116 protein-coding genes and 1 tRNA gene (2 of these 117 only partly in view) are annotated in these 110311 nt (G+C 68.4%); 58 read left to right on the top strand and 59 right to left on the bottom strand.

Annotated features, from left to right (window positions below):
* The 7 genes in view from GGQ87_RS11490 to GGQ87_RS11520 are tightly spaced (at most 53 nt apart) and all read left to right on the top strand, a layout consistent with a single transcriptional unit that may run on beyond the window.
* Positions 1–2916, top strand: the 3' portion of a protein-coding gene (locus GGQ87_RS11490; protein WP_168047938.1) for an efflux RND transporter permease subunit. 330 nt of this gene lie to the left of the window's left edge; only the last 2916 of its 3246 coding nucleotides appear in the window; the start codon falls outside the window, past its left edge; the stop codon is at positions 2914–2916.
* 53 nt (positions 2917–2969) lie between these two features.
* Positions 2970–3308, top strand: coding sequence for a DUF190 domain-containing protein (locus GGQ87_RS11495; protein ID WP_168047940.1), 339 nt, complete (start codon positions 2970–2972; stop codon positions 3306–3308).
* A 10-nt stretch (positions 3309–3318) separates the two neighbouring features.
* A complete protein-coding gene (locus tag GGQ87_RS11500; RefSeq protein WP_168047942.1) occupies positions 3319–3921 on the top strand; it encodes a cation efflux transmembrane domain-containing protein in 603 nt (200 codons plus the stop codon).
* The gene (locus GGQ87_RS11505; protein WP_209282547.1) at positions 3918–6005 is read left to right on the top strand and encodes a heavy metal translocating P-type ATPase; all 2088 of its coding nucleotides are present in this window, start codon (positions 3918–3920) and stop codon (positions 6003–6005) included. The genes GGQ87_RS11500 and GGQ87_RS11505 overlap by 4 nt, the downstream gene beginning before the upstream one ends.
* Complete coding sequence (gene copM, locus GGQ87_RS11510) at positions 6002–6445, top strand: CopM family metallochaperone (protein ID WP_168047944.1); 444 nt, start codon at positions 6002–6004, stop codon at positions 6443–6445. Before GGQ87_RS11505 ends, copM begins: the two co-directional genes overlap by 4 nt.
* A 4-nt stretch (positions 6446–6449) precedes the next feature.
* Complete coding sequence (locus GGQ87_RS11515) at positions 6450–6872, top strand: hypothetical protein (protein WP_168047946.1); 423 nt, start codon at positions 6450–6452, stop codon at positions 6870–6872.
* Positions 6873–8156, top strand: a complete 1284-nt coding sequence (locus GGQ87_RS11520; protein ID WP_245161581.1) for an acyltransferase family protein — start codon at positions 6873–6875, stop codon at positions 8154–8156.
* A gap of 52 nt (positions 8157–8208) precedes the next feature.
* Here GGQ87_RS11520 and GGQ87_RS11525 read toward each other — a convergent pair whose 3' ends face one another.
* Positions 8209–8664, bottom strand: a complete 456-nt coding sequence (locus GGQ87_RS11525; RefSeq protein ID WP_168047948.1) for a DUF411 domain-containing protein — start codon at positions 8662–8664, stop codon at positions 8209–8211.
* A 176-nt stretch (positions 8665–8840) separates the two neighbouring features.
* Between GGQ87_RS11525 and dinB the strand changes: the two genes are divergently transcribed.
* From dinB to GGQ87_RS11540, 3 genes are all read left to right on the top strand, one after another.
* On the top strand, positions 8841–9917 hold the full coding sequence (dinB, locus tag GGQ87_RS11530) for a DNA polymerase IV (protein WP_168047950.1): 1077 nt from the start codon (positions 8841–8843) through the stop codon (positions 9915–9917).
* Positions 9917–10495, top strand: a complete 579-nt coding sequence (locus GGQ87_RS11535) for an alpha-ketoglutarate-dependent dioxygenase AlkB (RefSeq protein ID WP_168047952.1) — start codon at positions 9917–9919, stop codon at positions 10493–10495. Before dinB ends, GGQ87_RS11535 begins: the two co-directional genes overlap by 1 nt.
* A 113-nt stretch (positions 10496–10608) precedes the next feature.
* Positions 10609–12105, top strand: coding sequence for a hypothetical protein (locus GGQ87_RS11540; RefSeq protein WP_168047954.1), 1497 nt, complete (start codon positions 10609–10611; stop codon positions 12103–12105).
* 43 nt (positions 12106–12148) lie between these two features.
* On the opposite strand, the gene GGQ87_RS11545 is transcribed toward GGQ87_RS11540, so the two are convergent.
* Positions 12149–13300 (bottom strand): hypothetical protein, encoded by a 1152-nt coding sequence (locus GGQ87_RS11545; RefSeq protein ID WP_168047955.1) that lies wholly within the window; start codon positions 13298–13300, stop codon positions 12149–12151.
* Positions 13301–13758: 458 nt separating this feature from the next.
* Here GGQ87_RS11545 and GGQ87_RS11550 point away from each other — a divergent pair, with 458 nt between their 5' ends.
* A complete protein-coding gene (locus GGQ87_RS11550; protein ID WP_168047956.1) occupies positions 13759–15771 on the top strand; it encodes a ParB/RepB/Spo0J family partition protein in 2013 nt (670 codons plus the stop codon).
* A gap of 60 nt (positions 15772–15831) precedes the next feature.
* Here GGQ87_RS11550 and GGQ87_RS11555 read toward each other — a convergent pair whose 3' ends face one another.
* Complete coding sequence (locus tag GGQ87_RS11555; protein ID WP_168047957.1) at positions 15832–16452, bottom strand: hypothetical protein; 621 nt, start codon at positions 16450–16452, stop codon at positions 15832–15834.
* A 94-nt stretch (positions 16453–16546) separates the two neighbouring features.
* Here GGQ87_RS11555 and GGQ87_RS11560 point away from each other — a divergent pair, with 94 nt between their 5' ends.
* From GGQ87_RS11560 to GGQ87_RS11610, 11 genes are all read left to right on the top strand, one after another.
* Positions 16547–17533 carry a hypothetical protein gene (locus GGQ87_RS11560; RefSeq protein WP_168047958.1) on the top strand — a complete coding sequence of 329 codons (987 nt, stop codon included), beginning with the start codon at positions 16547–16549 and terminating at the stop codon, positions 17531–17533.
* Positions 17534–17621: 88 nt separating this feature from the next.
* Positions 17622–17873 (top strand): hypothetical protein, encoded by a 252-nt coding sequence (locus tag GGQ87_RS11565; protein ID WP_168047959.1) that lies wholly within the window; start codon positions 17622–17624, stop codon positions 17871–17873.
* An 8-nt stretch (positions 17874–17881) separates the two neighbouring features.
* Positions 17882–19384: a hypothetical protein gene (locus tag GGQ87_RS11570; RefSeq protein WP_168047960.1), complete on the top strand. Its 1503-nt coding sequence runs from the start codon at positions 17882–17884 to the stop codon at positions 19382–19384.
* 136 nt (positions 19385–19520) lie between these two features.
* Positions 19521–20363, top strand: coding sequence for a hypothetical protein (locus GGQ87_RS11575; RefSeq protein ID WP_168047961.1), 843 nt, complete (start codon positions 19521–19523; stop codon positions 20361–20363).
* 123 nt (positions 20364–20486) lie between these two features.
* On the top strand, positions 20487–21884 hold the full coding sequence (locus tag GGQ87_RS11580; RefSeq protein WP_168047962.1) for a hypothetical protein: 1398 nt from the start codon (positions 20487–20489) through the stop codon (positions 21882–21884).
* 42 nt (positions 21885–21926) lie between these two features.
* Positions 21927–22862, top strand: coding sequence for a HEPN domain-containing protein (locus GGQ87_RS11585; RefSeq protein WP_168047963.1), 936 nt, complete (start codon positions 21927–21929; stop codon positions 22860–22862).
* Between the two features lie 13 nt (positions 22863–22875).
* Complete coding sequence (locus tag GGQ87_RS11590; RefSeq protein WP_168047964.1) at positions 22876–23124, top strand: hypothetical protein; 249 nt, start codon at positions 22876–22878, stop codon at positions 23122–23124.
* A gap of 56 nt (positions 23125–23180) precedes the next feature.
* A complete protein-coding gene (locus GGQ87_RS11595; protein ID WP_168047965.1) occupies positions 23181–23945 on the top strand; it encodes a helix-turn-helix domain-containing protein in 765 nt (254 codons plus the stop codon).
* Positions 23942–25279, top strand: coding sequence for a TIR domain-containing protein (locus GGQ87_RS11600; RefSeq protein WP_168047966.1), 1338 nt, complete (start codon positions 23942–23944; stop codon positions 25277–25279). Before GGQ87_RS11595 ends, GGQ87_RS11600 begins: the two co-directional genes overlap by 4 nt.
* Positions 25280–26344: a hypothetical protein gene (locus GGQ87_RS11605; RefSeq protein ID WP_168047967.1), complete on the top strand. Its 1065-nt coding sequence runs from the start codon at positions 25280–25282 to the stop codon at positions 26342–26344.
* A 1022-nt stretch (positions 26345–27366) separates the two neighbouring features.
* The gene (locus GGQ87_RS11610; RefSeq protein WP_168047968.1) at positions 27367–27663 is read left to right on the top strand and encodes a DUF736 domain-containing protein; all 297 of its coding nucleotides are present in this window, start codon (positions 27367–27369) and stop codon (positions 27661–27663) included.
* A gap of 62 nt (positions 27664–27725) precedes the next feature.
* Here GGQ87_RS11610 and GGQ87_RS11615 read toward each other — a convergent pair whose 3' ends face one another.
* Positions 27726–28409 carry an Abi family protein gene (locus tag GGQ87_RS11615; RefSeq protein WP_168047969.1) on the bottom strand — a complete coding sequence of 228 codons (684 nt, stop codon included), beginning with the start codon at positions 28407–28409 and terminating at the stop codon, positions 27726–27728.
* An 83-nt stretch (positions 28410–28492) separates the two neighbouring features.
* On the bottom strand, positions 28493–28984 hold the full coding sequence (locus tag GGQ87_RS11620) for a helix-turn-helix domain-containing protein (RefSeq protein ID WP_168047970.1): 492 nt from the start codon (positions 28982–28984) through the stop codon (positions 28493–28495).
* 205 nt (positions 28985–29189) lie between these two features.
* On the opposite strand from GGQ87_RS11620, the gene GGQ87_RS11625 reads away from it, so the two are divergent.
* From GGQ87_RS11625 to GGQ87_RS11640, 4 genes are all read left to right on the top strand, one after another.
* A complete protein-coding gene (locus GGQ87_RS11625; protein WP_209282548.1) occupies positions 29190–30419 on the top strand; it encodes a DUF3644 domain-containing protein in 1230 nt (409 codons plus the stop codon).
* 159 nt (positions 30420–30578) lie between these two features.
* Positions 30579–31100 (top strand): MobC family plasmid mobilization relaxosome protein, encoded by a 522-nt coding sequence (locus GGQ87_RS11630; RefSeq protein ID WP_168047971.1) that lies wholly within the window; start codon positions 30579–30581, stop codon positions 31098–31100.
* Positions 31097–32092, top strand: coding sequence for a relaxase/mobilization nuclease domain-containing protein (locus tag GGQ87_RS11635; protein WP_342448354.1), 996 nt, complete (start codon positions 31097–31099; stop codon positions 32090–32092). The genes GGQ87_RS11630 and GGQ87_RS11635 overlap by 4 nt, the downstream gene beginning before the upstream one ends.
* Positions 32093–32171: 79 nt before the next feature.
* The gene (locus tag GGQ87_RS11640; protein ID WP_168047972.1) at positions 32172–32765 is read left to right on the top strand and encodes a DUF6088 family protein; all 594 of its coding nucleotides are present in this window, start codon (positions 32172–32174) and stop codon (positions 32763–32765) included.
* Positions 32766–32840: 75 nt separating this feature from the next.
* Here GGQ87_RS11640 and GGQ87_RS11645 read toward each other — a convergent pair whose 3' ends face one another.
* The 17 genes from GGQ87_RS11645 to GGQ87_RS11725 all read right to left on the bottom strand — a co-directional run bounded on the left by GGQ87_RS11645 (position 32841) and on the right by GGQ87_RS11725 (position 45627).
* Positions 32841–33446, bottom strand: coding sequence for an LPD7 domain-containing protein (locus tag GGQ87_RS11645; RefSeq protein ID WP_168047973.1), 606 nt, complete (start codon positions 33444–33446; stop codon positions 32841–32843).
* Positions 33443–35260 (bottom strand): type IV secretory system conjugative DNA transfer family protein, encoded by a 1818-nt coding sequence (locus GGQ87_RS11650; protein WP_168047974.1) that lies wholly within the window; start codon positions 35258–35260, stop codon positions 33443–33445. The genes GGQ87_RS11645 and GGQ87_RS11650 overlap by 4 nt, the downstream gene beginning before the upstream one ends.
* Positions 35226–36233, bottom strand: coding sequence for a P-type DNA transfer ATPase VirB11 (virB11, locus tag GGQ87_RS11655; protein WP_168047976.1), 1008 nt, complete (start codon positions 36231–36233; stop codon positions 35226–35228). Before virB11 ends, GGQ87_RS11650 begins: the two co-directional genes overlap by 35 nt.
* Complete coding sequence (virB10, locus tag GGQ87_RS15275; protein ID WP_209282549.1) at positions 36233–37357, bottom strand: type IV secretion system protein VirB10; 1125 nt, start codon at positions 37355–37357, stop codon at positions 36233–36235. The genes virB11 and virB10 overlap by 1 nt, the downstream gene beginning before the upstream one ends.
* Positions 37354–38181 carry a TrbG/VirB9 family P-type conjugative transfer protein gene (locus GGQ87_RS11665; RefSeq protein WP_168047978.1) on the bottom strand — a complete coding sequence of 276 codons (828 nt, stop codon included), beginning with the start codon at positions 38179–38181 and terminating at the stop codon, positions 37354–37356. Before GGQ87_RS11665 ends, virB10 begins: the two co-directional genes overlap by 4 nt.
* Complete coding sequence (locus GGQ87_RS11670) at positions 38178–38861, bottom strand: VirB8 family type IV secretion system protein (protein ID WP_168047980.1); 684 nt, start codon at positions 38859–38861, stop codon at positions 38178–38180. Before GGQ87_RS11670 ends, GGQ87_RS11665 begins: the two co-directional genes overlap by 4 nt.
* Positions 38858–39052 (bottom strand): hypothetical protein, encoded by a 195-nt coding sequence (locus GGQ87_RS11675; protein WP_168047982.1) that lies wholly within the window; start codon positions 39050–39052, stop codon positions 38858–38860. Before GGQ87_RS11675 ends, GGQ87_RS11670 begins: the two co-directional genes overlap by 4 nt.
* A 1-nt stretch (position 39053) precedes the next feature.
* Complete coding sequence (locus tag GGQ87_RS11680) at positions 39054–39974, bottom strand: TrbL/VirB6 family protein (RefSeq protein WP_168047984.1); 921 nt, start codon at positions 39972–39974, stop codon at positions 39054–39056.
* Positions 39975–39985: 11 nt separating this feature from the next.
* Positions 39986–40201 (bottom strand): hypothetical protein, encoded by a 216-nt coding sequence (locus GGQ87_RS11685; RefSeq protein WP_168047986.1) that lies wholly within the window; start codon positions 40199–40201, stop codon positions 39986–39988.
* Positions 40198–40926: a TrbJ/VirB5 family protein gene (locus GGQ87_RS11690; RefSeq protein ID WP_342448355.1), complete on the bottom strand. Its 729-nt coding sequence runs from the start codon at positions 40924–40926 to the stop codon at positions 40198–40200. The genes GGQ87_RS11685 and GGQ87_RS11690 overlap by 4 nt, the downstream gene beginning before the upstream one ends.
* Complete coding sequence (locus GGQ87_RS11695) at positions 40923–43298, bottom strand: VirB4 family type IV secretion/conjugal transfer ATPase (RefSeq protein ID WP_342448356.1); 2376 nt, start codon at positions 43296–43298, stop codon at positions 40923–40925. Before GGQ87_RS11695 ends, GGQ87_RS11690 begins: the two co-directional genes overlap by 4 nt.
* A complete protein-coding gene (locus GGQ87_RS11700; RefSeq protein WP_168047990.1) occupies positions 43291–43626 on the bottom strand; it encodes a VirB3 family type IV secretion system protein in 336 nt (111 codons plus the stop codon). The genes GGQ87_RS11695 and GGQ87_RS11700 overlap by 8 nt, the downstream gene beginning before the upstream one ends.
* Positions 43619–43801: a hypothetical protein gene (locus GGQ87_RS11705; RefSeq protein WP_168047992.1), complete on the bottom strand. Its 183-nt coding sequence runs from the start codon at positions 43799–43801 to the stop codon at positions 43619–43621. Before GGQ87_RS11705 ends, GGQ87_RS11700 begins: the two co-directional genes overlap by 8 nt.
* Positions 43801–44100 carry a TrbC/VirB2 family protein gene (locus tag GGQ87_RS11710; protein WP_168047994.1) on the bottom strand — a complete coding sequence of 100 codons (300 nt, stop codon included), beginning with the start codon at positions 44098–44100 and terminating at the stop codon, positions 43801–43803. Before GGQ87_RS11710 ends, GGQ87_RS11705 begins: the two co-directional genes overlap by 1 nt.
* 1 nt (position 44101) lies before the next feature.
* Positions 44102–44716 (bottom strand): lytic transglycosylase domain-containing protein, encoded by a 615-nt coding sequence (locus tag GGQ87_RS11715; protein ID WP_245161583.1) that lies wholly within the window; start codon positions 44714–44716, stop codon positions 44102–44104.
* Between the two features lie 76 nt (positions 44717–44792).
* On the bottom strand, positions 44793–45059 hold the full coding sequence (locus GGQ87_RS11720; RefSeq protein WP_168047998.1) for a helix-turn-helix domain-containing protein: 267 nt from the start codon (positions 45057–45059) through the stop codon (positions 44793–44795).
* A 61-nt stretch (positions 45060–45120) separates the two neighbouring features.
* Complete coding sequence (locus tag GGQ87_RS11725) at positions 45121–45627, bottom strand: XRE family transcriptional regulator (protein ID WP_209282550.1); 507 nt, start codon at positions 45625–45627, stop codon at positions 45121–45123.
* Positions 45628–45893: 266 nt separating this feature from the next.
* Here GGQ87_RS11725 and GGQ87_RS11730 point away from each other — a divergent pair, with 266 nt between their 5' ends.
* The 4 genes from GGQ87_RS11730 (at position 45894) to GGQ87_RS11745 (ending at position 49271) form a co-directional block, all read left to right on the top strand.
* On the top strand, positions 45894–46508 hold the full coding sequence (locus GGQ87_RS11730) for a GntR family transcriptional regulator (RefSeq protein WP_168048000.1): 615 nt from the start codon (positions 45894–45896) through the stop codon (positions 46506–46508).
* 70 nt (positions 46509–46578) lie between these two features.
* Entirely contained in the window at positions 46579–46806 is a 228-nt protein-coding gene (locus GGQ87_RS11735; RefSeq protein WP_168048002.1) for a hypothetical protein, read from the top strand.
* Between the two features lie 51 nt (positions 46807–46857).
* Positions 46858–47493, top strand: a complete 636-nt coding sequence (locus GGQ87_RS11740; protein ID WP_168048004.1) for a lasso peptide biosynthesis B2 protein — start codon at positions 46858–46860, stop codon at positions 47491–47493.
* Positions 47490–49271 (top strand): asparagine synthase-related protein, encoded by a 1782-nt coding sequence (locus tag GGQ87_RS11745; RefSeq protein ID WP_168048006.1) that lies wholly within the window; start codon positions 47490–47492, stop codon positions 49269–49271. The genes GGQ87_RS11740 and GGQ87_RS11745 overlap by 4 nt, the downstream gene beginning before the upstream one ends.
* Here the strand turns inward: GGQ87_RS11745 and GGQ87_RS15650 are convergent.
* From GGQ87_RS15650 to GGQ87_RS11765, 4 genes are all read right to left on the bottom strand, one after another.
* Positions 49152–51518, bottom strand: a complete 2367-nt coding sequence (locus tag GGQ87_RS15650) for an alpha/beta fold hydrolase (protein WP_168048008.1) — start codon at positions 51516–51518, stop codon at positions 49152–49154. The two genes, GGQ87_RS11745 and GGQ87_RS15650, sit on opposite strands and share 120 nt — an antisense overlap.
* 80 nt (positions 51519–51598) lie before the next feature.
* Positions 51599–54532, bottom strand: coding sequence for a TonB-dependent receptor (locus tag GGQ87_RS11755; RefSeq protein ID WP_209282551.1), 2934 nt, complete (start codon positions 54530–54532; stop codon positions 51599–51601).
* A 119-nt stretch (positions 54533–54651) separates the two neighbouring features.
* Positions 54652–55638 carry a FecR family protein gene (locus GGQ87_RS11760; RefSeq protein WP_245161584.1) on the bottom strand — a complete coding sequence of 329 codons (987 nt, stop codon included), beginning with the start codon at positions 55636–55638 and terminating at the stop codon, positions 54652–54654.
* Between the two features lie 7 nt (positions 55639–55645).
* Complete coding sequence (locus GGQ87_RS11765; RefSeq protein WP_168048012.1) at positions 55646–56134, bottom strand: RNA polymerase sigma factor; 489 nt, start codon at positions 56132–56134, stop codon at positions 55646–55648.
* A gap of 483 nt (positions 56135–56617) precedes the next feature.
* On the opposite strand from GGQ87_RS11765, the gene GGQ87_RS11770 reads away from it, so the two are divergent.
* Together GGQ87_RS11770 and GGQ87_RS11775 are read left to right on the top strand one after the other, a co-directional pair.
* Positions 56618–56860, top strand: coding sequence for a response regulator transcription factor (locus GGQ87_RS11770; RefSeq protein ID WP_168048014.1), 243 nt, complete (start codon positions 56618–56620; stop codon positions 56858–56860).
* Positions 56861–57056: 196 nt separating this feature from the next.
* The gene (locus GGQ87_RS11775; protein ID WP_168048015.1) at positions 57057–57356 is read left to right on the top strand and encodes a DUF7662 domain-containing protein; all 300 of its coding nucleotides are present in this window, start codon (positions 57057–57059) and stop codon (positions 57354–57356) included.
* Between the two features lie 57 nt (positions 57357–57413).
* On the opposite strand, the gene GGQ87_RS11780 is transcribed toward GGQ87_RS11775, so the two are convergent.
* From GGQ87_RS11780 to GGQ87_RS11810, 7 genes are all read right to left on the bottom strand, one after another.
* A complete protein-coding gene (locus GGQ87_RS11780; RefSeq protein ID WP_168048016.1) occupies positions 57414–57638 on the bottom strand; it encodes an ammonium transporter family protein in 225 nt (74 codons plus the stop codon).
* Between the two features lie 10 nt (positions 57639–57648).
* A complete protein-coding gene (locus tag GGQ87_RS11785) occupies positions 57649–58035 on the bottom strand; it encodes a copper resistance CopC family protein (RefSeq protein WP_245161585.1) in 387 nt (128 codons plus the stop codon).
* Between the two features lie 17 nt (positions 58036–58052).
* Positions 58053–59246: a copper resistance protein B gene (locus GGQ87_RS11790; RefSeq protein ID WP_168048017.1), complete on the bottom strand. Its 1194-nt coding sequence runs from the start codon at positions 59244–59246 to the stop codon at positions 58053–58055.
* The gene (locus tag GGQ87_RS11795) at positions 59243–61054 is read right to left on the bottom strand and encodes a copper resistance system multicopper oxidase (protein WP_168048018.1); all 1812 of its coding nucleotides are present in this window, start codon (positions 61052–61054) and stop codon (positions 59243–59245) included. Before GGQ87_RS11795 ends, GGQ87_RS11790 begins: the two co-directional genes overlap by 4 nt.
* Positions 61055–61182: 128 nt before the next feature.
* Positions 61183–61752 carry a sigma-70 family RNA polymerase sigma factor gene (locus GGQ87_RS11800; protein ID WP_168048019.1) on the bottom strand — a complete coding sequence of 190 codons (570 nt, stop codon included), beginning with the start codon at positions 61750–61752 and terminating at the stop codon, positions 61183–61185.
* A gap of 9 nt (positions 61753–61761) precedes the next feature.
* Positions 61762–62202 (bottom strand): Spy/CpxP family protein refolding chaperone, encoded by a 441-nt coding sequence (locus GGQ87_RS11805; protein ID WP_166604668.1) that lies wholly within the window; start codon positions 62200–62202, stop codon positions 61762–61764.
* A complete protein-coding gene (locus GGQ87_RS11810) occupies positions 62199–62477 on the bottom strand; it encodes a hypothetical protein (RefSeq protein WP_168048020.1) in 279 nt (92 codons plus the stop codon). The genes GGQ87_RS11805 and GGQ87_RS11810 overlap by 4 nt, the downstream gene beginning before the upstream one ends.
* A 281-nt stretch (positions 62478–62758) precedes the next feature.
* Here GGQ87_RS11810 and GGQ87_RS11815 point away from each other — a divergent pair, with 281 nt between their 5' ends.
* A complete protein-coding gene (locus GGQ87_RS11815) occupies positions 62759–63250 on the top strand; it encodes a YybH family protein (RefSeq protein WP_168048021.1) in 492 nt (163 codons plus the stop codon).
* 53 nt (positions 63251–63303) lie between these two features.
* On the opposite strand, the gene GGQ87_RS11820 is transcribed toward GGQ87_RS11815, so the two are convergent.
* The 6 genes from GGQ87_RS11820 to GGQ87_RS11845 form a co-directional block, all read right to left on the bottom strand.
* A complete protein-coding gene (locus tag GGQ87_RS11820; protein ID WP_168048022.1) occupies positions 63304–63450 on the bottom strand; it encodes a hypothetical protein in 147 nt (48 codons plus the stop codon).
* 48 nt (positions 63451–63498) lie between these two features.
* Positions 63499–63831: a hypothetical protein gene (locus GGQ87_RS11825; RefSeq protein ID WP_168048024.1), complete on the bottom strand. Its 333-nt coding sequence runs from the start codon at positions 63829–63831 to the stop codon at positions 63499–63501.
* Between the two features lie 62 nt (positions 63832–63893).
* Positions 63894–64808 (bottom strand): copper homeostasis membrane protein CopD, encoded by a 915-nt coding sequence (gene copD, locus GGQ87_RS11830; protein WP_168048025.1) that lies wholly within the window; start codon positions 64806–64808, stop codon positions 63894–63896.
* Between the two features lie 4 nt (positions 64809–64812).
* Positions 64813–65175 carry a copper homeostasis periplasmic binding protein CopC gene (gene copC, locus GGQ87_RS11835; protein ID WP_165117293.1) on the bottom strand — a complete coding sequence of 121 codons (363 nt, stop codon included), beginning with the start codon at positions 65173–65175 and terminating at the stop codon, positions 64813–64815.
* Between the two features lie 116 nt (positions 65176–65291).
* Positions 65292–65786, bottom strand: coding sequence for a DUF305 domain-containing protein (locus GGQ87_RS11840; RefSeq protein WP_245161586.1), 495 nt, complete (start codon positions 65784–65786; stop codon positions 65292–65294).
* Between the two features lie 147 nt (positions 65787–65933).
* Positions 65934–68288, bottom strand: coding sequence for a heavy metal translocating P-type ATPase (locus GGQ87_RS11845; protein WP_168048027.1), 2355 nt, complete (start codon positions 68286–68288; stop codon positions 65934–65936).
* A gap of 102 nt (positions 68289–68390) precedes the next feature.
* Here GGQ87_RS11845 and GGQ87_RS11850 point away from each other — a divergent pair, with 102 nt between their 5' ends.
* Positions 68391–68666: a metal-sensitive transcriptional regulator gene (locus GGQ87_RS11850; RefSeq protein WP_040349360.1), complete on the top strand. Its 276-nt coding sequence runs from the start codon at positions 68391–68393 to the stop codon at positions 68664–68666.
* 58 nt (positions 68667–68724) lie between these two features.
* Complete coding sequence (locus GGQ87_RS11855) at positions 68725–69150, top strand: DUF305 domain-containing protein (RefSeq protein WP_168048029.1); 426 nt, start codon at positions 68725–68727, stop codon at positions 69148–69150.
* A 522-nt stretch (positions 69151–69672) separates the two neighbouring features.
* On the opposite strand, the gene GGQ87_RS11860 is transcribed toward GGQ87_RS11855, so the two are convergent.
* Positions 69673–70272, bottom strand: a complete 600-nt coding sequence (locus GGQ87_RS11860) for an SOS response-associated peptidase family protein (protein WP_168048031.1) — start codon at positions 70270–70272, stop codon at positions 69673–69675.
* A gap of 132 nt (positions 70273–70404) precedes the next feature.
* On the opposite strand from GGQ87_RS11860, the gene GGQ87_RS11865 reads away from it, so the two are divergent.
* On the top strand, positions 70405–71805 hold the full coding sequence (locus tag GGQ87_RS11865) for a dicarboxylate/amino acid:cation symporter (protein ID WP_168048032.1): 1401 nt from the start codon (positions 70405–70407) through the stop codon (positions 71803–71805).
* 6 nt (positions 71806–71811) lie between these two features.
* Here the strand turns inward: GGQ87_RS11865 and GGQ87_RS11870 are convergent, their stop codons facing one another.
* Positions 71812–72303, bottom strand: coding sequence for a VOC family protein (locus GGQ87_RS11870; protein ID WP_168048034.1), 492 nt, complete (start codon positions 72301–72303; stop codon positions 71812–71814).
* Between the two features lie 102 nt (positions 72304–72405).
* Here GGQ87_RS11870 and GGQ87_RS11875 point away from each other — a divergent pair, with 102 nt between their 5' ends.
* Positions 72406–72753 carry an ArsC family reductase gene (locus GGQ87_RS11875; RefSeq protein WP_168048036.1) on the top strand — a complete coding sequence of 116 codons (348 nt, stop codon included), beginning with the start codon at positions 72406–72408 and terminating at the stop codon, positions 72751–72753.
* On the opposite strand, the gene GGQ87_RS11880 is transcribed toward GGQ87_RS11875, so the two are convergent.
* Both GGQ87_RS11880 and GGQ87_RS11885 read right to left on the bottom strand, forming a co-directional pair.
* Positions 72754–75036, bottom strand: a complete 2283-nt coding sequence (locus GGQ87_RS11880) for a glycoside hydrolase family 3 N-terminal domain-containing protein (protein ID WP_168048038.1) — start codon at positions 75034–75036, stop codon at positions 72754–72756.
* 85 nt (positions 75037–75121) lie between these two features.
* Positions 75122–75361, bottom strand: coding sequence for a hypothetical protein (locus GGQ87_RS11885; RefSeq protein ID WP_168048039.1), 240 nt, complete (start codon positions 75359–75361; stop codon positions 75122–75124).
* A gap of 205 nt (positions 75362–75566) precedes the next feature.
* Here GGQ87_RS11885 and GGQ87_RS11890 point away from each other — a divergent pair, with 205 nt between their 5' ends.
* The 10 genes from GGQ87_RS11890 (at position 75567) to der (ending at position 83217) form a co-directional block, all read left to right on the top strand.
* Positions 75567–75965 carry a hypothetical protein gene (locus GGQ87_RS11890; protein ID WP_168048040.1) on the top strand — a complete coding sequence of 133 codons (399 nt, stop codon included), beginning with the start codon at positions 75567–75569 and terminating at the stop codon, positions 75963–75965.
* 99 nt (positions 75966–76064) lie between these two features.
* Complete coding sequence (locus tag GGQ87_RS11895) at positions 76065–76532, top strand: RNA polymerase sigma factor (protein ID WP_342448388.1); 468 nt, start codon at positions 76065–76067, stop codon at positions 76530–76532.
* Entirely contained in the window at positions 76522–76821 is a 300-nt protein-coding gene (locus tag GGQ87_RS11900) for a hypothetical protein (RefSeq protein ID WP_168048041.1), read from the top strand. The genes GGQ87_RS11895 and GGQ87_RS11900 overlap by 11 nt, the downstream gene beginning before the upstream one ends.
* Positions 76822–76938: 117 nt before the next feature.
* Entirely contained in the window at positions 76939–77340 is a 402-nt protein-coding gene (locus GGQ87_RS11905) for a DUF6249 domain-containing protein (RefSeq protein ID WP_168048042.1), read from the top strand.
* A gap of 25 nt (positions 77341–77365) precedes the next feature.
* Complete coding sequence (locus GGQ87_RS11910; protein WP_168048043.1) at positions 77366–77926, top strand: RNA polymerase sigma factor; 561 nt, start codon at positions 77366–77368, stop codon at positions 77924–77926.
* Entirely contained in the window at positions 77916–78335 is a 420-nt protein-coding gene (locus GGQ87_RS11915) for a hypothetical protein (protein WP_168048044.1), read from the top strand. The genes GGQ87_RS11910 and GGQ87_RS11915 overlap by 11 nt, the downstream gene beginning before the upstream one ends.
* Before the next feature lie 89 nt (positions 78336–78424).
* Positions 78425–79261 (top strand): 3-methyl-2-oxobutanoate hydroxymethyltransferase, encoded by an 837-nt coding sequence (gene panB, locus GGQ87_RS11920; protein ID WP_168048045.1) that lies wholly within the window; start codon positions 78425–78427, stop codon positions 79259–79261.
* A gap of 79 nt (positions 79262–79340) precedes the next feature.
* Positions 79341–80111, top strand: a complete 771-nt coding sequence (locus GGQ87_RS11925) for a tetratricopeptide repeat protein (protein ID WP_342448357.1) — start codon at positions 79341–79343, stop codon at positions 80109–80111.
* A gap of 23 nt (positions 80112–80134) precedes the next feature.
* On the top strand, positions 80135–81562 hold the full coding sequence (locus GGQ87_RS11930) for a PQQ-like beta-propeller repeat protein (protein ID WP_168048046.1): 1428 nt from the start codon (positions 80135–80137) through the stop codon (positions 81560–81562).
* A 32-nt stretch (positions 81563–81594) separates the two neighbouring features.
* Positions 81595–83217, top strand: coding sequence for a ribosome biogenesis GTPase Der (gene der, locus GGQ87_RS11935; RefSeq protein ID WP_168048047.1), 1623 nt, complete (start codon positions 81595–81597; stop codon positions 83215–83217).
* Between the two features lie 46 nt (positions 83218–83263).
* Here the strand turns inward: der and GGQ87_RS11940 are convergent, their stop codons facing one another.
* The 6 genes from GGQ87_RS11940 to radA are packed head-to-tail and all read right to left on the bottom strand — an operon-like array spanning position 83264 to position 90027.
* Positions 83264–85315: a hybrid sensor histidine kinase/response regulator gene (locus GGQ87_RS11940; RefSeq protein ID WP_342448358.1), complete on the bottom strand. Its 2052-nt coding sequence runs from the start codon at positions 85313–85315 to the stop codon at positions 83264–83266.
* Positions 85316–85356: 41 nt separating this feature from the next.
* Positions 85357–86109 (bottom strand): SDR family NAD(P)-dependent oxidoreductase, encoded by a 753-nt coding sequence (locus GGQ87_RS11945; RefSeq protein ID WP_168048051.1) that lies wholly within the window; start codon positions 86107–86109, stop codon positions 85357–85359.
* Between the two features lie 46 nt (positions 86110–86155).
* The gene (locus GGQ87_RS11950; protein ID WP_168048053.1) at positions 86156–86500 is read right to left on the bottom strand and encodes a VOC family protein; all 345 of its coding nucleotides are present in this window, start codon (positions 86498–86500) and stop codon (positions 86156–86158) included.
* Positions 86501–86506: 6 nt separating this feature from the next.
* Positions 86507–88012 carry an amidophosphoribosyltransferase gene (purF, locus tag GGQ87_RS11955; RefSeq protein ID WP_168048055.1) on the bottom strand — a complete coding sequence of 502 codons (1506 nt, stop codon included), beginning with the start codon at positions 88010–88012 and terminating at the stop codon, positions 86507–86509.
* Between the two features lie 25 nt (positions 88013–88037).
* Positions 88038–88634, bottom strand: a complete 597-nt coding sequence (locus tag GGQ87_RS11960) for a CvpA family protein (protein ID WP_168048057.1) — start codon at positions 88632–88634, stop codon at positions 88038–88040.
* 28 nt (positions 88635–88662) lie between these two features.
* Positions 88663–90027, bottom strand: coding sequence for a DNA repair protein RadA (gene radA / locus GGQ87_RS11965; protein WP_168048060.1), 1365 nt, complete (start codon positions 90025–90027; stop codon positions 88663–88665).
* 79 nt (positions 90028–90106) lie between these two features.
* Between radA and GGQ87_RS11970 the strand changes: the two genes are divergently transcribed.
* On the top strand, positions 90107–90436 hold the full coding sequence (locus GGQ87_RS11970) for a hypothetical protein (RefSeq protein ID WP_168048062.1): 330 nt from the start codon (positions 90107–90109) through the stop codon (positions 90434–90436).
* Here GGQ87_RS11970 and alr read toward each other — a convergent pair.
* From alr to GGQ87_RS12005, 7 genes are all read right to left on the bottom strand, one after another.
* Complete coding sequence (gene alr, locus GGQ87_RS11975; protein ID WP_168048064.1) at positions 90424–91467, bottom strand: alanine racemase; 1044 nt, start codon at positions 91465–91467, stop codon at positions 90424–90426. The two genes, GGQ87_RS11970 and alr, sit on opposite strands and share 13 nt — an antisense overlap.
* A gap of 55 nt (positions 91468–91522) precedes the next feature.
* Complete coding sequence (locus GGQ87_RS11980; protein WP_168048066.1) at positions 91523–92605, bottom strand: ABC transporter ATP-binding protein; 1083 nt, start codon at positions 92603–92605, stop codon at positions 91523–91525.
* Positions 92606–92690: 85 nt separating this feature from the next.
* Positions 92691–93254 (bottom strand): putative periplasmic lipoprotein, encoded by a 564-nt coding sequence (locus GGQ87_RS11985; protein WP_209282552.1) that lies wholly within the window; start codon positions 93252–93254, stop codon positions 92691–92693.
* Positions 93255–93346: 92 nt separating this feature from the next.
* The gene (locus tag GGQ87_RS11990) at positions 93347–95536 is read right to left on the bottom strand and encodes a DEAD/DEAH box helicase (RefSeq protein WP_168048070.1); all 2190 of its coding nucleotides are present in this window, start codon (positions 95534–95536) and stop codon (positions 93347–93349) included.
* An 87-nt stretch (positions 95537–95623) separates the two neighbouring features.
* Positions 95624–95698: transfer RNA gene (locus GGQ87_RS11995), tRNA-Val, on the bottom strand.
* A 50-nt stretch (positions 95699–95748) separates the two neighbouring features.
* The gene (locus GGQ87_RS12000; protein WP_168048072.1) at positions 95749–97038 is read right to left on the bottom strand and encodes a dicarboxylate/amino acid:cation symporter; all 1290 of its coding nucleotides are present in this window, start codon (positions 97036–97038) and stop codon (positions 95749–95751) included.
* A gap of 90 nt (positions 97039–97128) precedes the next feature.
* On the bottom strand, positions 97129–97866 hold the full coding sequence (locus GGQ87_RS12005) for an SDR family oxidoreductase (RefSeq protein ID WP_168048074.1): 738 nt from the start codon (positions 97864–97866) through the stop codon (positions 97129–97131).
* Between the two features lie 105 nt (positions 97867–97971).
* On the opposite strand from GGQ87_RS12005, the gene GGQ87_RS12010 reads away from it, so the two are divergent.
* The gene (locus GGQ87_RS12010; RefSeq protein ID WP_168048076.1) at positions 97972–98376 is read left to right on the top strand and encodes a winged helix-turn-helix transcriptional regulator; all 405 of its coding nucleotides are present in this window, start codon (positions 97972–97974) and stop codon (positions 98374–98376) included.
* Positions 98377–98440: 64 nt separating this feature from the next.
* Entirely contained in the window at positions 98441–99748 is a 1308-nt protein-coding gene (locus tag GGQ87_RS12015; RefSeq protein ID WP_168048078.1) for a sugar MFS transporter, read from the top strand.
* Here GGQ87_RS12015 and GGQ87_RS12020 read toward each other — a convergent pair.
* Positions 99742–100431, bottom strand: a complete 690-nt coding sequence (locus GGQ87_RS12020; protein WP_168048080.1) for an HAD-IA family hydrolase — start codon at positions 100429–100431, stop codon at positions 99742–99744. The genes GGQ87_RS12015 and GGQ87_RS12020 overlap by 7 nt on opposite strands.
* A 65-nt stretch (positions 100432–100496) precedes the next feature.
* On the opposite strand from GGQ87_RS12020, the gene glmU reads away from it, so the two are divergent.
* Both glmU and rpiA read left to right on the top strand, forming a co-directional pair.
* Positions 100497–101849 carry a bifunctional UDP-N-acetylglucosamine diphosphorylase/glucosamine-1-phosphate N-acetyltransferase GlmU gene (gene glmU, locus GGQ87_RS12025; RefSeq protein ID WP_168048082.1) on the top strand — a complete coding sequence of 451 codons (1353 nt, stop codon included), beginning with the start codon at positions 100497–100499 and terminating at the stop codon, positions 101847–101849.
* Complete coding sequence (rpiA, locus tag GGQ87_RS12030; RefSeq protein WP_168048084.1) at positions 101846–102532, top strand: ribose-5-phosphate isomerase RpiA; 687 nt, start codon at positions 101846–101848, stop codon at positions 102530–102532. The genes glmU and rpiA overlap by 4 nt, the downstream gene beginning before the upstream one ends.
* 12 nt (positions 102533–102544) lie before the next feature.
* Here the strand turns inward: rpiA and GGQ87_RS12035 are convergent, their stop codons facing one another.
* Positions 102545–103501, bottom strand: a complete 957-nt coding sequence (locus tag GGQ87_RS12035; RefSeq protein WP_168048086.1) for a hypothetical protein — start codon at positions 103499–103501, stop codon at positions 102545–102547.
* Positions 103502–103627: 126 nt separating this feature from the next.
* Here GGQ87_RS12035 and gor point away from each other — a divergent pair, with 126 nt between their 5' ends.
* The 4 genes from gor (at position 103628) to GGQ87_RS12055 (ending at position 108012) form a co-directional block, all read left to right on the top strand.
* The gene (gor, locus tag GGQ87_RS12040; protein WP_168048088.1) at positions 103628–105010 is read left to right on the top strand and encodes a glutathione-disulfide reductase; all 1383 of its coding nucleotides are present in this window, start codon (positions 103628–103630) and stop codon (positions 105008–105010) included.
* A gap of 60 nt (positions 105011–105070) precedes the next feature.
* The gene (locus GGQ87_RS12045; protein ID WP_168048090.1) at positions 105071–106444 is read left to right on the top strand and encodes a class II 3-deoxy-7-phosphoheptulonate synthase; all 1374 of its coding nucleotides are present in this window, start codon (positions 105071–105073) and stop codon (positions 106442–106444) included.
* Position 106445: 1 nt separating this feature from the next.
* Positions 106446–107027, top strand: coding sequence for a prephenate dehydratase domain-containing protein (locus GGQ87_RS12050; protein WP_168048092.1), 582 nt, complete (start codon positions 106446–106448; stop codon positions 107025–107027).
* Positions 107028–107253: 226 nt separating this feature from the next.
* Complete coding sequence (locus GGQ87_RS12055; RefSeq protein ID WP_168048094.1) at positions 107254–108012, top strand: chorismate mutase; 759 nt, start codon at positions 107254–107256, stop codon at positions 108010–108012.
* A 10-nt stretch (positions 108013–108022) separates the two neighbouring features.
* Here GGQ87_RS12055 and panC read toward each other — a convergent pair whose 3' ends face one another.
* Positions 108023–108883, bottom strand: coding sequence for a pantoate--beta-alanine ligase (panC, locus tag GGQ87_RS12060; protein WP_168048096.1), 861 nt, complete (start codon positions 108881–108883; stop codon positions 108023–108025).
* Positions 108884–108958: 75 nt separating this feature from the next.
* Between panC and GGQ87_RS12065 the strand changes: the two genes are divergently transcribed.
* Positions 108959–109618 (top strand): SPOR domain-containing protein, encoded by a 660-nt coding sequence (locus GGQ87_RS12065; RefSeq protein WP_168048098.1) that lies wholly within the window; start codon positions 108959–108961, stop codon positions 109616–109618.
* A gap of 138 nt (positions 109619–109756) precedes the next feature.
* A protein-coding gene (locus GGQ87_RS12070) for a division plane positioning ATPase MipZ (protein ID WP_168048100.1) crosses the window boundary here: on the top strand, positions 109757–110311 show its 5' portion. It continues 285 nt past the right edge of the window; only the first 555 of its 840 coding nucleotides appear in the window; its start codon is at positions 109757–109759; its stop codon lies off the right edge, out of view.

Raw genomic sequence — 110311 nt, forward strand, 5'->3', positions numbered from 1 at the left:
AGCGAACGACTGGTCCAGGCCCAGGAAAGCCTGCCCGAGGGCGTTCAGCCCCAGATCGGACCCGTCACCACGGGTCTGGGCGAAGTCTTTATGTACGCCATCGACTACACCAACCCAGGCGGGCGCGGCGCGACCGTGCGCAACGGCCAGCCGGGCTGGCAGTCCGACGGGTCCTTCCTCACGCCCGAGGGCGATCGTCTGACCGACGACATCTCCCGGGCGGCCTATCTCCGGACCGTTCAGGACTGGATCATCGCGCCGCAACTGCGGACGGTGAACGGCGTCGCCGGCGTCGACACCATCGGCGGCTTCGAGAAACAGTATGTCGTCGAGCCCGACCCGACCCGGCTGGCCCAGTACGGCGTCTCGTTTAGCGAGTTGGCCGAGGGTCTGGAGGCCGCCAACCTCTCCGTCGGCGCCAATTTCGTCGAGCGCGGCGGTGAAGCCTATCTGGTGCGGGCCGACGCCCGTATCCGCAGCCTGAGCCAGATCGAGGAAGCCATCGTCGCCACGCGCGGCGGCGTTCCCGTCGCCGTGCGCGACGTCGCCGCCGTTCGCCTCGGCGGCGACCTGCGCACCGGGGGCGCGACGATGAACGGCCACGAGGTCGTCATCGGAACCACGCTGATGCTGATCGGCGAGAACAGCCGCACGGTCGCCCGTTCGGTCGGCGAACAGCTGGAGACGACCGTTCGGTCTCTCCCGCCGGGCATCAAGGTCACGCCCGTTCTCGACCGGTCCAAGCTGGTCAACGCCACCATCTCGACCGTCCAGCGCAACCTGATCGAGGGCGCCATCCTGGTCGCCATCGCCCTGTTCCTGCTGTTGGGCAACGTCCGCGCCGCCCTGATCGCGGTCGCGATCATCCCGATCTCCTTCTTCATGACCGCCATCGGCATGAATTTCATGGGGGTGTCGGGCAATCTGATGAGCCTGGGGGCGCTCGACTTCGGCCTCATCGTCGACGGCTCGGTGATCATCATCGAGAACTGTCTGCGGCGGCTGGCGGAGCGACAACACCACGAGGGCCGGTTGCTGAGCCTGCGCGAGCGGCTCGAGGAAACCACCATCGCCACCCAGGAGATGATCAAGCCGACCGTCTACGGCCAGGCCATCATCCTGCTGGTCTTCGCGCCGCTGCTCACCTTCCAGGGCGTCGAGGGCAAGACCTTCTCGCCCATGGCCATCACCCTGATGCTGGCCCTGGTCGCAGCCTTCATCCTGTCCATCACCTTCATCCCGGCGATGGTCGCCCTGGTGATGCGCAACAAGGTCTCCGAAAAGGACGTCTTCGTCATTCGCTGGATCAAGGCGAAGTACGAACCGGTGCTGCGTCAGGCCGTGGCCCGGCCCTGGCCCTTCGTGGGCGGCGGTCTGGCCCTGTTCGCCGTGGCCGGGGTGATCTTCACCATGCTCGGCCAGGAGTTCATCCCGACCCTGGACGAGCGCAACCTCGCCATGGCCTCCCAACGGGTGCCGTCGACGGCGGTGGAGCAGTCGATCCGCATGCAGCGCGGCGTCGAGCGGGCCATCGTCGCCCTGCCCGAGGTGGAGGTGATGTTCTCCAAGACCGGCACCGCCGAGGTGGCCACCGACCCCATGCCGCCCAACATCTCGGACGGCTTCATCATCCTCAAGCCGCAGGACCAGTGGCCGGAAGGGGTGAACACCAAGGAGGACGTGATCGAGCGGGTCGAGGCCGCGGCCAACGCCCAGGTCGGTCAGGGCTATGAGCTCAGCCAGCCGATCGAGCTGCGGTTCAACGAATTGATCGCCGGCGTACGCGGCGACGTCGCCATCAAGCTCTATGGCGACGATCTCGACAAGTTGACCGCCACGGCCAACCAGATCGCGGCCCAGCTCAACGCCACCCCGGGCGCGGCCGACGTCAAGGTCGAACAGACCGACGGAGCGCCGTCGCTGGACGTCACCTTCGACCGGGCCGCCATCGCGCGCTTCGGCCTGACCGTGGAGGAGGTCGCCGATACGGTGGCCGCCGCCATGGGCGGGCGCGAGGCCGGGCAGCTGTTCGAGGGCGACCGCCGCTTCGACGTGGTGGTGCGCGTACCCAACGCCAGCCGCCACGACCTCGATGCGCTCGGCGCCATCCCGGTGATGCTGCCGGAAGCGGAGGGCCGCACCCGTGCCTCCGTGCCCTTGCGGCAGGTGGCCTCGTTCCGCTTCGCCGAGGGGCTGAACCAGATCAGCCGCGAGAACGGCAAGCGGCGCGTCGTCGTCCAGGCCAACGTCCGCGGTCGCGACGTGGGTTCGTTTGTCAGGGAGGCCATGCCCAAGGTGGAGACGGTCGCCTTGCCGGCTGGCTCCTGGATCGAATGGGGCGGCCAGTTCCAGAACCTCAAGGCGGCTTCGGACCGCCTGTCGCTGGTGGTGCCGATCTGCTTCCTGGCCATCTTCGCGGTGCTCTTCCTCGCCGTGGGGACGTTCGGGCGGGCGGTGGCGGTCTTCCTCACCGTGCCGCTCGGTCTGGCGGGCGGGGTCTTCGCCCTGGCCCTGACCGGCATCTCCTTCTCGGTGTCGGCGGCGGTGGGCTTCATCTGCCTGGCCGGGGTCGCGGTGCTGAACGGCCTGGTCGTCATGTCGTCGATCCGGCAGCGGCTCGATGACGGGATGGAGCTCTCCCGTTCCATCATCGAGGGCTGCATGGAGCGGGTGCGCCCGGTCATCATGACGGGTCTCGTCCCGGCCATCGGCTTCGTGCCCATGGCCCTGGCCCACGGCACCGGCGCCGAGGTGCAGAAACCCCTGGCCATGGTCGTCATCGGCGGCCTGGTCACGGCGACCCTGCTGACGCTGCTGGTCCTGCCGGCCATGAGCCGGCTGGTCCTCGGTCTGACCGAGGGGCGGCGCTCCAGACCCACCGACGCGCCGGCCGCAGAGCCGGTTCCGGCGGAATAGTCCCGGTCCCCGCCGTCGCATCGGCGGCGGGGATTCCCCTTCAGGAGGCGATCATGTCCGACCCCATCAAACTGATGCGCATCTACACCGACGAGGCCGCCTATTTCGGCGACCGAAAGGTCTTCGAAATCGTGGCCGAGCGAGCCCGGTCCGCCGGTCTGGCGGGCGCGACCGTGCTGCAGGCCCTCGTCGGCTTCGGCCACACCCCGCACCTGCATCGCCGTCACGTCCTCGACGACGACCAATCGCTCATCGTGGAGCTGCTCGATCATGAGTCCAAGCTGAGGGGTTTCCTTGAAACCCTCGCCGACCTCGAACACCTCGGTCCGGTCACGCTCGAGGCGGTCGAGGTTCTGCGTTGGCCCAACCCCGCTCCGGCGGACGCCGGCTAGGAGAGCGCCTTTGACGGCTCGCGATCAGACCGACCGTCAGCAGCGTCGCACGCTGTTGACGGTCCTCGCGCTCAACGCCGGACTGGCGGGTGTGCTGGGCGTCGGCGGCGTCACCGCCGATTCCAGCGCCTTGCTCGCCAACGCCGTCGACAATGCGTCGGACGCCGCCGTCTATCTGATCAGCTTCCTGGCGATCGGTCGGGCCGGGTCGTGGAAACGGGGCGCGGCCCGTCTCTCCGGGATCATGCTGCTGATCTTCGCCGCCGGCGTCCTGCTCGACGCCGGGCGCCGGTTCCTCGTCGGAACCGAGCCGATCGGCCCGACCATGATGGGGCTGGCCGTGGTCGCCGCCGTCGTCAACCTCATCTGCCTGCACCTGATCCGTCGCCAGAAGAGCGGCGACGTCAACATGAAGGCGGCCGAAACCTTCAGCTTCAACGACTTCGCCTCGAACGGCGGTATTCTCGTCGCGGGAGGACTGGTGATGTGGCTGGACCAGGCCTGGCCCGACCTCGTCGTCGGGGTGCTGGTCGCCGCCATCGCCGCCAAGGGCGGCGTCGAAATCCTGCGCGACGCTGCTCGCGCCAAATCCGACAAGGAGAGCGGCGCATGACGTCGACACATTCGTCCGAAGAGCAGCCCAAGACGGCGGACCACGGTCCCGGTGATGGCCACGATCACGGCCATGGCGGCATCCTCGGTCCCAACACCGAGGTGATCTTCGCGCTCTCGTCGGGCGTTGCCTTGGGTGTGGGGTTCGCGCTGGAGAAGCTCGCGCCGGGCGTCCCGACCTGGATCCCGCTCGCGCTCTACCTTGTCGCCTACGCGTTCGGCGGCTTCTTCACCGTCCGCGAAGCCGTCCAGAACCTCCTGCAGAAGCGGTTCGAAATCGACACCCTGATGCTCGTCGCCGCCGCAGGCGCGGCGGCGCTCGGCGCCTGGGCCGAGGGCGCGCTCTTGCTGTTTCTGTTCAGCATCGGCCATGCCCTTGAGCACTACGCCATGGGGCGGGCCAAACGGGCGATCGAGGCCTTGGCGGATCTGGCGCCCCGGACCGCCCATGTGCGGCGTGACGGGCAGGTCGTCGAACTGCCGGTCGAGGATTTGCTGGTCGGCGACACCGTTGTGGTGCGTCCGAACGAGCGCCTCCCGGCCGACGGCTTCGTCGTGGTGGGAACGACAAGCATCAATCAGGCGCCGGTGACCGGCGAGAGCATGCCGGTGGACAAGCAGCCGGTCCCGGACGCCGCCGCGGCGCGCGAGCGGCCGGCCCAGGTCGGATCGGCGTCCCTCGTCTTCGCGGGCACCATCAACGGCGCCGGTGCGATCGAGATCGAGACCACCCGCAAATCGAGCGACACCACCCTGGCCAAGGTGGTCCGTATGGTGAGCGAGGCCGAGACCCAGAAATCCCCGACCCAGCGCTTCACGGACAGGTTCGAGCGCATCTTCGTGCCTGTCGTCCTGGGCTTGGCCTTCGTGTTGTTGTTCGCCTGGGTCGTGGTCGATGAGCCGTTCCGCGACAGCTTCTATAGGGCCATGGCCGTCCTGGTCGCCGCGAGCCCTTGCGCGCTCGCCATCGCCACCCCGAGCGCGGTCCTATCGGGCGTCGCCCGTGCGGCGCGCGCGGGCGTTCTGATCAAGGGCGGCGCGCCGTTGGAGAATCTCGGCTCGCTCAACGCCATCGCCTTCGACAAGACCGGCACCCTGACCGAGGGTCGGCCCCGGATCACCGACGTCATGCCGGTGCGCGGGACGACGGAAGCCGACCTCCTCGCAATCGCGGTCGCAGTCGAGCGGCTCAGCGACCACCCGCTCGCGGACGCGATCGCCCGGGACGGCGCCGAACGGCTGGGGGATACCGAGCTCGTGGCCGCGACCGACCTCAAGAGCCTGACCGGCAAGGGGGTGACGGCCCAACTCGGCGGCGAGACGATCTGGATCGGCAAGCCCGAGATGTTCGGGGCCGACGGCGTTGCGGGCCTCGACGACGAGACGACGGCCGTCGTCGCGCAACTGCGCGAGCAGGGGCGGACCCTGATGGTGGTGCGGTGCGGGGCGCGAGACCTCGGCGTCATCGGCCTGCTCGACACGCCCCGGGCTGCGGCCGGGGCCGCGCTCACGGCGCTCCGGGCCTTGGGCGTCCAGCGCATGATCATGATCTCGGGCGACCACCAGAAGGCCGCCCAGGCCGTCGCGGAGCAGGTCGGGCTGACCGAAGCGTGGGGTGATCTCATGCCGGAGGACAAGGTCGACGCCATCAAGAAACTCCGCGCGGACGGCAAGATCGCCATGGTGGGCGACGGCGTGAACGACGCCCCCGCCATGGCCACGGCCACGGTCGGCATCGCCATGGGCGCGGCCGGATCCGATGTCGCGCTCGAGACCGCGGATGTCGCCCTGATGTCCGACGATCTCGCGCAACTGCCGTTCACGGTCGGCCTTAGCCGGCAGACCCGCCGGATCATCCTCCAGAACCTGTACGTCAGCCTCGGCGTCGTCGCCTTCCTGGTGCCGGCGACCATCCTCGGCCTTGGCATCGGCCCCGCCGTCGCGCTCCACGAAGGCTCGACCCTGCTGGTGGTGTTCAACGCCCTTCGGCTGCTCGCCTACCGCGATCCGGCGCGGACGGCCGTCTCAACCGCAAGCCCGGCGGGCCCTGCGGCCTCTCCGGCGCTCTCGAGGACATCGACATGAAACGGATCGGATGGGTCTCCGTCATCGCCGTCTTTCTCGCCCTGTCGGCCTTCGCCTTCGGCATGATCTCGCGGCAGGCCCGCGACGTTCCCGATCGGGGCCCGGCCGTGGACGCCCGTCCGATCGACACCGGGGCGAGCCACGCCGGAGGACCGAGTGACAGCCCCTCGACGGCGGCCTATCGTGAGGCGAGCGCCCAGATGCACGCGGCCATGAGCATCGACTACACGGGTGACCCCGACATCGACTTCCTGCGCGGCATGATCGCTCACCATGAAGGCGCCCTCGCCATGGCGAAGATCGCCGTCGAGCACGGGGAGGCCCGGGACGTCCGCAATCTCGCCGAGGAGATCATTGCCGCGCAGGACGCCGAAATCATCCGGATGAAGGTGATGCTCGCCCGCCACGAGGACGCCCCGGTCCCCGCCGGAAGGCCCTGAGTCAGTGGCGGGCAAGCGCTTCACCGTCCGGAGTCGCGACATTCGCTGGCGCGAAGGCCGCTACGGCAAGCGACGGCGATCGCAGTTGTTGAGCCGCCCGCCGAGACCGCGGCCCGTCCTTGATCTGGTGATCGCGCTCGTCGCCGGTCTGATCGCAGGGGGACTCGTGCTCTGCATGGCCTTCCTGCTGTTTGGCTCCTACGGCTTCCCCCTTCATCTGGGATATGGCGTCATCCTCGCCGGCGTGACCCTCTGCAGCCTGCTGATGGGCCCGCGCGACCGGGGAGGGGTGATGATCACGGCCGGTCTAGCGCTCGTCTGGATCCTGGGAACGGCCAGCCTCTACGTCGTTCGGGACGATATTCATCTCCGCCCCCACGAACACCGCAAGCCGGCGGCGGTGGTCTTCGGTCGGGAGCCGTCCTGAATGCGGGAGCCTGCCGCGGTTGCGCCGTCGCCTCGTCCCGCCAGGATCGCGCGGGGCGGATGGCTGGACGCGCTGCGCTTCATCGTCGGGGCGCTGATCATCCTCTACCATTTCCGCGAGGCCTCGCCGGTCCCGCTGCCGCAGCTGCATCCGGTGTTCGAGCGCGGCTATCTGCTCACCGACTTCTTCATCATCGACTCCGGCTATGTGCTGGCCCGCATCTACGGCGACCGGTTCGCCGCCGGCCAGGCCTCGCTGCGCGCCTATTCGCGCCAGCGGTTGCTGCGGGTCGTCCCGGCCCACCTGGTCGTTAGCCTCATCCTCATCGCGCTCGTCGGCGGCGCCGCCCTGGCGGGGATCGCGCCCAGCAATCCGCGCTGGTTCGACTGGTCGCAGTTGCCTGCGCAGGTGCTGCTGGTCCAGGCCTATGGCGTGCCGGGCGGGCAGGGGTGGAACGCCCCGACCTGGACCCTCTCGGCCCTGATCGGCTGCTATCTCCTGTTGCCCTGGATCTGCCGCGCCCTGTGGCGCTGGCCGCCGGTCGTCGTCGTGATCGGTGCGACGGTCCTGGTCCTCGCCGCCGACGTCGCCGCCTCGCTCTGGCTCGGCGATCCGATCTACCGTCTGCCGATGCGCTACGGCATCCTGCGCGCCCTGCCGCTGTTCCTGCTCGGGGTCGCGGCGGCCTTCTACGGCGCGCGAGTCTACGTCGCGCCCCGCCTGGCCGGAGCGATCGGCGTCGCCGCCGCCGTCACGCTCGTCCTGTTCCAGGCCTTCGGCGCCTTCAGCCTGCTGTCGCTGGGCCTGATGACCGTAATTATCTGGGCCGCCGGCGCCGTGCCGGTGCGCAATCCTTCACGGCTGATCGAGCATCTGGCCCTGATGTCGTTCTCGATGTTCCTCACCAATGAGGTGAGCCGCATCGTCTGGTTCGGCCTGCTCGACGCCCTGGGCCAGGAGGCCTGGTCGTCCGGCGTTCGCTGGGTCCTGTGGACCGTCGGCTTCGTCGGGGCCTTCGTGGCGGCGGCGGTCTTCCGGTATTGCTTCGACCGCCCGGTGCAGGTCTGGCTCAATCCGTCCACCGCCGCGTCGAGTCGCGAGCGGGTCGGCATCGAGGCTGGCCCGGTCACGCCTGCGGCCCGGCCGAAGCTTCATATGACGGGCAGGGGTCTCAGCCCGGCCGAGTACCGCGCGCAGCATGGCGGTCACCCGCATCAGGCTGACTTTTCGCGCGGCGCCGATGGCGGCGACGGCAGGACGGCGGAAGGGAACGAGACGGACTGACCCGACTGGCCGTGAACCGGTCGCCTGACGACCACCGGCGGCCTGTCGGGCGTCAGGCGCCGTTGTGACGGCCGAACACGCGGGTTGAGCCGTCGTTGAGGATCAGGACGGTCGTATAGGGCTCGCGCCCGGCGGCCTCCATGCCGGGCGAGCCCGCCGGCATGCCGGGCGCGCTCAAGGCCCGGGCGGCGGGGCGTTCGCTGAGCAGCCGATCGACGTCGCCGGCCGGCACATGGCCCTCGATGGCGTAGGCGCCGACGACCGCCGTATGGCAGGAGGCCAGCCGGTCCGGAATGCCGTGCTGCGCCCGGATCGGGGCCAGGTCCTCGCGCTCGACGACCTCGACGGTCCAGCCGGCCTGGCGCATGTGCGCGATCCAGCCGCCGCAGCAGCCGCACCAGGGCGTCTTGTAGGCGGTCATGCGCTTGGGCGGCGCGGCGAGGGCCGGGCCGGCCAGCGCGGCCAGTGGCAGGCCGAGCATGAGGCGGCGGCGAGAAGGGCGGATCATCGGCGGCGGCCCCGGATGGCGGCGAGGCGGCCACCCTAGACCGACGACCGGCGCGTCGCGAAACGACCTGGTGTCACAGGGGGCTCGGCTCGAGCGGCGGCTGAAGACCGGCCTCGCCCGACGTGTCGCCCGCGTCTGTCTGTTCCCTTTCTGTTCCGATCTTGCTATGCCGAGGCATGAGCGACGGGCCGGTTCGCAAGATCATCCATGTGGACATGGACGCCTTCTTCGCCTCGGTGGAGCAGCGCGACGACCCGGCCTTGCGTGGGCGCCCGGTGGCGGTGGGGTACGCCGCCCAGCGTGGCGTCGTGGCGGCGGCCAGCTATGAGGCGCGGGTCTTCGGCGTGCGCTCGGCCATGCCCTCGACCACGGCCTTGCGCCAGTGCCCGGACCTCGTCTTCGTCCCGCCCCGGTTCGAGGTCTATCGAGCCGTCTCGAAGCAGATCCAGGCGATCTTCGCCGACTACACCCCTCTGGTGGAGCCATTGTCTCTGGACGAGGCCTATCTCGACGTCACCGACAACCTGCGCGGCCTGCCGACGGCGTCGGAGACCGCCGTCGAGATCCGGGCCCGCATCCTGGAGGAGACCGGGCTGACGGCGTCGGCGGGGATTTCCTACAACAAGTTCCTGGCCAAGCTGGCCTCCGACCAGCGCAAGCCCAACGGCCAGTTCGCGGTGCCGCCCGGGCGGGGCGAGGCCTTCGTCGAGTCCCTGCCGGTGAAACGCTTCCACGGGGTCGGGCCGGTGACGGCCGCCAAGATGAGCCGGCTGGGCATCGAGACCGGCGAGGACCTGCGGCGCCAGTCGCTGGCCTTCCTGCAGCAGCATTTCGGCAAGTCCGGTCCCTGGTACTACGCCATCTCGCGCGGCGAGGATCATCGCGCGGTCAACCCGAACCGCGAGCGCAAGTCGTCCGGATCGGAGACGACCTTCGGCAGCGACCTGACCGATCCCTTGGCGATCGAGGCCGGCGTCATCGCCATGGCGTGCGATGTCTGGGGCTGGTGCGAGACATCAGACGCCTATGGGCGCACGGTGACAGTGAAGGTCAAATGGGCCGACTTCCAGCAGTCCACCCGCAGCCGGTCCTTCCCCGAGCCGGTGACGTCCAGGGCGCGGCTCGAAGAGATCAGCCTCCTGCTGGTTCGTTCCCTCTATCCGCCCGCCAAGGGCATCCGCCTGGTCGGCGTCAGCCTGTCCAACTTCAAGGCACCGGCGCCCTCGGCGTCGGACCAGCTCGCCCTCGCCTGATGCGCGTGCAGGCCGACCTCTTCGGCGAGCCGGTCGCCACCGAATTCGCCGCCCCGGACGGGTTCCGCTACTGGCCTGATCTCCTTTCAGAGGACGAGCAGGCAAGGGTGGTGCGCGCGCTTCAGGCCTTGTCCTTCAAGCCCTACGAGCACCTCGGCTATCTCGGGAACCGTCGCATCGCCGCCTTCGGGCGGCGCTATGATCTGGCGCGCCAGGCGCTGGAGGCGGCCGAGCCCTGGCCGGCGTTTCTGCGGGACCTGCTGGGCCGGTTGACCGACCGGGCCGGTCTGCCGGCGGAGGAGTTCGTCCAGGCGCTCGTCAACGAGTACCAACCCGGCGCGGGGATCGGATGGCACAGGGACCGGCCCGTATATGGCCAGATCCTCGGGGTCTCGCTGCTGTCGCCCTGCACCATGCGCCTCAGACAGAAGCGCGGCGCCGGATGGGCGCGGGCCGGCGCGGCGTTGGCGCCGGGCTCCGCCTATCTGCTGTCGGGCGAGGTGCGGCGGGACTGGGAGCATTCGATCACGCCGATGACCGCGCTGCGCTATTCGATCACGTTTAGGACGCTGGCGTGACGGGGTGCATGCGGCTCTTTCGGCTCGCCCGTTTTACGCCGACAAGCATCAACGGGATGGTGGGATCCGTCCCCAGTGTCCCAGTCCTCCGTGGCGGCTGAAGTGGAGAAGGCATGTTCACCGGAACGCTCACGGGTCGGGATCTGATCGACGCGCTCGACGTCGAGATCGCCAGAACCAATCAGGGTCTGGCAGATGGATTGGCGCCGTTCGATTCCGTCCAGACGCCGGTCGCCTGGCATCGCTTGCTCCAAGGCGCCGAAGAACTGTTCAACCTAGCGACCGAGCCCTTCGACGACGAAACCCTTCATGACCGGCTGGTCGGCATGCCGCTCGGGCTCGCCGTCACCGGCGGACGGGACTGGGTACGCCGCGAAATCAGCGCCCTCTACGATGGCGGCGTCGAGAATCGCGTCCTCGAGGTCTTGGACTTGGCTGCGTCCTTGTCCTCGGCCTGTGTCGCGCACGGCTATCCGCTGGCCCTTGGCACGGTCGCCGAGGCGGCCGGCTACTTCCAGACCCGACGACGGCGCATGGTCGCTTTCCTCTACATCATGCCGAAAGCCTGTCGGGGCGAGACCGTGGCCCGCACCCTTCACGACCTCTATCCGCTGGTGACCCTGATGGAGTTCGCCGGCGGACCGATGACCAACCTCGCCCAGATGGCGATGATGAGCCGTGTGTTTGACGACTATTCGGTCACCAGCGACGGCGTCGGCGTTCTCGCCAATCGCGAGGTTGATCTGCTCGACCAGGGTGGATTCGATTCCGAGCGGGTCTCTCTGCTCGACATGATCGAATTCGGCGCGAAGACCGTCGTGTCGAGCGCAAACGTTCCCGCGCCGCGCCGCCTCCTGTCCAAGGCGGAAGTGCGGATGCAGATCGAATATCTGGAGTCGGCCTTCGCGGAGTTCGATCTGGCCGACACAAGCTTCGGGGAGATTCAGCGCCTCATAGCGCCCCTACTGACCGGCCAGGAGACCTACTTGGTCTCTGTACCCGCTGAAGCCTTTCTACGCGCGCTAGAAGCCCCGGGCGAACTGTCCCCGGAGCGGCGGCGCGCACTCCTGATCTTCGAAGGCGAGACTTATTCCGAGGCGATCAACAGCTACCAGCCATTCGTGCAGATTGATGATCAGTTGGTCTCCAACGTTAATCTGCTCACCCGCTTCCTCAATGACTACAAAACCGTCGCGCTGAGCCCGCAGAAGCGTTTTCAGATACGCTCGGGTTTCATCTTCGAAAAGAAGGTCTGCGAGGTCCTGAAAGCGGCCGGGTTCACGGTCACCGGCATCACCCGCATCGATCGAAGTGAGTTCGACGTAGTGACGACCAAGGCCGGGGTGATCCACAATTTCCAGTGCAAGAACACCTTCATCGACACCCGGCTCGTCGAGAGCGATCCCGCTCGTTACGCCCGGATCAACAGGACCATGACCCGCAGCTACCGTCGGGCGATCCGCAAGGAGATCGGCCGGGAGCAGCTTCTCAAGACCCGCCTCGGCCTCAAGGACATCCGGCACTACGTCGTCAGTCGTTTCCCGGTGCTGGACGACGCACCGGACATCATCCCGTTCTCGAAGCTGGCGGAGACGGTGCAGGCACTCTGACCGCCTTCGCTGGCAAGGCGGTCAGGTCCGGCCCGCGACCGCGTCAAGCGGCGCGAGTCTCGTCCTCCTCCAGTGCGGCCGCGGTCGCGGATACGAAGCCTTCGAAGCGTCTGGGGTCGCCGAGGGCGTCACGCATCTGGACGGTCCAGTCCGGGTTGCGTTTCAGCCACCGGGTCCAGGTTCGATCTGAAATACCGTGATGATCGGCCATGTATCGGCTGATCATCGCCGGCGTCTGGGCAGCCACGAAGGTCGCGTTAAGGCGATGGATTGCACTGAAGAGCTGGTAGCCGTGGGCCAAGGCCCGGACCTGGCCGTTTCGAGCGAAATCGCCGAGCAGCGCGAGCATCGCGCCCGATGGGGTGACGTACTCGGGAGCGTGTTGGTCCCGGATGGCCTCGGCTACCCTGACCGTGTCGTCGACACCCAGTGCGATCAGCGCCTCGTGGATGGCGCGCGTCAGGCGCCGATCCGTGTAGTCGTCGGACTCGGAAGCGTTCACCTGGGCGGCGTATTCCACGTCCAGAACCGCCCGACGGGCGATCTCGTCTGGCAGTCCCGCCGGCGCAAGGATCCGGACGAGCGGACCCCGGTTCCGATCATCCACGACGGCGATCACGCCGGCCTCGGTGAGGACGGCCAGCTCCAGAGCAAAGCGAGGGTGTTCCGCCTCGTCCCTGAACACCGACACTAAGTCGCCAGGGTAGTCGAGCGCCAGGGTCTCGGGGTCGAGTGTGGGAATGGACTGCAGCCCGCCGTGGATGTTCAGGAGCACACCGGAGACCATGGCCTGACGCAGTTTCTGACCTGTTCCGGAACCCGGGCGGATCAAGTCCGTGCGGGTCCGGTGCAATACCTCTGCGGCCATGACGTAGGGCCAGGCATCGCGGAAGAAGTTCGGCGGTATGCCTTCGCCTGGCGGCTCCTCAGCGTCCGGGTCAGGATTCCAGGCCTCCACGAGCGGGCCGTGGCAGGCTGGCGGCAGTGCCGCTTTCAGACGCCGGCGGTAGGCGTCTGGGTCTACGGAGCGGTTACCCGCGAGAAGATTGATCTGGAGGTCATGCCAGTCTTGAAACCCGCCGGCGATCGCGACGGCGGCTTGGCATTTGTTCAACGGGACATGGAAGCTGCTGTCGTCAAACAGCCGCTTCAGATCTTTGGCACGAGCCTTCGCGCCTTCAAGGGTGGAGTACACGCAATCCTTCTCTCTCGGCCAAATCGAAACTGCTGCTCGTCTCTCGCGGCCGGCAAAAGGATGCGGTCGTGAAAGGGGTGGGGTCTGTCTCGTTGAACCAAGGGTCCTTCGCCATGGCAGCGGCCACGCCGACGTTGACGGCGTTGATCAGAGGCTACGCCGACGCCGGAGAAAATCAAGCACGGGCGTTCGGCTCGACGCCGCCTTGGTCGTCAGGGCTAAGGGCTCCGCCCTCGCGCAGGCCAGGGTGAAGCGGCTCCGCCGCCGGATCGGCCGGTCTCCCCGACCTTCCGCGCCAGCGAAGGGCGTCATGATTCTCATCAGAGGCAGGCTTGTGCAGGTCGGGCGATCCCCCTCCGGCCGGTCCGCCCTGGCCCTTGCTACCCCGGTCTCGCCGACGGGCAGGGTTTCAGGCGCGCAGTTCGCGTGCCTGCAACCCATGCCCAAAGGAGGCAGACATGACTGCTCAACCTATCGAAACCGCCGCGACCGAGGCGGTCACCCCCGCGCATGGCGCGGAGCTCATCGTGCCGCTCAACCGGCTCAAGGCCTCGCCGAAGAATGCGAGGAAGACCCCGCACAGCCCGGCGACCATCGAGGCCTTCGCGGCCTCCATCAAGGCCAAGGGGGTGTTGCAGCCGCCCGTGGTCGAGATCGAGAGGGACGGGGAGGGCCTTCCGACCGGGAACTACCTCGTCACCATCGGCGAGGGGCGCCGTCAGGGCCTTCGGCTTCTGGCCAAGCGCAAGACGATCAAGCGGACCCATCCGGTGCGGGTCATCGTGGACGCCGAGAATGACGCCCACGAGATCAGCCTCGATGAGAACATGACCCGCGAGGCCATGCATCCCGCCGATCAGTTCGAGGCCTTCCAGCGGCTGGCCGTTGAGAGGGGCTACGGCGCCGAGGAGATCGGCGCCCGGTTCGGGGTCTCGGCCCATGTCGTGCGCCAGCGGTTGCGGCTCGGGTCGGCGGCGCCGGAGCTGATGGCGGCCTATCGGGAGGGGACGCTGGCGCTGGACCAGTTGATGGCCTTCTGCGTCAGCGCGGATCAGGACCGCCAGCGGCAGGTGTTCGAGCAGATCGGACCCCACACCCCGGCCTACGCCATCCGTCGCGCGATGACCGAGGCCAAGGTGCGGGTCGATGACCGACGCGTCCGCTTCGTCGGCGTCGAGGCCTACGCCGAGGCGGGCGGCGGGGTGCTTCGGGATTTGTTCACCGAGGACGGCGGCGGCTGGCTGGAGGACGTGGTCCTGCTGGACCGGCTGGTCGGCGAGAAGCTGGCCGGGCTGGCCGACGAAGCGCGCGAGCGCGAGGGCTGGAAGTGGGCCGAGGCCAGCCTCGACCATCCCGACGTGTCCGCGTTCGGGCGGGTCTATCCGGTGGCGGTCGAACGGTCGGAGACGGACGCCGCCGAGATCGTGGTCCTGTCCGAGGAGTACGACGGCATCGTCTCCGAGGCGGGCGTGGACGGCCTGTCGCCGGAGGCGGATGCGCGGCTGGAGGAGATCGACAAGGCCTTGCAGGCCTTCGGTCCGGACTTCGCCTACGCCGACGATGCCAGGGCGCGGGCCGGGGTGGTGGTGACGCTGGGTCACGACGGCCTCGCCCGGTTCGAGCGCGGACTGGTCCGTGTCGAGGACGTGCCCGCCGATCCGCCGTCGCCGTGGCAAGCGGACGAGGCGGCGGCGGATGAGGGCGCGGACAACCGGCCGCGCTCAGAGGCGGAGGCCTCCGAGGACGAGGCGCCGTCGGCCTTGTCGGATCGTCTGCTGATCGACCTGACGGCTCACAAGACCATGGGGCTGCGCGACGCGGTGCAGGCTGACGTGAATACGGCGCTGGCGACGGTGGTCCACGCGCTCGCCTTGCAGGTCTTCTATCCGGGTTACGGCGTCTGGACGCCGTTGCAGCTTCGGCTGACGACGACCGGACTGGAGCGGCTGGCGCCGGGGGTGGACGACGGCCCCGCCGGGCGCCGGGTCAGCGACCGGTGCGAGGCGTGGGGCGCGCGCCTGCCCGAGCGCCCGGAAGACCTCTGGGGCGTGGTGGCCGCGCTGCCGCCTTCGGAGCAGTTGGACCTGATGGCCTGCTGCGCCGGGGTCGGCCTCTACGCCGTGCGCGATCCGCACGACCGGCGGCCCGGCGCCTTGACGCAGGCCGAGACACTGGCGACGGCGGTCGGGCTCGACATGGCCGGGACGTGGGTTGCGACGGCGGCCAGCTACTTCACTCGCGTGTCCAAGGCGCGGGTGCTGGAGGCGGTGACAGAGGCCGTGAATCCGGAGGAATCGGGCCGGATCGCCGGGTTCAAGAAGGCGGACATGGCCGAGGCAGCCGAGCGGCTGGTGGAAGGGAAGGGGTGGCTGCCCGTTCCGCTGCGAACGGTGTCGGATGCAGCGGAGCCGGAGGATCAGGGCGCGGACGAACCCCGTGACGACGACGCCTATTCGTTCGCCGCAGAATAGCATCCCCGATACGAAAACTCGCCGCGCGCCCTTTGGGGGCGCGCGGCTTTTTTTGAGCGGTCAGCTCACCTCGTCAGCGACGTTGAGCAGCTCGCGCGCGAATTCGAACTCGCTGACGAGATCGCTGGCCTTTTCCTTCGGCCATTCCTGTTCTCGCAATGTCGCATAGAGCAGGTCGGTATCGAGCCGTTTGCCGCTCCGATGCACGGCGACGAGGAAGGCCGCCCAACGCTTGAAATCCGCGGGGTGCGATGACCCTGAAGACTGGTTGGCCGCACCCGAAAACTGCACGAGAAGCCGCGCGATCTCGGGTCCGACTTCCGCCGCGAGCGAGGTGCGGGGCAGGGACGTGACCACCGACAACGAGAGCGCCGCCGCCGCCGGCTGAACAAGCTGTTCGAGGAACTCCTGAAGGGCCGCGTTGTAGACGCCCGTGCTGAGGTTGCCGACATCACGGGGAACGATGTTCACGATCTGGATGCCCTCCGGCTCCAGATGCAGCGCCGCCCCCAGCGCCGGAAGCGAGCCGTCCGCCTCTCTCGAGAAGACGCGGTAGCTGTCGTCGCCGATGTTCGCCTCGCCTTCCGCCGAGCGCGCCCACGGCGCTTTGGCCGCCTGCGTCATGTGATCGACGAGCGCATCGACCTGCGCGCGCGTCCCGCGAACCTCGAGGTCGCGCATAACTTCCATCATCGTCTTCTCTGCCAAGTGTTCGCATATTGTTCTTAGCGCGAAGCAGGCTAGGGTAAAAGCTGTCGCCACGCCGGAACGAGAGATGCCCACAGGTTCGCTGTACGCACGGATGCAGGCCCACGGCACCTTGTCGGAGTCGCCGCGCGACATCGCCAACGCCGTCTATGCGCTGCCGTCGACCCTGCACTGGATGCGCGGACTGGCGATCCTGTGCGAGGCGCAAACCGTCTCGTTCCGAACGGCGCGACCCTTCTACCAAAGGGTCCAGCGCAAGCCGCTTCCTGATCGGCAGCTCAACTCGATCTATGAGCAGCTTCTGCTGTCACTGCATCACATCGCGGCGCTCGACGCCCTCGCGCTCGCACCGAACAAGGCCGACGTGAGCCGCGTCGGCATCGTGGCCTGGTACTACGGCGTCTATGGCGCGGCCTCGGCGATGATCGCTGCGGCCGACGGCTCGTTTCCCGAAACCCACGCCAGCACCGCCAGGCAATGGGACCGACAGTTCGCCGTTTCGGGCCTGGTGATGCCGCCGTTCGCTGACCGCGTCGGGCGCCTGTGCGCGGCAGATGTGGAGGAAGCGCTTCGCGTGCCGCGCAGTCGCGGCAAACACTCGCTGACGTTGCCGCCGGGCTCGGCCGACGAGGCGTGGGGGTGCATCGCCGAATACCTGTCGGGCACGGCGTCGTGGGAACAGTGGAACGTCGAACAGGCGGTCCGGGGATCGTCTGGTTTTCGCGATCTCGGCGTGGAGAATTTTCGCACCAAGGCGGCCCGAGAGCTCCGCGACGAGGCGCTCGGAAAACGCAGCGTCTGCTTCCTTCATCAGGCGTCACGGTATCGCGGCAAGGCCAACTACCGCGACGCGATCTTCCTCGCCTACGGCAAGTCGGTGCCGAAGTCCGTCGACGGGTTCATCGACGACCTGCGCACCGTCCTCAGAGCATTCAGCGGCATGGCGGCGGCCTATTGCGCCACGCGCGTCGGGAAAGACGAATGGGACTGGTTCGTCGCGGACATAACCAGTCGCCGCGCGATTTCGCTGTCGCCCGAGGAGGTGTGGACATGAGCGTCGTCTCGGTCGCCTTTTCGATACGACCGAAAATGACGCAAGCGCACGCGACTGTGCCATCGCGATTCCGACCGGAGATAAGCTGATGCCAGTTGCCCGTCTGTTTGCCCGCGGCGCCGGAGGGCGTCTGGAAGACCTTCAGCATGACATCGATCTGAGCGAATGCGCGGGCGTATGTCCCATGACGGGGGACCACATCGTCGCCTCCAGGGTCGGAGGGTCCGGCACGCTCTGGGAAGTGACGGGGCGCTACTTCAAGGTTCGGGGGCACGACGAGTACGTGGTTCTGATCGTTCAGGAACGCGACGCCCGCCCGGATGAAATCGACCTGTTCTGAGGCAAGGGATGCAGCCTCTCGAACTGCCCGACTTCGACTTCGCCGACGATCCGACGCTCGAGCGTTTCCTGCCCTCCTTCGACGGTCGGTGGAGTCGACAGACGAAGGCGATTTTGAAGGCTCTGGGCGCAAAGCCGCTCGACCTAAACGGAAACTGGGCCGGCACGCCGACCGATTGGTGTTGTCCGGTCTGTCGACGCTACAAGCCCGAGATCGCCCGGCTGACGCCGGCGGGCGTCGTGCTTTGCCAGCTCGACCGACACCACGACCATCTCGGCGACGAGGGCGCGCGCATCCTGTGGCGCGGTCAGCAAAAGCAGCCCGACCGGGCACGCCAGGACGCGCTTCATAGCGCCATCCAAGCCTGTCTGGCGCTGGGCGAGCGGTTCCATCCGACGCTGGTGTGCAGCGACTGCAACGCCGCCGACGGAGCGGCCAAATCGGCCCTGGCGGGGGTGGTGCACCCGGAGTTCAGCTTCGCCCCCTCCGAGATCGCCCGATTCATCCGGATCGCCTCCAACCGGCCCCATGAGGTCGATTCCGACATCGCGCGGGCCGTCTGGCTTGAGGTCGCTGACGACGTACGGGACCGGCTATCCTTTATGGAAATCATGGCCCGACGTGTCGCCGAGGGCCGGCACAGCCGCGAGGGATCTGGTTATACGCCCCACTACAAGGGCACGCTCCTGACCGATGTTCTCAGCGCGGCCGGGCATCCCAGAATGCAGGTCGAGTGGCTCGCCGGCGCGGTCGAGAAACGCTCGATCCAGCGCGATGGCTTTGCGTCGTCGGTGAAAAAGCCGTCGAGGAAAGCCATTACGGTTCCGACGCTGGAGGATCTGGCGCGGTTCACCGCCGGCCAGCATGAACGGGATTTCTGGCATGCGCCGGCCGAGGACTGGCGATGCGCGGCCTGTGACCGATTCCGCTTCGAGATGCTTCGCAAGTCGCCGAAAAGCGGCCTCTGGACTGCCGGCGCCCACCGGCGGCGCGTCTTCCTGGCCGAGGCCGATCCGGACGCCCTTTGGCGCCGGAACGGCTGGTACGAGCACGGCCTGACCTTCGGCGATCATGAGACGGTCTGGATCTGTAAGGACTGCCGTCTGATCATCACGGACGCCAAACAGACCGGCCAGAACCTGACGGACGACTGCCTCAGCGTCGCCGACGTCCGGGACCTGCTGATATCGGTCACGCCGCACGAGCGACCGCAGTACGATCGCCAGGCCGCCGCGCGCCGCGCGAGGGACAATTTCGAAGTCATGGCGGCGATCGAGGACTACGATCATCACCGTCGGCGATGCCTGGACCTGTTCTACGACCGCCGTCGGCTGCTGCGCTCGAACAGCGCGGCGGACATCGATGTCTGGCAGCTGGAGGCCGTGTGGGAAGACCATATTGAGGAAGGCCAGCGCCCTGGTCATCTCGCTTGGCTGATCTCCGAAGGAGGCCGTTTCGCTGAGGCCAACGCGCGGGATCGATGGCCCCGAGACGGCGCGGACGAAGGCTAGGCCAGTTCGTCTGGATTGCTTGGCGCTCGAGCCGTCGTGCCTGCGATCGATCCAGTCCCACCTCGAACGCCGACGCGTGTATTCATGATCGCCCTCGCTGGCAGCAAGTGGTTGCCTAACTTCTGGAGGAGTCGTCATGGCCAAGATTAATTACCGTGACAGGGCGCGAAAGCACGTCGCCGAGGCTCGCGCACGGCTCGCGGAAACCGGGGAGGCCGCCGCCCGTCAGGCCTGTTTGGCGCTGCGCATGGCGATTGAGGCCCTGACCTACCAAAACCTCCAAGCGTACTTGGCGGAAACCCCCAACAGCGTCATGGCGCAGTGGACGCCTAAAAAGGTGATGGACGAGCTCTTGGCCGCAGATCCTCACGCCGATCAGACGGCGACTGTGTTCATTGGGATCGAAACGACGCCTGGCGTGCCGTCCGACGACATGCAGTTTCTGGGGGAGGACAGGCGGTTCACCCAGAAGTGGGGCAACAAGGCGCACAACGCGTTGGGCAGCTTCCTTCACGAACCGACTATCCGCCAAACCGAAACCGGAAAAGCCACCGAGGCAGACGCCCGTCTGAAAGCCGCAGAGATCGCGGACGAACTGGACCGAATTCTCGAGACTTCCCTGTTCGCCGTGAACATGGGCGAGTTCATCTCCTTCGAATGCGTCTGCGGCTTTCACGTCAAGCGCCGCAGCTCGGTGCTGTCACACGACGACCAGGTGATCTGCGGCGGCTGCGGTCGACACTGGATTTATAAGAAACTCGAAGGCGACCCGGCCTACGGATTTGTCCCGGACGGCTATTCCTTTCCTTGTTTGGAATGTGGAGAGACGTGCCAGTTTGAGGCTCACGAACTCGGCGAAGGCAAGGTTGTCACCTGTGCTGGCTGCGGCGCAAAAGCTGAGGTCTTTACTCAGTTCGCGGTTCGGCAAGTCCGGGCCGAGTTGGCTGGGGCGGACGATGCGGGCAAGATCCAGACGTAGTCACCGCTGATGCATTGGTGCTTCAACTAGTGCGTGCCTGACTTTCCTGCTTGATCCCGCCCAGCTTGTCTTTCAGGGAGGAAGCGGTCCGATGCGGTAATCGGGCGCCGGCGGATGGGCGACATGGCGGTTCACGAGATTGAGGAACGGCGGTTCGCCGCCTTGGCGGGCTATACTCGCGATCCCGGACTGGTCAGGGTTGTTCAGGAGTTCGCATGGTTTGAGACTAACGACGGTCGCGTTCTGGGCGTGCTGACCTGGGACCGGTTCGATCGCGATTTCGCCTGGATCGCCTTGGGGCGAGATGAGCGCGCCCAGTTTCGGATGGTAGACGTCGAATCCAGCCTCGCTTCCGCCGACGAGGCTAGGAGAGCTCTTCTTGCCGCCATGGACCGGTGGCAGGCCGGACCCGACGAGGACAAGCATCAGGGGTGGGACGGGGAGGGCGAGGAGCCTTCTGAACCGCCCGCGACAATAGACTTCTTCGCTCCGATCACGCCTGAACAGGATCAACATCCGACGTTCAAGGTACTCGTCAACGACCCCCGCTATTCGCCGGCTCGCGAGTTGATCGCCGCCATGATGCGTCACCACAAGGATGTGGACGGCAATTTCGTCCAGCAGTTCCAGACGGTCGCTTTCGACGCCCGTCTATGGGAGCTCTACCTGTTCGCCGTGTTCACCGAACTGGGCTTCGTCCAGACAGGCGATGGTGTCGCGCCGGATTTCGTCATGGCCAGTCTACGTGGAGCGCTCGGCGTGGAGGCGACAACGGCGAACCCGCCACAGGGCGCGGCCGTCCCGCCCGCTCCCACGGCGGAGACGCTCCAAGACTACCTCGAAAACTATGTGCCGATTAAGCTTGCCCGTACGCTGAAGAAGAAGCTGCGCAAGGCCGAGCCCTACTGGCAGGCGGCCGGGATGGAAGGCGTGCCGTTCGCGATCGCGGTCCAGGATTTCCACGCGCCGGGTGCCATGACGATGATCGTCCCGGCCATGACGGAGTACGCGTTCGGCGTCCGCCACTCGATACGGGACGGCGCCCGGCAGATCGAATGGATCGCCGAGCATCGGCGCGGCGAGATGGTGGAGCAGAGCGGCTTCTTCCGGCTGCCCGAGGGCGAGAACGTTAGCGCCGTAATCGTCAATCCGCAGGGCACTTTGGTGAAGTTCAACAGACTCGGCTTCATCGCCGGCTTCGGGGACCGTCGCGTCAGGATGGTTCGCCAAGGCGTCCGGCGCCATGACGGCGACGCCGACCCTCGGCCGCGTCCGTTCGTCGATCAGGTCCACGCGCCCGGCTACGCCGAAACCTGGGTCGAGGGCATGGTCGTTCTGCATAATCCGCAGGCCAGAATTCCTCTCGATCCCGACCTGCTTCCCGGCGCCACGCACGAGTTTCTTGAGCCGAACGGCCGGATCATGTCTGGCCTGCCCAACGACCCGCCGCCTTACTATTCCCGCACTGCCGTTTTCATCGAAGGCGATGCCGAGGCTGACGCAGATGTGCAGGAAGACTAATCGAGCCTTGCCGGTGCGCTCCTCATCGGGGAGACTCGCTGCGTGAAGAAGAACCTCGATCATCTGCCGCTGCGCAAGCAGTCGGAACTGCGCCACGTCGTCGACGTCATCACGACCGCGTTCGACGAGGCGATCTCGATGCGCCGCGCCGCGCGCCTGAAGAACGGCAAGATCCTCAAGATCGTCCTGTACGGATCGTACGCGCGCGGCGACTGGGTCCACGACCCGGTCGGCCGCTATTTCTCGGACTTCGACCTGCTGGTCGTCGTCGATCATGAAGACCTGACGGACGGCGAGTTCTGGCACGACGCCGAGAACCGGCTGATGCCGCTAGGGCCGGACATCCGCACCCCCGTCAGTCTGATCGTGCACAGCCTTGATGACGTGAACGAGCAGCTGGACCGGGGTCGCTACTTCTTCGCCGACATCGTGCGCGAGGGAATCGTCCTCCACGACACGCCCGGCGCCAAGCTGCACAAGCCCGCAGATTTGAAGGCTGCCGCGGCCTTGGAAGAAGCGGAGCAGCACTTCGAGAAGTGGATGACCAGCGCCACTGGGGCTCAGGCGGGGGCCCGGTTCTACATCGAGAACAATCAGCCCAACTGGGCAGCTTTTCTGCTCCATCAAGCTGCTGAGCACCTCTACCACTGCGTCCTGCTGGTGGTGACGCTGTACAGTGGCAAGGCCCACAACCTCGCCTTCCTCCGCAAGAAGACCGAGGCCATCGATGACCGCCTGGCCGAAGCTTGGCCGCGCGAGACCAAGTTCGAGCGCCGCTGTTTCGAACTGCTACGCGAGGCCTACGTGAAAGCGCGCTATTCGAAGCACTACAAGATCAGCGCCGAGGAATTGGCTTGGCTGACGGAGCGGGTCGAGGTCCTGCGTACTCTGACCACGGCAGTATGCGAGGAGCGGATCGTCCAACTTCGCATTGAGGCCGGGGACGATACGAATGGTTTGACCAATGCCGACGCCTAGCACGGAACAGCGCTTGGCTAAGCTGGAGGAGCGCCAGGACGCGATGGATATGGCGTTCATGGCCATCATGACCAACGACCAAACCGCAGCGGAACAGGAGGGGCGTGATTGCATCGGCTCACTCGCCGAAGCAGCGGTCGGTCCCTTGGACTACGATCTCCGCCAGTCAGAGCGCCAAGGCGACATCAATCCTCGGCTCAGGCGGGTGATTGAACGCGCGAAGTGGCTCTTGGCTGGTAATCCATACGACCCACTCGATTAGCCACGCAATGCGTGGATTTACGCTTTACGACCACGCATTGCGTGGTATCGTCGTGCATGTCTGAACTTCTCGATATGCAGCCGGATGAGCTCCGGACGTTTCGCCAGAACCTGGATCTCACCCAGGCAGAGCTGGCTGAAAAACTAGGCGGGTCGCGCCGGTCCATTGAGGACTGGGAAGCGGGCCGACGCCAGCCTCCCGCCATGCTGCGGCTGGCGCTGGCCGCACTCCGGTTTGACGTGCGGCCCTGGTCGCCGATCACGATTGACCCGCGCTATCCTGATCGGGACAGCGTCGAGAACGCAGTCCGTGACCGCTTGCATGAAGTTGCATCGGATCGAGCGCAGACCAAGTTCGAGAACTGGCTTGGCGACACAGCATCTCTTCCGCTCGCCGAAGCGATCCTGCTGGGTTTCCTCGAGACAGCGACCGATGGTTACAACGACGTCGAATTGAGAGACGGTTGGGATCGATTGCCGAAGTCAGGGTGGCGGACGACGATGGTCGTCAAACCGGCGCTCGGCAACGGTCTGCATCCGAATGTCGCGTTCGAAACCCGACATGACGAGCACGCGCGGCGACTAGCCGTGTTCGTTGACAGCAAAAGGCCGAATGAGAGACTGCCTGGTCGTCTTCGGGTCGAGCAGGCGCTCGTCGATCAGGGCTTCCGCGTCATGACCTTCAGCGGCGAGGAAATCCTCGCCGATCCGGAAGGCTGCATCGATCGGATCACCAGCGTCCTCTACGATCTCGTGGACGAAAACCTGATCGCCGCCGGGATCATCTCGCCGCCACCGCGTAAGCGAGATGAGATCGGATGATGCAGCACGACGTCTTCATCTGCCACGCCAGCGAGGATAAGGACGCGGTCGCGCGACCGCTGGCGGAAGCGCTTCGCGAGTGGCACCTCGACGTCTGGTACGACGAGTTCTCAATGAAGGTCGGCGACAGCCTTCGGGAGACGATCGACCGGGGTTTGGCGAGCTGTCGGTATGGCGTGGTGATCGTCAGTCCCGCCTTCTTCCAGAAGCGATGGACCCAGCGCGAGATGAACGGGCTGGTGGCGAGGGAGATGAGCGAAGGCCGCAAACTCGTCCTGCCGATCTGGCATGATGTCGAGCTGTCGGATGTCGTCGCCTATTCGCCGCCCTTGGCGGACGTCGTCGCCACCCGGTCGTCGGTCGGGATGGACCGCATGTGCGCGGACCTTCTGCGGACGATCCGTCCTGAGGAAAGCCCGCTGATGGTAGCCCGCGACGAACTGATCCGCCTTGGCTGGTCGCCGCCGCCGATTTCGGACGAGTGGTGGCTGGACATGGTCGAGGCCCAGGAACACGCCGTCTCGTCGATGTGGTCTGTGCCATGGCGATTTCCGCTGCCGGAGCGCCTCGGCAGCCAAGGGCGCCGGCGGGGGCTGAACATCGCCTGGACCGCGCTTCAGCTCGACTGGCAGCACCAGGCGGAGCATCGGAAGATTTGCCAGATCACCCATCCCGACGACGTGCTGGCCTACGTTCGCGGCGATCCGGCTTTGACCGAAGCGGCGCACGACTATCCCCAGCACCTAGCAAACTACGCGCCGCAGCTTCTCATCCCTCAGTTCTCGGCCGAGTTCGCCGATGATTTCGACGACCTGCTCCGCGAGTCCCAGGAGCGCTGGTGCACCCAACCGGACCGTCGGTTTCCCGAGGCGATGTGCGATCGGCAACTAGCCCTTCGGCACCCCGAGTTCGGTCGACACTCGGCTGTCGAGGTCGCCGAGAAATGGATGGTGGGCTTGGGCGGCGACCACTCGGCGAGCGCCTACGAAGAGCTGGAGTACATCTTCTGGCTCCTCGCGTCCGACAGTGACTGGCTGCCCGCCGACATCCGGGCGTTCCTCATAAACGGCCTGAAGGACCGTGCGACGTGGGATCGCGATAGGATCATCACGACGAGGGGAGCATTCAGTTCGGCGCTGATGACGGCGCGGCGGACACCGTTGCGCTGGACACGCGCCATCAAGGCGGACCTGGAGGAGATCGTCTCCGGCTCGATCAGGAAGATGGGTCTGACCGCGGCGGCGAGCTCGATCGTCGATCGCTTCATCGAGGAGGACTTCATCGGGGTCTGCGATAGGGTCGAACGAGAGCGCGCTGCGGCGCGCAGGCGTTGAATGGCGGTTGATGAAAAAGATCGACGCCGGTTCTGGAGCCGACCGACGCCCCTGCGTTCGGTCGACGAAGGAGAGCGGGACGCCACGATGCGGCATCTCCGGGATCGAGCTGAGGGGCAATTGGTCGCTCATCAGCTTGCCCTTCAGATGCAGGGGAAGGACCGGTCTCACTACGGCGACGCTGAGGCGGCGCGTCGTTACCTCGATCTGGTCAGGGCGCTTCGCCAGGCCGGGCAGATCACCTTCGCCGAGTATGTGCTGCATGTCGGCAGCCGCATGGAGATGGTCTCCGATCATCGGTGGACCGAGGGCGCTTACAGCGGAGACCTCGGTCCGATCGACGACCTGATGCAGCGGGTCACCCAGGCTCACGGCCTCTCCGATGACCAGTACTGGGCTCGGGAGGACGAGCCCCCGGAGTACCGCGAGCTCTCGGAGGCCTATTCCGCCTGCTTGGATCTCAAGTTGATCGAAGTCATGCGGGAGTTCGGCGAGACTGAACTCGCCGATCTTCGAGAGCAGCACCCGGATCGATACGATGCGTTGCGGGAAGAGGGGCGCCGGTCGGTCTTCGAGAAGGACAATTGCCACACTGCGCTGGCGACTCTCATTGCCCACTACGAGAGCGAGGCCGAAACGGCGGGCGCAGCAGGAGCCTATCTGTCCGGGTGTCTGATGTGGGGCGCGGCGGTGGAAGGGCGCCTGCTCCTCTGGTGTCTCAGGGCGCCGGTTGTCGCCGAAGAGGCGCGACAGTCTCTGCCGGCGAAGGCGCGTCCCCGGAAACCTGACCCCGTCGAGTGGACGCTCGACAATCTTGTCCAGGTCGCTAGAGCGGCCGCATGGATCGGCGTGCTGGAAGACGATGATTTCGTATTCTCCGTCGAGGCCCTGCTTCGAAGCCTCCGCCAGACCCGAAACTTCATCCATCCCGGACGATCCCTTCGGGAGGAGCCGCATCTGCGGCGCGACAAGGCCGCCTTCGACGACGCGCGCGCAGCCTATGCCGCGCTTCTGATGAACGAGGTCGCCCACGCGCCGGCAGCGCCCGATGACCTAACGCGCTGAAGCGCGTCTAGCTTCCACAGCAATTCGAACAAAAGGGGAACAAAAGTCTTGCGACTATGCTGGCATCCCGCGTAACCCAGCGCCGGGTCGGTTGGCTGGATCGGAGCGGACCGTGAGAGAGCAGGGCGCGCGGCGGTTGCCGCGAGAAGACATAGTTTCAGAGGTTGGGCGACGTTTGGTCGTGCGGTGCGATAGTCCGCTCTGTGATCATGCCGTCTTGATGGATCCGCGGCCGGTCTTCGGCGCGCCGCGATACTGGCCGGCCAGCGGGCCATCCTACCGGTTCCGATGCCAGTGCGGGCATCGGATGGCATGCGTGTCCTACACCGACAATGGAGATCAGGCCGAGGAGCCGATTTCGCCGGCCGCGCTCAAGCTCTGGTTTTAGATGCACAGGCCGTTTGGGCCGCCGGCTCCGCCGCGCCTCATTACGATGCAGTCTGCACGCCGGCATGGGCTGCTGTTGCGCATCGCCTGCGAGCCTTGCGGCAGGACCGAGTCGATAGAGGGGACTGCCTTGCCCGTGATCCTGCGGGCTGTCGCCGTGGGCGAGTTGTGGTTCGCTGGGCGCTTCCGGTGTGCGGCGTGCCGGCGGCCGGCGTCCAGGCTTGAACTGATCGAACGGGGGCAGTTGCAGAAGACGTTGGAGCGGTGGGGCCTTGGCGAACCCTTCGTGGCCGAAAAGCTGCGTCGACATTGGCGGCATGATCCCTACGACCGGCGTGACTGGCCCGCGTGGTTCAGGCGTGGGTGACCACCTGTCTCCTGTGCAGCAGGCCAGCCTTGCGCGGCCTCTCAATGGCCTGATCTGACCGAAGTCCGTCCGGCTTCCGCAACCGCTCGCTCGACTTTCTTCCCCGGCCTGACGGCCTTCCTCGCGAGACAAGAAAGTCGCTCTTACGGTCCTTCGCTGTGCTGCGGGGTCTCGCTGCGCTCGCCCTGCGGGCCGCCCGGTCTCCGGTCCACCGATCGCCATCGAGGCCGCGGCAGGCGTGGCCCGAAATCAGCAAGGAGAGACTTCCATGGCCACCATCGGCACCTTCACCCAGCAAGCGGACGGCAGCTACAGCGGTTCGATCAAGACCCTGACCCTCAACGTCAAGACGGCCCAACTGCGGGCCAACGAGAAGACGGACGACAAGGCCCCGGACTTCCGCATCTTCTCCGGCCAGACCGAGTTCGGCGCCGCCTGGAAGAAGACGAGCCAGCAGAACCGCGACTACCTGTCGGTCAAGCTCGACGATCCCAGCTTCCCCGCGCCGATCTACGCCTCGCTGGTCGAGATGGAGGGCGGACACAGTTTGATCTGGTCCCGCTAGGCAGTCGTGGCGGCGCCCCCGGCGCCGCCACACCCGGCTGGTCGTTCAAACGGAGACATCGTTCAAGCTTCCCCCTTGTCGGGGCGGGCCAGGATCAGTCGTTCCGGCGGATGCACCGCGGCGAACCGGTCGAGACCTGAGCGCCAGTCGTCCATCGCTGGTGAGAGCCATAGCGTCATGTCTCGAATGGCCTGGTGATGTTCGGGCAGGTTCCAGTAGAGGATCGGCTCATGGTGAGCGATCCGGTTCCTTAGAAGCCGCACCTTCGTCAGGCGGGTCGTGAAATCCTTGCGAGCCAGAAACCGTCCGTCGCGGGTTCCAATGCGGTGCAAGGTCCGCTTCCAGAGATCATCGTGTTCGCGGCCGAACATCGACGTCCAGAAGCTGAACGTCAGGGCGGCGACGATCCGCCCGTCCTCGATAGGCTTTCGTTCCGCGATGAGCTCGGCGACGGCCGCAGCCACCTGCTGGTTCTGCCGATCGGTAAGCAGACCAGCCTCCGGATGGAACCAGCCAGGCCCATGGGCGTCGGACAGGACGGTGTGAATGCGGTTGCGCAGGGCGACTTCCAACGCCTGTAGCGAGACATAGAGAGCCTCGGAGACCTGGGTGTTCAGGGTATAGAGGTCGACCGCTTTCTGGCGATCGCCGTCGGCCCAGGCGACATAGCGTGCGAAGCGTTCGAGTGAGAGCGCCGCCTCCACCGCGTCGGCGTCGGCGAGCGCTCTTGCAACAGGGTGGGTCATGGATTATCTCTACCGGCGTACACCCCGGGATCGCCTCTGCTGAAAAGCATGCCCCCGGGGTAAATCAATTTCAGCCCCTAATTCTACGACCGTCGCCGACCCACAGGGGTCGAGATGCGACGCTTGGCGGCTTCCCGTTCCTTCCGGGCTTCCGTGAACTCCGGCTCCAGCTTGCGCACCCGTTCGATCAGCCCGTCCAGGTGATAGACGTTGGAGTTCCAGTCGCCGGACGCGGTCTTACGCAATTCACGCCGCACGAGGCCAGCGATCTCGAGTTGACGCATGTTCGTTTGAATCGTCTTGGGCTTGACGCCGATGCGGGTCGCCAGATCGACCTTCGACGGAAACGGCGCACGGCCCGGATCGCGATAGTAGTCCAGCAACTGAACGAGGATGTTGAACTGCATAGCGGTGACCCCCAGCCGACTCTGCGCCTGGATGAGGATGGAGGGGATGCCGGCATACCCGTGGGCAAGCACGGGCTTGCCCCAGATCCGCTCGTGCGACGAGGCGGTCTTGGTCGGCGTCTTGGTCGCAGGAAAGGCGACCACCTTTGGATCAGCGGTTTCGGTCATAGGGAAACTCCTTCGACCTGAAAGCTAGGGCTCGGAACTGCGTGGAACAAGGCGTCCAGCCTGCGGGGGTGGGTCATGGAAACGACCGACCTGACTATACGTGATTACGCTCGTTCGCCTTTGCGCTGATTCCCGTTACGCTGCTTATGTGGCGGTCTCGGGGGCCAGGTGGGGTTCGGCCCTGCCAGACCGGTGGGGTTTTAAAATGACCCACCTGACCGCGTGCTATGGAGGCGACATGGCCAGAGCGCCGCGCGGACAGTCCCTGGAACGCTGGGAGATCGCTCTTATCAAGGCGATGCTAGCGCGCGGAGGCTACAATGACCAAGAGGTCCTGGCCCATTTTACGCGACCGACGCGATCAGTGAACCATCGCGCCATCGCGGAAATCAGGACGGCGACGAAACACCGAACTGTAAGGTCCGCCTCGGCTGACGAACTCGATGAGTTTCTTTCCGCCTGGCCCGAGATCGATCCGGAAACCGGTCTGAGCCTGCGGGGCGACGAACTTCTGATCAAGGCGCGCGAGGCGATGATCGCCGCCGTCCACCTGTTCAACGGGGCTGGCCTGACCTTTCGGACGGAGTTGTTCATCGTCACCACGGTGATCGCGTGGACCTACCTGCTGCACGCCTGGTTTCGGCGAGAGGGGATCGACTATCGCTATCGCGAGGCTGACGGCTCCATTCGCAAAACCAGACAGGGCGAGGATTGTTATTGGGAGTTGGGCTATTGTCTGCGGCATGCTCGTCGTCCCGTGCCGCAGGGCGCGGTCCTCAATCTGGAATTTCTGCTGGAACTCCGCCACGAGATCGAGCATCGCTCCACCAGCAGGATCGACGATCAGGTCAGCGCCAAACTTCAGGCCTGCTGCCTGAACTTCAATGATGCCATCAAGGACTGGTTCGGCCCGCAATACGGGCTGGAACGCCGCCTTCCGATCGCGCTCCAATTCGTCACCTTCAGCTCCGAGCAGCGCACGGCCTTGAAGCGGGCATCGGCTCTTCCGCCGCACATCGCCACGATGATGGATGCCTTCCACTTAGGCCTGGACGATGCTCAGCAAGCCGACCCCGCCTTCGCGTACCGGGTCGCTTTCGTGCCCAAGGTCGGCGGGCGAGCGTCGAACGCGGATCTGGCCGTCGAGTTCGTGAAGGCCGACTCCGCCGAAGGAGAGGCGATCAACCGAGTTCTGCTCAAAGAGGTCAACAGGCGGCGCTACACGCCATCCGAGGTTTGGGAGCTCATGCAAGCCGAGGGCTATCCTCGTTTCAATCGGGCGCGGCACACTGAGCTCTGGCAACAGCTCGACGCGAAGAACGTGGCCAGAGGGTTTGGCCAGCCTGGCGACTATCGGAACACCTGGGTCTGGTTCGACTCGTGGGTGGAGCGGGTCCGGGTCCACTGCCAGGAACAGGCTGATCGCTTCCGGTGACGACCGCCGGCTGGGGCGCCCTTCAGGGCGGTGGGCGAGCGGCCGGCTTCGGTCGCCGAGGGGAGGGCGGGCAGCACCGGAGGCCTACGGGGCGAGGGTGGTGACGGTCTAGGGCAGGATAGGCTTTGCGCCGGCAATGTCTGACAGACCCGCTCTCCGATGGACCGCATCACCCTTCGCCTCCCGCCCGACCTGACCCGCCGGTTCGACGCCGCCGCCGCCGGTCAAGGCGGACGCTCGCGGCTCCTTCGACGGCTCATGGAAAGCGCCGCCCAAGCGTCCCTGCCGACGCGGGAGGAAGGGCCGCCCACGGTCAGGTCGGGCAAGCTGACCCTGCGTCTGGGCGAGACCGACCTGCGTCTCCTGGAGGTCGAGGCGACCGCGGTGGGCCTGTCGCGAACCCAGTGGAGCGTCGCCCTCATCCGTCGCCGTCTGCATGATCGGCCGCAGTTCAGCCGGCCCGAAGCTCTGGCGCTGATCGAGGTGCGCCGCGAGCTCGGGCGCATCGGCGTGAACATCAACCAGATCGCCCGCGCCCTGAACACCGCCGTGATGGACGGCGTCGTGCTGGATCTGGAACTGGCTCAACTCGGCGCTTTCCAGGCAGAGATTTCGGCATGGGTCGACGCGCTCGGCGAGGCCTTCGAGGGCAATCTCGCCTACTGGGCACCGGCGTCGTGACGGACTTCCGGTCATCGCGCGGGTTCGAGGAGGTGCTGCGTCCGCCCGTCGATATCCGTCGCGCCCGGATCACGCCCGCGGTGCTGCGGCCGGCTCGTGGGGGCGGCGGCGATCCGTCCGCCCGGTTCGCGCGAGTGGCGCGGCGAGCGCCCGAGGTGATGGTGAAGATCACCGGCCGGACCCGGGACGGCGCCCATCTGAAAGCGCACCTGAACTACGTCAGCCGCAACGGCGCCCTGGCGCTGGAAGGTCCTGACGGGGAGCGGCTGGAAGGCCGTGGACAGGTACGGGATCTGGCGCGCGACTGGGCCGAGGAGTTCGCGCTCGAGCCGGGGCGCAGACGGGACGCCTCGATCAGCCTGTCAATCGTGCTGAGCATGCCGGCCGGGACCGACGCCGTCCGCCTGCAGGACGCGGCGCGGGCGTTCGCGGCGGAGACGTTCGGCGAACGCTTTCGCTATGTCTTCGCCCTGCATGACGAAGGGCGGCACCCGCATGTTCATCTGACGGTGCGAAGGCTCGGGCAGGACGGCGAGCGGCTGAATCCGCGCAAGGCGGACCTGCAGGCCTGGCGGGAAGGGTTCGCGCGCGCTCTTCGCGACCGGGCCATCGAGGCCGAGGCGACGCCGCGCCGGACGCGGTGCGTCGCCCGCAAGGCCGAACGCCTCCCGGTGCGCAAGATGCGGGAGCGGTTCGCCGCGGGGCAGGGGCCTTTGCCTGCGGTGCTCGCCGTCGCCTATCGGGCGGCGCTAACCACGGACGGAGGCGAAGCGCCGTGGCTGGAGGCGATCCGGACGCGTGAAGTGGGCATCCGGCGCGTCCTGGTGGCCGAGGCCCTGCGTCTGTCGCGATCGGAGCGGCCCGGGGATCGCGCCCTTGCCGCTCTGGTGGAGCGGTTCGTGCGGGAACGGCCGGCGGCGATCACGCGGGATCAGGCGCTGCGACAGAGGGGTGAGACACAGCGCGACCCCGGTCGGACCCGTGAGCGTTAGGTCGGCCTTCATCGGAGCCGTCGACGTCGCGTTTGCGAAGTGTCAGAAATTGTCCTCTATTTCTGACACGGAGGTTGTCATGCAAGTACTCGCCGATCAGATCATGGAGCGTGCCTCGACGCTGCCGGAAGGCGCGCCAATCGCCGCCAAGTCGCTGCTGCACCTGGGCACGCGCGCGGCGGTAGACCAAGCCCTGTCGCGGCTGGTTCGCCGGGGCCGGCTGATGCGCGCCGGTCGCGGCGTCTACGTGCGCCCGCTGGAAGGCCGTTTCGGTCTTCGACCCCCATCCGTCGAGAAGGTGGTGCGCGCCGTGAGCGAGCAGCGCGGCGAGGTCGTCGCTTCCAACGGCGCTGCGGCGGCCAACGCCCTGGGTCTGACCACCCAGGTGCCGATCCGCATGGTCTATCTGACCAATGGGAGAAGCCGCACCTTCAGCGTCGGCAAGCAGACGGTGGAATTCCAGCACGCGCCCGCATGGCAGCTGCTCCTCGCTGATCGTCCGGCCGGCGAGGCGGTTCGCGCCCTGGCCTGGCTCGGGCCGGACAAGGCCGGAATGGCGCTCGAAACCTTGAAGCGAAAGCTGGGACCCTCGGCGTTCGGCGAACTCGTGTCCGTCGGGCCGCGTCTGCCGACCTGGCTGGCGCGCTCGGTCAGTCAGGCGGCGCATCTCTGACGTCTTCCTGCAGCTCTCCACCGGGGACCGGATCGAGGCGGAAAGTCGCTTCTGAAGAACCACCCCAGCCTAACGCTAGCGCTGCCGGTCGCGTCCGTGCACTGGCTCGCGCTCCGTCGGGCGGGGGCGGCCCGCGCGCGCCCAGGCGGCCTCGAGCAGGCGCGTCTGGATCGTGGGGTCGGGGACGAGGCGCGCCACCACGATGGCCGCCCGCGCCAAACGCTCGGCGAGCGCATCCTGCCCCTTCGAGGGTTCGGCGTCTCGCCGGGGCGATGGACGATCGAGGCCGGCGGCCTGCCGGTCGCGCTCGCGCGGTCGATGGCCCTGCACCTCCATCCCCAAGGCCTGGGCCTGAATCCAGACCTCGCGACGGAAGGCCGGATCGCCCGACACCCGAACCTGGTCCCAGCCGCGATGGCGGGCGATCTTGAGCATGTCGATGACGGCGTCGGGGTAAGCCTGGTTGGAGACGAGCGAGCGGCCGCGATCACGGAACATCGGCTCGGCCGCGCGATGATCGCGGAAGAAGCGTTCCGGCCGGCCCCGCAGGTCGCGCTCGACCAGATAGCGGTCCAGCACCGCCTCGGGCACGTCGCCCTTGGCGGTGGAGGGGCGCGACCCGGTCGGGCCTGGCGCGGGACCGAGGCGGTTGGACGGCGGGGCGGTGTCCGGCGTCTTCACGGCTCACGCTCCAGCACGGCCGTATCGACGACCCGGTCCAGCCAGGCGCCGACGGCGTCTTCATCCGCCCCTACCTTAGGCGGCGGCAGACCTTCGGCGGCGAAGGCGCGAGCGATGACGTCGAAATCCATGGGATCCTCCTCCACAACGGGGGGCGAAGTCGGCGCGGCGACCGGAGCCAAGTCAGGCGCGGGCCGCAGTCGGCGCTGGAAGGCGCGCTCCCGGAAATAGGCGATCTTCCGGCCCCGGACCGGGGGCAGGCCGGCCTTGAGAACGATCAGGGCTGGCTGCGGGAGCTGCATCAGCTCCTGGGGCAGCATCAGCGCGCGGCGCTGATCGGACACCGTCGTGCTGCGCCGACCCGGGCTGAGCCCCGTCGGCCGGCTGCGGCTGCGGCCGTCCGTCGTATAGGCGCCGAGCCGATCGCTGAGCTCCTGGGCGATCTTGAGCTCCTTGGGCGCAAAGACGATCTCGACCCCGCAGTTGGTCATGACCTCCTCGGCGACGTCCGGACCATAGATCGCCCTCAGCTGCGCGGGGCTTTGAAGCACCGCCAGCAATCGCAGGCCGTAGCCGGCGACCCAGGCGAAGGCGTGGGCCAGGACCGGCGCCGGCCCGAGACGGGCGAACTCGTCGAGGACGATCAGGGCGGGACGGTCGGCGGGACCGGGCAGGGCGCGGCTGTTCAGATCGACCAACTGCTGGAAGAGCAGGGCGTAGAGTGGCTGGATCCGCAGCATGTTGTCCGGCGTGGCGCCCAGATAGAGGGAGAGGCGGCCGCCGCGCAGGTCGCGCAGGTCGAAATCGGACGCGGCGGTGGCGGCATCGACCCGTGGGTTGAGCCACAGCCCCATCCGGGTGGTGATCGACTGGCGCACCGAGGCGAAGGTGTTTTCGCTGGAGCTGGTGAAGTCTGTGAGCGCGGCCACGACCGGTCCGGGCAGGGGGCGACCCTCCTGTTCCCGGGCCGCGACGATCCGCGGCAGCCGCGCGCGGGCGTCGCCGGCGGTGAGCTGGCGGAAGATCTCGCCGAGGGTGAAGGGGCGTTCGGCGGTGGCCGCGACATAGCCGCCGACGCCGATAAAGCCGGTTCGCGACGCCTCGGCCCAAAAGGGATCGGCGCGTTCGTGGACCGGGAACAGCATCACTGCCATGCGCTGCAGCTCGTCCAGCACCGCGATCGGATCCGCGCGATCGACATGGCCCAGCGGGTTGAAGCGCGCCGTGCGGCCGTCCCGCGCCAGGGGGTCGAACAGATGAACCGTCTGGCCGGCCTCGGCGCGATAGCCCGCCGTGGCGAGGAAATTCTCGCGCTTGATGTCCAGCACGACCACGGAGTCCGGCCAGGCCAGCAGATTGGGGATGACCACGCCGACGCCCTTGCCGGTGCGGGTGGGGGCGTAGAGCATGACGTGTTCGGGACCGTCGGCGATGAGGAAGCCGCCGTCGGCACGCCCCAGGACGATGCCGCGGTGCGCCCGCAGCCCCGCGCGCCGTTGTTCCGACCCCGAGGCCCAGCGCGCGGCGCCGTGCAGGGGCCGGCGCCGCGTGAGCAGGACGGCCGCGACGAGAACCACGCCGACCAGGGCCGAAACCGAGACGCCGACGGTCAGCCAGCGGCGCACCTCGGGATCGTGGCGATAGTACCAGAGCCAGGCCGGGACCCGGGCCGGGTCGATGGCGTCGGAGAACTGGCCCAGACCGACCAGGGCGATGAGGAGGGCGAGGACGGCCAGAAGGCTTAGGGCGGCCAGGCCGCCCAGGGCGACCGCCGCCGCCCTAGCCCCCGGGCTGGCGCTTGCGAACCGGGTCATGCCAGACCTCCGTCACGCGGAAGCGCCCGTCGACCTTCTTCATCTGGACGACGACGTCGACGAGCAGATGCAGCAGGGCGCGGATGTCCTCGCGGGGCAGGTCGCGCCCGCCTTCGGACTCCCGCACCAGCAGGGTAAGTTGCTCGAAGGCGAGGGCGGCGGAATCCGCATGCACCGTGGTGATCGAGCCCGGATGGCCCGAGTTGACGTTGCGCAGATAGAAGAAGGCCGTGCCGTCCCGGAGCTCCTGCAGCAGGATGCGGTCCGGTCGCATGCGCAGGGCGCTTTCCAGAAGCTCTTTCGGCCCGATCCTGGCCAGCCCCTGTCCGTCCTTGGAATAGACCAGATGGACGACGTTGCGGTGCGGCACCACGAACTCGCGGGTGTCCTCGATGGTCAGCAGGCGCTCATGGTCCGGTATGAGTTCGATCAGTCCCTTGGCCAGGGTCGTCTTGCCCGAGCCGGTCGCACCGGAGATCAGGATGTTGCGCCGGGCGGTGACCGCCAGCGTGAGGAAGGCCGGCCAGTCGCCGGCCTGCCGCAGACGGATCAGTTCCGCGTCGACGAGGTCCGTGGCGACCGCCTGGGCGTCGGCGACCTCGTCGAACAGCCCGGCCGCCGCGAACTCCGTCAGGCCGAGCCGGCGCCGCGACGGCTTTCTCAGGGTCAGGGAGAGGCCGCCGTCCGCCGCCACTGGCGGCAGGACGATCTGGCAGCGCACGTCGCCGGGCAGGGTGGTCGAACAGATCGGCTGTTCGGGGCCCACGTCCTGACGGGTGTAGGCCGCGGCCGCCACCGCCAGGGTGCGCAGCCAAGCCTCGGTCAGTTCGGGTGCCTCGGTCCAGCGCCAGGCTCCGTCCGCCTCGACCCCGACCTCGCCGGGCCGGTTGATGACGACCTCGGTCACCGCCGCCGGCTCCAGAAAGGGGCGGAGCGGCGCGAGGTAGTGATCCAGGACCGAAGTGTCATCCATCACCGGGGCCGCAACTGATAGACCCCGGCGAAATCGAGGTCCTGGGCCACGAAGATCGACACCTCGGCGCCCTGGACTTGGCGCAGCGTCGGCGGGATCTCGACCGAACCCTGGAGGGCGACGCTCGCCGCATCGGATGGGACGCGGGCCATTGAGGACGCGCCGTCGTTCCGGCCGGCGGCGGCATAGACGCCGTCGTCGACGATGGAGAGCAGCAGGGCGCCGCCGAACCGGTCCCAGAAATGGGTGTCGACCACGCCGTCGAACCCCGATCGGCCCAGGGCGTCGGCGGCCGGGGAGGCCAGGGCGACGGCGACCCCGGTTGGCGTCACCGCCCGTGTCCAGAGGACGAACAGCCGGCGCCGGCCCTGCTGAAGCCCGCCGCGATACTCGCCCAGAACCCGGGTGCCGCGTTCCATCAGGACCACGGCTCCGTTGTCGGACCAGACGTCGCGCGGCAGGACGCAGGTCACATAGCCCGGCGTGGTGCTGTCCAGGGCCGTCTGCAGGACGCAGGGCACGCTGGTCCCCGCCGTGACCAGAAGGTTGCGGTCGGGCAGGTGGCCGGCGCGCGTCTGGCCCACGGGCGTGAGCTGACGCAGCTGGTCGAGCGACGTCGGTTCGCCTGGAGGCGTCGGCGTCGTCAGGGCCGGCGGTGCGCCCGGCTGGCCGCCGCCCGCCCGGCTATAGGCGAGGACAGGCGCGCGCCGGGCGCTTTCGGCCAGGGCGCGCCGCTGTTCCGCCGGACTGGGGCCGGATCGGGGTGTCGCGCCATCCCGGGGCGCGGTTTCCAGAGGGGGAATGGCCTCTTCGCCGGTCAGGGTCGGCGCGTCGGGATCGACCGCGGCGTCGCTCAGCAAGGGCGGCGCCTCGCGCCGGGCGGGCTCGAACGGTGCCGTCTGCCGGGCGGGCTCATCGCGACCGGCCGGTTCGGCGCCGCCGGCGTCGCCGCGATCCCAACTGGCGATCAGGAAGACGCCGCATCCGACGGCCAGGGCGGCCAGGGTGATGACCTTGCCCTGACGACCGCCGAGCCGTCCGGCGATCGGCGAGACGCCGCGATCGGCCGGAGCGGAGGGCGGGCGAGGCGCGTCGGCCGGCGGCGTGGGATCGGGCGCGCTCATGACCGGCTTCCGAGAGGCGCGCGATCGACGACCGGCGAAGCCGTCCCGGTGCCTAGGCCGACTCCGCGGGCGTCATAGGCCTCGTTGAACAGACACAGGACCGACGGACCCCGCCTCAGCCGCAGACCCCGCGTCACGCCATGGATCACCACGAACTCGCCGCGGACATCGTAGGGGATCAGGCGCTCCGACCCATCCTCGCCGACCTCGAACACGGCCGGCAGGGCCTGGACGCCAGGGAAACGCAGCACGGTGAAGCGGCCGTTGTCGCTGACCTCGCTCGGCTGCAAGGCGGCGTCGCCCTGGGCGGACCAGGCCAGATTGCGGGTCCCCTCGACGACGCCGCGCTCCAGCTCCAATCCGATGAGGCGCTGCTCGATGGCCTCGGCCTGGACGGCCAATGCGCGGGCCGCCTGGGCCTGTTCGTCGGCCGGGTAGCGGAACCGGACCTGATAGGCGATCGCCGTCCGGTCGCCGGCCTCGCGGGCGAGCAGCTCGAAGGCGTAGTGCCGGACCGCGCCGTCGCGCTCTGTGACGACCAGGAGGTTGGTCGCCTGATGACGTTCCCGAGGCTTGAGGAAGAGCACCGAACCCTCGGCGGCCACCTCCCAGGCGACGCTGTCTCCGACGGCGGCATGGCGGATGGTCTCCTCCGGCGAGAAGACGATCTGGGTCGCCGTCCGGAAGGCCCCGGCGATCCGGTAGACGGCCGCCGGATCATAGGTGAGCTCGCGAATCCGCGGATCGAGCGGGGCCTGCGCCGCGACCGGGGTCACGAGGGCGAGGGCGGCGACCAGGGGCAGGAGGGAAAGCGGGCGTCTCATCGGATGACCTCCGGATCGGCGCGGTAGGACGTCACCTGGAAGCCGAGGGGGTTCCTCAGCCGGTCCGGCTCGGACATCGGCGCGCGGGTGTAGGTGAAGGCGATGGTGGCGATCCAGTCGCTCTCCACCGTCTGCTGGGCCTGGCGGACCGTGCGGTGGAAGCGGACGTTGGCGACGCCGTCGTTGATGAAGCCGATGGCGCGGATCGAGATGATGGCCTCGCCGTCGCGGCCGTAGAGGTTCTGCGGGCTTGCGGGATTGGAGCCGCGGAACAGATCGGCCCAACGCCGCTGCTCGGCCGGGGCCGACAGGATGGAGACCAGCCGGAAGGCGTCCTCGGCGGCCGGATCGAGGTAGCCCTCCCGCTGGCGCACATACTGGCCGAGGAAATATTTGCTGACGGCCTCGTCGTAACGGACGGGCCCATCCTCGGCCGAGAGGCCGCGCATGACGTCGACCGCGCCGGTCGCCTGGTCCACCCGGATGACGAAAGGTTCGGTGGACTTCAGCGGGGTCAGCATCGCCACCGCGCCGGTCGCGATCACCGCCAGGCCCGTGGCCAGGGCGGCGGCCGACCAGGCCAGGCGTCGGGACCGGAGCGCTGAGGCCAGACGGTCCTGGTCCCAGCGTCGCGCCTCGGTGAAGTAGCGCTTCAGGTCAGGGGAGGGGACGCCGCTCATGCGCAGCCTCCCGTATCCGAGCTTACGGCCTCGGGGACCGATGGGGGTTCGGTCTGCGGCGCGAGCACCGAACCGTGGGGATTGGCGGGCCGCCGGGCCGAGCCGTCGCAGGTCGGCAACGCCGGATCGCCCCGGTGGGCGCAGGCGCCCAGCAGCATAAGGCCGGCGAACAGGAAGGAGCGATAGGTCATGTCAGGCGCCTCTCGGTCGGATGGTGCCGCCGCCCCTGGGCGGTTGGCGACTGGCTTCTTGCGGACCTTGAGACCGGCCGGAGCCGCTCCCGCCCAGGGCCGCGGCGTTGGCGAAGTCGGCGAGGCCGGCGCTGGCGCCGCCCGCGATTCCGGCGGCGATGGCCGGGGTCTGCAGAAAGAAGATCGCCCCGAGCAGGCACAGGGCGATGAAGATCAGCCCGCCGATCATCGGGTCGGCTCCCTGGATCGCGCCCCACTGGTCGCGCACGAGCGACAGGACCAGCTGGAAGATGACGATGATCAGGGCGAACAGGACGAGATAGTTCACCGCCTGGCTGAGCCAGCCGAAGAAGAAGCGGCGGGTGGCGTCGAACAGGGCGCAGGCGATGAAGATGGGGCCGAGGGTGACGAGCAGCGCCAGAGCCAGTTTGGCCACCAGCACGACGCCGAACCCGAGGGCGGCGGCCAGGGCGCCGACGATGAAGACGGCGGCCGACACCACCCAGGGCCCGGGATTGAAGGCCGAGCCCTCGCGCGAGATGTCCTCGCCCAGCCAGGCCGCATAGGCGAAGAACTGGTCGAAGGCCGCGCCGACGCTCGGCGTGTCCGCGCCGCTGACGGCCCGGGTCAGGGCGTTGGGCAGGCCGGTGAACAGCGGCTCGGTGACGAAGGTCGAATAGGCGGCCGTGGTCGCCAGCAGATACAGAAAGGCCAGCTTCAGCGACCGGACCGCGAAATCCATCACCGGTTCGCTGATCGCGCCCCTCAGGATGGCGACGCCGTAGAGCACGACATAGAGGACCAGGGCGATACGCAGCGGTCCCTCGACCTCGGCGATCACCGACGACAGACGGTCGCCGAGGAAGACGTTGAGCCGTCCGTCGATGAAGTCGTAGCTGGGCTCGAAGACGCGAAAGCTCATCGTCGGGCTCCTCAGAAGGCCCGCTCATAGGCGCGCATCCGCGCCTCGCGCTGCGCGTCGGTCAGACCGCGCCGCGCCGCCTCGCATTCGCCGTCGGCCCGGACGGCGTCGCAGGCCCCCACGACCGCCTCGGCCGCTTCGGGATCGGCGGCGAAGTCTTCAGCGGTCCGGTCGGTCGCCCCGCAGCCGACGAGGCCGAGCGCGACGAGGAGCGCGGACCGTTTCACTGGAACGCTCTTTCGTAGACATCCATGCGGGCTGCCCGGGCGGCCTCGGCCCGTTCCCGGGCGCGCTGCTCCTCGAGGCGAGCCTCGGCCGCCTGGGTCAGGGCGAGACCCTGCAGCCGGACCTGTTCGTTCTGGATCAGCGCCTGTTCGGCCGCGAGGCGGGCTCCAAGGTCCATGACGGCGCGGGCGTTGGGCGCGGTGTCGAGGGCGGAGCGCAGCGTCTCCAGACCCTGCAGGCGGCGATCCGCCGCGCCGCCGACGGCCTCGCCGATGGCGAGATCCCGTGCGGTCCGCGCGCCGGTGCGTTCGAGGCTGTCGCGGTAGTAGGCCTCCGCCGAACCCGGATCGCCCGCCGGCGGCGTGTAGAGCCGGGTGTCGCGGCGGATGGCGTCGGCCCGGTCGGCCAGGTCGCCGAGCGCGGACAGATCGCCGTCGGCCGCCGCCCGCAGCGCGCGCGTATCCGGAAGCGGATTGCGCACCTGCGGTAGGCCGAGTTCGCCGGCCAGGGCGTTGACGTCGGACAGGTCGTTCAGGCTGTCGAAGAGCTGCTGGCCCTGCTCGATCTGGGTCTGCAGCGCCCTCAGCTGGTCCAGGGTGGTGCGGGCCTCCTCGACCATCTGGGCCAGGGCCCGGGGGTCGTGGACGATCTGCTGCGCCTGGACAGCCGGCGCGCCGGCGAGGACGAGGGCGGCGGCCGCCGCGGCGAAGGGGATGCGGGCTCTCACAGGAACCTCCTCTGGTCATGGAAGGGATCGCGCCACAGCGCGTAGTCGTCGCCGACCTCGGCGCGGAGGCGGTCGAGCAGGGCGGTGGTTTCGGTGCGGCCGGACAGGACCGACAGGGCGTCGTCCATGCCGCTCAGATCCAGTTCCACGACCACGCTGGCGTGGCCTTGCTTGACCAGGAAACGGTGCGACTCCGGGGTCAGGACCTCGCGCACCAGTCGGAACTCCTCCTGGGTGAGGCCGAAGCCGTCGATGTAGTCGCGCGCCTGGCCGTGGGCGTTGGGCAGGAAGATCTTGGTCGCGCACTGTTCGAGGATGGCGTGGGCGATCGGGGAGCGCAGGGCGTCGGCCGGAGACTGGGTGCCGAACACCATCAGGGCGTTCTGCTTGCGCCAGGTCTTGAGCCCGTCCCGGGCCAGTTCCGTAAAGGCCGGGTCGCCCAGCACCTTCCAGAATTCGTCGATGTCGAGGACGAGACGACGACCGTCGACCCGTTCGGCGATGCGGTGGAACAGATACAACATCGCTGGCGTGCGGACCTCGTCGTGGTCGAGCACCTGGGTGATGTCGAAGCCGGCGAAGCGGGCCTCCAGGCTGAGGGCGTCCTCGTCATTGTCGAGGACCCAGCCGAGGGGACCGCCCCTTTGCCACCGCTCCAGCCGCGCGCCCACGCCGCCGGCGTCGCCCTGGCCGAGCAGGCTGCGCAGGGCGGCGATGGACCGGCGCTCTACCGGCAGGGCTTCCAGCGCGGCCACGCCCTGATCGATGGCGCGGGCCTGGGGCACGGTCAGGGTTTCGTCCGGGCGGGCGACCAGGGTCCGGACCAAGCGCACGAGGAAGGCGCGGTTGGCGGGACTGGGGGCGAGGGCCTTGAACGGGGCGAAGCCGGTCGGTTCGCCGTTGCGAAGGGCGAGATAGGTCCCGCCGCAGGCGCGGACGAAGATCTCGGCGCCCCGGTCCTTGTCGATGAAGAGCTGCTGGGCGTTGAACCGCTCCAGCTGCGCCAGCATGAAGTTCTGGACCACGGTCTTGCCCGACCCCGAAGGCCCGCAGATGAAGGTGTGGCCGAGATCGCCGACATGGAAGTTGAAGTAGAACGGCGAACCCGCCGTCGTGCGCAGCACCGCGACGGCATCGCCCCAGTGGTTGCCGCGCGCCTTGCCCACCGGATGTGCGTGAAACGGCGCCAGGGCCGCGAAATTGCGCGAGGTGATCGCGGCCGGTCGGGTGCGACGGGCGAAGGCCCCGGGGAATTGGGACCAGAAGGCCGCTTCCAGGCCGAGATCCTCGCGCGCCACGACGAGGCCGGAGTCCGCGAGGATGGCGCGGGCCTTGGACAGGTGGTCCGCTAGCGCGGTTGGCGTGTCGCCGTGGACGAGGATCGAGGCCTGGTGCTCGCCCATGACGAAGCGGTTGCTGACAAGGTCGTCGAGCGCGTCCGACAGGCCGGTGATTTGCGAGGCCGCGCGGTCCCGCGCCGAGACCATCTGATTCTGCTTGCGCTCCATCACCGCGCGGGCCGAGGCCTTGGACAGGAAGGCGAAGGACTGGCTGATCACGAAGCCGAAGCGGACGCTCAGCAGTTCGTCCCACAGTCCGGGGCGGGTCGTGGCCGGATATTCCTTTATGGCCAGGACGCCGGCGTAGCGCGCCTCGGCGGCGTCCCGCAGTTCGAGGGTCTCGCGTCCGAAGATGGCGCGCAGGGTGTAGACCGCCGAACCAAGGTGGCCGAACACGATCGGGACCGAAGAGCGGCGCCCGGTGAGGACCAGCCGCATGACCTCCATCGGTTCGGAGAACCACAGGCCCGCACGCTCGTAGAGACCGAGCCGGTGCGGCGCATAGCGGCCGAGATACTGGACCAGGTCGCGCCCGGCCTCCTCGATGCGCTGGATATGGGCGAACTCGACCTCGGCGTCGTTGCGGCGCGCCGCCCTCAGGCGTCTGGCGAGCGCCGCGGCCCGGTCGCCGGCGTCCCGACCCGGATGCAGGACGAGGGTGACGAACAGCTCGTTGATCCAGAGCCGCCGTCCCGCGACACGGTCGTCGTAAAGGGCGCCGAGTTCCCCGGCGAAGACCGAGCGGAAGCCAGCGGCTCGCTCCAGCTCGACCGGGCGTCGCACCACATGGTGCCAGACCGCCAGTCGATCGTCGGCGAGATTGCGCCAGGCCTGGTTGAGCTTGACGTGCCAGTCGTTGAGGTCCCGGGCGTCGGCGGTCTCGAAGCTGGCGCCGTCGACCTGGAACACCATCATCAGGGCGCCGCTGTCGAGCGCCACCACATGATCCGAGACGTGACGGGCGTAGGGCAGGTGCGGCCGGGCGTCGGCCTCGCGCCGCAGTCGCGCCGGAGGAACGCCGCCCTCAGCCACGGGACAGCTCCGCCAGACGATAGCGGCGGACGAGGGGAAGGGGCGTCGCCGAGCTCCCGCCCCAGAGGGCCGCGTTGCGCGACCGGCCCTTGGTGTCGACATAGACGAACAGCAGCCGGAAGGCGTTGTGGTCGGCCCGGCAGATCGCCCGGAACACCAGGTGCAGGGCCGGGGCAACGAGGAGGTAGAGCAGGCTGCCGCCGACGAGGAAGACGACGCCCGACCCGATGACGTTGACACCCATCGCTTCCATGGGCACGCCGAGGATCATCGCCGGCCGCGTGCAGGCCAGGAACAGCGGATCCTCGGTCAGACGTTCGTCAGCCATGGGGTCCTCCCGCCGACAGGCGCGACAGGGCCAGGCCGATGGCCAGGCCCGAACCGAGCCCGGCGAGGATCTGGGCGAACCGCTTGGGCGAGATCAGCTTGAGGCTGAGCATCAGACACAGGGCGAGAAAGGCCGACGCCGACCCGATCCACAGCCAGGGCGCAGCGCCGGTCATCAGGCTCCGCCCGTGATCAGATTGACGATCTCGGCCGCGCCGAAGACCACGACGATGCCGAGCACCACGATCGCCGCCCGGCGCAGGTCGAACAGGCCGAACATCCACAGGATGCCGACGACCACGACCGCCAGTACGGCCAGCAGACGGGCCGTATTGCCGGTGAGCATGTCGACGACGTTCTGGAGCAGGCCTTCGACATTGGCCGACGCGAACGCCGGCTGAACCAGGAGAAGGCTTGCGGTGCAGGCGATGGCGCCGGCGGCGCCGAGCCTGCGAACGGTCGCGGGTGCGGTCATCTCAGAACTCCCTGTCTGGATCGGAGGTGAAGGTGAGGACGACGCTCAGCCGGGCGCGCGCGAAGACGTCCCAGGCCGGCGGCGGGGTTTGAGGTTCGGCGATCGAGGCAGGCGGTCCGTCCGCGCCCGGCTGGATCGGCTTGAGCGGCAGGACGCCCAGGGTCGCGGCGGCGGCTTCGACCCGGGCGACATAGCCGTTGCGGAAGCCGCGTTCGGGATGGCCGGTGTTGTACCGGGACAGCGCCACCCTCAGCGTCGTCTGCCGGTCGACGCCTTCGGCCGGACGATAGCCGGCGCGCAGGACGACGCCGGCGGCCGCGAGGTTGCGGCACGGGTCGAAGGCCGCCTCGACCGACAGGCCGAGCCAACCGAGGTTGTCGCTGTTGATCTGGGCCACCCCCAGGTCGAGGTTCGCGCCGCGCGCCAGCAGGCCGCGGGCCACGCGCGCCGCTTCGGCGGCGTCTCGGGGGCGCCGGGTCGGGCGCGGACCCCGGTTCACCCCGATGGCGATCGGGTTGAACCGGCTTTCCGCATAGGCGATGGCGGCCAGGGTTTCCGGGGCCACCTGCGGCGCGCAGGCCTGGGACAGGCTGAGGATCAGGTTGAGGTCGAGCAAGGCGGGCTCCATCGAGAGGCCCAAGCAAACCCGATCGGCCCGCGGGGCGACGACCCGCGAGCCTCCCGCCGGAGATCTACGGTAGGAAGGTCCGCGGTTCGGCGTGGCGCCGCGGTTGGGCCGCGAGGCGCGCCACGGCCTGGATGCGCGTGCGAACGCCAAGCACGCGGCAGGCGAGCATCAGATGCTCATCGACGGTCCGCCCCGAGATGCCGATCCGCTCGGCGATCCGGGCCGAGCTCAGGCCCTGGGCGGCCAGGGCGAGACATTGGCGCTGCCGGTCCGAGAGCCGGTCGGTCAGTTCGGACGCGGGGAACGGGTTACTGGACGAAAACGCGGACATGGACTCAAGCACAGACGCAACGGCGGGTTTGCGGCAAGCCCGCAGGTTTGCGACCGGGTGTCTACGGCGCCGGAGTCCCGGAAGAGCCCTCGTCTTCCCCGTCGCCGGGCGAAACCAGTCTCCCCAACCGTTGCTGCAACCACGCGTTGGCTGCGGTGTCTCGCCGCACGGACTGCAGGGCCAGGTCCTTCAGCGCCCGGGTGAAGGTGTTGATGATGGTGCGGGCGTCCAGTTCGGCCAGCACGTCACCGACCTCTTCGTCGAACTCCTGCAGCGCCACCATCAGGATGGTCATCAGCTTGTTGTCGACGGTGCGCAGGGCGAACTCGGGCGACCCCAACGCGAGGGCGGCCAGGATGGCGTAGGGGTCGGAGTCCGTGACCTCCGCAAAGCGGTGGATGCGGTCGAGATTCACCCGGCCGCCGCCGGCCTCGAAATGCTCATACGACCGCAAAGCCATGTTCATGCCGTGGGCCACATCGGCCGACTTCATCCGGCGATGGGACCGGATCAGACGCAGCGCGGCGGACAGGGTTTCGCTCTGGGACTGGCGGTCGGCACGGTCCATCACCTCGACTTCGCTCCTGATCACCCGGGCGCTGCGACTCTCGCCCCGCACCCCTACTGGTTGAAAAATGGGGCAACCGAGCATCAAATGAAAGATGGGAAAGAAACGGTGGCGAAAACCTTGCGGTATGACGCAAAGAACCTGCGGCTGGGATGCGAAAACTTGCCGAGATAACTTATATACCGGCGCAATCAGTTTTCGCCCGAGGAGCCCCTTGGGGTCTGGCGAATTGATGGACGAATGTTCGCGTCTCGAATGCCGCCGCCATGAAGGAGCGTGATCCCTATCACATCGCCCTTCGGGCGCTGACGGGCTTCGCCGGGGCCGGCCGGTTTCGCTGGGGTGAACCGCTGGTCGCCACCGCCCTGGCGGCGGAGCTCCGCCTCAGTCCCACGCCCGTGCGCGAGGCCCTGGCGCGTCTCGCCGGCGAGGGCGTCCTCGAGCATCGGCCCGGCCGCGGCTATTTCGCGCCCAGCCCGTCGACGTCGGACATCGCCGAACTGTACGAGCTCCATTGGCGGCTGGCCCATTGGGCCCTGGACGCCTTCGCCGCGCCCGTCGCCTGGGCGGTCGAGGGGCCGTCGACGACCCAACTGAGGCTGGAAAGCCTGTACGGGGCCCTGGTTGCGGCGGCCGGCAACGCGGTCCTGGCGCGCACCCAGCGGCGAACCGCGATCCAGCTTCGACCCATAAGGACGGTAGAGGCGGCGATCGCACCGATCGACATCGACCAGCTCGAACGGCAGGAGGCCCTTCTGTCGACGGGCCGTCTCGCCGACCTGCGCGCCGAGGTGGATGTTTACCATCGCGGGCGTGTCGCAGCGTCGCAGGCAGTGTTCGCAGTCATGCGTCGGTCAGGAGAAAGTATAGATGAAATATAGTTTGAAAATATGACGTCGTACGCGCTGGCTGTTCCTGCGGGCGCTGTGTCCCGCATTAGGAGGCTACGCCATGAAGACCCCGCATACGCCGAGCTTGATCGCGCTCGGTTCCGCCCGGCGCGCGACCCGCGCCGACTCCCCGACCGGCGACATGGAACTGATCCCGGTCCGCCTGTACGAGCCCACCGGCATCCGCGTCGACCTCGTCCGGCTGGGATCGGCAGAGCAGGCCACCCGCGCCGACCACATCACCGGCGATTTCGAGCAGATTCCGGTGCGGCTCTGGGATCAGGGCTGAAGGCTTGGGCGCCGGCTCCGGCCGGCGCCTATTGCCCGCATCCCGACGCCGATGACCCTTTATCTCCGACCGGACGTCCACGCCGTGGCCATCGGCGGCGATCTGGCGCTGCTGGACATCGCCGGCGACGCCTATCTGTGCCTGCCCGGCGCCGCCTCGATCCTGACCGGCGGACGTCGGACGGCGATCGCGCCCGGACCCTTGGCCGACCCCCTGATTGAAGCCGGCCTGCTGGCGACCGAACCGCCGCCGGAGATCGAGGCGCCGCCGCCCGCGCCGACGCGTTCGATCATCCATGGCCCCGCCGCCGGCGGCCCCGGCCCGCGCGCCTTGATCGCCGCCGCCGGCGTCGTCGCCGACATCCGCCGGGCGAGGGCGGGGCAGGGGCTGGCGCCCTATCTGCGCGTCGCCGAGGCGCGGACCGCCCTGTCGCGCGATCCTGAGGCGACGCTGGCGGCGGCGCGTCTGTTCTGGAGCATGGGCCCCTGGCTTCCGCTGGAGGGCGAGTGCCTGCTTCGGTCGGCGATGCTGGTCAGCTTCCTGCGACGGTCGGGGCTGGCGGCCGATTGGGTGTTTGGCGTCAGGCTCTGGCCGTTCAACGCCCATTGCTGGGTCCAGGCGGGCGAGGTCTGTCTCAACGACGATGTCGAACGGCTCTGGGCCTATACCCCGATCTTCCGCCGATGAAGATCCCGGGCCCCGATCAGACGGGCTATCTGGTCATCGACCGGGGGCGCCTCGGCGACGGCGGACGTCCTGCCGTGGACCGGGTGGCGGCCGCCCTCGAACGCGAGGGGTGGCGCCCCTTCGGCCCGATCGACGACATCACCATCCTGCTTGGACCGCGCGCGCGGCTCGCCGTTCGCCAGGTCGGCCGGCGGCATTTCCTGATAGGCGATTGGCGCGGCGGGACCGATCCGTTGTCGACCGTGATCGCGCGCAGCGCCGGCTCCGCCGACCTGGCGCGGGCCGCGGTCAGGGCGGGCTGGGGGCGCTATATCCTGGTCTGGCGCGACGAGGCCGGACGTCTGGCGCTGTTGCGCGATCCCACCGGCGCCCTGGACTGCGTCTGGTGGCGATACGGCGGCGCGGTGCTGGCCGCGCACGAGCCGCCGCGGCTGGCCGACGCCCTGTTGCCGGTCGATCTGGAGATCGACTGGCCGGTCTTGGGCGAGATCGCCGCAGCGCCCGAACTGCTCGGCGATCGGCTGGCCCTGCGCGGCCTGACCGCCGTCAATCCGGGCGCCCTGTGCGTGATCGGCGAGACGGCGGAGGCGACGCCCGCCTGGGCGCCGACGGCGTTCTGCCGGGCGGGGCGGGACTGGGACGACAGCCATGGCGCACTGATCGGCGTGGTGGACGCGACGGTGGCCGCCCTGGCCGCGCCGCACCGCCGGCTGATCGGCGAACTCTCGGGTGGCCTGGATTCGGCCATTGCCGCCAGCAGCCTGAAGGCGACCGGATACGCCGGACGCGCCGGCTTCCTCAACTTTCACGGCGATTGGCGCGAGGGCGACGAACGTCCCTACGCCACGGCTGCGGCCGGTCATCTGGAGCTGGCCCTGACCGCCGTGCGCAAGCCGGTCGAGGCCATCACCTTGGCGCAACTGACCCCGCTCGGCGACAGCGTGCGCCCGGCGCTCCAGGGCGTCGACGTCACCTACGACGCCGAGGTCGCGGGGCGGATGCGCCGAGGCCGGGCCACGGGTCTGCTTACCGGCCAGGGCGGAGACGCCGTCTTCTTCCAGGCGCCCGACCCCGCCGTGGTCATCGACCGCCGCCGCCGAGAAGGGCTCGTCGGCCTGTCGCCGACCTTCATCGCGGCGGTGGCGCGCTGGACCCGACATTCGGCCTGGACGGTGCTCGGCCATGCCCTGAGCCCGAGAGCTCGGGAAACCGGGACGCCCAGCCGGCGCCATCCCTGGCTTGAGGACGCCGACGACCTGCCGCCGGCCAAGGCCCGACAACTGCGGCAGTTCGTGAACGCCCAACTGTTCTGGGGCGACTGCCTGCGCGCCCGGGCGGGGGATCTGCTGCATCCGTTCCTCAGCCAGCCCGTGGCGGAACACTGCCTGGCCATCCCGGCCGACCGGCTGATCACGGGGGTGCGCGATCGCGGCCTGGCCCGGCAGGCCTTCGCCGGGCGCCTGCCGCCCCTGCTCACCGAGCGTCGGAGCAAGGGCGATCTCAGCCATTTCTACGGACAGGTGACGCGCGCCAGCCTGCCCGTGCTGACGCCGCTCCTGCTCGACGGCCTTCAGGCCGCCCACGGCCTGATCGACCGCAAATCGCTCGAGGTCGAACTGACCGAGGCGCGGCTGATCTGGAGCCCGGGCTACAACCGGCTACTGGTCGGGGCTGTTCTGGAGGTCTGGGCTCGAAGCTGGCAGGCCCGCATCGACGACATCCGTCGGGCGCACATAGCGGTCGAGCCAGTCGAGGATGCGCGCGTGCAGGTCCCGTAGGTTGGCGGGACTGACGAACACATGCCCCTCGCCGGCGTAGGTCAGGAAGGCGGCTTCCCGATCGAGGCGATAGAGGGCGCCGAACAGGACGTCGGCCCCGACCGGGTCGAGATCGCCCTCGATCAGGAGGGCGGGCGTCCGGATGCGTTCGGCCAGATAGAGGGGGCTGTTGTCGACATAGGTCTGCGGCCGTCCGACCAGCGAGGCTCCGATCCCGCCCTGACCCGTCTCGGCCCAGCCCGCGAGGGCGTTGATCGGCACCCCGTCGTCCGGCGAGACCAGGAAATGCGGCGGCAGGGCGTAGGTTCGCGAAAGATCGGCGTAGCCCGCGGCGGCGATTACGGCACGAAACCGGTCGCTCTGCGATGTCGCCAGCAGGGCCGCATAGCCGCCGTAGCTATGGCCGATCAGGCCGACCCGGCCGGCATCGACGCGTTCCCCGGCGGCGTCGACGATGGCCTGGATCCGGTCGGCGATGTTCTCCAGGCCCGGCCCCGGCCCCGTTCGCCGAGGCAGGCTCGGGACGAGCACGGCGTAGCCGGCGGCGGCCAGTACCTGCGGATTGATGTGGAGCCGCTCGCCGCCGGGACGCATCCAGGCGGGCGCGGCCGGGTAATCGGTCCCGGGATAGAGGACGACGGCCACGGGCGGTCGCGCGCCGGATGGGGTTCCCGGCGGCATTAGCAACCAGCTGGTCAGCGTCTGGCCGTCCGGCCCGGGGTGGCGGACGGGGACGATCTCGCCCCAGGCGACATTGTCGAAGGCGGTGTTGACCGTCGCCAGCCGCCGCACGGCGTCGGCGGCGTGAAGGCGCAGGCTGACCGACCCGCCGGCGCTGCGCGTCTGGGCGATCAGATAGGTTCGCGTCGGGCTGACCGCGACGAGACTTTCGTCGGCGGCGAGCGGCGAGAGGCAGGTTCGGACCTGCGGGGCGGCGGGCGCGCTCAGACAGCCGCCCGGATCCATCAGGACGCGTTGCCCGCGCTGGACGCCGTCGGGGTTCCAGCCTTGCCGGCTGCCCCCGTCGGCCGCCCGTTCCCGGTCCCACAGACGGCCCGCGACCACCCGGGGCTCGGCCTGCGACGGCAGGGGATGCAGGCCGTCGGGGCGTTCGATCCAGGTGCGCCCGTCGATCTCGATCAGGGTCTCGCGGGGCGTCCGCACCGGCGAGACGGTCGGCGTCGGGCCGCTTCGCAGCCAGACCCTCTCGCCATTGACCGTTCGGACCTGCACGACGGGCCGGGCCGCGCTCCAGCCGCCCCGGGCGATCTGAATCTTGCCGATCTCCTCATCCAACCAGGGACGGTCCGTTCCGAGCGCCACGGCTTCAGCACGGCCGCGCCGGTCCAGGGTCCAGAAGTGGCCGTCGGCCCAGTCGCCGCCGGCGTCGCGCGCGAAGGCGAGCAGCCGACGGGAATCCGGCGACCAGGACAGCAGATGGGAGAGGAAATCCTGGTCGGGCAGGGGCTCTTCCGCGCCGCCGCGATCCAGATCGACCAGCAGCAGCCGGCGGCGGCGGCTGGGCGTGCCGACCGTGACCGGCGTCTCCCCATCCGCCTGCAGGTCTTCGGCGTTGAGCAGCGCCGCGACCGCGCCGCCGTCTGGCGACACCTCCAGGTCGAACAGGTCGCCGCGCGCCAGGACGCGCTCCTCGCCGTCTTGGAGATCGAAGAGGATCAGCCGCGCGGGGCCGGATCGCGTCCGGCTGTCGCGGGCCGCGCCGCTGGGGATGAGCACCGCGGACGGCGCGTGGCCGGCGGCGAAGGTTCGCCACAGCGCGGTCTTGCGCGCTTCGGTCTGTCCGCCGAGCCTGAACACCAGGGGCAGGTCGTCATCCGGACGGGCGATCGCCACCAACTGCGTCTCCGATCGCCAGGCGACCGTCCGCCCGAGGCCGGTGAACTCGGGCGTAAGGGGCAGCCAGCGGACCTGTCCGGTCGCCAGGGTCATGACCCCCAGCCGCCAGGACGTCTCCTGCAGGCGGAAGACCAGCATCCTGTCTCCGCCGGGCGAGAAGGGCCCCGAGAGGTAGCCGCTTGCGTGGCCGGGATCCTCGAGCCGACGCACCGGGGCGCCGGCGGGCGTATGAATCTCCAGCCCGCTGAGCAGATGCGGCGTCATCAGCCCGAAGCGGTAGGTCGCGGCCGAGGACCAGGCCGCCCGTCGCTCGACGACGATCCAGCGCCCGTCCCGGCTGATCCGCACCTGGCCGAGGCTCTCCTGATCCAGCAGGGTCTCGATTGTCACGGACGCCCGCGTTTGACCCAAAGCCGGGCTGGCCGCCGTGAGGAGAACGGCGACCAGCCCGCAGCCGACCGCGAGCCGCATCACCAGGCTCGGGTCAGTTGCAGCGAGACGAAGCGGCCGATGACATTGGTGTTGGCCGCATCGTAACCGATGCCCTCGGGCGCGTTGTAGAAGGGCGGATCGCGGTCGAAGGCGTTCTGGACCGTCAGGGCAACGGTCGATCCCGCCAGCGGACCGGCCTGAGGCGCATAGCGCACCTGCACGTCGGCGGTGACCCACGACCCGATCCGGGCGCCCGCCAGATCGCGATAGCCGTCGACATAGTTGATTGACGAGGACACGCCCCAGTCGCCGCGCGTCCAGCCCATCGAGCTCCGGCCGCGCAGGCCAACCGGATAGTTCGGGCGGTCGCGCAGGGAGACGACCGTCGAGTTCGGCGTGGCCTGGCTGTCGAAGCGGCTAAGGTAGGAGAAGGCCAGGTTCAGGTCGAAGGCATTTGGCCCGAGGTCGAAGGCGTAACCGGCGCTGACGTCGACGCCCTCGACTTGGACGCGGGCGGTGTTGACGTAGCGCGCATCCACGATCGCCCCGTAGGACGTCGCCGGATAGGCGCTGGCGAGGTTGGTGGTCGGCAGGTCGAGTATGGCCTGTACCGCGGCCCGGTCGTCGGCGTTGGTCAGGGGCGCGACGACGCGGATGAACGGCGACAGCGCCGGATCGGTCAGCGCCGTCAGGATATTCTCGAACGTCGGCTGGCCGATGCGGTTGTCGAAGTCGGTCCGGAACCAGTTGACGCCGAGGCGTAGTCCCGCGATCGACGAGGGCCGGTATTCCCCGCCCAGGGTCCAGGTGTCGGCCTGTTCCGACTCCAGGTCCGGATTGCCGCCGTACTGGATGATCGACAGGATCTGCTGGACCCCGCGCGGCAGGAAGGTGGGGCTGGCGCGCGGCGCGTCGTTCAGTTCCCGAAGGGCCGGGGCGCGGTAGGAGGCGCCGTAGTTGGCCCGCAGGGTCAGGTCCGGAACCGGGTCCCATAGCACGCCGATCTTGGGACTGGTGGTCTGGCCGATGTCCTCATAGTCCTCGAACCGGGCGGCCACCGACAGCTCCAGCCGCTCGAAGCCCGGTCGCCGATTGTCGGCGCCGAACAGCGGGATGCGCAACTCGCCGAAGACGGCCGAAACCTTGCGGCTCGACTCCGTGGGCACGCCCGTGGTTGGCGTCACGCTTGAGGTGAAGTTGTCGATGCGGCGCCAGAAGGTCTCCTCGCGAAAAGACAGGCCCGCGGCGAGTTTGATCGGTCCGCCGGGCAGCGAGAGCAGGGTCCCGTCGACCTGAAGGTTGGCCGAGGTCACCGTCATTTCGCTCAGGGTGGCGTTCCGACCTGAACTGATGAAGGCCAGGACGGCGGCCGGGCTGCCGCCGCCGCCGCCGAACGGATTGAAGTGTCCGTCCCGGGCGGCGCTGAAGGGGGTCGCCGGATTGTCAGCGACGGCGCCCAGCGCTTCGCGCAGGAAGGTCGAGTTCACCGTGCCGGTGGTGCGGTTCTCGCCTGTCTCCGAGGCGTAGGCGACATAGGCGTCGAGCCGCCAGTCGGCGAAGAGATCGACCTTGGCTCCGATGGATGCGCCGAAGCTCTCCGCCTCGCCACTGATCACAGGGTTGGGGAGGTCGTTTTCGAAGGAGTAGGCGATGGTGTGGGACGCCGCGCCGGTCGGGGAGACGAAATAGGGGTTGCCCCGGTTCACTGTCAGCAGGCTCGCGAACGGCGCCGATGTCGTCTCGTAGTCGCGACGGCCGTAGCGGGCGTCGGCGCTCAACACCATTCTGTCGCCCAGATCCTGCCGGAGCGCGGCGAAGAGGCTGTGGCGAGTCTGCTGCGGCAGGACGTTCAGGCCCAGGCGCTGGTTGCTCAGATTGGTTCGGCCGGCGAGAAAGTCGCCAGGGTCGAGGTCTGTCCCGTCCTGGCCGGCGGGAATGGCGTAGGCCGAGACATAGCCGCCGCTGACCGGATCAAAGACGACGATATTGCCCGGGCTGCTGTAGTTGAGCCGCCGATCGGACCCGCCGCGCCATCTCAGGTCCGCGTCTCCGGCGAGGCGGCGCTCGGACACCGGCAGGGCGCCGCGATCGTAGTATTCATAGGTGCCCATCAGGCTGCCCGACGACCACCGGCGCCCGAAGGTTTGGCCGAGCTGATACTCCTTGCTGGCGCCGTCGGCCGTCTGGCCGACCCGCACCCGGGTCTCGGCGCCCTCGTAGTCGTCGCGCAGGATGATGTTGACGACGCCGCCGACCGCGTCGGCCCCGTACAGGGCCGATGCGCCATCGAGCAGGACGTCAATCCGTTCGATCGCACTGGTGGGGATGGTGGAGACGTCGGCGAAATCGCCCATCGCGCCCGTGCCGCCCATCCGGCGGCCGTTGACCAGGACCAAGGTGGCGTCGCTGCCCAGACCGCGCAGATTGACGCCTGATGCGAAGCTCCCGTTGGTTGCGCTGCGATCCGCGCCGTTCTGAAGCGCGCCTTCGTTCGCGGTACCTCCGAAATTCTGCGGAAGAGCGGCCAGGGCCTGGGCCACCGTCGCATGGCCGTCGCGATCGATCTGGTCGCGGCTGACGGTGACCACCGGGGAAGGCCCGTCGGCGACGCCCCGGATCAGACTCCCGGTCACGACCACCTCATCAAGGGTGACCGTTTCCGGGTCCAAGTCGGCTTCAGCCCGTGTGCTCGGGTCGTAGAGCACGAACACATTGGGGCGCGTCCGACGATACGAAAGGCCCGAGCCCCTCAGCGCTGCGGCCAGGGCCGCCTCGGCGGTGTAGACGCCGCTCACTCCCGGCGACGCCCGACCAGCAGCGAGCGCGTCTGGGTACAGAATCTGCTGGCCGCTCTGTTGGGCGAAGGCGGTCAGGGCTCGGTCGAGCGGTCCCGCCGCCACGTCGTAGCGCCTTACCGCATCTGCGGTTTGCGCAATCACCGGCGTCGCTGACGCCAGCAGCAGCGCGGACAACGCTGTTGAACCGAAACCCATTCGCATAGTCTTCCCCCTTCTGATTACCCGCACGTTGGCGGGGCGGGGAAGAGACGACGGGAAGGGGAGACCACCCTAAGTCCGCCTACGAATTATTTTCAGGCCGGCGGGCCCGACAGGATCACGGCCCCGTCCGGCCGCCGTTCGGCGGTCACGCCATAGAGGTCCTGCAGGGCGGCGATGAAGCCGTCGGTGTCGCCGGTGTCGAAGACGCCGCTGACCGGGATCTCCGCGATATGGGACGCCCGCAGATCGATTTTGGCGTCGCTGTAGCGGTTGACCTCCGTCACGGCGACACGGATCGGTGTCCCATCGAAGATCAACCGGCCCGTGGTCCAACTCGTCTCGCGCACGACATCGACGGAGGCGACCGCCGGCCGGGGTCCGGTCGTGACCAGTTGCTGTCCCGGATCGAGCGACCAGCCCGGCCCCGCGCCTGTGCTCTCCCGGACCGCGACCCGGCCTTCGACCAGCGTCACCCGAGCGCCGTCGCCGTCCCGGCGCACGTCGAAGCGGGTTCCGATCGCCGTGACGTGGGTGTCGCCCGCCGTAACCACGAAGGGCCGGGCGGAGTCGCCGGTCACGTCGAAGAAGGCCTGGCCCGACAGGAGCGCCACCGATCTTCGATCGTCGCGCAACCGGACCTGAATGCGCGACCCCGTATCCAGAATGACGCGCGACCCGTCGTCGAGACGCACCGTGCGCTGCTCGCCGACGGCCGTCGCATAGTCGAGCGGCCGGCTGACGGCCCAGAGCGATCCGGCCGCGATGACCGCGACGGCGGCCAAGGCGGCCCCGCCGAGCGGCTTCCAGAGCCGCGACACCATAGCGCGCGCCCGGACCGGCGGCGGCGCCTTGCCCAGGGCTTCGGCGGTCAGGGCGCTGATGTCGGGGTCGCCCGCCAAGGTGTTGGTGGCGCTCCAGACGGCCTCGACCCGTTCATAGGCGCGCGCATTGTCCGGATCCCGCCGCCAGGCGCTGAACGCCTTGACGTCGTCCGTGGAGACGCGCTGCTGGCTCAGGCGTGCAAACCAGGAAGCGGCCTCCTGCCGCCGGATGTCGAGGTCGCCATCGACCGTCATCATGCCCTGCCTAATCGTCCAGCCGAGCGACGCAGTGCTCGAGCGCCTTCGACATCCGCCACTCGACGGTTTTGACGCTGAGGCCGCGCGCCGCCGCGATCTCGGGGTACGTCATACCGCCGAAGCGGCTCAAAACGAAGATGTCCCGATAAAGCGGAGGCATGGTGAGGACGATCTGCTTCAGCATCATCTGTTCCGCCTGGGATGCGGACTCGCTCTGATCCTGCCCGAAACCGCCGGAGGACTCGCGCTGGCGCTTGAGGCGGCGGCTCTCGTCGCGGACCAGATTGAGCGCGATCCGCAGCAGAAAGGCCTTGGGGTGCCGGATGTCCGCGCTCGGGTAAGGCGCCGCGCGCAGATAGGTCTCCTGGACGACGTCGGCCGCCTGGTCGGCGCCAACGTGGGCCCTCAGCCGGCCATCGAGCCAGCCGGCATAGCGGCGATAAAGGCCGTTCAGGCCCTCCGCTGCTTCCGGCTTCAACTCCTTGGCGTCGGTCAACGCGATTCTCCGGCCTCCGGGGAAGGACGGGGAATCCGCAGACGAGATCGCACAGGCTCCGGAGCCCGTGCGAGCGCACGGGTTCGGGCCGCTGACAAGCGACAGGCGCGTAAGACGCGCGTCGTTGAGTTTGACTTCGCACAGGGGATTCCAGGCCCCTATCGGCGCGGACGCCGACGCCGAAGCATGAATCAAACGGAATCGAGACGCAAGGCGGAGGGGTCGGGCGTTGGAATCCTCTGCGAACGAGGCCCGCTACTTCAGCGCCCAGCGCCGCCTCCGCCACAGGCGAACCCCGGCTCCGGCTGCGCACCTATCTCACGGCGCCCGACGCCATGGCTGTAGTCGCCGGCGGAGCCCGCTTCAACGGGTGGCGGTCGGTCGCGAACCCGCAAAAAAGCGGCGGACGAGCCGCAAAACATTGACGTTGCCCGGGGGCAAAATCCCCGTGTACGGATGAAGGCGGACAACCAGTGGTGTACGATGGAAGCCGTTGCCGATGATCCGGATCGACAGCCGATCGCTGTCTCCCTGAGCCCGCGCGAACAGGAGTGCCTTCAGTGGGTGTGTCGCGGAAAAAGCTCCGCTGATATCGGCACGATCCTGTCCTTGTCGCCCCGGACGGTGGATTCCTATCTGGAGAAGGTCTGCGCCAAATTGCGGGTCCGCACCCGGATAGAGGCGGTCGCGACCGCCGTCCGCGACGGGTTGATCGAACCGGCGTGAGGAGAAGGGGGCGGGCCAGGAACTTCTGTGAGGAAGCCCGGCGTTTCGCCGCCGATCGCCGCCGACGTTTGCACGTCCCCTGGCTCCTGATCGGCGCCTATCGTTCCCGGAACCCGCCGCTGACGATCCTACACCGCTTATCGCCGGTCTCGCGAGTCGGGCTTGACCAACCGTGGTGACGGAGGAAAACACGCCGATGGCCAAATACGCGCCCCTCGCATCCTTTCTTCGCCGGCAGAAGCGGGCTGAAGTGGATCTGACCTTTCGGGACATCGAACGGATTGTAGGCGGCATCCTGCCCAAGGCCGCGGCCGTGGACGGATGGTGGCGATCGGATCCATCCGGGCCGGTGATGCCCCAACACATTGCGTTCGCCGACGCCGGGTTCGTGGCCGAGCCGCAGACGCGAGCCGAAACCGTGCACTTCGTCCGGCTGGACCCGGCCCGGTCAATATCCGACGCGGAGAAGGCCGAGGATCGGAGCGGGACAAGCTGATGGCCGATCGCTCCGCGTCTCCCGAAGGGGGCCGCCGAAGCGATCGGACCGGGTCGATCAGTTGTGGTCGGCGTGCCCCTGGGGCGCCGGCGTGTCCGACGGCGCCGGCGCGGGCGGCGCGGGTTCGGCCGGGGCGGGCTCGGTCTTCATCTCGTCGCAGCACGTCATGGGGGCGTCCGCGGCCATGTCCTTGCAACATTCGCAGCCTTCAGCCGCCAGGGCCGCGCCCGCGCTCAGGGTCAGGATTGCGCCGGCGGCGGCCAGCAGGTTGGAAACTTTCATCGTCGTTCTCCTAGTGAACCATGAAGCTGACGGAGCCGGACATCTTGTGACCGTCCGGGCCTTCGGCGGTCCAGGCGGCAGTGTAGGTGCCCGGCGCGAGGCGGGGAAGAGCCACGCCGACGGTGGCGGCGGCCGGCGCGGCGGGGACAGTGACGTCGACCGGAGTCTGACCCTCGGCGGAGAGGGTGACGGTCTTGAGGACCATGGCGTGGGGGAAGGTGACGCTGAACCGCTCGGGCGACCCCTGGGTCATCGCGCCATTCGCAGGAACGGTCGTGATGCCGGATTGGGGCGCAGCGGCCTGGGCCGGCATAGCGTGACCCGCATGCGGGTCCTGGGCGGCGGCGGCGCCGGCGAACGCGAGGGCGGCGGTGACAACGAGAGTGCGGATCATCATGGGGTGCTCTCCTTCGGTTAGAACCAGGCCTTGAGGCCGACGACGACGCGGGTGTCGTCGGTCTCGCCGCCTCGGGCCTCGATGTAGTCGGCGGTGTCTCCGAACGCGCGGCTCCACTCGATGCCGACATAGGGGGCGAACTCCTTGCGGAATTCGTAGCGCAGTCGCAGGCCCGCCTCGATCGAGGACAGGCCCGAACCGATCTCCAGTTCCGGAATGTCGCTGGCCGAAGCGTCGATTTCGAGGCGCGGCTGAAGGATCAGGCGCTGGGTGATGCGCTGGTCGTATTCGGCCTCGACGCGGGCGGTCAGGTCGCCGTCGGTCGACAGGAAGGCGGCGGCATCGATTTCCCACCAGTGGGGCGCCAGGCCCTGCAGGCCGAGGACCAGATGCGTGGTGTCCTCGCCGTCGGGCCGGAAGTCCTGACGCACGCCGGCCTGAACGTCCCAGAAGGGCGTGACCGCGCGGCTGTAGAGCGCCTGAACTTCAGCCTCCTCGAGCTCGCCGCCGAAGTCGCCTTCGCCCTCGGATTTCCACCAGAAGCGGTTGATGTCGCCGCCCGTCCAGCCCTGGACGTCCCAGAGGTAGGTCTCGCCGTCGTCGCCGAAGCCGGCTTCGAGGCGATCGAGAATGACGGCCGTGGTGCGGACGTCGCCGTTTTCGTGAATCAGGGTTCGGCGAGAGGCGGCCATGGCCTCGGCGCCGAAGACGAGATCGGCGGCGTGGGCAGGGCCGGCCAGGGCGGCGGCCGGGAGCGGGTCCTCCGGAGGACGGCCGGGATTGTCGGCGCTGGTCGCCACATCGGGCGGCCCCATGCTCATGGTCGACATGTCATGCCCGGCGTGAGGGTCGGTCTGCGCGGACGACATGGCCGACATGTCGTGGCCCGCGTGCGGATCAGCCTGGCCGGGCGTCGCCGCCGGCATCTGGTGTCCCGCGTGCGGGTCTACGGGCGCGGGCTGCGCCGGCATCTGGTGGCCTGCATGCGGATCCGCGGCGGGCGGCGTCTGCGCGGGCGGCATGACGTGACCGGCGTGCGGATCCTGCGCCGGTCGGGCCGGCGCCTGTGGCGTGGGCCGCGGTGCTGGCGCGGGGCGCGTCGGCGCCGCGGTCGCCGGCATCGTGTGGCCCGCGTGAGGGTCCTGGGCCTGGGCGCTTAAGGCGCTGACGGCGAGCACCAGCGGGGCGAGGGCGACGGCGAGGCGGTTCATGACGCGGCTCCGTCCATGGGCCGCACCGTCACAACATTGAACATGCCGGCATGCATGTGCATCAGCATGTGGCAGTGGAAGGCCCAGTCGCCGGGCGCGTCGGCGGTCAGATCGAAGGACACCTTGCCGCCGGGCGCGACGTTGACCGTATGCTTGAGGGGCTGGTGACCGGCGGGTCCGCCGGTCACCAGTTCAAAGAAATGACCATGCAGATGGATCGGGTGGGCCATCATGGTGTCGTTGACCAGAGTCACCCGCACCCGCTCGTTGCGCTCGAAGCGGATCGGTTCGACCAGTTCGCTGAACTTTCGGCCGTCGAAGCCCCACATGAACCGCTCCATGTTGCCGGTCAGGTGGATCTCCATCGTCCGAGACGGGGGGCGTGGGTCCTTGTTCGGCTGGAGCGACACCAGGTCGGTGTAGACGAGGACGCGATGATCGACGGTCGCGAGACCGATCGGACGCTCACCCAGACGGTTGGCGGGGTCCATGGCGATCGCATCGACGCCGACGCCCACCGCCATATCGGGCGGAGCGTTCTCGGGATCGCGCATGTTCATGCCCGACATGGAAATCCCGGCCATCTCGCCGGCCGCGGGCGCGTTCTGGGCCGGAGCCGTGTGGTCCATGCCGGCCATCGCGCCATGATCCATACCGGACATGTCGCCCATCGCGCCGTGATCCATTCCGCCCATGCCCATGTCGCGCATGGTGAGGTTCGGGACCTCGCGCAGGGGAGGGACCTCGGCGGTCATGCCCAGGCGCGGCGCCAGGGTCGCCCGGCCCATGCCGGACCGGTCGATGGCTTCGGAGACGATGGTGTAGGCGCGGTCCTCGGTCGGCTGGACGATGACGTCGTAGGTCTCGGCGACCGAAATCTGGAACTCGTCCGTCTCGACCGGGCGCACGTTCTCGCCGTCGGCCTGCACCACGGTCATCGGCAGGCCCGGGATGCGGACGTTGAAGATGGACATGGCCGACGCGTTGATGACGCGCAGCCGCACCCGCTCGCCGGGCTGGAACAGGCCGGTCCAGTTCTCCTGCGGTCCATGGCCGTTGATCAGATAGGTGTAGGTCGACCCGCTGACGTCGAGGATGTCGCGCGGGTCCATCCGCATCTGGCCCCACATGCGCCGCTCCTCCAGGCTCATGCGGTCGCTGCCGTCCATGAGCCCCGCCAGCGTGGTGCGCTGCTGGTTGAAGTAGCCCGGGCTCTTCTTCAGCTTGGCCAGGATTTCGTGCGGATGCATGAAACTCCAGTCCGACAGGACCAGCACATGCTCGCGGTCGTAGGCGACCGGATCGGCGTTCGCCGGGTCGATGACGATCGGACCGTAGTGGCCCATCGCCTCCTGAAGGTTGGAGTGGCTGTGATACCAGAAGGTGCCCGACTGCTTGATCGGAAACTCGTAGACGAAGGTTTCACGCGCCCGGATGCCGGGGAAGCTGATGCCGGGCACGCCGTCCATCTGGAACGGGACGAGCAGGCCGTGCCAGTGGATCGAGGTGTCCTCGTCCAGCGTATTGGTCACCGCCAGCCGGACGTTCTGGCCTTCTCTAAGGCGTAGCAGCGGCGCCGGCAGAATGCCGTTGATGGTCACCGCATGGCCGGTGCGGCCGCCCACGGTGAAGGGCGTGTGTCCGACGGTCAGGTCGATGTTCGGTCCCGTCAGCGTCGGAAGAGCCGCCCGCAGTCCCGCCGATCCTGTTTGCGCCCAGGCGGGGAGCAAACCCTGCAGGCCCAGCAGCCCGCCGCCGGCGGCTGCGCCACGGAGAAGCGTTCGGCGATCGAGGCAGAGCGTGGACATAGGCGAGAAATTCCTTGGTCGGGCTATTCGGCCGTTCGTTCAGATACGCAGCCGGGCGGCGTACCCCTTGCGTCAGGACGCCACAGACGTCGGGTTCGCAGCTTGCGCACCTTCCCATCATGGCGAGGTCAAGCGTCTCCGCCGGAAGCCTGGCCCAGAGCCGCCGTCAAGGTCTTGCGGCCGCGGGCGACGCGGGTCTCGACCGCCTTGGGCGTAATGCCGAGGATCGAGGCGATCTCGGCGTGAGAGCGTCCCTCGAGCGTGGCGAGCAGAAGCGGCCCCTTCAGGGCGTCGGGAAGGTCCCGCAAGGCGCGTTGCAGAGCTTCGGCCCTGCGCTGATCGTCCAGCCGGGTCTCGGGTGAGGGCGCATCGTCGCCCACCGCCGCCGCCTCGGGCGCTTCCAGGCCCATGACGCCGCGCACGACCCGGCGCACCGCGCGCCGCCGACCCCAATCGCGACATTTGTTGAGAGCGATGGAGCGCAGCCAGACGTCGAACGGCCGCGCCGGATCATACCGCCGCAGGGCGAGCCAGGCGGACGCATAGCTTTCCTGAAGCAGGTCATGCGCTTCGGACTCATCGCCGACATAGCGGCGCACGAACCGGTAGAGATCGGCCTTTGTGGCGGCCATCAAGGCGGTGAAGGCGGCCCGGTCTCCGGTCGCCGCACGGGCCTCGATGCTCTGCTCGGCACCCACGCGCGCCGCTTAGCCGGCGTCGTCGTGCAGGGCCTCGACGACGGCGGCGTCGAACACCTCGGCCTGCGCCGGGCTCAGGACGGATCGCATCTCAAACACGTGGGTGATCGTCGCCTTCTGCAGATCGCCCATGGCCGCGTGGAAATGATCGACCGCGGCCTGGACCTGGGGCGTGTCGCCGTCACTGGCGGCGATAGCGGCCGCCAGTTCGCGATTGGCCGCGCGGACTTCCGCTTCGAGCGCCGGCCGCTGAGCGGCGAACCGGGCTTCGACCACGTCGAGCCGTCGATCCTGCTCAGGGCTCAGGTCGAGTTTCTCATGGACGACGCTGTGCAGGCTTGGCGGCTGCCGCTCCCGCATGACCCAGGTCGCGCTCGCCCAGGTCGCCGCGCCGCTGGCCAGCGCGGCCAGGATGGCCGTGATAACGATCGACTTCCAGGCGGCCCTCATCCCCGAACGTCCAGGCCGGAGAGAGGCGACAAGCCCGCCGAGACCGTGAAAATCCGCATCTCGGACGGCTCCGGCCGCGGAGCCATGAGCATCAGCCCTCCGTTCGCAACGCCGATCACCAGCGCGAGTGCAACGGCCGCGACCCGGACCTGACCCATGCGGGCGCGCTCCCTGCGTTCGCCGATCCGCAGCCAGACCGCGTCTTCCATGCCGACCAGCTGGGCGGCGTCGCCCGGAGCGACCGCTGAGATCAGTTCATCCATGTCGTCAGTCATTGCGCACCTGCGTCACGCCCCATCTGCCATACGCGCCAGCCTTCCGATGCCCTCACGAGGGGACGAGCCGTCGCCCGCGTAGATACCAGAGAACGACCAGGACGCGCCCTGTCGTCCGGGGGAAAGATGTGAGCGATAGAGGAGGGCCGACGCCGGTTCCATTCCCCGAGGTCCTCGATCCGCTCACCGGCGTGAGGTTCCCGCGTGTTCGCCCGCCACAATCCACCGGCCTGACGCAGATCGCGTCAGCCCGTTCAGATCACCTGCAACCGGAGTTCGCCATGTCCCGCCCCTCTCTCGCCCTCATTCTCTCGCTCGCCGTCCTTTCGGCGCCGCCTGCCCTGGCGCAAGACCACGCCCATGGGCACGCCCGGGCCGCAGGCTCGGTCGCAACGGAAGCTGCGGACGCGGCGGCGGCCGTCGACGCCTTTCACGTCGCGCTCAAGGCCGGTGACACGGCCGACGCCCTGGCCCTGATGGCGCCGGATGTGATGATCTTCGAGGAGGGCGGTGCAGAGCGGTCGCGCGACGAATATGCGTCCCATCACCTGGGCTCGGACGCCGCCTTCGCCGCCGCCTCTGAAGCGACGGTGACGCGCAGATCGGGTTCGGCGGACGGCGACGTCGCCTGGATCACCAGCGAAGGCCGCACCACGGGCCAATTCAACGGCCGCGCCGTGGACCGCCTGACGACCGAGACCATGGTCCTCAAACGCCACGCCGACGGCTGGCGCATTCACCACATTCACTGGTCGTCGCGCGCGCCTGGCTGACGTTCGGGCCTGAAGACGCCCGCCCTCGCGGGCGGGCGTCCCCGATCAAGCGATCAGCAGCAAGTGCAGGCTTCTGCGCAGGCTGCGATGGCGTCGCAGCAAGCGCATACGGCCTGCGCCACGGCGTCCGGCGCGGCCGCAAAGGCGGCGGAACCGGAAGCCAGCAGCACCAGGGCTGCGATGGTGAGAGTGCGTTTCATGGTTTTGATCTCTGTTTGATTGAATGAGGTCGGTCTTCTTCAACAGGATCAGCGTCGCGGGGGCGGGTCGTCCGCCTCCGCGGTGAAATCGGCATGCCGCGCATCAAGGGATGGATAGAGGACAGATGCATAGACCCGTGCGGGGGTGGGTTCGCCGCCCTGGGGGATAAGGGCCTGGCAGATGGCCAGGCACGCCTTATGGCACGAGATCCGAACGGTCTTCGGCTCGCACGGGACGCCGTCGCCGCTCATCGACATGGACGCCATATCCTGGTCGACCGGAGCTTCGCAGGCGATCGAAGCGGTGGACACGAACAGCACGGCAAACGCCGCGAGCAGCGCGGTCGTCAGTCGGACGAGGTCATGACGCAGGAACGGCATTGTCTGATCATACTTCAACGGTCGGCGGAGCGACGATCTCATTTTGATCATCGCAATCGAGCCTACAGAGACGCCGGGGGCGGCAAGGTTCCCATGACCGCCACGACGCCGATCAGGGCGAGTCCCAGACCCGTTTCGACCAACAGGCTGCGCCGGAGCGCGCTCATGGCGGCGACGGAGGGTTGGCCCGTCTCCAGCGCAGAGCCCAGTGTCGGCGTCAGCCGGAACCGGTTGCTCGCCGCCAGCGCAAGCATCAAACAGAAGAGGACGAGCTTGGCGACCAGAAGCTGGCCGTAGAGGTTGCCTGCGATCGACGCCACGCGCTCGGGACCGATCAGGAACCAGCTGTTCACGAGACCGGTCAGCACCAGGAACAGGACCGCGAGCGTTCCAAGGCCGGCGAAGCCATGCAGGGCGCGATGGATTGCAAGGTCGTCCGGACCGGCTCGGCGCAGAAGCAGAGCCGTCAACGCCGCCAGGGCGCCCAGCCACAAGGCCGCTGCCACCGCGTGAATGATGTTGGTGACAAGATGGATGGGCCCGCCAGGGCCCTCGGTGGCCGCGCCGTGACCCGTCCATGCGAAGCTGGCGGCCACGATCAGACCCAAGGCGGCCGTCACGCTCCAGAGCGCGCGACCGGGTTTCAGGGCGACCAAGGCGACAAGCCCAAGCAAGGCGGCGGCGGCCCGCACGACCATCGCCATGCCCAGGGCCGTGCCGGTGACCATGAAGGACAGGGACGCGGGTTTGACGGCTTCGCTCAGCGACCCCGCCATGACGGCCGTCTGGGCCACCAGGGCGGCGAGCGAGCCGAGCGCGACGATGATCGCGGCGAGGCGCAACGTCGGTCGCGACCATTCGAGGTTCGGCGCGTCGGCGGCCTTGAAGCTGTAGAGAAGGAACAGCGGCGCGCCGAGAAGGACGACGCCGCCGCCGTATTGAAGCCAACGAAGCGCGATGACCGCGACTTCCAGCACGGCGTCAGCGCACCGTGAAGGTGTAGGATCCCGTCATGCGGTGGCCGTCGCTCGACGCGATACGCCAGTCGACACGGTAGGCGCCGGCGGCCAGCGGGCGAGCCAGCGCGCCCGTGAGGGTCCTGCCGTCCTCGGCGACCGAGGTGCGGATCGCGATCTTCTCCCCCGCCGCATTGACGACGTCGAAGCCGGAAAAGGCGGGAACGCTGCGTTCGCTGAAGGTCAGGGTCAGCGTCCGGGTCGCGGCCACGGTGGAGTCGGGCGCCGGGGTGGCGCTGACCAGGCGAGCGTGGGCCGCCGCCGGTCCGGCGGCGAAGGCCACGACCGCCGCGACGGCGATGAAGGGCGCGGGGTTGAAGTAACGCATACTCAGTCTCCAGACGTTTGGCCGGTCCCGGCCTTCTGCTTCTCTACGCGCCACACGACCGCGTCCCTCATGAAGAGGAAGCGGGCGGCGGCTGAGGCCTTCCCCGCACGCCGGGGTCAGCGGCGACGCTTCTCGAGGAGCGCCTGCATCTGGGCAATCTCCTCCTGTTGACCACGCACGATGCCGTCGCACAGGGCGATGATCTCCGGATCGGTCAGGGAGGCTTGCTCGCACATCAACACAGCCCCGGAGTGGTGCGGGATCATCGATCGCAGGAATTCGTCGTCGCCAACGAACGCCTGGGTGCGCATGCCGACGAAGCTGCCGGCGAAGATCACGACGGCGACCGCTCCAATGACCAGGTTCGTTTTGCGCGACGGATACATGGACCGCATGAAGACGAGCATGAGGACCGCCATCGGCGCGACCATCATCAGGGTCATGTAGACGTTGTTCAGGTTGAGATAGAAGTGACCGAGCGTGGCGATCATCGTGTACATGACCAGGTACATGATGACGAAGTCGAGCGCCAACTCCAAGTACAGGCTTCGGTAAGGGCCAAGTCCACGAGCGTTGCCTTGACCGCCGTGGTCCATCTGTTGATGAGACATCGTACGTATCCTCTTCAGAAATCTTAGTTCGTCATCGCCTGCCGCTGCGAATGCCTGGAGACTGCGGTCACCGTCTGAATCAATCCAGCCCGTCACAGCCGGTTCCTCCCTTGGGTGGGTGGGCGGACTGTTGATTGGCTACCCTGGCTAAAGCTTCACCGCCCGCAGTCTCAGCGCATTGCCGATGACGCTGACCGAGGAGAGCGCCATTGCGAGCGCCGCAAGGGCAGGCGAGAGAAGCCAGCCGAAGACGGGATAAAGCAGGCCGGCCGCCACGGGGATGCCAAGGGCGTTGTAGCCGAAGGCGAAAACGAGGTTCTGGCGGATGTTGCCCATCACCGCACGGGACAGATGCCGTGCGCGCACGATGCCTTGCAGATCACCGCCCAGCAGCGTGACGCCGGCGCTCTCGATGGCGACGTCCGAACCCGCCCCCATGGCGACGCCGACATCGGCGGCGGCGAGGGCAGGGGCATCGTTGACGCCATCTCCCGCCATGGCGACGATCCGACCCTGCGAACGAAGCTGTTGAACCACAGACGCCTTGTCCTGCGGCAGAACCTCCGCCTGGACTTCGTCGATGCCGAGGCGACGCGCGACCGCTTCGGCCGTCGTCCGGTTGTCCCCGGTCATCATCACCAGCCGCAGACCGGCCGCTTTCAGCGCGAGGATCGCAGCCGGCGTGGTGGCCTTGATGGGATCGGCGATGCCGATGATCCCGGCCGCCTTTCCGTCGATAGCCACGAATATGGCGGTGGCGCCGTCGTGGCGAAGGGCCTCCGCCTTCGGCTCCAGCGCGGAGACGTCGATCGAAAGCTCGCCGAGAAAACGGGTGTTGCCCAGGGCGACTTGGCGGCCCTCAATCGTCCCGCGGACGCCGCGACCGACCGGGCTGTCGAAGTCCACGGCCTCGCTAAGGGGGATGTCCCGATCCTTGGCTGCCCGGACAATCGCGTCGGCCAACGGATGTTCGCTGCCCCGCTCGAGGCTGGCCGAAAGACGCAGGATGTCGGCTTCGACGAAGCCCAGGGCGGGCAGGATCGCCGTTACCGACGGACGGCCCTCCGTCAGGGTGCCAGTCTTGTCCAGAACGAGGGTGTCGACCTTCTCGAAGCGTTCGAGCGCCTCGGCGTTCTTGATCAGGACGCCGGCGTGGGCGCCACGTCCCACCCCGACCATGATCGAGATCGGCGTCGCCAGCCCCAACGCACAGGGACAGGCGATGATGAGCACCGAAACGGCGGCGACCAGGGCGTAGGACAAACGGGGCTCGGGACCGACCAGGCCCCAGACGACGGCGGCGAGCAGGGCGATCGCGATCACCGTGGGAACGAACCATCCGGAGACCGTATCGGCCAGCCGCTGGATCGGGGCGCGACTGCGCTGGGCCTGGGCCACCATCTGGACGATCTGCGCCAGCAGGGTGTCGGCGCCTACCTTGTCGGCGCGCATGATGAAGGATCCGGTCTTGTTTAGCGCGCCGGCCACGACGCGGTCGCCGACGTCCTTGGTCACCGGCATGGACTCGCCGGTCACCATGGATTCATCGACAGCGACCCGACCCTCCAGGAGCTCGCCATCGACCGGGATCTTCTCTCCGGGCCGTACCCGCAGGCGGTCGCCGACGGTGATCTGGTCAAGCGAGACATCTTCATCGACGCCGTCCTCCCGGATTCGGCGCGCGGTCTTGGGCGTGAGGTCCAGCAGGGCGCGGATCGCGCCCGACGTCTGTTCGCGGGCGCGCAGTTCCAGAATCTGCCCGACGAGGACCAGCACGGTGATGACCGCCGCCGCCTCGAAATACACCGGCGCGCTGCCGTCGGCCTTCAGGAAGGCGGGCGGGAACAGGGTTGGCGCGACGACGGCCACGACGCTGTAAAGCCATGCCACGCCGACCCCCATGGCGATCAGGGTGAACATATTCAGCCGACGGGTGCGCAGCGTTGTCCAGCCGCGCTCGAAGAAGGGCCAGCCGCACCAGAGAACCACGGGGGTGGCCAAAGCGAACTGGATCCAGTTCGACATCTGGCCCGGGATGAACATGTGGAGATTGGCCAGATGTCCGCCCATTTCCAGGGCGAAGACCGGCAGGGTCAGGACCAGACCGACCCAAAAGCGTCTGGTGAAGTCGATCAGCTCGTGGTTGGGCGGGGCTTCCGCCGTGACCGTCTCCGGCTCAAGCGCCATGCCGCAGATCGGGCAGGAGCCTGGGCCTTCCTGCCGGATCTCGGGGTGCATCGGGCAGGTGTAGATGGCGCCGGGAACGGCCGGCTCGGCCTCCACGCGAGGGTTCAGGTAACGCATCGGATCGCCGATGAATTTGGTCCGGCACCCCGCCGAGCAGAAGAAATAGTCCTGACCGTCATGACTGGCTCGGTGAGCGGTGGCCGTCGGATCGACCGACATGCCGCAGACGGGATCCTTGACCGTAGCCGCGCCGTCCGAGGCCTTCGCCGCGCAGCAGGCGTGACCCGAGGCATGATTATGAGGATGCGTGGCCATGTCGCTCTCTCCGGCTGACCGAGGGGCTCACATATACCCATGGGGGGTATATCGCAAGATACCCGTCTGGGGTATAAGCGGGTTCTCAGGAGGACAGGCCGCATGCAAACCGACACGAAACCCAAAGTCCTCAACAGGCTCAGCCGGATCGAAGGTCAGGTGCGGGGCATCTCTCGCATGGTTGAAGATGACCGGTATTGCGTCGACTTGCTGACCCAACTTCAGGCCGTTCGAGCCGCGCTCCATCGCGTGGAGACCGAAGTGCTACGGGATCACCTCGACCACTGCGTCATGGGCGCCATGACCGGCGACGATCCCGAGGATCGCAAGGCCAAGGCCGGCGAGCTGATTGAGCTCTTGGCGCGGGCCGGACGGTAGAGTTGGCGGAACGAATGGGCCCTCCTGGTCGCTAACGTCGGGATCCCAAGGAGCCGTCATGAAACGCATCAGCCTCGTCCTTGCCGCCTGCGCCTTGGCTACGGCCTGTTCCCCGCAAGCCGAAGAGCCCGCCGTAGCCGCGCCTGAGGCCGCCGCAGCGGCGGACGCCCATGGCGGAATGGAGGGCGGCATGGCTGCGCCTGCGCCCGGCGACTCCGTCGCCACCCAAGGCTACAAGGCCTCGATGAACACGATGATGGAGGCGATGCCCGCCTTCACCGGGGACGCGGACATCGACTTCATGAAGCAGATGCGAGGTCACCACGTCGCAGCCGTCTCGATGGCCCGTGTGGAGCTCGCGCAAGGCAAGGACGCCCAAGCGCGGAACCTGGCCCAGGAGGTGATCACGGCGCAGGAGCGCGAAATCACCCTGATTGACGCCTGGCTCGCCCAAAAGGGAGCGTCGGCGGCTCCCGCCGCCTGATCGCGAGATCAGCGCACCGCGTCCGAGGAGCGATGGATTCGCGTAATCCGCCATCTGTCGTCCTCGTGGCGAAAGACCGATCGGCCAGTCCCGCCGTCGTCGAAAATCAGGACGCCGTCGGCCGCAAAGCCAGTGCGGCGTTTGCATTCCGGTCGTCGAGCGCGGCATGACAGGCATCGACGACGCTTGTCGCTATCGCCATACGATCGAGCCGGTATGCTCGACGACGAACGTGCGCATGAGATACAGTGTACGTCCAAGTGATGGTGCAAGGTGGCAAGGCGAATCGAACTCGTTGCATTGCATCTCAGTGCTCAAAAAGCCCGATAGACCGCAAAAGATGACGAATTCACGCAAATGTTATTGCTTAGAATTTTCTGAATGTTTTCAGAATACTTCCCGTCTGTCGGTTGTTCAATCGGTCCGGCGGCCGATAAGCGAGAAAAAACCCCAAGCCGATCAGCGGCTTGGGGTAATTTGTGTAATCGAGTGGGAGTAGGAGGCAGGCCCTCCAGTCCCTGATCAGCCGAACAGGTTTGGCGCGTCGTCCGCAGGCGGAAAGACCCGCTCGACCGACAGGCTTCCGGCTGGGAGGGCCGTCAGAATTTCCGACTCCGGTCGGGTCAGGTCCAGCCACTCCAGCGCGCGGCCCTGTTCCAGCAGCACGATTTGCCGGTCGTGGTAGGGCGCAATGTCGGGCCCGGGCTCGGTCGTCAGCATGGCGAAGGCACCGTCCTTGATGAGGCCGGCGATCCAGAACGACGGCCTCGGAGGCATCGTGAACAGCCATTTCGTCTTGCGCTTCTGGCCGGGCAGGGCGTCGGTGAACTCGTAGAAACCGTCAGCCGGGATCACGCAGCGCAGGCTGTTCGCGAAGGACCGTCCGTCGGATCGGAAGTTGAACACCGGCCGACCCTGCGGCGAACTCCACGCCCATTTCGTCATGGTCAGGGCCACATCGCCTCCCGCTCGGGTGATCACCGGCGCGCTGTCTCCGATGCGGATGTCGTCGCGTGGCTCGATGTTTGGCTTGCCCGCCGGAAACACCAGTTCGATCCCGACGTGCCGGAATTCCTCGAACGGCTGCTCGCTCAGAGGCCGGAAGCGGAAGTCGTTGCACATGGGACGCTCGGGGCTGCGGTCTAGCCGTTCTAGCCGCGCCCGGTCCTCAGCGGAAAGCGCCTCTGTAATTGCCGCTGCAATATTCTAGGTTCAGGGGAATCGCGCCTGCCCGCGCGACGAGGGGATGACACCATGGCCCGCAAGCCCACCGCTCCGGCGACCACGCCGCGCACCCGCGCCCCGCGCACGGTCAAGGCCGCGCCCGGCGTCGCGGTTGAGGCGGCCGCCGCCGTGCCGGCAAGGAAGCCGTTCTGGACCCACCTTTATTTTCAGGTGCTGCTGGCCATCGCCCTCGGCGCCCTAATCGGCCACTTCTGGCCCGCATTCGGCGAGAGCCTGAAGCCGCTCGGCGACGCATTCATCCGGCTGGTGAAGATGATCATCGCTCCGGTGATCTTCCTGACCGTGGCGACCGGCATCGCCCACCTGCGGGACCTCGGCCGCCTCGGCAAGGTGGTCGGCAAAGCGTTCGCCTATTTCCTGACCTTCTCGACCCTGGCCCTGATCATCGGCCTGATCGTCGCTAATGTCGTGCGGCCCGGCGCCGGCATGAATGTCGACCCGGCCACCCTCGATCCCGCGGCTGTCGGCCAATACGTCCAGAAGGCGCACGAGACGGACATCGTCGCCTTCCTGATGAACATCATCCCGGAGACCGTCGTCGGCGCCTTCGTGGGCGGCGAGATCCTGCAGGTGCTGTTCTTCGCCATCCTGTTCGGCATCTCTCTGGCCATCATCGGGGATCGCGCCCAGCCTGTCATGACTGTGCTGGAGAGCGTCTCGGAGGCCTTCTTCAAACTGGTCGCCATCCTGATGAAGGCCGCCCCCATCGGAGCGTTCGGCGCCTTCGCCTTCACCATCGGTCGCTACGGCATAGACTCGGTCATCAATCTCGCGGCCCTTGTGGCGACCTTCTACCTGACCTCCGCCCTGTTCGTGGTCGTGGTGCTGGGCCTCGTCGCCCGGGCCAACGGCTTCTCGATCTTCAAGCTAATCCGCTATCTGAAGGAGGAGCTGCTGCTGGTCCTCGGCACCTCCTCCTCCGAGGCGGCCCTGCCCAGCCTGATCGAGAAGATGGGCCGCGCCGGCTGCGACAAGTCCGTGGTCGGCCTGGTCGTGCCCACCGGCTATTCGTTCAACCTCGACGGCACCAACATCTACATGACGCTGGCGGCGCTGTTCATCGCCCAGGCCTGCGGCGTCGACCTGAGCATCGGCCAGCAGCTTCTGCTGCTCGCCGTCGCCATGCTGAGCTCAAAGGGGGCAGCGGGCGTGACTGGCGCCGGCTTCATCACCTTGGCGGCGACGCTGGCGGTGGTGCCGTCCGTGCCCGTCGCCGGCATGGCCCTGATCCTCGGCGTCGACCGGTTCATGAGCGAGTGCCGGGCCTTGACCAACTTCATCGGCAACGCCGTCGCCACCATCGTCGTGGCGCGCTGGGAGAAGGGGCTGGACCGCGAGGCTCTGGACCGGGCGCTCTCGGGAACGACCGGCCCGGTGACGGTCGGCGCGGTCCAGTCAGACGACGACTAGCCCAGATTAGCCCCGAGCAGCGCGCTCCAGCTCGGCAACGTTCAGCCGCTTCATCTCCATCATGGCGCCGAACACCCGCTTGCGGACGCCCTCGTCGGGATCCGACAGCAGGCGGTTCATCGCATAGGGCACGATCTGCCACGACAAGCCGTAGCGGTCCTTGACCCAGCCGCATTGCTCGGCCTCCGGCACGGCCGACAGGGCGTCGCTCAACCGGTCCACCTCGGCCTGATCCTCGCAGTCGACCTGCAGCGAGATCGCCTCGTTGAAGGTGAAGTGGGGGCCGCCGTTCAGGGCGGAATACCGGCTGCCGGCGAGGGTGAACTCGACCAGCAGGACGTCGCCCTGCTTGCCCGAGGGATAGTCGCCGGGCGAGCGGATCACCGCGTCGACGCGCGAGTCCGGCAGCAGCGAGACATAGAAGTTCACGGCCTCTTCGGCCTGTTTGTCGAACCACAGGCAGGGAATGACCTTCTGACGCGGTGGCAGGGCGGACATGGGCGTTCTCCTTCGTTGATGGAACGACCATATTAAACCGAGCGGTTAAATGCAAGGGTGCACGGATTTGCGAATCCGTCCCGAGCGCGGCAGAGAGCGCCGATGACCCTGATCCTCTACGGCATTCCCAACTGCGACACGGTCAAGAAGGCCCGCGTCTGGCTCAGCGAGCACGGCGTCGCCTTCGACTTCCACGACTACAAGAAGTCCGGCATCGACCGGGCGCGGCTCGAGCAGTGGGTGGCGGAGCACGGCTGGGAGACGGTGCTGAACCGCGCCGGCACGACCTTCCGCGGCCTGCCGGACGCCGACAAGGCGGACCTGAACGCAGCGAAGGCCATCGGGCTGATGCTGGCCCAGCCGTCGATCATCAAGCGGCCGGTGCTCGACCTCGGTGATCGGACGCTGGTTGGCTTCAAGCCGGACCTCTACGCCGCCGCCTTCGCCTGATCAGCGGGTCAGGACGAACCGCGCCGGCTCGCCGGCCTGCGCGTTCGGGCACAGCCAGACGTCGAACTCGCCGGCCTCCACGGTCTGCTTGAGGTCCGCGCCGAGGAACTGCAAATCCGCGAACGTCAGCGGCAGGCTGACCTCCACCGAGCCGCCCGCCGGGACCGTCACGCGCCGGAAGCCCTTCAGCAGGCGCACCGGCTGGGTGATCGAGGCGGCGCGGTCCCGGATATAGAGCTGCACCACCTCCGACGCCTCGCGCGTCCCCGCATTGCTCAGGGTCACACTCCCCGTGATCCCGCCGTTCCACGCCATAGTCGTCGACGACAGCCGGACCTCCGAATACTGCACCGGCGCATAGGTCAGGCCGTGCCCGAACGGGTAGAGCGCCGCGTGCGGCACGCCCCGGAATTTGGCGGTGAACTCCGTGTCGGTCGGCCGCGACGGGCGGCCCGTCGACTTGTGGGCGTAGTAGAAGGGCGACTGGCCCGAACGGTAGGGGAAGCTGACCGGCAGCCGGCCCGTCGGCGCATGGTCGCCGAACAGCACATCGGCCACGGCGTTGCCTGTCTCCGAACCGAGGAACCAGGTCGCCAGGATCGCCGGCGCATCCGCCACCGCGCCTGACAGCTCCATCCCCCGCCCGTTGCGCAGCAACACCACTACCGGCTTGCCCACTGCCGCGACCGCCTCCGCCAGCGCCAGCTGCGCTTCAGGCACGGTGATCTCGGTCCGTGACTTGGACTCCGCCGACATCTCGCCCGACTCGCCGACCGCCAGAAGCACCACGTCCGCCTGCGCCGCCGCCATCACCGCCGCCTCGACGCCGCCCGGGATCGCGGCTTCGACGTCAGACCCCCTCACCACGGTCAGGGAAGAGCCTTCGCCCAGCGACGCCCGAATGCCGTCCTCCAGCGACACCGCCAGCTTTTCGTCCTTGAAGATCGACCACGGTCCGAACAGGTCGGTCCGGTCCGCGCCGAAAGGGCCGATCAGGGCGATGCGCTTGCCGGTCTTCGCCAGCGGCAGGACGCCGCCGTCATTCTTCAGCATCACGATCGACTTGCGCCCGGCCTCGCGCGCCAGCGCCAGATGCTCGCGGCTGCCGGTGACCCGCCGCTCGGTGCGCACATCCGAGCCCCGGTAGGGGTTGTCGAACAGCCCCAGCGCCGCCTTGGTCATCAGCACCCGCCGCACCGCCTCGTCGACGCGTGCTATCGGCACATCGCCCGACTGCACCAGCTCCGGGATATGCTTGATGTAGAGGCCGCTCTTCATCGACATGTCGACGCCGGCCATCAGCGCCAGCCGCGCCGCGTCCCGGCCGTCGGCGGCGTATCCGTGAGCGATCAGCTCCTGCTCCGAGGTGTAGTCCGACACCACGAAGCCGGCGAAGCCCCACTCTCCATGCAGGATGTCCGTCAGCAGCCATCTGTTGCCGCTGGTGGGTACCCCGTTCAGGTCGTTGAAGGCGCTCATGATCGACAGGGCGCCGGCGTCCACCGCGGCCTTGAACGGCGGCAGATAGACCGCGCGCAGTTCCAGCTCGCTCATGTCGGTCGAGTTGTAGTCCATGCCCGCTTCGGCGGCCCCGTAGGCGGCGAAATGCTTGGCCGTGGCCACCAGCGAAGACCAGTGCTTCAGGTCGTCGCCCTGGAAGCCCTTCGTCCGCGCGGCGGCGAACAGATTGCCGAGCAGCACGTCCTCGCCGGCGCCTTCCACGACGCGCCCCCAGCGCTGGTCGCGGCCGATGTCGACCATGGGCGCATAGGTCTGGTGCACGCCCGCGGCGCCGCCCTCGACCGCCGCCGCCCGCGCGGTGCGTTCGGCAAGGTCCAGATCCCAGCTCGCTGCCTCGCCCAGAGGTACGGGGAAGGTCGTCTTCAGGCCGTGGACGATGTCGGCGGCAAACAGCAGGGGGATGCCCAGCCGGCTCTCCTTCACCGCCATCTCCTGCACCAGCCGGGTGGTGGCGGCGCCGACGCCGTTGAACAGGGCCCCTATGTGGCCGGCCTTGATGCCCGTCGCGATGCGCGTCTGGTCGGCGTCCAGCGCGTCGCCGGGGTTCACCCCCTGCGGCCGCCAGCGGAACGGGTCGTTCTCGAGGTTCAGCTGACCCGCCTTCTCCTCGAGGGTCATGCGGGCGATCAGGGCGTTGACCCGCTCAAGGTTGGCCTGCGCCTGCGCCGCCGCGATTCTCGGCGCCATCATCAGCCCGGCCGCCATCGCGCCTCCTGCCAGCAGGGCGCGGCGGGACGGGGAGGGGAGGCAGGCGTGCGTCATGTAACCGGTTCCATGTGGCGGGCGAGGCAGGACTAACGGCGCCGTCCGGCCAAGCCTACCCTCCGCCGATCACAAGGCGTTGCTGTCAGCCCTCGACGTCCACCTCGGGCCGGTCGTGGCCGTCAGCCCGCTCGGTCACCCAGCGGCCGGTCGTATCGGCGTATTCGATCAGGGCGTCCTGGTCGGGCACCTTCTGCTCGCGCGCGGCGGCCACGGCGGCGGCCCGGGCGGAGTCATGATCGGGATAGGTCTCGGACCAGGTGTCGCCCAGCCGGTAGGCCCAGCCTCCGTCGTGTTCGGCGATGCGATAGGTGATCTGGACCATGGGGCAGTCTCCGGAAGGCGGCGAAAGGGCGAACGCGGCGCAGACGTAGCAGTTGCAGACCGCGCGGCGCGGACGGTACGCAGACGAACATAGGTCGCCTTTGGCCGCGTGCAGAAAAAAGATTCACGGGCCCGCATCCGGGCGCGGGCTCGGCGCCGACTACCTTTCGAAGCGCGGCGACGGGCCGGCGCAGGGGAATACGAAGATGGAAGACCTGTTTCGCGACTACTGGTGGCTGATCTTTCCGCTCTGGGGCCTCGGCATGGGCGCTTGGCACAGCATGGCGAACTACCGCCGCAAGACGCGGATGCTGGATATCGTCCGCACCTACGCCGAGAAGGGCGAACAGCCGCCCGAGGCCCTGCTGACGGCCCTGAACCGCGAGGACGACGAATATCGTGACGGGTGCCGGCGCTCGCCCGCCCACTACTGGTCGCTCGTCGCCCTGTTCGGCGTGCTCGGTGTCGGCTTCGGCGTCGGGGCCTGGAGCTATGATTTCCAGGGCGTCGGCTGGCCCTTCTCCATCGTCGCCCTCGTCATGGGGGCCATGACGCTCTGGGCCCTGATCAACGCCCTGTTCATCGCCCGCGCTCCGGGGCGATGACGGGGAAACGGCGGGGGAGGGGAGACGCTGAACGATCCGAACACCGACGCGGCTCTGGTCGTCCGGGCCCGCGCGGGCTCGGACGCCGCCTTCGCGCGCCTGGTCGAGCGGCATCAGGCGGTGGTGCGGGCCTTCGTCCGTCGCGTGCTGGGCGGTGGCTCGGGCGAGGCGGACGATGTGGCGCAGGACGCCTTCCTCGCCGCATGGTCTTCGCTCCGTTCGCTCCGGGATCCGGCGGGCTTCCGCGCTTGGGTGTGCGGCATCGCCTGGCGCAAGGCGCAGGACCGGCTCCGCTCCTCGCAGCGCTCCGCCGCCCGCGACACCCAGTGGCTGCAGACGATCGTCACGCCTGCCGGCATCGATCCTCGCGAAAAGGCGGCGCTCGCGGCGGCCATGGCCGAACTGCCCCCGGACGTGCGCGCCTGCGTGGCCCTCTGTCTGGCCGAGGGGTGGTCGAACGCCGAGGCTGCCGCCGCGCTGGGCTTGCCCCTTGGCACGGTGAAGTCCCATATCGCCCGTGGAAGGGCGCGCCTGCTCAGCGCCCTCGGAGGCCCCGATGACGCCTGACCGCAAGCTTGAAGCCTTCTTCGCGGCCGACCGCCCGTCTTCGCGGGACTATGCCTTCCAGATCGAGGTCGCGCGCAGGATCGCGAAGCGCCGCGCCTGGATGACCGGCCTGGCCCTGATCCCGTGGGCGCTCATCGGCGCGGTGCTGCTGTGGGCGCTGGACACGGCGGCCGGACCCTATGTCGGCGGCCTCGCCGATACGGCCCTGCCCGTGGCGATGGCCCTGACCCTCGCCGTCGCCGGCGCCGGCGCCGCCCTGTGGCTGACCCGCCGCTTCAGCGCAGGCTGACGGCCGCCTTACGAAAGTTTCACCTGCCGGATCGCATCCGTACGGCGCAGCCACCGCCTCTTGTCGTCAGAAGGCCGAAGCATCAGGCTCCGGTCTCGAGAAAGAGGGGATACCCAAATGGATATGACGCCCATCCTGATCGTCCTGATCATCTTCAGCGCCATCACCGCCATCATCTTCGGCCCGAGCTATCTGAAATCCCGCGAGAAGCGCGAAATCCAGGAAACGGTCCGCCACGCCATCGACAAGGGCCAGGCCCTGCCGCCCGAACTGATCGACGCCATGACCCGGGACGTCGCCAGCAAACTGCCCTCCCGCACCCGCGATCTGCGCCGCGGCGTGATCTGGCTGGCCTCGGGTCTCGGCATCGCCGCCTTCAGCGTGCTCAGCGACATGGGCTGGGACAACGGCAATGACTGGCATGAGATCGGCAGCGGCCTGCTGGGGCTCGCGGCCATCCCGGCCACGATCGGCCTCGCCTTCATCGTCCTCAGCTTCTTCAACCCGAACAAGGAATAGGACCGCGGGGACAGGGGGAACCAGCATGACCCAGCCTCTGGTCGATCGACACGACGTCGAGCTCGCCGCCCTCGCGGCGGCGGGCGGACGGCGGGAGTTCGGTGAACTCGTGCGCCGCCACGGCTCGGCGGTCCGCGCCCTCCTTCGGCGGATGGGGGCCCAGCCCTCACTCGCCGACGACGTCGCCCAGGACGCCTTCATCCAGGCGTTCCAGCGGTGCGGGGAGTTCCGGGGCGAAGGCACCTTCGCGGCCTGGGTCAAGCGGATCGCGGCCCGCCTCTACATCAAGCGGGTCGCCAAGGAAGCCCGCTATGTCGCTGAAATCGAGAACGAAGACACCGCGCCCGCGACCGATCATGCGGGTCTGGTCGACCTCGATGAAGCCCTCAAGGCGCTGAGCGAACCCGAACGCCTCTGCGTCTCCCTTTGTCACGGAGCGGGCATGGCGCATCCCGAGATCGCCTCCGCCCTGAATTTGCCACTCGGCACGGTGAAGTCTCATGTCAAACGTGGTCTGGATAAACTCCGCGCGCGGCTCCAGCCGGAACCCGCTCAAACCATGGGGAGGATCCAGCATGTCGGCTGACGAGTTCGATCCCTTCGTGGAGCGCCTGTTCGCGCGCTCGCCCACGATGCCCGACGCCCCGCTGTTCACCGCCCGTGTGGAGCAGCAACTGCAGAAGGGTTCCCGCGTCCGCTTCCTCGCCCTGTCTCTGGCCGGCCTCGTCGGCGGCGTGGTGGCCGTGCGCGAGACGATGCAGGTCGACCTCGATCTCGCCCCCCGTCAGGGCGTGGTCGCCGGGGACGCCCTGGGGCAGGGTATCCAGTCCGCCTCGGTCAGCGTCCAGAGCGGCGTCCAGTCGGTGCTGGACCAGGCCGGCCTCGGCAATCTGGAACTCGGCTCCATGGGCGGCATGCAGCTGTTCTGGATCGCCGCCGGCGCCCTGATCGTCGTCGCCGCGGCCGGAGTTATGAAGCTCTCGCAGGAGATCTGAGGCGGCTTAGTCATCCCCCCGCATTGCGCGCGGGGATGACGGGCCCCTCACGGCCGCCTATCTAGGGCTCCGAACAAGGAGGCCCTCCGATGTCCAGCCAGAAGCAGGAAGTCGTCCGCCGCATCGCCGCCCCGGACATCCGCGCCCGCAAGGGCGCAGAGCCCATCGTCTGCCTGACAGCCTACGACGCGCCGACCGCCGCCCTCCTCGACGACCACTGCGATCTGCTGCTGGTCGGCGACAGCGTCGGCATGGTGGTGCACGGCATGCCCAATACGGTCGGTGTCACCCTCGAGATGATGATCCTGCACGGACAGGCCGTCATGCGCGGCTCGAAGCGGGCCATGGTCGTCATCGACATGCCCTTCGGCTCCTACGAGGGCGGCAAGGAGCAGGCCTACGAGAACTGCGCCCGCGTCATGAAGGAAACGGGCGCCCAGGGGGTGAAGCTGGAAAGCGGTCCTACCGTCGCCGAAACCATCGCCTACCTCGTCCAGCGCGGCATTCCGGTCATGGGGCATGTCGGCCTGCGTCCCCAGGCCGTGCTGACCGACGGAGCCTTCAAGGCCAAGGGCCGCACCGATGAGGAGCGGCTGCGGGTGATGTCCGAGGCCGAGGCCACGGCCGACGCCGGCGCCTTCGCCATCGTCATCGAGGGCGTCGCCGAGGGACTGGCGCGCGACATCACCGAGGCGGTCGACAAACCCACCATCGGCATCGGCGCTTCCGCCGCCTGCGACGGGCAGATCCTCGTCACGCCGGACATGCTCGGCCTGTTCGACTGGACCCCGAAATTCGTCCGCCGCTACGCCGATCTGCGCACCGAGATCGGCCGCGCGGTAGGGGCCTATGCCGACGACGTGAAAGCCCGCCGTTTTCCTGCCGAAGTCGAGACCTACTTCTCGAAAAAGCCGGTTTCGCCGTAACGGCCGCGTTGCGGTGCGTTAAGTGAGCCTCTAGGGTCCGGCCGGTTGGATTTTCTGCGACTTTTGGGGCGACGCTACCGTGGTTGATGTCTTCGATCAGGTCGAGGAGGAGCTTCGCTCCGATCGATACAAGCGGCTCGCCCGCACCTGGCTGCCCGTTGTCGGCGGCGTGCTTCTGGTCGCCCTGATCGCCGCCCTGGCGTGGTGGGGCTGGCAGAAGATGGAAACCTCGAAGGCTGACAAGGCCTCGATCGCCTACCAGCGCGGTCTGGAATCGCTCGAGGCGAACAACCCCGTCGGCGCCGACGCCGCCTTCCGTCAGGCGGCGGAAGAGGGCAATGCCGCCTACAAGGCGCTGGCGCTGCAGCATCGCGCCGGCATCGCCGTTCAGGCCAACCGCATCACCGACGCCGTCGCCCTGTTCGATGAGGCGGCCAAGACCAGCCGCGATCCGCTGATCGCCGATGCCGCCAGCTGGAAGGCCGCCATGCTGCTGGTCGACACGGCCAGCCTCGAGGACATTCAGGCCCGGCTGGAGCCGCTGATCGAGGAAGACCGTCCGTTCCGCGCCTTCGCCCGTTACACCCTCGCCATGGCCCAGCTACAGCACGGCAAGGTCGCCGAGGCCCGTTCGGGTCTGGTGGTCCTCAAGAACAGCCTCGATACGCCGCGGGAACTGACCCAGGGCGCCGACCTGACCATCGCCGCCATCGACTCCGGCGTGGCTCCCAATCTCAAGCAGATCGTCGACGCCATGGCCGCGGCCGAGGCCGCCGCCGCCGCCCGGCCCGCGCAGGTCGGCCAGGGTGCTCCCGCAGCCGCCCCCGCCGCCGCCCCGGTCCGCCCGTGATCCCCGCTTTCAGGACGTCCGCCATGAACCGCGTGCTTAAAGTCGCCCTGCTGTGCGGCCTCGCCGTCACCGTCGCCTCGTGCGGCACGGTGCGGAAGGTTCTGCCTTTCGGTCTCGGAGGCCGCGACGCGCCCCAGGCCACGGCCACCGAAGGCCAGCGCGTCTCGGTGCTGGAGTTCGAACAGCAGCTGGCGCCGTCCGCCGCGCTCTCCGGCCGCGACTTCTTCCTGCCCGGACCCCAGCCGGCCACCTCCTGGAACCAGCCCGGCGGCAACGCCGAGAACGCCGTCGAACACGTCGTGGCGGCCCCTGACTTCGCCATCGCCTGGCGGCGCGACATCGGCGCCGGCTCGGCCAACACCCGTCAGGTCATGGCTCCGGTCGTGGCCGACAACGGCCGGGTGTTCGTGCTCGACGGCGAGGCCACCGTTACGGCCGTCGACGCCGGCAGCGGCGATGTGGCCTGGAAGGTCAGCGTCAAGCCGGACGAGAAAGAGTTCCGCCGCAGCATGTTCAGCCTGCCGGGCCTGGGCGGCGGCAGCTCGACCGGTGGCGGCTTCGGCGGCGGCGTGGCCGTCGGCGGCGGCAAGGTCTTCATCTCCTCGGGCTATCGCACCGTCACCGCGGTCGATCAGGCCACGGGCGCGGTGGTCTGGACGACCCCCGTCGACGTGCCGATCCACGGCGCGCCCACGGTTTCCGGCTCGCGCGTGTATGTCGTCGACGTCGAGAACCAGATGTTCGCCTTCGACGTGAACACCGGCCAGCAGGTCTGGGCCTACCGCGGCATTCCCGAGCCGGCCCGCATCATGCGCGCCTCCAGCCCGGCTGTGACCGGCGAGACCGTCATCGCCCCGTTCTCCTCGGGCGAACTGGTCGCCCTGCGCGCCTCCACCGGCCAGCCCGTCTGGCAGCAGGTCCTGTCGCGCACCAGCCGCACCAGCGCCCTGTCGGAAATCCGCGACATCGCCGGCCGTCCGGTGGTCAGCCGCGGCATCGTCTACGCCATCGGCCACTCCGGCTTGATGTCCGCCATCGACGTGCGCACCGGCCAGCCCAAGTGGCAGCTGCCCATCGCGGGCGTCAACGCCCCGCTGCCGACCGGCGACGTGGTCTATATCGTCTCCAAGGCGGGCGAGCTCACGGTGGTCAACCGCGAGACCGGCCAGGTCTACTGGACGCGCGACCTCAACGAGGGCCGCGTGCGTCAGGAGGGCGGCTTCTTCGGCTTCTTCGACCGCACCGTGCGTCCGGTCTGGTCGGGTCCGCTGCTGGCCTCGAACCGTCTGGTGCTGACCAATTCCGACGGAGAACTGGTCGCCTTCGATCCGAAGACAGGCCTGCAGACCGCCTCGGTGCGTCTGGGCGGACCGGCCTTCATCGCCCCGGCCGCCTACAACGGCGCCCTCTATGTGCTCACCGATCGGGGCCAGTTGATCAGCATCCGCTGACCGAACACCCCATTCTGCGTTAGAAGGCCGACATGGCTCTCAAAGTCGCCATCGTCGGCCGCCCGAACGTGGGCAAGTCGACATTGTTCAATCGCCTCGTCGGCAAGCGCCTCGCGCTGGTCGATGATCGCCCGGGCGTGACCCGCGACCGTCGCTACGCCGACGGCAACATCGGCGACATGGACCTGACGCTGATCGACACCGCCGGCTACGAGGACGTCACCGACGAAAGCCTCGAATCGCGGATGCGCGAACAGACCGAGGCGGCGCTTGAAGACGCGGACCTGATCATGTTCATGATGGACGCCCGCGAGGGTGTCACCGCCCTGGACCGCATCTTCGCCGACAGGCTGCGTCACCAGCACAAGCCCGTCGTACTGCTGGCCAACAAGTCCGAGAGTCGCGAGAGCGGCGGCGGCATCGGCGAGGCCTATGCCCTCGGCTTCGGCGAGCCTGTCGCCATCTCGGCCGAGCACGGCGAGGGCATGGCCGATCTCTACGCCGCCATCGTCGCGGCCAGCGCCGACATCTTCATCGAAGAGGTCGACGAACCCGACAAGCCGATCCGCATCGCCATCATCGGCCGCCCCAATGCGGGCAAGTCGACCCTGATCAACCGCCTGATCGGCGAGGACCGCATGCTGACCGGCCCCGAGGCCGGCATCACCCGCGACTCCATCTCCGTCGACTGGGAGTACGAAGGCCACAACATCCGGCTGGTCGACACCGCCGGCATGCGCCGCAAGGCCCGGGTGCAGGAGAAGCTGGAGAAGCTGTCGGTCGCCGACACCATCCGCGCCATCACCTTCGCCGAGGTGGTTGTGCTGGTCATGGACAAGGACGACGCCTTCGACACCCAGGACCTGCAACTCGCCGATCTCGTCGAGCGCGAGGGCAGGGCGCTGGTCTATGTCGCGGCCAAATGGGACCTTGAGACCGAACCCCAGTCGAAACTGGCCAAGCTCAGCCAGATGGCCGAGGACAAGCTGCCCCAGCTCAAGGGCTCGCCCTTCGTGGCCCTGTCGTCGCACAGCGGCCGCGGCGTGGAGCGGCTGATGCCGGCCGTGCTGCAAGCCCACGCCACCTGGTCGGTCAAGGTCAAGACCAAGGACCTGAACACCTGGCTGGCCCTCGCCACCCAGAGGCATCCGCCGCCCGCCGTCGACGGCAAGCGGATCAAGCCCAAATACATGGCCCAGACCAAGGCCCGGCCCCCGACCTTCGTGCTGATGGCCAGCCGCGCCGAGTCCATGCCCGAGCAGTACAAGCGCTATCTGGTCAACAATCTGCGCGAGTCCTTCGACCTGCCGGGCACGCCGATCCGCCTGATCGTCAAGTCGGGCAGCGAGAATCCCTACGCCCCCGGCGGCTCGAAATCGGGCCCCGAGCGCTACAAGGGCGACGCCAAGACCGCGCCGCGCCGCGTCATCAAGAAGGCCGAGCGCGAGGACCGCCTGTCCAACCTGCCCGGCAAGGCGCTGGAGCAGAAGAAGGCCGGCAAGGGCAAGACCAAGCCGCTGGCGGGCCTCAAGGCCAGCGCCAACAAGAAGGCCGGCTCGTCCGTCGCCGTCCAGAAGGGCGCGCGGGGAGGGGCCAGACAGGTGTCCCGGTCCGGCCGGGTCCGGACAGGCCAGAAGCACGCGCCGAAGAAGTAGGCGGGCGGGACCTCCGGGGGCGGGGCTCCCCGCCTGTGGCCCAAGGTCAGGCGGTCGGCGGCGGCGACCCCACGCCGGCGCTGAGTGCATCCTCCACCGCCGCCAGCAGTCGCCCGGCGGTGATCGGCTTGGCGATATGGCCGTCCGCCCCGGCGTCGCCCGCCGCCGCGACGTGCTCCGGCAAGGTGTTGGCGGTCAGCATCATCATCAGCGTCGGAACCCGGCCTGCCGCCGCTTCCCATTCGCGAATGGCGCGCACCGCGGACAGGCCGTCCAGCACTGGCATTTGCATGTCCATCAGCACCAGGTCGAAGTCGCCGGTCCGGAACGCCTTTACTGCCTCTGCGCCGTCCTCCACGCAGGTCGTGATGGCCCCGGCGCCGGTAAGGATCAGGTCGACAACCTTGCGATTCGTAGCGTGGTCATCCGCCACCAGAACCCTCAGGGCGCCTTCGAACACTTCGGGCAGGTCGGCTTCCACCGGAGCGCTTGCCGGCGTCTCGACACGGACCAGCGGCAGTTCCACCCGGAAGGTCGAGCCCTGACCGGGTTCGCTCGTGCAGTCGATATGCCCACCCATCAACTCGGTCAGTTGCTGACAGATGGCCAGACCGAGACCGGACCCGCCATACCGCCGGGTGATCGAGCCGTCCGCCTGTTCAAAGCGGCGGAAGACACGGGCCCTGTCGGTCGCGTCGAAGCCGACGCCGCTGTCCCTCACGGACAGGCTGAACAGGCTCTCCCGGACGACCTCCGCGCGAACCTCGACGCCCCCCGCATCGGTGAATTTGACCGCGTTGGAGAGAAGATTGGTCAGGATCTGCCGTGTGCGCGTCGGGTCTCCGGCAACCGGCCCGTCCAGGCCGGGGTCGATCGTCAGGTCCAGTCGCAGGCCCTTCTCTTCGGCCTTGAGGCGGGACAGGGCGACCGTGCTCCGGATCGCATCGCCCAGATGGAAGGTGGTATGCTCCAGCGCGATGGCGCCCGACTCGACCCGGGCGAGATCGATGATGTCGGACAGCAGGCGCTCCAGCGTCTGGCCCGACGAGCGGATGATCTCGGCAATCTCGCGCGCCTTGTCGGGCAGGGGCCCGCGGCACAGCAGATCGGCCATGCCCACCACGCCGTTCAGGGGCGTGCGGATCTCGTGACTCATATTGGCGAGGAATTCGCTCTTCGCGTGGTTGGCGGTTTCGGCGGCCGCCTTGGCCGTCAGCAACTCCGCTGCGCCTCGTTCAAGGGCGGCCTCGCGCCGCCTCAGGTCGGTGATGTCGACGGCAATGGAAACGATGCCGCCGTCGGACAGGCGGCGGTCCTCGAAACGGTAGCTGCGGCCGTTGGAAAGTTCCTGCTCATGCGATCCGGTTGCTTCCCGGCGCGCGGCGAGCCGGTCCGCCAGCCATTCCTCCTCCCGGCCAGCGGCTTCGGGATGACGACCGTCCGCCAGATCGGCGCGGAGAAGATCGGCGAAGCTGAGCTCGACCTTCAGGCTGCTCTTGCCGTCATCGTCCGCGCCGCCCGCCGCCACATACTGCCGGTTCCAGATGACCAGGCGGTCGTCGGCGTCATAAAACGCGAGGCCCGCGGGCAGCACCTCCAGCGCTTCCTTGAGATAGCGCAGGTAGGATTCCTTGGCGGCATTGGCTTCCTGCGCCCGCCGGACCGCGAGTTTCAGTCGGGCCTCGCGGCGGTGTTCGGCCGTGACGTCACGCGATGTGGCCAGCAATCGGGCGACCCCGCCGTGCCCATCCCGGACGGGGGATACAACGGTCTGCCACCAGCGCGGTCGGCCTTTTGCCGTCGGGCAATACGCTGTGAACTCGGACGCCTGGCCGCCCCGCGCGTGCTCAAGCGCCGCGGCGATGCGGGGCCTGGCGGCGACCGGCCACAGGTCCTCCCAGCGGCGTCCCTGATTGACGTCGAACCGCTCGATCTCCAGCAGTTCCAAGCCGCGGTCGTTCATGTATTCGACGACGCCGTCCAGATCCAGGATGCGCATGACATCTTGGCTCGCCCGGGCGACGGCGGCGAAATACCCTTCACTGAAATTCAGAAGCAAGAAACTGTCACTCCACCTACCGGAGGACAATCGCGTCAAAATCGCAAAGGCTTGCTAAACGCAGCGATTGGCTGTGCCGTCTAGACCAGCCCCGCCACGCCCGGTCCCAGGCTCCACTCCCTGAAGCTGACCTCCAGCGGCGGCTGCATGTCGCCCCGCGCCAGTTCCACCAGCAGCGGGCCGATGGCCGACGGGTGGATGACGTCCTGCGGATCCTCGCCCGGATAGGCCTGCGCTCGCAGCTGGGTCCGCATCCGGCCCGGATCGACGATGGACACCCGGATCGGCATCGACTCGATCTCGTCGGCCCAGCATTTCATCAGCGCCTCGGCCCCGGCCTTGGTCGCGGCGTAGGCGCCCCAGAACGCCTTGGGCGCGCTGGCCACGCTGGTCGTCACATGGATCACCCGCCCGGCGTCCGACGCCTTCAGCAGCGGCTCCAGCGAGCGGATCAGGCGATAGACCGCGGTGAAATTGGTCTTCTCGACCTTGGCGAAGCCGCGCGGGTCGGCGTGGCTGACCGGCGTCAGCCCCTCGGCGCCCATGGTCGCCGCCGCCTGCACCCAGACGTCCAGCCGCCCGAAACGCTCGAAGATCGCCCCGCCCAGCCGGTCGATAGCCCCGCCGTCCACCAGATCGAACGGGATCAGGGTGGCGTGCCGCCCGGTCGCGGCGAAGATGGCGTCGTCCAGCTCTTCCAGCCCGCCCTGCGTCCGCGCCGTGGCGATGACGTGGGCACCGGCCTTGGCAAGCGCCAACGCGCTCTCGTAGCCGATGCCGCGTGAAGCGCCGACGACGAGGGCGATGCGGTCTTTCAGGGGAAGGTCTGACATGGCGGCCTGATAGCGCGCCGTTTCATCCGCCGAAAGCGAAACCGCCTCAGTAGCCGGGCGCCGGGGTCCACAGGCTGAAGCTGACGCCCTGATCGTCGGAGACCACGACGGACCGGCCCGAGGCGCTGTCCGACGGCACGGCCGCCTTGCCGCCCAGTTCCATCACCCGCTTGCACAGGGCGTCCACGTCGTCGACGCGGAAATACAGGTGGGTGAAGTCCTTGGCCCGCTCGACTTTGGTGAAGCCGAAGGCCGGGTCCGAGCCCTCGACATGGGCATAGGTCGGCTTGGACGCCGCCTCGTCGAAGGTCCAGCCGAACAGGGCGCCATAGAAGGCGCGCGCCTTGTCGACGTCCAAAGTGTCTATCGTGAAGTAGCCAAGCTGGATCATGCGATCCTAAGCGCTCACCAGCAGCGAAAGTTGCCGCGCCGCCACCTCGCGCCCGCCTTCCTCGATCTCCCGATCCAGCAGACGGGTCGGGTATTCGCCGGTGAAATAGTGGTCTGTGAACTGCGGATTGCGCGGATCGCGCGGCCCCGCCTCCATGGCGTCGTACAGGCCGTCGACCGACAGGAAGCCCAGCGAATCGACCTCGAGCTGCGCGCGCATCTCTTCCAGCGTCTTGTTGGCGGCGATCAGCTGGTCACGCTCCGGCATGTCGATGCCGTAGAAGTCCGGCCACAGGATCGGCGGCGAGGCCGAGCGCAGGTGCACTTCCGTGGCCCCAGCGGCGCGGACGGCCCGCACCAGCTTCACCGAGGTCGTGCCGCGCACGATCGAATCGTCGATCAGCACTACCCGCTTGCCCTCGATCACCGACCGGTTCGGGCTGTGCTTCATGCGCACGCCCTTCTGCCGGGCGCCCTGGCTCGGCTGGATGAAGGTCCGGCCCAGATAGTGGCTGCGGATGATCCCCATTTCGTAGGGAATGCCGCTCTCCTGCGCATAGCCCAGAGCCGCCGGCACACCCGAGTCAGGCACCGGCACGACCACATCCGCCTCGACGCCGTGCTCACGGGCGAGACCCCGGCCCATCCGCTTGCGCACGTCATAGACGGACTTGCCGTTCACGACGCTGTCGGGGCGGGAGAAGTAGACGTATTCGAACAGGCAGGGGCGGGCGCCGCGCGTCGGGAACGGCTTCAGCGACTGCAGACCGTCCGCATCGATGACGACCACCTCGCCGTGTTCCACATCGCGCTCGAAGGTCGCGCCGATGGTGTCCAGCGCGCAGGTTTCGGACGCCAGCACCCAGGCGTCGCCGAGCCGGCCCAGCACCAGCGGGCGGATGCCCAGCGGGTCACGGGCGCCGATCATCTTGGACCGGGTCTGGCAGACCAGGGCGTAGCCGCCCTCGATCCGGCCGATGGCGTCGATGAAGCGGTCGACGATCTTGGCCTTCCGGCTGCGGGCGATCAGATGAAGGATGACTTCGGAGTCGGACGTCGACTGGAAGATCGCGCCTTCGCCGACCAGCTGGTTCCGCAGATAGAGGAAGTTGGTCAGGTTGCCGTTGTGGGCGATGGCGATGCCGCCGCTGTCCAGATCGGCGAACATCGGCTGGATGTTGCGCAGGAATGACCCGCCCGAGGTCGAATAGCGGGTGTGGCCGATAGCGGCCGAGCCGGGCATCCGCTCCGACAGGTCCGCCCCGCCGAAGGCCTCGCCGACCAGGCCCTGATGGCGCTCGGTGTAGAAGCGGGCGTCATGGACGCTGGCGATGCCGCAGGCTTCCTGCCCGCGATGCTGCAGGGCGTGCAGGCCCAAGGCGACGATGGCCGAACCAGCGTTGGGCTCCGCGCCCCAGACGCCGCAGACGCCGCATTCGAGGCGCAGCTGGTCGTCATCGGCGTCACGCCAATGTTCGCGGTGAACGACGGGTTCGGCGATGGAATGGCGCATCGTCGGGGCTCCGATGACCGGACTACTACTGGGGGGCGGCGCGCGGGGAGGTAGGCCTGGATTTTGTCGGGGGCAAGGCTTCCTCGTCCGAAAACCCTTTGCTCACGGATGAACTGACCACCGGTGACAGCGCATCCGCGCCCCGTCCGATGCCCGGCAGGATGATCTGGATGGCCCGCGCGGCGCCGGCGGTCAGGGGCCGCAAGGCCGCGTCCGTCAGCCAACGCGGCGTCTTCTCGCCCGGCATCGCCGCCACGACGACCAGATGGATGGCGCCCAGCAGCACCAGCGCGCGTCCGGCCCCGACGAACACGCCGATGAACCGGTCGATGCCGCCCAACTGCGGGTGGGCCTGCGCCCGCTTCGACAGGATCGAGCCGAAGATGCGGACGCCGAAATAGATCAGCAGGAACGAGACCAGCGCCGCAACGATCGTCCCTGCCCAGTCCGGATTGATCAGCCCCCGCCCGATCGGCGCCGTGATGGGCAGGGCCACCAGCGCGATGAACGCCGCCAGCACGAAGCTCAGCAGGGTGATGATCTCGCGCGTGCCGCCCCGCACCCAGCCGGCCGCGGCCGAGGCGAGGATGACCAGAATGGCGATGACGTCGAAACCGGTCATGGGGGCTCGGGAGGAGGACGTTCCGTCCTCAGTAGCGGTTTTGCGAGATTCGTTCGACCGCTTCGGTCAGCCGGTTCACCGAGGTCACCTTCACCCCCTTGTCCTTGACAGTCAGCGGCGGCGACAGGGCTTGGTCGAAGCCCAGCTTCTGCGCCTCCCTTAGCCGCGCCTCGGCCCGACCGACGGCGCGGATCTCGCCCGACAGGCTGATTTCGCCGAATACCACGCAGCCCTGCGGCAGGGGCATGTCGGTCGCCGAACTGACCAGCGCCGCCGCCGCCGCCAGATCGGCCGCCGGCTCGTTGATGCGCAGGCCGCCGGCCACGTTAAGATAGACGTCCTGATCGCCGAAGCCGAAGCCGCATCGCGCCTCCAGCACCGCCAGCACCATGGCCAGCCGCCCGGTGTCCCAACCCACGACCGCCCGGCGCGGCGTCCCGTACGCCGATTTCGACACCAGCGCCTGCACCTCGACCAGCACCGGCCGAGATCCCTCTATGCCTGCGAACACCGCGGCGCCCGGCGCCCGGTCCTTGCCCTCGCCGAGGAACAAGGCGGACGGATTGGCCACTTCGCGCAGCCCCGCGTCGCCCATCTCGAACACGCCGATCTCGTCGGTCGCCCCGAAGCGATTCTTGCCCGCCCGCAGGATGCGGAACGGATAGCCGCGCTCGCCTTCGAAGCTCAGCACCGCGTCGACCATATGCTCGACGACGCGTGGCCCGGCCACCTGTCCGTCCTTGGTCACATGCCCGACCAGCACCACGGCGACGCCTTGCGACTTGGCCAGCCGCACCATCTCGCCGGCGCAGGCCCGCACCTGGGTGACCGAGCCCGGGCCCGCCTCGTGTGCGTCGGACCAGAGGGTCTGGATCGAATCGACGATGACGATGTCGAACTTCTCGCGCTTCAGCGTGCCGAGGATTTCCCGCAGCGCCGTCGCCGAGGCGAGCTCGACCGGCGCCTTCTCCAGCCCCATCCGCTTCGCCCGCGCCCGAATCTGCTCGACCGCCTCCTCACCCGAGATATAGGCCACGCGCCGCCCGGACATCGCCGCCCGTCCCGCCACGTCCAGCAGCAGGGTCGACTTGCCCACGCCCGGATCGCCGCTCAGCAATATGGCCGATCCCGGCACCACGCCGCCGCCGCATACCCGGTCGAACTCCGTCACCCCGGTGACGATGCGCGGCGGCTCGGGCGTGTCGGACTGCAGTGTCTCGAACTGAACCCCGCGCGTGCGGCTGCTCGCCGCCGGTTTCAGCGCGCCGGGCGGGGCCGACCGGCTCTCCTCGACGATCGAATTCCACTGGCCGCACGCGCTGCACTGGCCAGACCACTTGCCGTGGACCGCCCCGCAGGACTGACAAACATAGATTGCACCGTCGCGAGCCATGCTGTTGGCTTACAGGAGTCGGTGCGGGCGGGGCAGGGGGCTCCGGAAACCCTACGACCAATTCTGACGTAGGGCCCGAATGTCCGAGAACACCTTCATGATCCTGTTCGGCGTCACCTGGGTGGCGGCCATGGCGTACGGCCTCAGCGCCTGGCGTCTGCTGGTCCGGGTGCGCAAGCTGAAGGAGACCGGCAAGGCCGCCGACGCCCCGGATCCCTTCACTAATCCGCTGGACGTCTTCGGCTATCTCGGCTGGCTGCTGTCCGGGCGGTACGCCGAGCTGAATGACGAGGTCGCCAGCCGCTGGGCGGCGATCGCGCGGCCGCTGTTCATCGTCGCCGCGCCCCTGATCCTCGCGATGTTCGCCGTCGCCCTGACGCAGTCAGGCGCCCGGTCTCAGCCGACGTAGCGCCGGGGCACGCGCGCGCCCACCGAGGTCAGCAGCTCCCACGCCACGGTCCCGGCCGCGCTCGCCGCCTCGTCCAGCATCCGGTTGGGGCCGAACAGCTCGACCGGATCGCCGACCGCGACGTCCAGCCCCGTCACGTCCACCGCGCAGACGTCCATCGAAATCCGCCCCGTGATCGGCCGCAGCACCCCGCGGACCCCGACCTGCCCGCGCGGGCTGTAGCTGCGCAGCACCCCGTCCGCATATCCCGCCGCCACTGTCGCGATCCGACGCGGCGCATCGGCGACGAAGCCGCGCGAATAGCCCACGCTCTCGCCTGCCGGCACGTCGCGCACCTGCAGCACCTCGGCGGCGAAGGTCGCGACCGGCCGGATGCGCGGATCCGGCCGTCCTTCCGGCCCGCCGCCGTACAGGCAGATGCCGGGCCGGGAAGCGTCGAAGCCGTAGTCCCTGCCCAAGAAGACGCCACCCGAGTTGGCGAACGACCGCACCGTCCCGGGATAGCGCGCCGCCGTCAGGGCAAAGGCCTCCCGCTGCCGCCCGTTCATCGGCTCTGACGGGGCGTCGGCGCAGGCGAGGTGGCTCAGCACGAGATCGAGACCATCGAACGGCTCTGGCGCGTCCTGCGCCCGGAATCCCAGCCGGTTCATGCCGGTGTCGATCTGCAGCCCGCAGCGTCCGCCGCCTGCCGCCTGCCATTCCGCCAGCTGCGCCGGGGTGTTCACCACCGGCCGCAGGTCCGCCTCCCGCATCCGCGCTGCGCGGCCCGTCAGACACCCGTCCAGCACGTAGATCGCAGGCCCCGGCCCCAGCCCCGCGCGCAGGCTCTCGCCCTCCCGGGTCCGGGCCACGAAGAAGGTCCGCGCTCCCTCCCGCATCAGCCGTCCGGCGCAGGCGACCGCGCCCAGTCCATAGGCGTCGGCCTTGACCACCGGATGCACCGGCACGCCGCCCACGGCTTCCAGCGTGCGGTAGTTGGCGGCGAGCGCCTCGAGGTCAATGGTCAATGAGGCCGGGGACGGAGCGGGCATGGCGCATCTAGAGCCAGCCCGTTGTGCGATGCAACACGCTGCGGGGACGAACGCCTCAGAGCCGCGCGAAGGCCTCGCCGTTCGCATCGAACAAGTGAGCCTGCGCCGCCGGGACGCGCAGCTTCAGCGCCTCGCCGGCCGCGGGCCGCGCATCGCCTGGCAGCAGCACCGTCACCGCCGCCTCGCCCGCCTGCAGATAGGCATAGGTCGCGTGCCCCAGCGTCTCGACGAAGGTCACGGTCGCGGCGACCGCGTCGTCCTTGCCGGTTAAGGTCAGATGCTCCGGCCGCACGCCCAGGGTCACCCGATCGCCCGCATTTGCCCGCGACGCGTCGACCGCGACCTTCACACTCTCGCCAGCTGTAGTGCGCACCGTCGCGCCCTTCGCCGAGGCCGTGACGATCTCCGCCGCTAGCAGGTTCATCTTCGGGCTGCCGATGAACTCGGCGACGAACAGGTTGCGCGGCCGTTCGTACAGTTCCATCGGCCGGCCGACCTGCTCGATCACGCCGCCGTTCAGCACCACGATCCGGTCCGCCAGCGTCATCGCCTCGACCTGGTCATGGGTGACATAGACCATCGTGGTCTTCAGCCGCTCGTGCAGGCTGGCGAACTCATATCGCATCCGCACGCGCAAGGCGGCGTCGAGGTTCGAAAGCGGCTCGTCGAACAGGAAGACCTTCGGCTCGCGCACGATGGCGCGCCCGATGGCGACCCGCTGCCGCTGTCCGCCGGACAGCGCCTTCGGCCTGCGCTCCAGATAGTCGGTGATGTTCAGCGTCTCGGCCGCGGCCCGCACGCGCCGGTCGATCTCGGCCTTGTCCAGCTTTGCAAGTTTCAGTCCGAACGCCATGTTTTCATAGACGTTCATGTGCGGGTAGAGCGCATAGGACTGGAACACCATGGCGATGCCCCGGTCGGACGGCGACAGGTCGTTGACCGCACGTCCGCCGATGGCGATCTCGCCGCCGTCCGCCTCTTCCAGCCCGGCGATGGTCCGCAGCAGGGTCGACTTGCCGCAGCCCGACGGCCCGACGAAGACCACGAACTCCCCGTCCGCGATCTCCAGGTCGATGCCCTTCAGCACCTCGGTCGCGCCGAAGCGTTTGGTCACGCCCGTCAGCCGCACGTCCGCCATGTATTCCCGCCTCAAGCTCGTGATCAAGGCAGTGTAAGCGGTTACGGCGTCTGCGCAATGTTGGTGGCAGCCGTCGCGTCCCTTGTCAGGAAGCGGCAACCGCCGCCGAAATCCGCGATAGCCCGTAACTGATCCCGCAATCTAGGTCGTAGGGGTAAATCTCCGCGAGCACTTGGTTGCGACCCAAGGCGTCAAAATCGCCGTTCATGCCCCGGTCGAGTAAGACGCGGCGCTCTGCGTCCCTCCCCCGTTTGACGGCGTCATAGATAATCGCGAAGTCGCGGCCGCCGAAAACGTTGGCGTTCAGCGTCTTGCTCGTATTGTTGACGAATAGGGAACTGGCGGCAAAGGCATTCGCTGCCGCAGCCTCGCTTGCAAGACCACCGACGGTCCCCAAGGCGTCCGCAACCACGCTCAGGGTGCTGGAGCCGCTGTTGCGCTGAACAGTGACGCCGACGAGGTAGTCCTCGCACCGTTGGTCTGAGACCGCGATCAAGGCTGCGGCGAGTTCAGCGTGCTGCAGACTGCTGTCGACCATAGCCAAGGCCAAGGGCGGCGGATTGATATTCCGCCCCAGCGCAGACGGTCCCAAGGTTTGGCACCCGGCTAGCGAGAGACAGGTTGCGGCCAGTAGAAACGGTGACTTCATGACAGCGGCTCCACAACAAATGGTAGAACCTAACCGTATCAAATAGTCCGTCAATCACTGTTATTTGGCGGCGGATGGGCCCGAGCGGCCGACTAGCCGTTCGGCTTCCTGGTGCCTCTGACCTTGCCGCGCGCATCCTTGGGCGCCCACGGACGGTCGCCGCCCTTGGGCTTGCCCTTCCACGGCCGGTCGCCCGCGGCGGCCGGAGCGGCGTCGGCGTCGGAGCGCGGCGCCCAGGGCGTCTTGCCCTCGGCGGACGGCTTCTTGACCCACGGCTTCTTGCCCGGAGGCGTCGGCGTATCGGGGGTGCGCTTGACCCAGGGTTTCTTGCCCTCGGCCGCCGGAGCGGCGGAGTCCTCACGCTTCACCCAAGGCTTCTTCTCGCCCTGCGGACGGTCCTCGCGCGCCTTCCAGGCCGGCTTGTCGCCATCCTCGCGCTTGACCCAGGGCTTCCTCCCCTCGGCCGGAGCAGCAGAGTCCTCGCGCTTCACCCAAGGCTTCTTCTCGCCTTGCGGACGGTCCTCGCGGGCCTTCCAGGCCGGCTTGTCGCCGTCCTCGCGCTTGGCCCACGGCTTCTTCTCGGGGCGATCGCCGCCCGCGCCGGGCTTCTTGTCCCAGCGGCTGACCGGCTTCTCCGACGGACCCGGCTTCACGGCCGGATCGATCTTCACTCCGTCCTCAAGTCCCTGGGCGATGGCGGCCTCGAACTTGGCCTTCATCTCCTGGGTGATCTCGAACTTGGTCTCGCGCTCGAAGATCTTGATCGAACCGATGTCGCGCTTGGTCACATGCCCCAGACGGCAGATGGTCGGCATCAGCCATTTCGGATCGGCGTTCTTGTCGCGGCCGATGTTGATGCGGAACCACGCCATGTCGCCCCCGCGGGCGAAGTCCGTATAGGGCACGTCCGCCTGGCCCTTGTCGTTCTTGCCGGTGGCCTGCTGGCGCTTCATCCGCTCGTCGTCATAGACCTCTTCCGGCGCCGGCAGCTTCTGTTGGTACAGGCGGATCAGGGCGGCCGCGATCTGCTCGGGCGTGCTCTTCCCCAGCAGCTGCCGGCCCATCGCCAGCATGTCCTCGTCCTCGACCGGAGCAGTCAGAACCGGATCGGCCAGCATCCGCTTGCGGTCGTTCTCGACGATCATCTCGGCGCTCGGCGGCCCCGACCACTCGGCCGTGATCCCGGCCGAACCCAGCATCAGCTCGACCTTGCGGCGGCGCGTATAGCTGACCAGCAGGACCGAGACGCCCTTCTTGCCGGCTCGGCCCGTACGGCCCGACCGGTGCAGCAGGCCGGCCTTGTTCACCGGTATCTCGGCGTGAATGACCAGACCCAGATCGGGCAGGTCCAGACCGCGCGCGGCCACGTCGGTGGCGACGCAGACCCGCGCATGGCCGTCCCGCAGCGCCTGAAGCGCTTCCGACCGCTGGCTCTGCGTCAGTTCGCCGGACAGGCCGACGACCGAGAAGCCGCGCTCGCGCAGGCTCGACGTCAGATGCTTCACCCGCTCGCGCGTGTTGGCGAAGACCAGCGCGCCCGGGGCCTCGAAGTATCGGAGCACATTGACGACAGCCAGTTCGACCTCGTTCGGCGCGACCCGGATGGCCTTGTATTCGATGTCGGCGTGCGATCCCGCGCCCGCGACCGTGTCGATCCGCAGCGCGTCCTTCTGATAGGTCTTGGCCAGTTGCACGATGTCGCGCGCCAGCGTCGCCGAGAACAGCAGGGTTCGGCGCTCGGCCGGGGCCGCGTCGAGGATGAAGGTCAGGTCTTCCTGGAAGCCCATGTCCAGCATCTCGTCGGCTTCATCCAGCACGACGGCCTGCAGCGTCGACAGGTCCAGCGCGCCGCGCTCGACGTGGTCGCGCAAACGGCCGGGCGTGCCGACGACGATGTGGCAGCCGCGGTTCAGCGCCTGCCGCTCGACCTTGGGGTCCATGCCGCCGACGCAGGAGACGATCCGCGCCCCGGTCTGGGCGTACAGCCACTGCAGCTCGTTCGACACCTGCAGCGCCAGCTCACGGGTCGGGGCGATCACCAGCGCCACCGGCGCACCGAACTCCGCGAACTTCTCCGCCTCGCCCAGAAGGGTCGGGGCCAGCGCCAGGCCGAAGGCGACGGTCTTGCCCGAACCGGTCTGCGCCGAGACCAGCAGATCACGTCCAGAGCCATCTTCGTTCAGAGAGGCCTCAAGAACCGCGGACTGAACCGGCGTCGGCTCGGCATAGCCACGGGCGGAAAGCGCGCGGTCGAGCGCGGGATGACTGGCGGGGAAGGGCATGGGGCGGTCCAATAGCACGATTCAGCGCGCGAACGGTCGGCGCGGAGAGCGGCGGACGGCGGCCTGTAGGGGGAGATAACGGCGAAATGGTGGATGCGACAGGGATTGAACCTGTGACCCCCTCGGTGTGAACGAGGTGCTCTCCCGCTGAGCTACGCATCCATCAATCGGGGAGGCGGGGACATAGCTTGCTCGTCCCGTGCTGGCAAGCGTCAGATGCCCGCCGCCTTCACGGCGTCCGGCGTCTCCGCGTCCGGGTCGCCGGGCAGCCAGGCGACGCGTCCGTCGTAGATGTCCTCGTCGAGAATCCGCTCCTCCCGCGCCACCAGCACCGGGACCAGCATCTGGCCCGTCACATTGGTCGCGGTTCGCATCATGTCGATGATCCGGTCGATGGCGACGATGTAGCCGATGCCCTCCAGCGGCAGGCCCGCCGTCGACAGCGTCAGGGTCAGCATGACGATGGAGGTGCCGGGCACACCCGCCGTGCCCAGCGACCCCAGCACCGCCGTCAGCCCGATCAGCACATACTGGGTCAGGCTCAGGTCGATCTGGAAATGCTGGGCGATGAAGATGGCCGCGATGGCCGGATAGATGGCTCCGCAGCCGTCCATCTTGACGTTGGCGCCCAGCGGCACGGCGAAGGCGGCATAGGCCTGCGGCACGCCCAGCCGCTCGACCGTCTGGCGCAGGGTGATCGGCAGGGTGCCGAGCGAGGACGACGTCGCGAACGCCGTCTGCTGCGCCGCGAAGGCCCCGCGGAAGAAGCTGCGCACCTTGAGCCCATGCAGCTTCAGCAGGCCGGAATAGACCACCAGAATGTGGAACAGGCAGGCGGCGTAGATGGCGAAGATGAACTTGCCCAGCGGCAGCAGCGCCTCCCAGCCGTAGCCGCCCACCACCGAGCCGATCAGGCCGAACACCCCGAACGGCGTCAGCTGGATCACCCAGCGTGTAATGCGGAAGATAATGCTCGCCCCCTCATCGACCAGCCGCCGCACGCCTTGCGCCCGGTCGCCCAGCGCCACCAGCGCCGCGCCGACCAGAGCCGAGAAGAATATGATCTGCAGCACCTTGCCCTCGCTGAGGGCGGCGAAGGGATTCGTCGGCACGATGCCGATCAGCACGTCCAGCGGCGTCGGGATTTCCCGCGCCTTCACCTCGCCCAGCGGCAGGTTCTCCAGCCCCAGCCCCGGGTTGATCAGATGGCCGAAGGCGAAGCCGACCAGCACGGCCAGCAGGGAGGTGATGGCGAACCACACCAGCGTCCGCACCCCCAGCCGCACCGCGCCGACGCCTTCGCCCAGTTTGGCGATCGACGATGCGATGGTGAACAGCACCAGCGGCGCCACCACCATCCGGATCAGGTTCAGATAGACGTCGCCGATCGGCTGCAGCCAAACCTCGGCGCGCTCACGCAGGATCAGGCCCGCGACGATGCCGAGGGCGAAACCGGCGGCGGTGCGCTGCCAGAGGGGAATGGCGAAGAAGCGACGGAACATTGGACGGCCGGGGAGGGGAAGGGGCCGCTCAGATGTTGGTTCCCCGCCCGAACCGCAACCGCTTCGGCTGCAATTCCGGCGGGGATGGCCTCACCGGGGCCCGTTCAGCGCCGCGAACACCGCCGCATACTCGCCCCGGTCCGCCGCGCCGCTCAGGAATTTCACCCGCTCGACGAGGATTTCGTCGTGCCCGCCCGCCTCGAACAGGGCGAGGCTCTCCGCCGTGAATTCGGCCAGCGGCATGGAGTTTGGGTTCTCCGCATGGCCCGGCATCAGGTCCGTCGCCACCGCCGGCGGGCCCCATTCGATGACCTCGACACGGGTGTCCTGCAGCTGATGTCGCAGCGACTGGCTCCACGAATGGATCGCCGCCTTGGTCGCCGAATAGGTCGGCGTCGCCGCCAGCGGCACGAAGGCCAGTCCCGACGAGACGGTGACCACGCTGGCCCGCGCCTTCGACTTCAGATGCGGCAGCAGCGCCGCCGTCAGCCGGATCGGCCCCAGCAGATTGATGGCCACCGTCTGTTCGGCGATGTCGAGGTCGATCCCGTCCTCGGCCACCATGATCCCCGCGTTGTTGATGACCACGTTGAGGTCCGGGTGGGCGGCGATGACCCGCGCGGCGAAGGCCTTCACATCGGCGGCGTCCGCCACGTCGAGGGTCTCGAAGGCCATACCGGAGTTGGCGGCCGTGACCGCCTCCAGCGCCTCGCGCCGGCGTCCGGCGATGATGACCTTGGCGCCGCGGGCGTGCAGCGCCTCGGCCATGGCCTTGCCGATGCCCGAGCCGCCGCCGGTGATCAGAATGGTGTCGTTGCGGGTGTCCATGGGTGTTCTCCGTCGATTGGATTTCCGACAGCCGCTGATCTAAACCCTACACTTACGATCAGAAAGTAGGCACCGAAACGTGCTGTAGTTACCCAAGAGAGAGTCATGGCTGACGCTGCCCCTCAGGCTCACCACTCCCCCGCCCATCCGCCGCTCGGCCCCCGGATCGAGGCGCTGGTCAACGAGGTCATCGGCCGCGTCGCCGACAAATGGACCATGATCTTGCTCGAGGTGCTCGAGGAACACGGCGAGCTGCGCTTCACCCGCATCGGCGAACTGGCCGGCGGAATCAGCCAGAAGATGCTGACCCAGACCCTGCGCCAGATGGAGCGCGACGGCCTCGTCATCCGGACCGTCCACCCCGTCATCCCGCCCAAGGTGGAATACCGCCTCACCGACATGGGCCACAGCCTGTCGGAAGCCTTCTGCGGCGTGTGGAGCTGGGCCGAGACTCACCTCGATCGCATCGAGACCGCGCGCTCCGCCTTCGACGCCGCGAAGCAGGCCTGACACCCGCATCGCGGGGTGGGGGCGCTTCCTTTGCAGAATCCGTGGCGCGGGCTAGCGTCGCCGCATGATCGACACGCCCGCACCTCGCTCCGCCTCCTCCGACGCCGCCGCTCCTGCCGATGTCGGGACGCTGCAGTGGTTCGTGTTCGGGCTGTTCTTCATCTTCGGCGGCATCACCAGCCTCAATGATGTCCTGATCCCCAAGCTCAAGGAGCTGTTCGAGCTCAACTATTTCGAGGCCATGCTGATCCAGTCGGCCTTCTTCGCCGCCTATTTCATCGTCTCCCTGCCGGCGGCCCTGCTGATCCGCCGCACCGGCTATCTCAGGGGCGCGGCGCTCGGCCTGCTGGTCATGATGGGCGGCTGCCTGCTGTTCCTGCCCGCCGCCAACACCGGCCAGTTTCCGGCCTTCCTTGCCGCCCTGTTCGTGCTCGCCTCGGGCGTGACCATCGTTCAGGTCGTGGCCAATCCGCTGATCTCGATGCTGGGCGAGGCGAAGTCCGCCTCCAGCCGCCTCACCTTCGCCCAGGCCTTCAACTCGCTGGGCACCACCGTCTTCCCCTACGTCGGCGCCATCGTCATCCTCGGCACGCTGGCGACCGTCGATCCGTCGACCCTGACCGGCCCGGCCCTGACCGCCTACCGGGCACAGGAGACGCAGGTCATCACCTGGGCCTATCTGGCCATCGCCGCCGCCATTTTCGTCGTCGCCGCCGTGGTCTGGATGAACCGCCGCCGCCTGACCGAGGACCACGGCCCCGCCGTCAACGTGGCCCAGGCCTTCGCCCTGCTGAAGCGACCCCGCTTCGCCTTCGGCTCGCTCGGAATCTTCGTCTATGTCGGCGCCGAAGTCGCGGTCGCCAGCATCATGGTCAACTATCTGATGCAGGCCGACACCCTCGGCCTCGCCGCGCGTCAGGCGGGTGAACTGCTCGTCTTCTACTGGGGCGGAGCCATGGTCGGCCGTTTCATCGGCGCCGCCGTCCTGCGCGTGGTCCAGCCGTGGATCGTGCTGGCGACCGTCGCCTCCGGCTCTATCCTGCTGCTGTCGCTGTCGGCCCTGACCGGCGGGACCGTCTCCGGCGTCGCCATCCTCGCGGTCGGCCTGATGAATGCGATCATGTTCCCGACCATCTTCACCCTGGCCTCGGTGGGGCTCGGCAAGCGGGCCGCCGAGGGCTCGGGCATCATCTGCATGGCCATCGTCGGCGGCGCCCTGATCCCGCCCCTGACCGGCGCCGTGGCCGACGCCTCGACGCTCCGGGTGGCCCTGATCGTGCCGATCGTCTGCTACGCCGTCATCGTCGCCTTCGCGACTTACTGCCGCCGCTCGTCCGCCGCCGCGGTCGAGACCCCGGTCGAGCCCTACTGAGCCGCGATCAGCCGCCCGACCGCCGCCTCCAGCTCCGCGAACCGGTCGATCAGCACGTCGCCGCCCAGCTCCGCCGCCGGGATGGGCGTATAGCCGAAGGTCACCACCACGCACGGCACCCCTGCGTTCTTCGCCGCCTGCACGTCCGGGGCCCCGTCGCCCACCATGATGCTCCGGGTCGGATCGCCGCCGGCCATCTGCACGGCCTCGCGCACGTGCGCTCCGTCCGGCTTGCGCGCCGAGACCCGGTCCGGCCCGCAGACCACCGCGAAATGCCGGCCCAGCCCCAGCGCCTCGATCAGCGCCACCGACAGGTCCGTCCGCTTGTTCGTCGCCACGCACAGAATCGCCCCCCGCGCCGCCAGCCGGTCCAGCGTCTCCACCACCCCCTCATAGGGCTGGCTGTGCACGGCGATGTTGGCCAGATAGTCGTCGAGGAATTCCTGCAGCAGGGCAGGGGCCTGCGCGTCCTCCCAGACCGCGCCGGCCTCCTGGAACCCGTGTCGCAGCAGCGCCAGCGCCCCATGCCCGACCAGATGCTGCGCCGCCTCGACGGGCATCTGCGCAATGCCCCGCGCCGCCAGCATCCGGTTCAGCGTCCCGATCAGGTCCGCCGCCGTCTCCACCAGCGTCCCGTCCAGATCGAAGGCGATGGTCCAGCCGTCCAGATCCCGCTCAGCCATCGTCCTCTCCCGCCGGTCGCCCCAATGGGCTAGACCGACCGAACGCCTAACCGCCGGACCGATTCATGACCAGCACCCCGCATCCACGCGCAGCCATCATCCTCGCCGCTGGCCAGGGCACGCGGATGAAGTCGCCCCTGCCCAAGGTGCTGCACCCCGTCGGCGGCCGCGCCATGCTGGACCACGCCATCGACGCCGCCGAGGCCCTCGGCTGCGAGCGGATCGTGGTCGTCGTCGGCGCCCACTCGCCGGAGGTCCGCGACCACGTCGTTAAACGGCTGGGCGAGGACGCCATCGCCGTTCAGGACCCGCCGCTCGGCACCGGCCACGCCGTCCGCGCCGCCGAGGCGGTGCTGGGCGAATTCGTCGGTCAGGTGGTCATCACCTACGGCGACGTGCCCCTGCTGACCGCTGCCGACATCGAGCCGGTCTTCGCCGCCCACGACGGCGTCACCGTCATCGGCTTCGAGGCCGCCGACCCCGGCGCCTACGGCCGCCTCGTCATGGACGGCGACCAGCTCGCCGCCATCACCGAGGCCAAGGAGGCGTCGCCCGAGGTTCTGGCCCTGACCGCCTGCAACTCCGGCGTCATGGCCGCCCCCGTCGGCCTGTTGTTCGACCTGCTGCGCGAGGTCCGCAACGACAACGCCAAGGGCGAATACTACCTGACCGACGTGGTCGAGCTGGCCCGCAAACGCGGCGCCCCGACCCGCGCCGTCTTCGCCCCCGAAGACGCCGTCATGGGCGTCAACGCCCAGTCCGAACTTGCCGTCGCCGAGACCCTGTTCCAGCGGGCGAAGCGGGAGGCCCTGATGGCCGCCGGCGTCACCATGCCCGCCCCCGACACCGTTCATTTCGCCTTCGACACCGAGGTCGGCGGCGGCACGACGATTGAGCCCTATGTCGTCTTCGGCCCCGGCGCGAAGATCGCCTCCGGCGCCCGCATCCGCGCCTTCAGCCATGTGGAGGGCGCCACCGTCGCCGCCGGCGCCGAGGTCGGCCCCTACGCCCGCCTGCGCCCCGGCGCGGATCTCGGCGAGAAGGTCAAGGTCGGCAATTTCGTTGAGGTGAAGAACGTCCGCATGGCCGCGGGCGCCAAGGCCAACCACCTCGCCTACCTCGGCGACGGCGACGTCGGCGCCAGGGCCAACATCGGGGCCGGGACCATCTTCTGTAACTACGACGGCTTCTTCAAACACCGCACCACGGTGGGCGAGGGGGCCTTCGTCGGCTCCAACAGTTCTCTCGTCGCCCCCGTGACCATCGGCGCCGGCGCCATGGTCGGCTCCGGCTCGGTAATCACGAAGGACGTCGACCCCGGGGACCTCGCCCTCGGCCGCGGCGAACAGAGCGCCAAACCCGGCTGGGCCGCCCGGTTTATGGACGCCATGCGGGCGAAGAAGGCGGCGAAGAAATGAGCGCGGACACCCAGAAACGTCTCGCCGGCGAAGCCGCCGCCCTCCGCGTCGAGGCGGGCATGACCGTCGGCCTCGGCACCGGCTCCACCGCGGCCTGGTTCGTGAGGGCCCTGGCCGCCCGCAACCTGACCGGCCTCCGCTGCGTCCCGACCTCCGAGGCCACCGCCGAACTGGCGCGCGAACTCGGCCTGCCGCTCTCCACCCTGGAGGACTCTCCCCGCATCGACCTGACCGTCGACGGCGCCGACGAGGTCGGGCCCGGCCTCGCCCTGATCAAGGGCGGCGGCGCGGCCCTGCTGCGCGAGAAACTGGTCTGGGAAGCCTCGGCCCGCTGCCTCGTCATCGCCGACGCCGCCAAGGTGGTTCAAACCCTCGGCGCCTTCGCCCTGCCCATCGAGGTCGTCGCCTTCGGGCACAAGACCACCGCCAACCGCATCGCCGACGTCCTGATTGACCACGAGATCGCCATGCCGGCCCGGGTCAGGACCGCCGACCGCGGCCTCGTCCGCACCGACGGCGGCAACCTGATCTATGACGCGAAATGCGGCGCGGTCCACGATCCGGCCCGGCTCGCCGACGACCTGAAGCTGATCACCGGCGTGGTCGAGCACGGCCTGTTCCTCGACCTCGCCGACGAGGCGATCATCGGCACCGACGGCGGCGTCGAGCTGCTGACGCCCTGACCGGCCGGCGAACTACTCCGCTTCTTCGTCCTGCAGCGTGTTGTGCGCCCGGTGGATTGAGTCCGCGATCTCCGTCCGTCCGGCCCGCAGGTTCTTGCGGGTCCGCTCGGCGTCGTAGAGGCCGTTCAGATAGGCCTGGTCCCAGGCGGTCAGCCCGTCCGCAGCGTCCGGCGTGTCGAACACGTTCAGGATCGAGGCGTAGCGGCTGGTGTCCGCGTCCGGATCGATCTGCGCCAGGGTGACCATGGCCACATAGTCCGCCAACTGCTGGCCGGACACCCGACCCACCTGATCGATGTCGAGGATCACGACGGTGCGGAAGATGTAGTCGACGATCTGGGTCTGCAGGCGCGAGGCCGCGAACACCTGGACGATGGGGGCCATGTCCAGCGGGTTGTCGCACGAGTTGCGGCACTCGCCGGGAATCCGGGTCGCCCGGCCGCCGGTCTCGGCGTCCGTGGGCATGCTGACCTGCCACCACCGCACCGGGGCGTCGGAGCTGACGAATTCGCCCAGCGCGTCGCCGCCGCGATCCATACCCGAGCCGCCCATGCGGAAGGCCTGCCGCCGCTCTTCCACCAGCTGGCGGGCGAGTGCGTCCGGATCTGCCGAGGCGACGATGATCACGTTCGGCGTGCATCCGGGCTCTCCCGGAATGACCCCGAGGTCCTCGGCGACGGTCGAGACGCGGTCGATGATATATTGCGCGGGTTCGGCCCTCAGATTGGCCACCCCGATGCAGATGCGGTCGTCCCAGCGGGCCAGTCCGCGCCGGTTGTTCGGCTCCGCCACCTCGTTGACGAAGCTGCGGATCATGGTGTCGAGCGGCCGTCCGGTGACCTCGATCTCGCCCAGATCGGCCGGCTCCTCGCCCGGAGGAGTCTGGGGTGCGGTCTGGGGCGCCGGCGGAACCTGCGGGGTCTGCATCGGCGCGGCGGCCAGCAGGGCGGCGAAAGCGATCACAACCATAGGCCACATCCTTGTCAGCCGTTCGCCCGGCAGTATGCGCCCCTCCACAGGGCGGTCAAGCTGGTCGCCCTTGCTCCCCCTGACGCCGGACCCTAAGTCGGTCGCGCGCAACGGAGCCGACGCCTCATGGCCGATTACGACTACGACCTCTTCGTCATCGGCGCCGGCTCGGGCGGCGTCCGCGCCGCCCGCCTGACCGCCCTCGGCGGCAAGCGCGTTGGCATCGCCGAGGAGTTCCGCGTCGGCGGCACCTGCGTCATCCGCGGCTGTGTGCCCAAGAAATTCATGGTCATGGCCTCCGAGGTCAGCCACGCCCTGGAGATCGCCGAGGGCTACGGCTGGTCCTTCGAGGGGACAAAGTTCGCCTGGCCGACCTTCCTCCAGGCCAAGGACGTCGAGATCGCCCGCCTGTCCGGCATCTACGCCGCCAACCTCGGCAAGGCCGGCGTCGACCTGATCCACGGCCGCGCCGTCCTCAAGGACGCCCATACCGTCGAGATCGTCGGCAAGGACCAGACCATCACGGCCGAGAAGATCCTCGTCGCCACCGGCGGCCGGCCCTGGAAGCCCGAAGACGTCCCCGGCATCGAAAACGCCATCACCTCCGAAGAGGCCTTCCACCTGCCGGAGCTGCCGAAACGCATCATGATCGCGGGCGGCGGCTATATCGCCGTGGAGTTCGCCGGCATCTTCGCCGGCCTCGGCGTCGAGACCACCCTGATCTATCGCGGCCCCAACATCCTGCGCGGCTTCGACGACGACGTCCGCGCCCATCTCGCCGGCGAGATCGAGAAGCGCGGCATCAAGGTCATCCTTGGCTGCCAGCACACCTCGCTGGAGAAGACCGACACCGGCATCGTCAACCACCTCGGCAACGGGATGGCCATTGAGACCGACGTGGTCATGTTCGCCACCGGCCGGGTCCCGCACGTCAAAAATCTCGGCCTCGAGGCGGCGGGCGTGGAGCTGAACGAGCAGGGGGCCATCAAGGTCGACCCCTATTCGAAGACCACCGCCGACAACATCTGGGCCATCGGCGACGTCACCGACCGGATGAACCTGACGCCCGTGGCGATCCGCGAGGCCGTCGCTTTCCACGAGACGGTCTACCGCAACAACCCGGTCCATTTCGACTATGAGGCCGTGGCCACCGCCGTGTTCAGCCAGCCGCCCGTCGGCGTCGTCGGCCTCAGCGAGAGCGAGGCCCGCCACACCTGCCCCGGCGCGGTCGATGTCTACGCCACCCGCTTCCGGCCGATGAAATACGCCTTCACCGGATCCGACGAACGCGTGCTGATGAAACTGGTCGTCGACGCCACGAGCCAGCGCGTCGTCGGCGTCCACATCGTCGGCCCCGAGGCGCCCGAGATGATCCAGCTCGCCGCCATCGCCGTGAAGGCCGGCCTGACCAAGGCCCAATGGGACGCCACCTGCGCCGTCCACCCCACGATGGCCGAGGAACTGGTGACCCTCAAAGAGAAGCAGTCCCAGAACACCAACGCAGGGTAGGAGGGCCGTGCGGCACAACGGTTCATTGTCCCCACACGCCGCTCCGCCTATCTTGGCCGCATGAGTACCCGCTGGACCCCTGATAGCTGGAGACAAAAGCCCGTCGTGCAGATGCCGACGGACTATCCGGACATGGCCGCCCTGCATCGTGTCGAGGACGAGCTGCGCGCCATGCCGCCGCTGGTCTTCGCCGGCGAGGCGCGCCACCTGACCGCCAAACTGGCCCAGGTCGAGGCCGGCGAGGCCTTCCTGCTGCAGGGCGGGGATTGCGCCGAGAGCTTCAAGGAATTCTCGACCGACAACATCCGCGACACCTTCCGCCTGATCCTGCAGATGGCCGTGGTCCTGACCTTCGCGGGCCGCAAGCCGGTGGTGAAGGTCGGCCGCATCGCGGGCCAGTTCGCCAAGCCGCGCTCGTCCTCGCTCGAGACCATCGGCGGCGAAACCCTGCCCAGCTACCGCGGCGACATCATCAACGGCATGGCCTTCACGCCGGAAGAGCGCGTGCCGGATCCGCAGCGATTGATGCGCGCCTACAACCAGTCGGCCTCGACCCTGAACCTGCTGCGCGCCTTCGCGGGCGGCGGCTACGCCGACCTCTACAACATCCACCGCTGGACCATGGGCTTCGCGGCCGACAGCGCCTACGGGGCCAAATACCGCGACCTCGCCGACAAGATCACCGAGGCCCTGGCCTTCATGGAGGCGGTCGGCGTCACGCCCGAGAGCCATCCGGACCTCAGCCGCGTTGAAGTCTTCACCTCCCACGAGGCTCTGCTGCTGAACCTCGAGAGCGCCCTGACCCGTCTCGACGGCGCCACCGGTGAATGGTTCGACACCTCGGCCCACATGGTGTGGATCGGCGAACGCACCCGCCAGCTGGACGGCGCCCACGTCGAGTTCGCCCGCGGCATCCGCAATCCAATCGGGTTGAAGTGCGGTCCGACCATGGAGCCGGACGACCTGCTGCCGCTGATCGACGCCCTGAACCCGGACAACACCCCCGGCCGCCTGACCCTGATCGGCCGCTTCGGCGCGGACAAGGTGGGCGACCGCCTGCCGCGCCTGATGAAGGCGGTGAAAGCCGAAGGCCGCCGCGTCGTCTGGTCGATCGACCCGATGCACGGCAACACCCTCAAGGCCGGCAACGGCTACAAGACCCGGCCGTTCGAACGCATCCTGTCCGAGGTGCGCGGCTTCATCGACGTGGCCGAGGCCGAGGGCGTTCACCCCGGCGGCGTCCATCTCGAAATGACCGGCCAGAACGTCACCGAATGTCTCGGCGGCGCCCAGGCCCTGACCGAGGACGACCTGTCGAGCCGCTACCACACCCACTGCGACCCGCGCCTCAACGCCGATCAGGCGCTGGAGCTGGCCTTCCTCGTCGCCGAACGGCTCAAGGCCGGACGGCGCGCCCAGTCCGAGGCAGCCTGAGATGGAGCCCGTCGGCCGCCCCGCCAATGACGAGGCCGGCGGCCGCTGCGCCTATCAGGGTGCACCCGGCGCCTTCAGCCACGAAGCCGTCATCGACCTGCGCCCGTGGGACGAGCCGGTGGCCTACGACAGCTTCGACGCCGCCATCGCCGCCCTGAAGTCGGGCGATGTCGGATGCGCCCTGATCCCGGTCGAGAACACCACCATCGGCCGCGTCGAACCTGCCGCCTCCCTGATCGAGGCCGCGGGCCTGACCGTCGTGTCCGAGGTCTGGCGCCCCATCCGCCTCGCGCTGATGGCCCCGGCCGGCGCCCGGATCGGCGACATCAAGACGGCGGAAAGCCATCCCGCCGCCCTCGGCCAGTGTACCGGCACGCTCGGCGAGCTCGGCATCGAACCGGTCGAGGCTTTCGACACCGCCGGCGCCGCTCGCGCCGTCGCCGACGCCGGCGACCTGACCCGCGCCGCCGTCGCGCCTGCCCGGGCCGCCGAAGTCTATGAGTTGTCGATTTTGCGCAACGACATCCAGGATTCCGAAGACAACCGCACGCGTTTTGTCCTTCTGAGCGTCTCCGGCGCTTGACCTTGCACGATCCGTGCGCCCAATGAGCCTCATGGTCCGTTCGCAAGCCATCGCTGCGACTGCATTTGCCGGCTTCACCGCCGTTGCGGACCTGTATTTCTACGGCTTTCGATACGCCGGCTGAGGCGTCGGGCATCGCGTCCTGACCGCCTCGCCGGCGACCGCTCCGTGACGGAGCGGCGGCTCGCAAAACGCCCAGCCCTCATCGAAACCGAAAGTCCCTCCCGTGCCGCATTCCACGCTCCAGCAAGTCTGGCCCGCCCCCCTCGACGTCTCCCCTGAACAGATGGCGCTCGCCGCCCTGCGGCATGAGATCGACGTTCTCGACGATCAACTCCTCGCCCTGTTCGAACGCCGCCTCGCCATCGCCGCCCGGGTCGGCAAGGCCAAGGACGCGCCCTCCGGCCCACACGTCAAACTGCGTCCCGATCGCGAACAGGCCGTCCTCGACCGCGTCTTGGCCCAGTCCGAACCGGACAACCGCGAGGCCGTCGAATCCCTCTGGCGCCAGATCGTCGGCTGGGGCCTCGCCCGCCAGGGGCGGATGCAGGTGCAGGTCTGGTCGCCCGTCGAGCCGACCCGCGCCTTCGACGGCGCCCGCCTTCGTTTCGGCGCGGCCGCCGACATGCGCGCCGTCCGCGATCCGCAGGCTGCGTTGAAATGGGCGTCCGAGGGGCACGGCGTCGCCGTCCTCGCGGTCAACGCCGGCGATCCCTGGTGGACCGGCCTGCGCCGCGAATGGGCCGGCCTCAGCGTCTTCGACGGCTTCGGCGGTGAGACCCCGACGGCCTTGGCGGTCGGCCGGATCGATCCCGCGGCCCTGCCGAGCGGCCGCCGCGTCCTCGTCACCGCCGGCGGCGACGCGGGCGACGGCTCGGGCATCCGCCGCCGCGGCCTCGACACCCACCACGGCTGGACGCTGTCGCTGACCGACGCCGCGCTTCCCGTGGGCGGCGCGGAAGGCTGCGTCGGCGCGATCGGCTAGGGCGGCGCGGTCAGATCGCCATATTGTCGATCAACCGGGTCTTCCCCAGCCAGGCGGCGGCGATGACCCGGGCCGGCCCGTCGACCACGCCGGACCCGAACTCGCCCAGATCGTCGGCCTTCCGGATCGCTACATAATCAACGTGGGCGTATCCGGCGGTCAGCAGGGCCTCCCGGGCCGCGGCCTCGACCTCATCGATCCGCTCCCCCGCCGAGGCCTTGGCGCCAGCCTCGGCCAGCACCCCGTTCAGCCGCCGCGCCACCTCCAGCTGCTCTGCCGACAGGTAGGCGTTGCGCGACGACAGGGCCAGACCATGCCCGTCCCGCACGGTCGGCGAGCCCACGATCTCAACCGGAATATCCAGATCGCGCACCAGCCGCCGGACCACGATGAGCTGCTGGAAATCCTTCTCGCCGAACACCGCCACATGCGGCTGAACCTGGTTCAGCAGCTTGGCCACGACCAAGGCCACCCCGCCAAACATCTGCGGCCGGAACACGCCCTCCAGCCCCTCCGCCGGCGCGCCGACCGAGATCGTCGTCGTCGCATTCGCCGGATACATCTCGCCGACGGCGGGGGCGTACATCAGCGCGCACCCGGCGCCGGCCAGCAGCTCCGCGTCCTGCGCCTCCTGCCGCGGATAGGAGCCGAGGTCCTCGTGCGCGGCGAACTGGGTCGGATTGACGAAGACGCTGGCCACCACCCGGTCGGCCCGCTGGCCCGCCTCGCGCACAAGGGTCAAGTGACCTTCATGCAACGCTCCCATGGTCGGAACGAAGCCGACGGTGAACCCCTGCCGTTTCCAGCCGCTTACGATCTCGCGCAGCTCCGCGATGGTGCGGGCGACGGGCAGGGCCGAAGTGTCGGGCATGGTGAACGGATTAACCCTTCGCCTTAAGCGTGCTTGTGAACCGTGCTTCAAAGCCCGGCGTGCCAAGGTGCGCTTATGACGCCGAGCCTCATCATCCGTCCAGTGCTGGCCTGTCTGGCCGCCGCCACCCTGTCCGCCTGCGGCATGGTCGAGGCGAACCCGCATCGTTTCGAGAGCATGGCTGACGCCGTCGCGGCCATTCCGCTCGACGGGCAGGGCGAGACCCGCCAGTCCGCCCCCGTCGTCCGCACTGCGTCCGACAGCGGCCTGCGCCCCGCGCTGCGGGTGCAGGTGATGGATCCGCACGCCCTCTGGGACGCCCGCGACGGCATCCTGACAGACGCGGTCGAGCAGCAGGGCCAGCGTCTCGCCGCCGCCGCGGCCCCGGCTGTGGCCGAAGCCGTGGTCCAGAAGGTCTCCAACCGTATCGAAAGCGCCGCCGCGGACGCCGGCCTGCGTCCGGCCCGCGCCGTCCGCCCGGCCGCCTCGCCGCGCGCCGGAGGGCTCGTACAGATCGGCGCCTATTCCAGCGAAGCCGCCGCCCGCGCCGCGTGGACCCGCCTGAAATCAGGCGGCGCCGCCTGGGCGCTCGACGGCCTGTCTCCCGTCTACGAGGGCGTCGAGGTCGGCGGCCGCCGGCTGACCCGCCTCAAGCTACTGACGCCCGCCGCCGGAGCCGCCGCCGTCTGCGCCGCCGCCGGCATCGACGATCCGTGGTGCCACCGCTCCGCCTGATCGGCTACAGGCTGAGACGCCGGCGCCGCACATCCACAGTCAAGGCGCGCGGCTCCGTTGACGTCACGCTCCGGCCCGGCGATTCTGGCGCTCGAAGGCCGCGCGTCGAGTCGGCGGCCGCAGAGGCATCGAAATTCCATGGCTGACCCCACGGTCATCGTCGTCGGCAACGAGAAGGGCGGGGCGGGCAAGTCCACGCTCGCCATCCACATCGTCTGTGGCCTGCTGCACGCCGGCAAGTCGGTGGCCATCATCGATCTGGACCTGCGCCAGCGTTCGATGGCCAAATTCTTCGCCAACCGCGCCGCCTGGACGGCCGGCAACGGTCAGGTCCTCCCCATGCCGGTCGAGCCCGACATGGGCGACGGCAAGGCGCTGGCAAAGGCCGACGAGACCGAGCAGATGGCGCGCTTCGACGCCGCCTTCGCCGAGGCGCGCGCCTCGGCCGACTTCATCCTGATCGACACCCCCGGCGGCGACACCCTGCTGTCGCGGACCGCCCACGGCCTCGCCGACCAGATCGTCACGCCGATGAACGACAGCTTCGTCGATTTCGACCTGCTGGGTCAGGTGGACCCCGTCACCCTCGAACTGCTCAAGCCCTCGATCTACTCCGAGAGCGTCTGGGAGGCGCGCAAGCACCGCGCCATCACCGAGGGGCGCTCGGCGGCCATCGACTGGATCGTGGTCACC

Origin of the sequence: Brevundimonas alba, from assembly GCF_011927945.1 — a bacterium.
In the GTDB taxonomy this organism is placed as follows: Bacteria; Pseudomonadota; Alphaproteobacteria; order Caulobacterales; family Caulobacteraceae; genus Brevundimonas; species Brevundimonas alba.

Bases quoted from the DNA above. Each gene is read 5' to 3' on its own strand.
- GGQ87_RS11775 (WP_168048015.1), top strand. From the start codon at position 57,057: ATGGCCAAATACGCGCCCCTCGCATCCTTTCTTCGCCGGCAGAAGCGG.
- GGQ87_RS11640 (WP_168047972.1), top strand. From the start codon at position 32,172: ATGCAAGTACTCGCCGATCAGATCATGGAGCGTGCCTCGACGCTGCCG.
- GGQ87_RS12065 (WP_168048098.1), top strand. From the start codon at position 108,959: ATGACGCCGAGCCTCATCATCCGTCCAGTGCTGGCCTGTCTGGCCGCC.
- GGQ87_RS11985 (WP_209282552.1), bottom strand. From the start codon at position 93,254: ATGAAGTCACCGTTTCTACTGGCCGCAACCTGTCTCTCGCTAGCCGGG.
- GGQ87_RS11870 (WP_168048034.1), bottom strand. From the start codon at position 72,303: ATGTCCGCCCTGCCACCGCGTCAGAAGGTCATTCCCTGCCTGTGGTTC.
- GGQ87_RS11680 (WP_168047984.1), bottom strand. From the start codon at position 39,974: ATGAGCTTTCGCGTCTTCGAGCCCAGCTACGACTTCATCGACGGACGG.
- alr (WP_168048064.1), bottom strand. From the start codon at position 91,467: ATGCCCGCTCCGTCCCCGGCCTCATTGACCATTGACCTCGAGGCGCTC.
- GGQ87_RS12005 (WP_168048074.1), bottom strand. From the start codon at position 97,866: ATGGACACCCGCAACGACACCATTCTGATCACCGGCGGCGGCTCGGGC.
- der (WP_168048047.1), top strand. From the start codon at position 81,595: ATGGCTCTCAAAGTCGCCATCGTCGGCCGCCCGAACGTGGGCAAGTCG.
- GGQ87_RS11740 (WP_168048004.1), top strand. From the start codon at position 46,858: ATGACCCTTTATCTCCGACCGGACGTCCACGCCGTGGCCATCGGCGGC.
- GGQ87_RS11785 (WP_245161585.1), bottom strand. From the start codon at position 58,035: ATGATGATCCGCACTCTCGTTGTCACCGCCGCCCTCGCGTTCGCCGGC.
- GGQ87_RS11850 (WP_040349360.1), top strand. From the start codon at position 68,391: ATGCAAACCGACACGAAACCCAAAGTCCTCAACAGGCTCAGCCGGATC.
- GGQ87_RS11550 (WP_168047956.1), top strand. From the start codon at position 13,759: ATGACTGCTCAACCTATCGAAACCGCCGCGACCGAGGCGGTCACCCCC.
- GGQ87_RS11615 (WP_168047969.1), bottom strand. From the start codon at position 28,409: ATGACCCACCCTGTTGCAAGAGCGCTCGCCGACGCCGACGCGGTGGAG.
- GGQ87_RS11725 (WP_209282550.1), bottom strand. From the start codon at position 45,627: ATGGACCGTGCCGACCGCCAGTCCCAGAGCGAAACCCTGTCCGCCGCG.
- purF (WP_168048055.1), bottom strand. From the start codon at position 88,012: ATGCGCCATTCCATCGCCGAACCCGTCGTTCACCGCGAACATTGGCGT.
- GGQ87_RS11600 (WP_168047966.1), top strand. From the start codon at position 23,942: ATGATGCAGCACGACGTCTTCATCTGCCACGCCAGCGAGGATAAGGAC.
- GGQ87_RS12020 (WP_168048080.1), bottom strand. From the start codon at position 100,431: ATGGCTGAGCGGGATCTGGACGGCTGGACCATCGCCTTCGATCTGGAC.
- GGQ87_RS11570 (WP_168047960.1), top strand. From the start codon at position 17,882: ATGCAGCCTCTCGAACTGCCCGACTTCGACTTCGCCGACGATCCGACG.
- GGQ87_RS11650 (WP_168047974.1), bottom strand. From the start codon at position 35,260: ATGACCCGGTTCGCAAGCGCCAGCCCGGGGGCTAGGGCGGCGGCGGTC.
- GGQ87_RS11560 (WP_168047958.1), top strand. From the start codon at position 16,547: ATGCCCACAGGTTCGCTGTACGCACGGATGCAGGCCCACGGCACCTTG.
- GGQ87_RS11605 (WP_168047967.1), top strand. From the start codon at position 25,280: ATGGCGGTTGATGAAAAAGATCGACGCCGGTTCTGGAGCCGACCGACG.
- GGQ87_RS11890 (WP_168048040.1), top strand. From the start codon at position 75,567: ATGGAAGACCTGTTTCGCGACTACTGGTGGCTGATCTTTCCGCTCTGG.
- GGQ87_RS12015 (WP_168048078.1), top strand. From the start codon at position 98,441: ATGATCGACACGCCCGCACCTCGCTCCGCCTCCTCCGACGCCGCCGCT.
- GGQ87_RS11730 (WP_168048000.1), top strand. From the start codon at position 45,894: ATGAAGGAGCGTGATCCCTATCACATCGCCCTTCGGGCGCTGACGGGC.
- GGQ87_RS11945 (WP_168048051.1), bottom strand. From the start codon at position 86,109: ATGTCAGACCTTCCCCTGAAAGACCGCATCGCCCTCGTCGTCGGCGCT.
- GGQ87_RS11845 (WP_168048027.1), bottom strand. From the start codon at position 68,288: ATGGCCACGCATCCTCATAATCATGCCTCGGGTCACGCCTGCTGCGCG.
- GGQ87_RS11580 (WP_168047962.1), top strand. From the start codon at position 20,487: ATGGCGGTTCACGAGATTGAGGAACGGCGGTTCGCCGCCTTGGCGGGC.
- GGQ87_RS11910 (WP_168048043.1), top strand. From the start codon at position 77,366: ATGACCCAGCCTCTGGTCGATCGACACGACGTCGAGCTCGCCGCCCTC.
- GGQ87_RS11610 (WP_168047968.1), top strand. From the start codon at position 27,367: ATGGCCACCATCGGCACCTTCACCCAGCAAGCGGACGGCAGCTACAGC.
- GGQ87_RS12000 (WP_168048072.1), bottom strand. From the start codon at position 97,038: ATGTTCCGTCGCTTCTTCGCCATTCCCCTCTGGCAGCGCACCGCCGCC.
- GGQ87_RS11790 (WP_168048017.1), bottom strand. From the start codon at position 59,246: ATGAACCGCCTCGCCGTCGCCCTCGCCCCGCTGGTGCTCGCCGTCAGC.
- GGQ87_RS11705 (WP_168047992.1), bottom strand. From the start codon at position 43,801: ATGACCGGCGCTGCGCCCTGGCTGTGGATCGGGTCGGCGTCGGCCTTT.
- GGQ87_RS11525 (WP_168047948.1), bottom strand. From the start codon at position 8,664: ATGATCCGCCCTTCTCGCCGCCGCCTCATGCTCGGCCTGCCACTGGCC.
- GGQ87_RS11555 (WP_168047957.1), bottom strand. From the start codon at position 16,452: ATGCGCGACCTCGAGGTTCGCGGGACGCGCGCGCAGGTCGATGCGCTC.
- virB10 (WP_209282549.1), bottom strand. From the start codon at position 37,357: ATGAGCGCGCCCGATCCCACGCCGCCGGCCGACGCGCCTCGCCCGCCC.
- GGQ87_RS11815 (WP_168048021.1), top strand. From the start codon at position 62,759: ATGTCCCGCCCCTCTCTCGCCCTCATTCTCTCGCTCGCCGTCCTTTCG.
- GGQ87_RS11665 (WP_168047978.1), bottom strand. From the start codon at position 38,181: ATGAGACGCCCGCTTTCCCTCCTGCCCCTGGTCGCCGCCCTCGCCCTC.
- GGQ87_RS11950 (WP_168048053.1), bottom strand. From the start codon at position 86,500: ATGATCCAGCTTGGCTACTTCACGATAGACACTTTGGACGTCGACAAG.
- GGQ87_RS11840 (WP_245161586.1), bottom strand. From the start codon at position 65,786: ATGTCTCATCAACAGATGGACCACGGCGGTCAAGGCAACGCTCGTGGA.
- GGQ87_RS12035 (WP_168048086.1), bottom strand. From the start codon at position 103,501: ATGGTTGTGATCGCTTTCGCCGCCCTGCTGGCCGCCGCGCCGATGCAG.
- rpiA (WP_168048084.1), top strand. From the start codon at position 101,846: ATGAGCGCGGACACCCAGAAACGTCTCGCCGGCGAAGCCGCCGCCCTC.
- dinB (WP_168047950.1), top strand. From the start codon at position 8,841: ATGAGCGACGGGCCGGTTCGCAAGATCATCCATGTGGACATGGACGCC.
- GGQ87_RS11505 (WP_209282547.1), top strand. From the start codon at position 3,918: ATGACGTCGACACATTCGTCCGAAGAGCAGCCCAAGACGGCGGACCAC.
- panB (WP_168048045.1), top strand. From the start codon at position 78,425: ATGTCCAGCCAGAAGCAGGAAGTCGTCCGCCGCATCGCCGCCCCGGAC.
- GGQ87_RS12045 (WP_168048090.1), top strand. From the start codon at position 105,071: ATGAGTACCCGCTGGACCCCTGATAGCTGGAGACAAAAGCCCGTCGTG.
- GGQ87_RS11620 (WP_168047970.1), bottom strand. From the start codon at position 28,984: ATGACCGAAACCGCTGATCCAAAGGTGGTCGCCTTTCCTGCGACCAAG.
- GGQ87_RS11565 (WP_168047959.1), top strand. From the start codon at position 17,622: ATGCCAGTTGCCCGTCTGTTTGCCCGCGGCGCCGGAGGGCGTCTGGAA.
- panC (WP_168048096.1), bottom strand. From the start codon at position 108,883: ATGCCCGACACTTCGGCCCTGCCCGTCGCCCGCACCATCGCGGAGCTG.
- gor (WP_168048088.1), top strand. From the start codon at position 103,628: ATGGCCGATTACGACTACGACCTCTTCGTCATCGGCGCCGGCTCGGGC.
- GGQ87_RS12010 (WP_168048076.1), top strand. From the start codon at position 97,972: ATGGCTGACGCTGCCCCTCAGGCTCACCACTCCCCCGCCCATCCGCCG.
- GGQ87_RS11595 (WP_168047965.1), top strand. From the start codon at position 23,181: ATGTCTGAACTTCTCGATATGCAGCCGGATGAGCTCCGGACGTTTCGC.
- GGQ87_RS11860 (WP_168048031.1), bottom strand. From the start codon at position 70,272: ATGTGCAACGACTTCCGCTTCCGGCCTCTGAGCGAGCAGCCGTTCGAG.
- GGQ87_RS11535 (WP_168047952.1), top strand. From the start codon at position 9,917: ATGCGCGTGCAGGCCGACCTCTTCGGCGAGCCGGTCGCCACCGAATTC.
- GGQ87_RS12050 (WP_168048092.1), top strand. From the start codon at position 106,446: ATGGAGCCCGTCGGCCGCCCCGCCAATGACGAGGCCGGCGGCCGCTGC.
- GGQ87_RS11915 (WP_168048044.1), top strand. From the start codon at position 77,916: ATGTCGGCTGACGAGTTCGATCCCTTCGTGGAGCGCCTGTTCGCGCGC.
- GGQ87_RS11865 (WP_168048032.1), top strand. From the start codon at position 70,405: ATGGCCCGCAAGCCCACCGCTCCGGCGACCACGCCGCGCACCCGCGCC.
- virB11 (WP_168047976.1), bottom strand. From the start codon at position 36,233: ATGGATGACACTTCGGTCCTGGATCACTACCTCGCGCCGCTCCGCCCC.
- GGQ87_RS11805 (WP_166604668.1), bottom strand. From the start codon at position 62,202: ATGAGGGCCGCCTGGAAGTCGATCGTTATCACGGCCATCCTGGCCGCG.
- radA (WP_168048060.1), bottom strand. From the start codon at position 90,027: ATGGCTCGCGACGGTGCAATCTATGTTTGTCAGTCCTGCGGGGCGGTC.
- GGQ87_RS11905 (WP_168048042.1), top strand. From the start codon at position 76,939: ATGGATATGACGCCCATCCTGATCGTCCTGATCATCTTCAGCGCCATC.
- GGQ87_RS11745 (WP_168048006.1), top strand. From the start codon at position 47,490: ATGAAGATCCCGGGCCCCGATCAGACGGGCTATCTGGTCATCGACCGG.
- GGQ87_RS11540 (WP_168047954.1), top strand. From the start codon at position 10,609: ATGTTCACCGGAACGCTCACGGGTCGGGATCTGATCGACGCGCTCGAC.
- GGQ87_RS11880 (WP_168048038.1), bottom strand. From the start codon at position 75,036: ATGACGCACGCCTGCCTCCCCTCCCCGTCCCGCCGCGCCCTGCTGGCA.
- GGQ87_RS11760 (WP_245161584.1), bottom strand. From the start codon at position 55,638: ATGATGACGGTCGATGGCGACCTCGACATCCGGCGGCAGGAGGCCGCT.
- GGQ87_RS11980 (WP_168048066.1), bottom strand. From the start codon at position 92,605: ATGGCGGACGTGCGGCTGACGGGCGTGACCAAACGCTTCGGCGCGACC.
- GGQ87_RS11770 (WP_168048014.1), top strand. From the start codon at position 56,618: ATGGAAGCCGTTGCCGATGATCCGGATCGACAGCCGATCGCTGTCTCC.
- GGQ87_RS11675 (WP_168047982.1), bottom strand. From the start codon at position 39,052: ATGACCTATCGCTCCTTCCTGTTCGCCGGCCTTATGCTGCTGGGCGCC.
- GGQ87_RS11825 (WP_168048024.1), bottom strand. From the start codon at position 63,831: ATGCCGTTCCTGCGTCATGACCTCGTCCGACTGACGACCGCGCTGCTC.
- GGQ87_RS11520 (WP_245161581.1), top strand. From the start codon at position 6,873: ATGCGGGAGCCTGCCGCGGTTGCGCCGTCGCCTCGTCCCGCCAGGATC.
- GGQ87_RS11900 (WP_168048041.1), top strand. From the start codon at position 76,522: ATGACGCCTGACCGCAAGCTTGAAGCCTTCTTCGCGGCCGACCGCCCG.
- GGQ87_RS11575 (WP_168047961.1), top strand. From the start codon at position 19,521: ATGGCCAAGATTAATTACCGTGACAGGGCGCGAAAGCACGTCGCCGAG.
- copC (WP_165117293.1), bottom strand. From the start codon at position 65,175: ATGCGTTACTTCAACCCCGCGCCCTTCATCGCCGTCGCGGCGGTCGTG.
- GGQ87_RS11670 (WP_168047980.1), bottom strand. From the start codon at position 38,861: ATGAGCGGCGTCCCCTCCCCTGACCTGAAGCGCTACTTCACCGAGGCG.
- glmU (WP_168048082.1), top strand. From the start codon at position 100,497: ATGACCAGCACCCCGCATCCACGCGCAGCCATCATCCTCGCCGCTGGC.
- GGQ87_RS11970 (WP_168048062.1), top strand. From the start codon at position 90,107: ATGTCCGAGAACACCTTCATGATCCTGTTCGGCGTCACCTGGGTGGCG.
- GGQ87_RS11625 (WP_209282548.1), top strand. From the start codon at position 29,190: ATGACCCACCTGACCGCGTGCTATGGAGGCGACATGGCCAGAGCGCCG.
- copM (WP_168047944.1), top strand. From the start codon at position 6,002: ATGAAACGGATCGGATGGGTCTCCGTCATCGCCGTCTTTCTCGCCCTG.
- GGQ87_RS11810 (WP_168048020.1), bottom strand. From the start codon at position 62,477: ATGACTGACGACATGGATGAACTGATCTCAGCGGTCGCTCCGGGCGAC.
- GGQ87_RS11720 (WP_168047998.1), bottom strand. From the start codon at position 45,059: ATGTCCGCGTTTTCGTCCAGTAACCCGTTCCCCGCGTCCGAACTGACC.
- GGQ87_RS11930 (WP_168048046.1), top strand. From the start codon at position 80,135: ATGAACCGCGTGCTTAAAGTCGCCCTGCTGTGCGGCCTCGCCGTCACC.
- GGQ87_RS11855 (WP_168048029.1), top strand. From the start codon at position 68,725: ATGAAACGCATCAGCCTCGTCCTTGCCGCCTGCGCCTTGGCTACGGCC.
- GGQ87_RS11780 (WP_168048016.1), bottom strand. From the start codon at position 57,638: ATGAAAGTTTCCAACCTGCTGGCCGCCGCCGGCGCAATCCTGACCCTG.
- GGQ87_RS11495 (WP_168047940.1), top strand. From the start codon at position 2,970: ATGTCCGACCCCATCAAACTGATGCGCATCTACACCGACGAGGCCGCC.
- GGQ87_RS11735 (WP_168048002.1), top strand. From the start codon at position 46,579: ATGAAGACCCCGCATACGCCGAGCTTGATCGCGCTCGGTTCCGCCCGG.
- GGQ87_RS11960 (WP_168048057.1), bottom strand. From the start codon at position 88,634: ATGACCGGTTTCGACGTCATCGCCATTCTGGTCATCCTCGCCTCGGCC.
- GGQ87_RS11885 (WP_168048039.1), bottom strand. From the start codon at position 75,361: ATGGTCCAGATCACCTATCGCATCGCCGAACACGACGGAGGCTGGGCC.
- GGQ87_RS11990 (WP_168048070.1), bottom strand. From the start codon at position 95,536: ATGCCCTTCCCCGCCAGTCATCCCGCGCTCGACCGCGCGCTTTCCGCC.
- GGQ87_RS11795 (WP_168048018.1), bottom strand. From the start codon at position 61,054: ATGTCCACGCTCTGCCTCGATCGCCGAACGCTTCTCCGTGGCGCAGCC.
- GGQ87_RS11875 (WP_168048036.1), top strand. From the start codon at position 72,406: ATGACCCTGATCCTCTACGGCATTCCCAACTGCGACACGGTCAAGAAG.
- GGQ87_RS11700 (WP_168047990.1), bottom strand. From the start codon at position 43,626: ATGGCTGACGAACGTCTGACCGAGGATCCGCTGTTCCTGGCCTGCACG.
- GGQ87_RS11630 (WP_168047971.1), top strand. From the start codon at position 30,579: ATGGACCGCATCACCCTTCGCCTCCCGCCCGACCTGACCCGCCGGTTC.
- GGQ87_RS11820 (WP_168048022.1), bottom strand. From the start codon at position 63,450: ATGAAACGCACTCTCACCATCGCAGCCCTGGTGCTGCTGGCTTCCGGT.
- GGQ87_RS11710 (WP_168047994.1), bottom strand. From the start codon at position 44,100: ATGACCGCACCCGCGACCGTTCGCAGGCTCGGCGCCGCCGGCGCCATC.